This window comes from Halomonas sp. LMYGS-3, from assembly GCF_059509875.1.
On record NZ_JCAKFQ010000008.1, the window covers coordinates 56,762 to 166,436 of the forward strand.

General features: G+C 67.2%; 113 protein-coding genes, 4 tRNA genes and 1 pseudogene (2 of these 118 cut by a window edge). 59 read left to right on the forward strand and 59 right to left on the reverse strand.

Features of this window, described 5'->3' with window-relative positions; all coding sequences use genetic code 11:
- The 4 genes from AC5W54_RS09615 to AC5W54_RS09630 all read left to right on the forward strand — a co-directional run.
- On the forward strand, positions 1-299 hold the 3' portion of the coding sequence (locus AC5W54_RS09615) for an AAC(3)-I family aminoglycoside N-acetyltransferase (protein WP_495961860.1). 175 nt of this gene lie to the left of the window's left edge; only the last 299 of its 474 coding nucleotides appear in the window; its start codon lies off the left edge, out of view; its stop codon occupies positions 297-299.
- A 98-nt stretch (positions 300-397) separates the two neighbouring features.
- Positions 398-1,960 (forward strand): glutamate synthase-related protein, encoded by a 1,563-nt coding sequence (locus tag AC5W54_RS09620; RefSeq protein WP_495961861.1) that lies wholly within the window; start codon positions 398-400, stop codon positions 1,958-1,960.
- Positions 1,961-2,131: 171 nt separating this feature from the next.
- Positions 2,132-3,319 carry an ATP-binding protein gene (locus AC5W54_RS09625; protein WP_495961862.1) on the forward strand — a complete coding sequence of 396 codons (1,188 nt, stop codon included), beginning with the start codon at positions 2,132-2,134 and terminating at the stop codon, positions 3,317-3,319.
- A 37-nt stretch (positions 3,320-3,356) separates the two neighbouring features.
- Positions 3,357-3,890, forward strand: coding sequence for a GNAT family N-acetyltransferase (locus tag AC5W54_RS09630; protein WP_495961863.1), 534 nt, complete (start codon positions 3,357-3,359; stop codon positions 3,888-3,890).
- An 88-nt stretch (positions 3,891-3,978) separates the two neighbouring features.
- Here AC5W54_RS09630 and AC5W54_RS09635 read toward each other — a convergent pair whose 3' ends face one another.
- Both AC5W54_RS09635 and AC5W54_RS09640 read right to left on the reverse strand, forming a co-directional pair.
- Complete coding sequence (locus AC5W54_RS09635; RefSeq protein ID WP_495961864.1) at positions 3,979-5,508, reverse strand: sensor domain-containing diguanylate cyclase; 1,530 nt, start codon at positions 5,506-5,508, stop codon at positions 3,979-3,981.
- A gap of 253 nt (positions 5,509-5,761) precedes the next feature.
- Positions 5,762-6,163, reverse strand: a complete 402-nt coding sequence (locus AC5W54_RS09640) for a GFA family protein (protein WP_495961865.1) — start codon at positions 6,161-6,163, stop codon at positions 5,762-5,764.
- Between the two features lie 274 nt (positions 6,164-6,437).
- On the opposite strand from AC5W54_RS09640, the gene AC5W54_RS09645 reads away from it, so the two are divergent.
- The 7 genes from AC5W54_RS09645 to AC5W54_RS09675 all read left to right on the forward strand — a co-directional run bounded on the left by AC5W54_RS09645 (position 6,438) and on the right by AC5W54_RS09675 (position 12,306).
- Entirely contained in the window at positions 6,438-6,689 is a 252-nt protein-coding gene (locus tag AC5W54_RS09645) for a GFA family protein (protein ID WP_495961866.1), read from the forward strand.
- An 84-nt stretch (positions 6,690-6,773) separates the two neighbouring features.
- The gene (locus tag AC5W54_RS09650; RefSeq protein ID WP_495961867.1) at positions 6,774-7,448 is read left to right on the forward strand and encodes a DUF899 domain-containing protein; all 675 of its coding nucleotides are present in this window, start codon (positions 6,774-6,776) and stop codon (positions 7,446-7,448) included.
- A gap of 39 nt (positions 7,449-7,487) precedes the next feature.
- The gene (locus tag AC5W54_RS09655) at positions 7,488-7,880 is read left to right on the forward strand and encodes a DUF1801 domain-containing protein (RefSeq protein ID WP_495961868.1); all 393 of its coding nucleotides are present in this window, start codon (positions 7,488-7,490) and stop codon (positions 7,878-7,880) included.
- 235 nt (positions 7,881-8,115) lie between these two features.
- Positions 8,116-8,358, forward strand: a complete 243-nt coding sequence (locus tag AC5W54_RS09660; protein ID WP_495961869.1) for a type II toxin-antitoxin system Phd/YefM family antitoxin — start codon at positions 8,116-8,118, stop codon at positions 8,356-8,358.
- Positions 8,355-8,618, forward strand: a complete 264-nt coding sequence (locus tag AC5W54_RS09665; RefSeq protein ID WP_495961870.1) for a Txe/YoeB family addiction module toxin — start codon at positions 8,355-8,357, stop codon at positions 8,616-8,618. The genes AC5W54_RS09660 and AC5W54_RS09665 overlap by 4 nt, the downstream gene beginning before the upstream one ends.
- 519 nt (positions 8,619-9,137) lie before the next feature.
- Complete coding sequence (locus AC5W54_RS09670; protein WP_495961871.1) at positions 9,138-11,342, forward strand: OsmC domain/YcaO domain-containing protein; 2,205 nt, start codon at positions 9,138-9,140, stop codon at positions 11,340-11,342.
- A gap of 325 nt (positions 11,343-11,667) precedes the next feature.
- Entirely contained in the window at positions 11,668-12,306 is a 639-nt protein-coding gene (locus tag AC5W54_RS09675) for a glutathione S-transferase family protein (RefSeq protein WP_495961872.1), read from the forward strand.
- A gap of 107 nt (positions 12,307-12,413) precedes the next feature.
- On the opposite strand, the gene fabF is transcribed toward AC5W54_RS09675, so the two are convergent.
- Positions 12,414-13,679, reverse strand: coding sequence for a beta-ketoacyl-ACP synthase II (gene fabF / locus AC5W54_RS09680; RefSeq protein WP_495961873.1), 1,266 nt, complete (start codon positions 13,677-13,679; stop codon positions 12,414-12,416).
- Between the two features lie 91 nt (positions 13,680-13,770).
- On the opposite strand from fabF, the gene AC5W54_RS09685 reads away from it, so the two are divergent.
- On the forward strand, positions 13,771-14,412 hold the full coding sequence (locus tag AC5W54_RS09685) for a TetR/AcrR family transcriptional regulator (RefSeq protein ID WP_495961874.1): 642 nt from the start codon (positions 13,771-13,773) through the stop codon (positions 14,410-14,412).
- A 157-nt stretch (positions 14,413-14,569) separates the two neighbouring features.
- On the opposite strand, the gene AC5W54_RS09690 is transcribed toward AC5W54_RS09685, so the two are convergent.
- The 16 genes from AC5W54_RS09690 to AC5W54_RS09765 all read right to left on the reverse strand — a co-directional run bounded on the left by AC5W54_RS09690 (position 14,570) and on the right by AC5W54_RS09765 (position 32,466).
- Positions 14,570-15,271, reverse strand: a complete 702-nt coding sequence (locus AC5W54_RS09690; RefSeq protein ID WP_495961875.1) for an aspartate/glutamate racemase family protein — start codon at positions 15,269-15,271, stop codon at positions 14,570-14,572.
- Between the two features lie 3 nt (positions 15,272-15,274).
- Positions 15,275-16,579 carry a TRAP transporter large permease gene (locus tag AC5W54_RS09695; protein WP_495961876.1) on the reverse strand — a complete coding sequence of 435 codons (1,305 nt, stop codon included), beginning with the start codon at positions 16,577-16,579 and terminating at the stop codon, positions 15,275-15,277.
- Complete coding sequence (locus tag AC5W54_RS09700) at positions 16,576-17,172, reverse strand: TRAP transporter small permease subunit (protein ID WP_495961877.1); 597 nt, start codon at positions 17,170-17,172, stop codon at positions 16,576-16,578. The genes AC5W54_RS09695 and AC5W54_RS09700 overlap by 4 nt, the downstream gene beginning before the upstream one ends.
- A gap of 15 nt (positions 17,173-17,187) precedes the next feature.
- On the reverse strand, positions 17,188-18,225 hold the full coding sequence (locus tag AC5W54_RS09705; RefSeq protein ID WP_495961878.1) for a TRAP transporter substrate-binding protein: 1,038 nt from the start codon (positions 18,223-18,225) through the stop codon (positions 17,188-17,190).
- Between the two features lie 270 nt (positions 18,226-18,495).
- On the reverse strand, positions 18,496-19,344 hold the full coding sequence (locus tag AC5W54_RS09710; protein WP_495961879.1) for a MurR/RpiR family transcriptional regulator: 849 nt from the start codon (positions 19,342-19,344) through the stop codon (positions 18,496-18,498).
- A 196-nt stretch (positions 19,345-19,540) separates the two neighbouring features.
- Positions 19,541-20,320, reverse strand: a complete 780-nt coding sequence (locus tag AC5W54_RS09715) for an alpha/beta fold hydrolase (RefSeq protein ID WP_495961880.1) — start codon at positions 20,318-20,320, stop codon at positions 19,541-19,543.
- A gap of 57 nt (positions 20,321-20,377) precedes the next feature.
- Complete coding sequence (locus AC5W54_RS09720; RefSeq protein WP_495961881.1) at positions 20,378-21,454, reverse strand: class I SAM-dependent methyltransferase; 1,077 nt, start codon at positions 21,452-21,454, stop codon at positions 20,378-20,380.
- Between the two features lie 99 nt (positions 21,455-21,553).
- Positions 21,554-23,572 (reverse strand): winged helix-turn-helix domain-containing protein, encoded by a 2,019-nt coding sequence (locus AC5W54_RS09725; protein WP_495961882.1) that lies wholly within the window; start codon positions 23,570-23,572, stop codon positions 21,554-21,556.
- A 121-nt stretch (positions 23,573-23,693) separates the two neighbouring features.
- Complete coding sequence (locus tag AC5W54_RS09730; protein ID WP_495961883.1) at positions 23,694-23,966, reverse strand: antitoxin; 273 nt, start codon at positions 23,964-23,966, stop codon at positions 23,694-23,696.
- Positions 23,963-24,241 (reverse strand): BrnT family toxin, encoded by a 279-nt coding sequence (locus tag AC5W54_RS09735; protein ID WP_495961884.1) that lies wholly within the window; start codon positions 24,239-24,241, stop codon positions 23,963-23,965. Before AC5W54_RS09735 ends, AC5W54_RS09730 begins: the two co-directional genes overlap by 4 nt.
- 54 nt (positions 24,242-24,295) lie before the next feature.
- Complete coding sequence (locus tag AC5W54_RS09740; RefSeq protein ID WP_495961885.1) at positions 24,296-25,195, reverse strand: hydroxymethylglutaryl-CoA lyase; 900 nt, start codon at positions 25,193-25,195, stop codon at positions 24,296-24,298.
- A gap of 144 nt (positions 25,196-25,339) precedes the next feature.
- A complete protein-coding gene (locus AC5W54_RS09745; RefSeq protein WP_495961886.1) occupies positions 25,340-27,391 on the reverse strand; it encodes an acetyl/propionyl/methylcrotonyl-CoA carboxylase subunit alpha in 2,052 nt (683 codons plus the stop codon).
- Positions 27,388-28,239, reverse strand: coding sequence for an enoyl-CoA hydratase-related protein (locus tag AC5W54_RS09750; protein ID WP_495961887.1), 852 nt, complete (start codon positions 28,237-28,239; stop codon positions 27,388-27,390). Before AC5W54_RS09750 ends, AC5W54_RS09745 begins: the two co-directional genes overlap by 4 nt.
- Positions 28,240-28,362: 123 nt before the next feature.
- The gene (locus AC5W54_RS09755) at positions 28,363-29,970 is read right to left on the reverse strand and encodes a carboxyl transferase domain-containing protein (protein WP_495961888.1); all 1,608 of its coding nucleotides are present in this window, start codon (positions 29,968-29,970) and stop codon (positions 28,363-28,365) included.
- A 148-nt stretch (positions 29,971-30,118) separates the two neighbouring features.
- A complete protein-coding gene (locus tag AC5W54_RS09760) occupies positions 30,119-31,288 on the reverse strand; it encodes an isovaleryl-CoA dehydrogenase (RefSeq protein WP_495961889.1) in 1,170 nt (389 codons plus the stop codon).
- Between the two features lie 236 nt (positions 31,289-31,524).
- Positions 31,525-32,466 carry a sodium-dependent bicarbonate transport family permease gene (locus tag AC5W54_RS09765; RefSeq protein WP_495961890.1) on the reverse strand — a complete coding sequence of 314 codons (942 nt, stop codon included), beginning with the start codon at positions 32,464-32,466 and terminating at the stop codon, positions 31,525-31,527.
- 114 nt (positions 32,467-32,580) lie between these two features.
- Between AC5W54_RS09765 and AC5W54_RS09770 the strand changes: the two genes are divergently transcribed.
- A complete protein-coding gene (locus AC5W54_RS09770; RefSeq protein ID WP_495961891.1) occupies positions 32,581-33,540 on the forward strand; it encodes a LysR family transcriptional regulator in 960 nt (319 codons plus the stop codon).
- Between the two features lie 146 nt (positions 33,541-33,686).
- On the opposite strand, the gene AC5W54_RS09775 is transcribed toward AC5W54_RS09770, so the two are convergent.
- The 4 genes from AC5W54_RS09775 to AC5W54_RS09790 all read right to left on the reverse strand — a co-directional run bounded on the left by AC5W54_RS09775 (position 33,687) and on the right by AC5W54_RS09790 (position 37,692).
- Positions 33,687-35,309, reverse strand: coding sequence for an alpha/beta hydrolase (locus tag AC5W54_RS09775; RefSeq protein WP_495961892.1), 1,623 nt, complete (start codon positions 35,307-35,309; stop codon positions 33,687-33,689).
- 82 nt (positions 35,310-35,391) lie between these two features.
- Positions 35,392-36,219, reverse strand: a complete 828-nt coding sequence (locus tag AC5W54_RS09780; RefSeq protein ID WP_495961893.1) for an ABC transporter substrate-binding protein — start codon at positions 36,217-36,219, stop codon at positions 35,392-35,394.
- A 43-nt stretch (positions 36,220-36,262) separates the two neighbouring features.
- Positions 36,263-36,991 carry an ATP-binding cassette domain-containing protein gene (locus AC5W54_RS09785; protein ID WP_495961894.1) on the reverse strand — a complete coding sequence of 243 codons (729 nt, stop codon included), beginning with the start codon at positions 36,989-36,991 and terminating at the stop codon, positions 36,263-36,265.
- Positions 36,988-37,692 carry an ABC transporter permease gene (locus AC5W54_RS09790; protein WP_495961895.1) on the reverse strand — a complete coding sequence of 235 codons (705 nt, stop codon included), beginning with the start codon at positions 37,690-37,692 and terminating at the stop codon, positions 36,988-36,990. The genes AC5W54_RS09785 and AC5W54_RS09790 overlap by 4 nt, the downstream gene beginning before the upstream one ends.
- Positions 37,693-37,797: 105 nt before the next feature.
- Between AC5W54_RS09790 and AC5W54_RS09795 the strand changes: the two genes are divergently transcribed.
- The 3 genes from AC5W54_RS09795 to AC5W54_RS09805 all read left to right on the forward strand — a co-directional run bounded on the left by AC5W54_RS09795 (position 37,798) and on the right by AC5W54_RS09805 (position 39,837).
- Complete coding sequence (locus AC5W54_RS09795) at positions 37,798-38,685, forward strand: substrate-binding domain-containing protein (RefSeq protein WP_495961896.1); 888 nt, start codon at positions 37,798-37,800, stop codon at positions 38,683-38,685.
- A gap of 70 nt (positions 38,686-38,755) precedes the next feature.
- Entirely contained in the window at positions 38,756-39,331 is a 576-nt protein-coding gene (locus tag AC5W54_RS09800) for a TetR/AcrR family transcriptional regulator (RefSeq protein ID WP_495961897.1), read from the forward strand.
- A gap of 128 nt (positions 39,332-39,459) precedes the next feature.
- On the forward strand, positions 39,460-39,837 hold the full coding sequence (locus AC5W54_RS09805) for a group I truncated hemoglobin (protein ID WP_495961898.1): 378 nt from the start codon (positions 39,460-39,462) through the stop codon (positions 39,835-39,837).
- 63 nt (positions 39,838-39,900) lie between these two features.
- Here the strand turns inward: AC5W54_RS09805 and AC5W54_RS09810 are convergent, their stop codons facing one another.
- The gene (locus AC5W54_RS09810) at positions 39,901-41,898 is read right to left on the reverse strand and encodes a sigma-54-dependent Fis family transcriptional regulator (protein WP_495961899.1); all 1,998 of its coding nucleotides are present in this window, start codon (positions 41,896-41,898) and stop codon (positions 39,901-39,903) included.
- Positions 41,899-42,212: 314 nt separating this feature from the next.
- On the opposite strand from AC5W54_RS09810, the gene AC5W54_RS09815 reads away from it, so the two are divergent.
- The 8 genes from AC5W54_RS09815 (at position 42,213) to AC5W54_RS09850 (ending at position 48,983) form a co-directional block, all read left to right on the forward strand.
- The gene (locus AC5W54_RS09815; RefSeq protein ID WP_495961900.1) at positions 42,213-42,716 is read left to right on the forward strand and encodes a twin-arginine translocation signal domain-containing protein; all 504 of its coding nucleotides are present in this window, start codon (positions 42,213-42,215) and stop codon (positions 42,714-42,716) included.
- Between the two features lie 127 nt (positions 42,717-42,843).
- Positions 42,844-44,391 (forward strand): GMC family oxidoreductase, encoded by a 1,548-nt coding sequence (locus AC5W54_RS09820; protein WP_495961901.1) that lies wholly within the window; start codon positions 42,844-42,846, stop codon positions 44,389-44,391.
- A 14-nt stretch (positions 44,392-44,405) separates the two neighbouring features.
- On the forward strand, positions 44,406-45,386 hold the full coding sequence (locus AC5W54_RS09825) for a thiamine pyrophosphate-dependent dehydrogenase E1 component subunit alpha (RefSeq protein ID WP_495961902.1): 981 nt from the start codon (positions 44,406-44,408) through the stop codon (positions 45,384-45,386).
- A gap of 15 nt (positions 45,387-45,401) precedes the next feature.
- Positions 45,402-46,439 (forward strand): alpha-ketoacid dehydrogenase subunit beta, encoded by a 1,038-nt coding sequence (locus AC5W54_RS09830; protein WP_495961903.1) that lies wholly within the window; start codon positions 45,402-45,404, stop codon positions 46,437-46,439.
- A 12-nt stretch (positions 46,440-46,451) separates the two neighbouring features.
- The gene (locus AC5W54_RS09835; protein ID WP_495961904.1) at positions 46,452-46,688 is read left to right on the forward strand and encodes a biotin/lipoyl-containing protein; all 237 of its coding nucleotides are present in this window, start codon (positions 46,452-46,454) and stop codon (positions 46,686-46,688) included.
- 1 nt (position 46,689) lies between these two features.
- Complete coding sequence (locus AC5W54_RS09840; protein WP_495961905.1) at positions 46,690-47,466, forward strand: 2-oxo acid dehydrogenase subunit E2; 777 nt, start codon at positions 46,690-46,692, stop codon at positions 47,464-47,466.
- Between the two features lie 4 nt (positions 47,467-47,470).
- Positions 47,471-48,196: a lipoyl protein ligase domain-containing protein gene (locus tag AC5W54_RS09845; protein WP_495961906.1), complete on the forward strand. Its 726-nt coding sequence runs from the start codon at positions 47,471-47,473 to the stop codon at positions 48,194-48,196.
- Between the two features lie 25 nt (positions 48,197-48,221).
- On the forward strand, positions 48,222-48,983 hold the full coding sequence (locus AC5W54_RS09850) for an intradiol ring-cleavage dioxygenase (protein ID WP_495961907.1): 762 nt from the start codon (positions 48,222-48,224) through the stop codon (positions 48,981-48,983).
- Positions 48,984-49,201: 218 nt separating this feature from the next.
- On the opposite strand, the gene AC5W54_RS09855 is transcribed toward AC5W54_RS09850, so the two are convergent.
- The 4 genes from AC5W54_RS09855 to AC5W54_RS09870 form a co-directional block, all read right to left on the reverse strand.
- Entirely contained in the window at positions 49,202-49,489 is a 288-nt protein-coding gene (locus AC5W54_RS09855) for a VOC family protein (protein WP_495961908.1), read from the reverse strand.
- Positions 49,490-49,622: 133 nt separating this feature from the next.
- Positions 49,623-50,222, reverse strand: coding sequence for a VOC family protein (locus AC5W54_RS09860; RefSeq protein ID WP_495961909.1), 600 nt, complete (start codon positions 50,220-50,222; stop codon positions 49,623-49,625).
- Positions 50,223-50,453: 231 nt separating this feature from the next.
- The gene (locus AC5W54_RS09865) at positions 50,454-51,077 is read right to left on the reverse strand and encodes a class I SAM-dependent methyltransferase (RefSeq protein ID WP_495961910.1); all 624 of its coding nucleotides are present in this window, start codon (positions 51,075-51,077) and stop codon (positions 50,454-50,456) included.
- Between the two features lie 285 nt (positions 51,078-51,362).
- Positions 51,363-52,169, reverse strand: coding sequence for an oxygen-binding di-iron domain-containing protein (locus AC5W54_RS09870; RefSeq protein WP_495961911.1), 807 nt, complete (start codon positions 52,167-52,169; stop codon positions 51,363-51,365).
- Positions 52,170-52,291: 122 nt separating this feature from the next.
- Here AC5W54_RS09870 and AC5W54_RS09875 point away from each other — a divergent pair, with 122 nt between their 5' ends.
- Complete coding sequence (locus AC5W54_RS09875; RefSeq protein WP_495961912.1) at positions 52,292-52,879, forward strand: TetR/AcrR family transcriptional regulator; 588 nt, start codon at positions 52,292-52,294, stop codon at positions 52,877-52,879.
- 400 nt (positions 52,880-53,279) lie between these two features.
- Positions 53,280-54,149: a class I SAM-dependent methyltransferase gene (locus tag AC5W54_RS09880; protein WP_495961913.1), complete on the forward strand. Its 870-nt coding sequence runs from the start codon at positions 53,280-53,282 to the stop codon at positions 54,147-54,149.
- Between the two features lie 36 nt (positions 54,150-54,185).
- Here AC5W54_RS09880 and AC5W54_RS09885 read toward each other — a convergent pair whose 3' ends face one another.
- Positions 54,186-55,289 carry a class I SAM-dependent methyltransferase gene (locus AC5W54_RS09885; RefSeq protein ID WP_495961914.1) on the reverse strand — a complete coding sequence of 368 codons (1,104 nt, stop codon included), beginning with the start codon at positions 55,287-55,289 and terminating at the stop codon, positions 54,186-54,188.
- Between the two features lie 223 nt (positions 55,290-55,512).
- Here AC5W54_RS09885 and AC5W54_RS09890 point away from each other — a divergent pair, with 223 nt between their 5' ends.
- Entirely contained in the window at positions 55,513-56,133 is a 621-nt protein-coding gene (locus tag AC5W54_RS09890) for a TetR/AcrR family transcriptional regulator (protein ID WP_495961915.1), read from the forward strand.
- A 177-nt stretch (positions 56,134-56,310) separates the two neighbouring features.
- Here AC5W54_RS09890 and AC5W54_RS09895 read toward each other — a convergent pair whose 3' ends face one another.
- The 6 genes from AC5W54_RS09895 to AC5W54_RS09920 all read right to left on the reverse strand — a co-directional run bounded on the left by AC5W54_RS09895 (position 56,311) and on the right by AC5W54_RS09920 (position 63,727).
- The gene (locus AC5W54_RS09895; protein WP_495961916.1) at positions 56,311-57,759 is read right to left on the reverse strand and encodes a GntP family permease; all 1,449 of its coding nucleotides are present in this window, start codon (positions 57,757-57,759) and stop codon (positions 56,311-56,313) included.
- Positions 57,756-58,847, reverse strand: a complete 1,092-nt coding sequence (locus tag AC5W54_RS09900; protein WP_495961917.1) for a patatin-like phospholipase family protein — start codon at positions 58,845-58,847, stop codon at positions 57,756-57,758. The genes AC5W54_RS09895 and AC5W54_RS09900 overlap by 4 nt, the downstream gene beginning before the upstream one ends.
- A gap of 129 nt (positions 58,848-58,976) precedes the next feature.
- A complete protein-coding gene (locus AC5W54_RS09905) occupies positions 58,977-60,296 on the reverse strand; it encodes an NAD(P)-binding domain-containing protein (protein ID WP_495961918.1) in 1,320 nt (439 codons plus the stop codon).
- Positions 60,293-60,853, reverse strand: coding sequence for an OsmC family protein (locus AC5W54_RS09910; RefSeq protein WP_495961919.1), 561 nt, complete (start codon positions 60,851-60,853; stop codon positions 60,293-60,295). The genes AC5W54_RS09905 and AC5W54_RS09910 overlap by 4 nt, the downstream gene beginning before the upstream one ends.
- A gap of 100 nt (positions 60,854-60,953) precedes the next feature.
- Entirely contained in the window at positions 60,954-61,502 is a 549-nt protein-coding gene (locus AC5W54_RS09915; RefSeq protein WP_495961920.1) for a nickel-binding protein, read from the reverse strand.
- A complete protein-coding gene (locus tag AC5W54_RS09920) occupies positions 61,499-63,727 on the reverse strand; it encodes an ATP-binding protein (RefSeq protein WP_495961921.1) in 2,229 nt (742 codons plus the stop codon). Before AC5W54_RS09920 ends, AC5W54_RS09915 begins: the two co-directional genes overlap by 4 nt.
- Before the next feature lie 241 nt (positions 63,728-63,968).
- Between AC5W54_RS09920 and AC5W54_RS09925 the strand changes: the two genes are divergently transcribed.
- Positions 63,969-65,450 (forward strand): pyridoxal-phosphate dependent enzyme, encoded by a 1,482-nt coding sequence (locus tag AC5W54_RS09925; protein WP_495961922.1) that lies wholly within the window; start codon positions 63,969-63,971, stop codon positions 65,448-65,450.
- A 36-nt stretch (positions 65,451-65,486) separates the two neighbouring features.
- Positions 65,487-66,122 (forward strand): peroxidase-related enzyme, encoded by a 636-nt coding sequence (locus tag AC5W54_RS09930; protein ID WP_495961923.1) that lies wholly within the window; start codon positions 65,487-65,489, stop codon positions 66,120-66,122.
- Here AC5W54_RS09930 and AC5W54_RS09935 read toward each other — a convergent pair.
- Positions 66,112-66,711: a TetR/AcrR family transcriptional regulator gene (locus AC5W54_RS09935; protein WP_495961924.1), complete on the reverse strand. Its 600-nt coding sequence runs from the start codon at positions 66,709-66,711 to the stop codon at positions 66,112-66,114. The two genes, AC5W54_RS09930 and AC5W54_RS09935, sit on opposite strands and share 11 nt — an antisense overlap.
- Before the next feature lie 387 nt (positions 66,712-67,098).
- Between AC5W54_RS09935 and AC5W54_RS09940 the strand changes: the two genes are divergently transcribed.
- From AC5W54_RS09940 to AC5W54_RS09980, 9 genes are all read left to right on the forward strand, one after another.
- Complete coding sequence (locus AC5W54_RS09940; protein ID WP_495961925.1) at positions 67,099-67,950, forward strand: fumarylacetoacetate hydrolase family protein; 852 nt, start codon at positions 67,099-67,101, stop codon at positions 67,948-67,950.
- 47 nt (positions 67,951-67,997) lie between these two features.
- On the forward strand, positions 67,998-68,942 hold the full coding sequence (locus AC5W54_RS09945) for a VOC family protein (protein ID WP_495961926.1): 945 nt from the start codon (positions 67,998-68,000) through the stop codon (positions 68,940-68,942).
- A 100-nt stretch (positions 68,943-69,042) separates the two neighbouring features.
- Positions 69,043-70,140: a C4-dicarboxylate TRAP transporter substrate-binding protein gene (locus AC5W54_RS09950; protein ID WP_495961927.1), complete on the forward strand. Its 1,098-nt coding sequence runs from the start codon at positions 69,043-69,045 to the stop codon at positions 70,138-70,140.
- Between the two features lie 193 nt (positions 70,141-70,333).
- A complete protein-coding gene (locus tag AC5W54_RS09955) occupies positions 70,334-70,735 on the forward strand; it encodes a TRAP transporter small permease subunit (RefSeq protein ID WP_495961928.1) in 402 nt (133 codons plus the stop codon).
- Between the two features lie 165 nt (positions 70,736-70,900).
- Complete coding sequence (locus tag AC5W54_RS09960) at positions 70,901-72,223, forward strand: TRAP transporter large permease (RefSeq protein WP_495961929.1); 1,323 nt, start codon at positions 70,901-70,903, stop codon at positions 72,221-72,223.
- A gap of 48 nt (positions 72,224-72,271) precedes the next feature.
- Positions 72,272-72,670 carry a YciI family protein gene (locus AC5W54_RS09965; protein ID WP_495961930.1) on the forward strand — a complete coding sequence of 133 codons (399 nt, stop codon included), beginning with the start codon at positions 72,272-72,274 and terminating at the stop codon, positions 72,668-72,670.
- 73 nt (positions 72,671-72,743) lie between these two features.
- A complete protein-coding gene (locus tag AC5W54_RS09970; protein ID WP_495961931.1) occupies positions 72,744-73,604 on the forward strand; it encodes a hypothetical protein in 861 nt (286 codons plus the stop codon).
- 20 nt (positions 73,605-73,624) lie between these two features.
- Positions 73,625-75,130 (forward strand): CoA-acylating methylmalonate-semialdehyde dehydrogenase, encoded by a 1,506-nt coding sequence (locus AC5W54_RS09975; RefSeq protein WP_495961932.1) that lies wholly within the window; start codon positions 73,625-73,627, stop codon positions 75,128-75,130.
- A gap of 78 nt (positions 75,131-75,208) precedes the next feature.
- Positions 75,209-75,799 carry a malonic semialdehyde reductase gene (locus AC5W54_RS09980; RefSeq protein WP_495961933.1) on the forward strand — a complete coding sequence of 197 codons (591 nt, stop codon included), beginning with the start codon at positions 75,209-75,211 and terminating at the stop codon, positions 75,797-75,799.
- 70 nt (positions 75,800-75,869) lie between these two features.
- Here AC5W54_RS09980 and AC5W54_RS09985 read toward each other — a convergent pair whose 3' ends face one another.
- The 3 genes from AC5W54_RS09985 to AC5W54_RS09995 form a co-directional block, all read right to left on the reverse strand.
- The gene (locus tag AC5W54_RS09985; RefSeq protein WP_495961934.1) at positions 75,870-76,445 is read right to left on the reverse strand and encodes an antibiotic biosynthesis monooxygenase; all 576 of its coding nucleotides are present in this window, start codon (positions 76,443-76,445) and stop codon (positions 75,870-75,872) included.
- Between the two features lie 71 nt (positions 76,446-76,516).
- On the reverse strand, positions 76,517-77,137 hold the full coding sequence (ycaC, locus tag AC5W54_RS09990; protein WP_495961935.1) for an isochorismate family cysteine hydrolase YcaC: 621 nt from the start codon (positions 77,135-77,137) through the stop codon (positions 76,517-76,519).
- Positions 77,138-77,207: 70 nt separating this feature from the next.
- Complete coding sequence (locus AC5W54_RS09995) at positions 77,208-78,077, reverse strand: pirin family protein (RefSeq protein WP_495961936.1); 870 nt, start codon at positions 78,075-78,077, stop codon at positions 77,208-77,210.
- 120 nt (positions 78,078-78,197) lie between these two features.
- Between AC5W54_RS09995 and AC5W54_RS10000 the strand changes: the two genes are divergently transcribed.
- The 3 genes and pseudogenes from AC5W54_RS10000 (at position 78,198) to AC5W54_RS10010 (ending at position 80,518) form a co-directional block, all read left to right on the forward strand.
- Complete coding sequence (locus AC5W54_RS10000; RefSeq protein WP_495961937.1) at positions 78,198-79,133, forward strand: LysR substrate-binding domain-containing protein; 936 nt, start codon at positions 78,198-78,200, stop codon at positions 79,131-79,133.
- Between the two features lie 23 nt (positions 79,134-79,156).
- Positions 79,157-79,435 (forward strand): annotated as a pseudogene (locus AC5W54_RS10005) (GNAT family N-acetyltransferase); the annotation flags it as partial.
- 168 nt (positions 79,436-79,603) lie between these two features.
- Entirely contained in the window at positions 79,604-80,518 is a 915-nt protein-coding gene (locus AC5W54_RS10010; protein ID WP_495962002.1) for a pirin family protein, read from the forward strand.
- A 75-nt stretch (positions 80,519-80,593) separates the two neighbouring features.
- Here the strand turns inward: AC5W54_RS10010 and AC5W54_RS10015 are convergent, their stop codons facing one another.
- Entirely contained in the window at positions 80,594-80,722 is a 129-nt protein-coding gene (locus tag AC5W54_RS10015) for a hypothetical protein (RefSeq protein WP_495961938.1), read from the reverse strand.
- Positions 80,719-81,000, reverse strand: coding sequence for a hypothetical protein (locus tag AC5W54_RS10020; protein ID WP_495961939.1), 282 nt, complete (start codon positions 80,998-81,000; stop codon positions 80,719-80,721). Before AC5W54_RS10020 ends, AC5W54_RS10015 begins: the two co-directional genes overlap by 4 nt.
- A 429-nt stretch (positions 81,001-81,429) precedes the next feature.
- Between AC5W54_RS10020 and AC5W54_RS10025 the strand changes: the two genes are divergently transcribed.
- From AC5W54_RS10025 to AC5W54_RS10080, 12 genes are all read left to right on the forward strand, one after another.
- Positions 81,430-81,609 carry a hypothetical protein gene (locus AC5W54_RS10025; protein ID WP_495961940.1) on the forward strand — a complete coding sequence of 60 codons (180 nt, stop codon included), beginning with the start codon at positions 81,430-81,432 and terminating at the stop codon, positions 81,607-81,609.
- A gap of 200 nt (positions 81,610-81,809) precedes the next feature.
- Positions 81,810-82,079 (forward strand): hypothetical protein, encoded by a 270-nt coding sequence (locus AC5W54_RS10030; protein WP_495961941.1) that lies wholly within the window; start codon positions 81,810-81,812, stop codon positions 82,077-82,079.
- Positions 82,080-82,161: 82 nt separating this feature from the next.
- Positions 82,162-82,941, forward strand: a complete 780-nt coding sequence (locus tag AC5W54_RS10035) for a helix-turn-helix domain-containing protein (RefSeq protein WP_495961942.1) — start codon at positions 82,162-82,164, stop codon at positions 82,939-82,941.
- Between the two features lie 161 nt (positions 82,942-83,102).
- Positions 83,103-84,176, forward strand: a complete 1,074-nt coding sequence (gene dctP, locus AC5W54_RS10040; protein ID WP_495961943.1) for a TRAP transporter substrate-binding protein DctP — start codon at positions 83,103-83,105, stop codon at positions 84,174-84,176.
- Between the two features lie 90 nt (positions 84,177-84,266).
- The gene (locus AC5W54_RS10045; RefSeq protein ID WP_495961944.1) at positions 84,267-84,812 is read left to right on the forward strand and encodes a TRAP transporter small permease; all 546 of its coding nucleotides are present in this window, start codon (positions 84,267-84,269) and stop codon (positions 84,810-84,812) included.
- A complete protein-coding gene (locus AC5W54_RS10050) occupies positions 84,809-86,086 on the forward strand; it encodes a TRAP transporter large permease (protein ID WP_495961945.1) in 1,278 nt (425 codons plus the stop codon). Before AC5W54_RS10045 ends, AC5W54_RS10050 begins: the two co-directional genes overlap by 4 nt.
- Before the next feature lie 27 nt (positions 86,087-86,113).
- Positions 86,114-87,148, forward strand: coding sequence for a histone deacetylase family protein (locus AC5W54_RS10055; RefSeq protein ID WP_495961946.1), 1,035 nt, complete (start codon positions 86,114-86,116; stop codon positions 87,146-87,148).
- Positions 87,149-87,220: 72 nt separating this feature from the next.
- The gene (locus tag AC5W54_RS10060) at positions 87,221-87,577 is read left to right on the forward strand and encodes a RidA family protein (RefSeq protein WP_495961947.1); all 357 of its coding nucleotides are present in this window, start codon (positions 87,221-87,223) and stop codon (positions 87,575-87,577) included.
- A gap of 1 nt (position 87,578) precedes the next feature.
- Positions 87,579-88,520 carry a bifunctional Delta(1)-pyrroline-2-carboxylate/Delta(1)-piperideine-2-carboxylate reductase gene (lhpI, locus tag AC5W54_RS10065; protein WP_495961948.1) on the forward strand — a complete coding sequence of 314 codons (942 nt, stop codon included), beginning with the start codon at positions 87,579-87,581 and terminating at the stop codon, positions 88,518-88,520.
- Complete coding sequence (locus tag AC5W54_RS10070) at positions 88,517-89,644, forward strand: class II histone deacetylase (RefSeq protein WP_495961949.1); 1,128 nt, start codon at positions 88,517-88,519, stop codon at positions 89,642-89,644. Before lhpI ends, AC5W54_RS10070 begins: the two co-directional genes overlap by 4 nt.
- Positions 89,641-90,609 (forward strand): branched-chain amino acid transaminase, encoded by a 969-nt coding sequence (locus AC5W54_RS10075; protein WP_495961950.1) that lies wholly within the window; start codon positions 89,641-89,643, stop codon positions 90,607-90,609. The genes AC5W54_RS10070 and AC5W54_RS10075 overlap by 4 nt, the downstream gene beginning before the upstream one ends.
- 77 nt (positions 90,610-90,686) lie before the next feature.
- On the forward strand, positions 90,687-91,712 hold the full coding sequence (locus AC5W54_RS10080; RefSeq protein WP_495961951.1) for an Lnb N-terminal periplasmic domain-containing protein: 1,026 nt from the start codon (positions 90,687-90,689) through the stop codon (positions 91,710-91,712).
- A gap of 314 nt (positions 91,713-92,026) precedes the next feature.
- Here the strand turns inward: AC5W54_RS10080 and AC5W54_RS10085 are convergent, their stop codons facing one another.
- Entirely contained in the window at positions 92,027-92,767 is a 741-nt protein-coding gene (locus AC5W54_RS10085; RefSeq protein WP_495961952.1) for an RNA methyltransferase, read from the reverse strand.
- 161 nt (positions 92,768-92,928) lie between these two features.
- On the opposite strand from AC5W54_RS10085, the gene AC5W54_RS10090 reads away from it, so the two are divergent.
- Complete coding sequence (locus tag AC5W54_RS10090; RefSeq protein ID WP_495961953.1) at positions 92,929-95,124, forward strand: NAD(P)-binding domain-containing protein; 2,196 nt, start codon at positions 92,929-92,931, stop codon at positions 95,122-95,124.
- Positions 95,125-95,205: 81 nt separating this feature from the next.
- On the opposite strand, the gene groL is transcribed toward AC5W54_RS10090, so the two are convergent.
- The 4 genes from groL to AC5W54_RS10110 form a co-directional block, all read right to left on the reverse strand.
- Positions 95,206-96,849, reverse strand: a complete 1,644-nt coding sequence (groL, locus tag AC5W54_RS10095; protein ID WP_495961954.1) for a chaperonin GroEL — start codon at positions 96,847-96,849, stop codon at positions 95,206-95,208.
- A 61-nt stretch (positions 96,850-96,910) separates the two neighbouring features.
- Positions 96,911-97,204 carry a co-chaperone GroES gene (locus AC5W54_RS10100; RefSeq protein ID WP_040187202.1) on the reverse strand — a complete coding sequence of 98 codons (294 nt, stop codon included), beginning with the start codon at positions 97,202-97,204 and terminating at the stop codon, positions 96,911-96,913.
- 219 nt (positions 97,205-97,423) lie between these two features.
- Positions 97,424-97,966, reverse strand: a complete 543-nt coding sequence (locus AC5W54_RS10105; RefSeq protein WP_495961955.1) for an FxsA family protein — start codon at positions 97,964-97,966, stop codon at positions 97,424-97,426.
- Positions 97,967-98,178: 212 nt separating this feature from the next.
- Complete coding sequence (locus AC5W54_RS10110) at positions 98,179-98,460, reverse strand: ComEA family DNA-binding protein (protein WP_495961956.1); 282 nt, start codon at positions 98,458-98,460, stop codon at positions 98,179-98,181.
- Between the two features lie 226 nt (positions 98,461-98,686).
- Here AC5W54_RS10110 and pyrF point away from each other — a divergent pair, with 226 nt between their 5' ends.
- The gene (gene pyrF / locus AC5W54_RS10115; protein WP_495961957.1) at positions 98,687-99,388 is read left to right on the forward strand and encodes an orotidine-5'-phosphate decarboxylase; all 702 of its coding nucleotides are present in this window, start codon (positions 98,687-98,689) and stop codon (positions 99,386-99,388) included.
- Positions 99,389-99,394: 6 nt separating this feature from the next.
- Here the strand turns inward: pyrF and lapB are convergent, their stop codons facing one another.
- The 3 genes from lapB to AC5W54_RS10130 all read right to left on the reverse strand — a co-directional run bounded on the left by lapB (position 99,395) and on the right by AC5W54_RS10130 (position 101,330).
- The gene (gene lapB / locus AC5W54_RS10120) at positions 99,395-100,576 is read right to left on the reverse strand and encodes a lipopolysaccharide assembly protein LapB (RefSeq protein ID WP_495961958.1); all 1,182 of its coding nucleotides are present in this window, start codon (positions 100,574-100,576) and stop codon (positions 99,395-99,397) included.
- Complete coding sequence (locus AC5W54_RS10125; RefSeq protein ID WP_495961959.1) at positions 100,577-100,882, reverse strand: lipopolysaccharide assembly protein LapA domain-containing protein; 306 nt, start codon at positions 100,880-100,882, stop codon at positions 100,577-100,579. It abuts the gene before it with no gap.
- A gap of 88 nt (positions 100,883-100,970) precedes the next feature.
- Positions 100,971-101,330, reverse strand: a complete 360-nt coding sequence (locus AC5W54_RS10130) for an integration host factor subunit beta (RefSeq protein WP_495961960.1) — start codon at positions 101,328-101,330, stop codon at positions 100,971-100,973.
- A 142-nt stretch (positions 101,331-101,472) separates the two neighbouring features.
- Here AC5W54_RS10130 and AC5W54_RS10135 point away from each other — a divergent pair, with 142 nt between their 5' ends.
- Together AC5W54_RS10135 and AC5W54_RS10140 are read left to right on the forward strand one after the other, a co-directional pair.
- On the forward strand, positions 101,473-101,766 hold the full coding sequence (locus AC5W54_RS10135; protein ID WP_495961961.1) for an FAD assembly factor SdhE: 294 nt from the start codon (positions 101,473-101,475) through the stop codon (positions 101,764-101,766).
- On the forward strand, positions 101,726-102,124 hold the full coding sequence (locus AC5W54_RS10140) for a hypothetical protein (protein WP_495961962.1): 399 nt from the start codon (positions 101,726-101,728) through the stop codon (positions 102,122-102,124). Before AC5W54_RS10135 ends, AC5W54_RS10140 begins: the two co-directional genes overlap by 41 nt.
- A gap of 51 nt (positions 102,125-102,175) precedes the next feature.
- On the opposite strand, the gene nadB is transcribed toward AC5W54_RS10140, so the two are convergent.
- The 8 genes from nadB to uvrY all read right to left on the reverse strand — a co-directional run bounded on the left by nadB (position 102,176) and on the right by uvrY (position 107,672).
- Entirely contained in the window at positions 102,176-103,756 is a 1,581-nt protein-coding gene (nadB, locus tag AC5W54_RS10145) for an L-aspartate oxidase (RefSeq protein ID WP_495961963.1), read from the reverse strand.
- Positions 103,737-104,075 carry a hypothetical protein gene (locus AC5W54_RS10150; RefSeq protein ID WP_495961964.1) on the reverse strand — a complete coding sequence of 113 codons (339 nt, stop codon included), beginning with the start codon at positions 104,073-104,075 and terminating at the stop codon, positions 103,737-103,739. Before AC5W54_RS10150 ends, nadB begins: the two co-directional genes overlap by 20 nt.
- 64 nt (positions 104,076-104,139) lie before the next feature.
- Positions 104,140-104,226 (reverse strand) — tRNA-Leu (locus AC5W54_RS10155).
- A gap of 33 nt (positions 104,227-104,259) precedes the next feature.
- Positions 104,260-104,333: transfer RNA gene (locus AC5W54_RS10160), tRNA-Cys, on the reverse strand.
- 41 nt (positions 104,334-104,374) lie between these two features.
- A tRNA-Gly gene (locus tag AC5W54_RS10165) sits at positions 104,375-104,449 on the reverse strand.
- Between the two features lie 63 nt (positions 104,450-104,512).
- Positions 104,513-105,061, reverse strand: coding sequence for a CDP-diacylglycerol--glycerol-3-phosphate 3-phosphatidyltransferase (gene pgsA, locus AC5W54_RS10170; protein ID WP_495961965.1), 549 nt, complete (start codon positions 105,059-105,061; stop codon positions 104,513-104,515).
- 71 nt (positions 105,062-105,132) lie between these two features.
- Positions 105,133-106,947, reverse strand: coding sequence for an excinuclease ABC subunit UvrC (gene uvrC, locus AC5W54_RS10175; RefSeq protein WP_495961966.1), 1,815 nt, complete (start codon positions 106,945-106,947; stop codon positions 105,133-105,135).
- A gap of 77 nt (positions 106,948-107,024) precedes the next feature.
- Complete coding sequence (uvrY, locus tag AC5W54_RS10180) at positions 107,025-107,672, reverse strand: UvrY/SirA/GacA family response regulator transcription factor (RefSeq protein ID WP_495961967.1); 648 nt, start codon at positions 107,670-107,672, stop codon at positions 107,025-107,027.
- Between the two features lie 207 nt (positions 107,673-107,879).
- Here uvrY and AC5W54_RS10185 point away from each other — a divergent pair.
- Positions 107,880-107,955, forward strand: a tRNA-Ala gene (locus tag AC5W54_RS10185).
- A gap of 175 nt (positions 107,956-108,130) precedes the next feature.
- Here the strand turns inward: AC5W54_RS10185 and AC5W54_RS10190 are convergent.
- Both AC5W54_RS10190 and argF read right to left on the reverse strand, forming a co-directional pair.
- On the reverse strand, positions 108,131-108,436 hold the full coding sequence (locus AC5W54_RS10190; RefSeq protein WP_495961968.1) for a hypothetical protein: 306 nt from the start codon (positions 108,434-108,436) through the stop codon (positions 108,131-108,133).
- A 114-nt stretch (positions 108,437-108,550) separates the two neighbouring features.
- On the reverse strand, positions 108,551-109,471 hold the full coding sequence (argF, locus tag AC5W54_RS10195) for an ornithine carbamoyltransferase (RefSeq protein ID WP_495961969.1): 921 nt from the start codon (positions 109,469-109,471) through the stop codon (positions 108,551-108,553).
- Between the two features lie 203 nt (positions 109,472-109,674).
- Between argF and AC5W54_RS10200 the strand changes: the two genes are divergently transcribed.
- Position 109,675, forward strand: a 1-nt sliver of a protein-coding gene (locus tag AC5W54_RS10200; RefSeq protein ID WP_495961970.1) for a Grx4 family monothiol glutaredoxin. 350 nt of this gene lie beyond the right edge of the window; only 1 of the gene's 351 nt is visible here; only part of the start codon is in view: it crosses the right edge, with 1 base visible at position 109,675; its stop codon lies beyond the right edge, outside the window.

Consider the following 109,675-nt stretch of genomic DNA (forward strand, 5'->3'; position numbering starts at 1 on the left):
TGGCGGCGCTGAAGGGCGAGGAGGTGGTGGGCGGGCTCGCCGCGTACGAGCTGCCCAAGTTCGAGCAGGCGCGCAGCGAGCTCTATATCTACGACCTGGCGGTGGCCGAGGCCCACCGCCGTCAGGGGATCGCCACCGCCCTGATCCTGGCGCTCAGGGAGCTCGCCGCCGAGCGCGGCGCCTATGTGGTCTTCGTCCAGGCCGATCATGGTGACGACCCCGCCATCGCCCTCTATTCGAGGCTCGGTATCCGCGAGGAGGTGTTGCACTTCGATATCCCGGTGGCCGCCGAGCGTTGAACGAAGAGACGCCCGGGCCTGGCGGCGACTGGCCAGGTCGCGGGCCCTCTTCCAGACTAACGAGGATGACGTCATTCCCCCCGACTCAGGAGCCAGCCATGAGCCAGCCGGTCATTGCCGACAACAAGCCCAGGAAGGTGGAACTGAAGCAGGGCGAGGAGTACTTCTGGTGCGTCTGCGGTCGCTCCCAGGACCAGCCCTTCTGCGACGGCTCCCACAAGGGCACCGGCTTCACGCCGAAGCGCTTCGTGGCGGAACAGAGCGGCGAGGCCTTCCTCTGCCGGTGCAAGCAGACCGGCGATGCCCCCTTCTGCGATGGCACCCATAAGCGGTTTGGCAAGGCGCTGGTGGGCAAGGAGGCGCCGGAGCCCCAGAGCGACGAAGGCGGGGAGGGGCCGGAGAAGGCCCCCAAGGCGAAGAACACCGAGGAAGAGCCCAGGGTGGAGTTCATCCACCAGCTGGCTCGGGAAGGCCTGGAGGGCGTCGGCCACCACGGGCCCATCGCCGCCATGGGCGTGCCGCGCCACACCCTGCCCGAGTGGGACGACCTGCAACTGATGGTGGCGCAGCTCGCCACCCAGCCGTTGCTGGATGACGCCGAGGTGGCCACCCGCCTGGTGGTCGGCCCCGAGGCCAGGAAGCCCTTGACCCTGGAGATGCCGCTGCTGGTCTCCGACATGAGCTTCGGCGCGCTCTCCGAGGAGGCCAAGATAGCGCTGGCCCGCGGCGCCGAGCGAGCCGGCACCGGCATCTGCTCGGGCGAGGGCGGCATGCTGCCCGAGGAGCAGCAGGCGAACTCCCGCTACTTCCTTGAACTGGCCAGCGCCAAGTTCGGCTTCGAGGAGCAGTTGCTCGAGAAGGTGCAGGCCTTCCACTTCAAGGGTGGCCAGGGCACCAAGACCGGCACCGGCGGTTACCTGCCGGGCAACAAGGTCGTGGGCAAGATCGCCCAGGTGCGCGGGCTGCCCGAGGGCGAGCCCGCCGAATCGCCGGCCACCTTCACCGACCTGCACTCCGTCGACGACTTCCGGCGCTTCGCCGACCGGGTCCGCGAGATCAGCGGCGGCATTCCGGTCGGCTTCAAGCTCAGCGCCAACCATATCGAGCGCGACATCCAGTTCGCCCTGGATGCCGGCGCCGACTACCTGATCCTCGACGGTCGCGGCGGCGGCACCGGCGCGGCACCGTTGATGTTCCGCGACCACATCAGCGTGCCGACCATCCCGGCGCTGGCCCGCGCCCGGCGCTACCTGGACAAGCAGGGGGCGAGCGGGCGCGTCACCCTGATCGTCACCGGCGGCCTGCGCGTGCCCATCGACTTCGTCAAGGCGCTGGCGCTGGGCGCCGACGGCATCGCGTTGGCCAACAGCGCCATGCAGTCCATCGGCTGTGTGGCCGCGCGCATCTGTAACACCAACAACTGCCCGGCGGGGATCGCCACCCAGCGCGCGGACCTGCGCCAGCGGCTGGACATCGACAAGTCGGCCCGGCAGCTGGACACCTTCCTGCGCGCCTCGGTGGCGCTGATGCAGATGATGGCGCGGGCCTGCGGCCACGACAGCCTGGCCAGGTTCAACCGCGACGACCTGGCCACCTGGCACCGCGAGATGGCCCTGCTGAGCGGCGTGCACTATGTCGGGGTGATGGATCCGGCGCCTTGAGCCCTGATCGCTGGTGCCGCCGCGCTCGTCGGCTGGATACTGGGGGGCGTGGCAATGAGAGTTCCATCGAGGCGGTGTGGACCCAAGAGGAGGGAGTCGCGCGATAATGGAGTTTATGCTCCTTTATGACTAAAATCATAAAATATGGCTGATGGCATAACGGATCCTAGAATGAATCTTCGCTACTACCCGCGCCCTGAGCTGGCGGAACAGATGATCCAAGCGCTGCGGGGCCAGACTCTGTTCGGTGATGACCATAATGGTATGTTCCTGGCCGCCCCGCGACGCACGGGCAAGACCACTTTTCTGAAGAGCGACTTGAAGCCTGCCCTGGAAGCCCAGGGGGTTGTGGTCGTGTACGTGGATCTGTGGGCCGACCAGAGACGGGATCCGGCCGACCTGATCGGCATGGCCGTCAGTGAAGTCATGCAGGCTTATCGCCCCCAACTGCAGCAACTGGCTGGTAGGCTGGGCAATGTATCCATCGGTGTCGGAGGCCTTTTTTCCATCAGCGTGGGGAAGGCCCAGGGCACGGGGCAGGGGAGTCTGTCCCATCCGGATGCCTTGAGACTGCTCAACGAGGCCGCCGAAGCCCCCCTGGCGTTGATCATCGATGAGGCTCAGCAGGCGCTGACCAGTCAGGAGGGCGAGGCCTTGATGATCTCGCTCAAGTCGGCGCGGGATCAGCTCAATACACCGGATGACATCCGGCTGATGCTCATCATGTCAGGCTCAGACCGCGACAAGCTGCTCCGCCTGGTCAATTCGCATTCTGCACCCTTCTTTGGCTCCCAGATCACCTCGATGCCGCTGCTCGACAGAGGATTCGTCGAGCACCTGGTGACCTTGATCGAGGCCCAACTGCCGCAACACAAGCCAGTGGACGTGCAGACCCTGGTCGAAGCCTTTGAGGCGTTCGGTCATCGACCGCAGTATTTCATGGCAGCGCTCGGCACGGCACTGAGCCCCCTGGCAGACCTGCAGGGGCGTTTCGAACAGGCGGTACTGGATGAGGCGCTCGCGCAGCAAGCCGCCGATCGTGCAGATATGGAAAGCCTGTTTCTGGGGTTGCCTCCGCTACAGCAAGCGGTGTTGTGGCGGCTACTGGAGCGCCAGAGTCGCTTTCGCCCCTATGATAGCGAGGCCCTGACATTCTACCGGCGTGTGCTCGCTGACATGGGAGTCGATGAAAATGTCACGGCACAGAAGGTGCAGACTGCCTTGGATGGCATGCGAAATCGCCAGCCATCGCTGGTCTGGAAGTCAGCACGTGGAGAGTACGCCGTTGAGGATGCCGGCATGCATCGCTGGTACCAGGATCGGATCGCCGAAGGAACTTGGCCACCCCAGGTCGAGTAAGCGTCCTGAGACGCGGATAAAGGTGAGGATGTCAAGAATGCGCTTCGGCAAGACGACACCGAGACTGCGCATCCGCGATGAAGCCGCCGACGATATCGAGGCGATACACGACGTGACCGTCGCGGCCTTCGCGGCAATGGCGATCAGTCAGCACACCGAGCAGTTCATCGTCGCCGAACTGCGCGCCGCCGGCGCCTTGGCGGTGTCGCTGGTGGCAGAGCGTGATGGCCGCTTGGTGGGGCATATCGCCTTGTCTCCGGTCACCGTCTCGGACGGCAGCCCGGATTGGTATGGCCTGGGACCCGTTTCCGTACTACCCGAATGCCAGCGGCAGGGCATCGGCAAGGCGCTGATCGAAGCGGGGTTGGCCAGGCTGCGGGCCAGGGGCGCCCAGGGTTGCTGCCTCGTCGGCCACCCGGAGTACTACGTGAAGTTCGGCTTTCGCAATGTCCCGGAGCTCGTCTACGAGGGCGTGCCGCCGGAGTACTTCTTCGCGTTGCCCTTCGGCGATCGTGTCCCGCAGGGCTCCGTACGCTTCCACGAGGCCTTCCTCGCGGATAATCCGTCATGAAGACGCAGGGTAGTGCACCGCCTCCAGTCTGGATGGCGTCCTGCGATGACGACTGGGCACGGTATTGAACGAAATGGCGCTGTCCCGCTCAGCCGAGGGCCCAATTCTTGCGGCGCCGGATCTTGTCGTCATACATGCGGTGGTCCGCGAGGGAAAGGGCCTCCCGAGCGGACGTTTCGGTGGAACTGGCGCTTCCCATGCTCAGGCGGAGCTCAACCACCACATTCTCTCCGTGGGCGGAGGCGATGACGCAGCGCTGGCCGGCCAGTCGTGTCCGGATCAAGTCGGCGATGCGGTTCGGCGCCGACAGGTCCCCGGAAGGAAACAGGATGACGAATTCATCGCCACCGTAGCGGGCGAGAATGTCCTCTTCCCGACACTGCATGCTCAACCGCTCGGCGACCGTGGTGATCAACTGGTCGCCCGCGAGGTGCCCATAGCGATCGTTCACTTCCTTGAGCCCGTCGACATCCATCATCAGCACGGCGAAATCCAGCCCCGGCGGTAGGATCTTGCCGTGGATGCTCGACTGCAGCGCCGCTTCGAAGAATCCGCGGTTGTAGAGCCCGGTCAGCCCGTCGCGCTCGGCCGTCTTCTTCAGTTCCAGTTGCAGTAGCTTGTTTTCGGTGGTCGCCGCCAACTGGTCGACGAACAGGGTCAGCATCCCTTCCAGGTTGGCGTCCAGTTTGGGGGCCCGCACGATCAGCCAGCCTTCGTAGCGGCTCAAGCGCCCCGCCATGGAGGTCGCATACAGCCGCTCACCCCCGGTCCGCTCACTGAGCTTGATGGTGCTGGCATAGGGTTCATGGAGCCCGGCCAGCAGGCTGCCCAGGCGGCGCTCCTCCTCGGGACCAAGACGCAGACCGGCGACGGCCGCGTAGCGCGTTACCTCGGGGCGCTGGCGCTCCTGGAGGAACAGGGCGAACCCGTACTCGGGAAAGTCGGCATGCAGGTGCTTCAGGGAGTCATCGAGCAGGGTGTTGATATTCGCGGCGCGATTGGCAACGGCGCCGAGGTCGAGCAGGGCGTGAATGACCCGGTTCTTGTACTTGGTTTCGGCAATGGTGCGTCCGATCTTGCGGTTCTGACCGTACATCACGTAGGCCAGCGCCAGGAAGTAGGCCACTGCGCCAACGCCCTGATAGATATCCAGCCCGGTGCTGACGTAGGGACGAAACTCGAACCCGGTCAAGGCTCCCCAACCCAGGGTGCCGCCGATGAACAGCGCGGCCGAGACCACCATTCGGCGCGGGCCGCCGACGACCATGTTGTTCATCAAGCAGGCCAGGGCGATGGTCAGGGTGGCCCAGACGTAGTAGTCCAGCACGCCGCACCAGACCCCGTACAGCAGGCTGTCGAAACAGAGGTTCCGGAACTCGGCGCGCTTCGAGTCATGCGCCAGGGCGGCGTGGGCATAGGCCACCCCCGGCCACAGCAGCAGGAGCAGGCCAGGCAGAATCAGCGCCCAGCCACTGCCCTCCACCAGGGCGATCCAGACCGTGAGCCCGAAGGTGTGGACAAAGGCGAAGGCGCGAGGAGGGAATGTCGCCAGGGCGAGGCGGTGGGGGCGTTTGAGGAACTGCACTGCCCGGGGATGACGTGACTGGATGTTCCGCATGCGGGTTCGTGGTTGCTTGGCCTGCCGGTCGCAGGCTTGCGCGACACGGACGGGGAGTGGCTATGACACCGTTCTATTCGGACTTGCTAACCAGCCTAGCATCCTCAGGGGCGAGTGGGAGGCTCTGGACCTGCGGCCGACAGGCGGCGAGGGCAGAGGCCGATATCGGCAGCCGCATCGAAAGGCGCATCCTCATCCCCCGGTCGAGACGCTGGCCGAAATCGGTGATACCGGCCAGGGGCTCTCCCGGGCGCTACAGGTGGGCGACGAACTCGGGCGCCTGCTCCCAGCGGTCGTGCAGGCCGTCGACGTAGGTGATGGGGATCCTCGACAGCTCCTCCTCCGTCACGCCCTCCAGGCAGCCGAGGTTCACGCCGTACATCTTGCCCATGGGCGTCTCGTTGCCGACCCCGAAGGGCCGCACGCCGCACACCTTGCAGAAGAAGTGCTGGTTCTTGCCCGTATTGAAGCGGTACTCCGTCAGCAGCTCGGCGCCCGACAGCAGCCGGAACTGCCCCTCCCGGGCCACGGCCGGCCAGAAGCGATTCCGGCGACAGATGGAGCAGTTGCAGCGGTAGGAGCTCTGCGCGAGATCGAGCTCCGCCTCGAAGCGGACCGCCCCGCAGTGACAGCTTCCCCGATAGGTCTTCAACATCCCGTCTCTCCTGTTTCGCGGTGTCAGCTGGGCAGATGGGCAGATGGGCTCCTGAAGAGCCAAGGCCTTGTCCGAAAAGTCGGCGAGCGATGGCCAGACAAGGCAAAAATCGGCGAAAAGACGGACCGGGCTCGCGTGCGAGTTTACGGGGTGTAAATGAGTACTTTGATCGGACTCGCGCACGAGCCGATTTTTAACGCCCTATGGGCGAACGTAGTCAGTTTACGGACATAGCCTAGACTGGAAGCAGTCACCTTGCCCGGGAGGGGAGGCCATGCTGCTCGAAGGTTCCTGCCACTGCGGCGCGGTGCGCTTTCGCGTCGAGTCGCCGCATCCCTATCCCTACCAGCGCTGCTACTGCTCGATCTGCCGCAAGACCGCCGGGGGTGGCGGCTACGCCATTAACCAGGCCAACTGGGTGGAGGCCCGCGACAACGACAAGTGCTTCGCCGGCTACCCCGAGGAGAGCATCGCCGAGTGGCACCAACGGCTGGGGCTGGAGGAGGACGACGAACGCCGCGATTAGGATCACCAGCGCCAGGCGACGCCGTCGAAATCGCCCCCGCCCGTTCGACCATGGAGTGGACACCGAACAAGAGGAGGATGGCTCATGACAGCGACCAAGCTGGCACTGCCGAACGTCGTATCGCCCGCAGAGTGGCAGGAGGCCCGCCAGGCACTCCTCGCCAAGGAGAAGCAACTGACCCGGGCGCTGGACGCCCTGGCCGCCGAGCGGCGCCGACTGCCGATGGTGCCCGTGGCGGAGGCGTTCCGCTTCACCGGGCCCGAGGGCGAGGTGTCGCTGCTCGGCCTCTTCCAGGGTCGCCGGCAGCTGATCGTCTACTGCGCGATGCTCGAGCCCGGCGCGAGGCCCTGCCAGGGCTGCTCGATGGTCATGGACAATATCGGCCACAACCTCGCGCACCTGAATGCCAGGGATGTCACCTTCGTGTTCACCTCACCGGCACCCCAGCACGAGATTCAGGCCCTGCAGGCGCGGATGGGCTGGCGCGCGCCCTGGTACACCGATCACGGCCGCCGCTTCGCCGACGCCTTCGGGGCGGGGAAGGGCTTCGCCGTCAATGTGCTCATCCGTGACGACGAGGACCGCGTCTACCGCACCTACTTCACCACCGCCCGCGGCGGCGAGCTGTTCGATACTCATTTCCGGCTGCTCGATATCACCCCCTACGGCCGCCAGGAGAGCTGGGAAGACTCCCCCGCCGGATGGCCGCAGACGCCGCCCTACGAGTGGTGGCGCATGCACGATGAGTACGAGACCTAGCCGAGCTCGAGGATGATGCCGGACGAGCCGCCTGACCGCATGGTACCCACGACCCCTCCCGCGAACCCCGACGCCTATGTGGCGGCCCTCACCGGCTGGCAGCGCGACCGGGTCGAGGCGCTACGCACCCTGGTGCGCGAGGCCGCCGAGCTGGAGGAGGGGATCAAGTGGCGCCACCTGGTCTATTTCGGCGAGGGCCCGGTGCTGCTGATCCGCGCCGAGGCGCACCGCGTGCTGTTCGGCTTCTGGCGCGGCCAGCGCCTGCGCGAGATCGAGCCGCGCCTCAAGCCCGGCGGCAAGTACGAGATGGCCACCCTGGAACTCCGCGAGGAGACCACCATCGCGCCGGACACCGTGCGCCGCCTCGTCAGGGAGGGTGTGGCGCTCAACGAAACGCTCGGCGACCCCACCCAGGCCGTCAAGGCCTGGTAATCCCGTCATCGCCGCTCTGCTGACATTGTTCGGCTACGACCAAGAGCGGCTTTGCAGCCGCATTAACACTTGCTTCCCTTGGTGATTAAGGCCGCTGAAGACGGTCAGCGAGGTAGACGCACGGAACCAGCCTGATGGCGGCTTAGTCCAACAGGCAGTTATGAAAGCGTACTGATTGACGTACGTGCCAAAAGGCGTACAATTGGTGGGAAGTTGAACACGCAAGAGGTGCGTCATGGCCGGAATCACAGCAACTGAGGCGCGTAGCAACCTTTATCGGTTGATTGATGAAACTGCTGAGTCCCACCAACCAATTGTTATTATGGGTAAGCGGAACAAAGCGGTCTTGGTATCCGAAGAAGACTGGTCGGCAATTCAGGAAACACTTTATCTGCTCTCCGTACCAGGTATGAGGGAGTCTATTCGCGAGGGGATGGATACCCCCATGGATGAATGCGATGAGGAGCTGGACTGGTGACATGGAAGTTGGTTTACACCAAGCAAGCCCAGAAAGATGCAAATAAGTTGGCCTCCAGCGGCCTCAAACCAAAAGCCCAGGAACTGTTAGCGCTGATTGCGGAAGACCCATACCGCAAGCCGCCTCCGTTTGAGAAGCTCATTGGTGATCTTGCGGGGGCCTATTCACGCCGCATCAATATTCAGCATCGTCTGGTCTACCAAGTGCTCGACGACGAGCGAGTGGTGAAAGTTCTCAGGCTCTGGAGCCACTACGAATAGTGCATGACCAGCCGCTGTTGCCGGACAATTCTTCCGCCGCTTCGCGACTCCAAAATTGCCGCAAAGCTCCGCGTTATCCGACGACGAAATGCCGCGCGGAAGGCAACGCTATTTTGAGGATGGCAGGCTGAAGGGCGCAGGGTAGGCTCCCAAAGCGGCGCTGGCGGTTATAACGTTTGGTGCCAGAGGGATCGGTCCAGCCAGTCAGGCCTTTGAGCGGGGGGACGACGAGCAGGGTTTACAGATTTTCGCCACGGCGGCCCTGGGTACCGCCGGGCACCGTGCAACTGGGTAGCCCAGGATCAGCGCCCGGCGAGCCCGCAGCTTGCCGGCACAGGCTGGGCGAGGGCAGGGTGGGGCTCATCTCCGGCATCGCCAGGCTGGGGGAGCCGGCACGGCGGTACCTGGGGCCGTCGTTCGGTAGATTTTTGTCAAGCGCCCGAGACGGGCGGCGCCAAAACCGGGATAATGGCGGGTTTTCCGCCCTCGTGCTGCCCACGCCAACTCGTCCGGTGCCCCATGGAAATCAAGGTCAACTATCTCGACAACCTCCGTCTGGAGGCCAAGTTCGACGACTTCACTGTCATCTCCGACCAGCCGATCCGCTACAAGGGCGACGGCTCGGCCCCCGGCCCCTTCGACTACTTCCTGGCCTCCTCGGCGATGTGCGCGGCCTATTTCGTCAAGGTCTACTGCAACGCGCGCGATATCCCCACCGAGAATATCCGCCTGGCGCAGAACAACATCGTCGACCCGGAGAACCGCTACAAGCAGATCTTCAAGATCCAGGTCGAGTTGCCGGAGGACATCTCCGCCAAGGACCGCGAGGGCATCCTGCGCTCCATCGACCGCTGCACGGTCAAGAAGGTGGTGCAGACCGGCCCCGAGTTCCAGATCGAGGTGGTGGAGAACATCGACGAGGACGCCCAGGCGCTGCTGATGGGCAAACCGGATGGCGAGGGCGCCACCTGGATCGAGGGCAAGGACCTGCCGCTGGAGCAGACCATCGCCAACATGTCGGGCATCCTGGCGGAGCTCGGCATGAAGATCGAGATCGCCTCCTGGCGCAACATCGTGCCGCACGTGTGGTCGCTGCACATTCGCGATGCCGCCTCACCCATGTGCTTCACCAACGGCAAGGGCGCCACCAAGGAGAGCGCGCTGTGCTCCGCGCTGGGCGAGTTCATCGAGCGCCTGAGCTGTAACTTCTTCTACAACGACCAGTTCTTCGGCGAGGAGATCGCGGCGAGCGCCTTCGTTCACTACCCGAACGAGGAGTGGTTCAAGCCGGGGCCGAATGACGCGCTGCCGGCGGGCATCCTCGACGCGTACTGCCGCGAGATCTATGACCCGGAAGGCGAGCTGCGCGGCTCGCACCTGATCGATACCAACTCCGGCAAGGCCGAACGCGGCATCGTCGCCTTGCCCTTCGTGCGCCGGTCCGACGGCGAGACGGTCTACTTCCCCTCGAACCTGATCGAGAACCTCTACCTCAGCAACGGCATGAGTGCCGGCAACACGCTGCAGGAAGCCCAGGTGCAGTGCCTCTCGGAGATCTTCGAGCGGGCGGTGAAGCGGGAGATTCTCGAGCAGGAGATCGCGCTGCCGGATGTGCCCATGGAAGTACTGGAGCGCTATCCCGATATTCTCGAGGGCATTCAGGCGCTGGAAGCGCAGGGCTTCCCGCTGCTGGTGAAGGATGCCTCCCTGGGCGGCCGGTTCCCGGTGATGTGTGTGACCCTGATGAACCCGCGCACCGGCGGCGTGTTCGCCTCCTTCGGCGCGCACCCGAGCTTCCACGTGGCACTGGAGCGCAGCCTCACCGAGCTGCTGCAGGGGCGCAGCTTCGAGGGCCTGAACGACTTCCCGCCACCGACCTTCAACTCCCAGGCCGTCGCCGAGCCCAACAACTTCGTCGAGCACTTCATCGACTCCTCGGGTCTGGTCTCGTGGCGCTTCTTCAGCGCCAGGAGCGACGTCGAGTTCAGCGACTGGGACTTCTCCGGCAGCGGTTCCAGCAGTACGGAAGAGGAAGCGGCGACCCTGTTCGGCATCCTCGAGGAGCTGGGCCTGGAGGCTTACGTGGCCGTCCATGAGGACCTGGGCGCGCCGGTTTGCCGGATCCTGGTGCCGGGCTACTCCGAGGTCTACCCGGTGGAGGACCTGATCTGGGACAACACCAACATGGCGCTGGACTACCGGGAGGACATCCTGGGCCTCCACCGCCTGAGCGACGATCAACTGGCCGACCTGCTCGAGCGGCTGGAGGAGAGCCAGCTCGACGAGCACATGGACATCATCACCCTGATCGGCATCGAGTTCGACGAGAACACGGTGTGGGGGCAGCTGACCATCCTCGAGCTGAAGCTCTTGATCCACCTGGCGCTGGGCCAGCACGAGGAGGCGCTGGAGCGGGTCGAGATGTTCCTGCAGTACAACGACAACACCGTCGAGCGCGGGCTCTTCTACCAGGCGCTGAAGGCGGTGCTGGAGATCGCGCTGGATGACGAGCTGGCGCTTTCCGACTACCGCTACAACCTCGGGCGCATGTTCGGCGAGGCGACCCTGGCGGCGGTGGTGGGCTCGGTGGAGGGCACGGTGCGCTTCCACGGCCTGACCCCCACCAGCCTGGCGCTGGAAGGCCTGGAGAAGCACCAGCGCCTGGTCGAAAGTTACAAGAAGCTGCACGCCCACCGTGCCAAGCGGGCCGGGATGGCGGTGTAAACCTGGACGCTTGGGCGGTCTCGAATGCGCCCCGGGCCAGTCACTGGCTCGGGGCGCTTCGTTCTGGGGCTCGCATGCGTTTTTCCACGACTTCAGCCAGGCTTCAATGAGTACGGCATGTCGAGACCTTCCAACGCCGTTCGACGACTGACCATGTATCGCACTCACAGGAGGCCACGATGAGTCAGCCATGCGTACCAGGTTTCCGCCTGGTGTTGGAGGGAGTCACCGCCCGCCCGGGGCAGAGCCGAGAGCCCGCGACCGGCACCGGTGGTCTCGAGAGCCGTGACGGGCTCTCTATTGCATTCCCTGGAGGAGGTCTCGGATGACCGACCTGATCCTCACCACCTTCGATTGGGTGCCCGAGACACCGCGGGGCTATGTGTGTGACCTGCGGGTGCGCTGGGCACTGGAGGAGGCCGGGTTGTCCTATCGCGTCGAGAGCGTGCCGTTTCGCTCCCGGGATGCCGGGCATTTCCTGCATCAACCCTTCGGACAGGTGCCCTGGCTGACCGATGGCGACCTCTCGATCTTCGAGAGCGGTGCGATCCTCCTGCATCTGGGCGAGCGCAGTACGGCCCTGTTGCCTGCCGACCCGCGACGCCGCACCGAGGTCATCGAGTGGTTGTTCGCGGCGCTCAATTCCGTCGAGATGGCGAGCCTGCCCTGGTCGCTGTTCCAGTTCACCGGCGATACCGAGGACACGCCGGGCCGGCAGGCGCTGGAGAAGTTCCTGGCGTCCCGGCTCCAGCGCCTGGAGTCGGTCCTGATCGAACGCGAATGGCTGGCCGGGACCTTCTCCATCGCCGACATCGCCATGGCGGATGTGCTGCGCCTCGTCGACCGGTTCGCCGGGCTGGCCGACTACCCGGCCTGTCGAGGCTATGTCGCGCGGGCCACGGCCCGCCCATCCTTCGTGAAGGCGCACGCCGACCAGATGGCGCATTTCGCCGCGGAGGACTGAGCAACATCTCCAGCGAAGACAACAGAGTGGACAATACATAGCCCGAGCCAGCCCACTGGCCCGGGGTGTTGTCGTTCATGGCGTCAATTGATAGCTGAGCCCTCTTTCTACACCTTGCTCACGATCAGCGCTGCATTTACCCCACCGAAGCCGAAGCCGTTGCACAGCACGTGCCGGGTGGGCTGCTGGCGTGCCGTTCCCGCCACGAAGTCCAGATCCAGCATGTCCTCGTCGGCCTGTTCCAGGTTCAGGGTCGGGGGCAGGCGGTCGTGCATTGCCGAAAGGGTGGAGAAGATGCTCTCCACCCCGCCGGCGGCACCGAGCAGATGGCCGGTGGCCGACTTGGTGGCGGAGATCGGGATACCGGCGAGGGCGTTGCCGAAGGCGTTGCGCAGGGCCGCGATCTCGGCACGGTCGCCGACCGGCGTCGAGGTGGCGTGGGCATTGATGTGGTCGATCGCCTCGGGAGACAGCCCCGCCATCTTGAGCGCCGCGCGGATGGCCGCCGCGGCACCCGCCCCGTCTTCCGGTCCGGCGGTGATGTGGTGGGCGTCGGCGCTGGTGCCATAGCCGCCGAGGATGGCCAGGGGCGTGGCCCCGCGGGCCTCGGCGTGGGCCAGGCTTTCGATCACCAATAGCCCCGCGCCTTCCCCCATGACGAAGCCGTTGCGTGCCTGGTCGAAGGGGCGCGACGCCTTGGCGGGGTCGTCCTGCTCGGTGGAGAGCGCCTTCATGGCATGAAAGCTGGCCAGCGACAGCGGGTCGATACAGGCTTCGGCGCCGCCCACCAGGGCCACGTTCGCCTCGCCGCTGCGGATCAGGCGCATGCCATCGCCGATGGCCTGGAGGCCGGCCGCGCAGGCGGTCACCGGGCACCCCAGTGGCCCCTGGAAGCCATGGCGAATCGACACATTGCCCGCCGCCAGGTTGGCCAGGAAGGCCGGTACGGTGAAGGGGGAGAGCCGGCGGTGGCCGCGCGTCGTCAAGGTGTTCTGGGCCTGGGTGATGGTGGGGAAGCCGCCGATGCCCGAGCCCACGATGGTGGCGGTAGCCAGGCGGTCCGCATCGCTTTCGGGGAACCAGTTGGCCTGGGTCAGTGCCTCTTCGGCGGCGGCCATGGCGTAGAGGCTGAACAGCTCCAGCTTGCGGCGCTCCTTGGTATCAAGCACCCGGTCCGGGTCGAGGCCGGCCTCGGGGTCGTCGGCCATGTCCGGCACCGAGCCCGCGACCTTGATCGGCAGGTCGCCGGTATCAAAGCGGGTAATCGGGGTGATGCCGGAGCGGCCGGCAAGCAGGCGCTCCCAGCCAGCCTTGACGCCGCAACCAAGGGGGCTGATCATGCCCATGCCGGTGATGACGAGCGGTGATTGCATGGTAATGTCCTGAACAGCTTGGGGTTATGCCACGCTAGCACCGAGCTTGATATGATCAAGGTAATATTCAGCGTGAGAGTGTGAGGTCGTCATGCCCTACTCGGCAAACCACAAGGCGAGATCCCGGGAGCGCATCCTCAAGTCGGCGATCGAGCTGTTCAGCCGCCAAGGCTTCGAGAAGGTCTCCATCGGGCAGATCATGAAGCTGGCCAAGCTGACCCACGGGGCCTTCTACGCACACTTTGCCTCGAAGGAAGCGCTCTATCACGCCTCGGTGCGAGAAACCCTGGAGAGCAGCCGCGCGGCCAGGCTGGTCAAGGGGCCCCTCTCGGTGCAACACCTGACGGAGCTGGTCGCCAACTGCTGGAACCTTCAGGAGCTGGAGCGCAAGCACAAGCCGGGACCGGAGACGGTGCTGTTCAACGAGATCGGCAACGAGAATGCCGAGGTCCGCACGCTGTTCGAAGCCTCGTACCTGCGCATGAAGAAGATGCTGGAGAACCGCCTCATCGCGCTGGGCCGCTTGAAGAAACTGCCCTTCGAGCCCGACCGCGAGGTCATCGCCGAGAAGTCTCGCGCCATTCTCGCCTCCCTGGTGGGCGCCGTGGCCATCGCCAAGAGCCTGCCCGGCGAGCAGGAGCGTCAGCACATCCTGAACGCCGCGCAGCGCAACATCCTGCAGATGCTCGGCGTCAACGACAGCGAGCTGGACGGCATGCTGGGTGGCGTGTAGCAAGTCTTCCTGCCTGTCGCTGAGTCCCCCAACGAAGGAGCCCCCGAGCCAGACGACTGGCAAACAGCGTAGATCAACTCGCCTCTTCGTGGCGGGGGCGCTGTGTGCGTGCCCCGCCACCTGCCGATGGGGGACTGGGGCCCGCCAGGTGACCGGGCTAGTGACCCTGCGCCCTCGGGGACTCGGCAGGTTGCAGCACGAAGGCCAGCGCCTCGGCGAAGCCGTCCATCACCGCCAGGCCGTGGCGCGCGGCCAGCTCCGCGCCGCGCCCGGCGAAGGCGCCGGAGCCCAGCACGATGGCGCGCGCGCCCTGCGCCCGAGCCTGCTCGCAGAGCCTTGCCAGCTGGTCCTCGGCCCAGGGTGCGCGCGCGGCCGTGTCGGTGACGCCGATGCCGGTGGCCACCACCCGACAGCGCTCCTTGACGCCGTAGCGCTCGCAGAGCGACTCGATGGTGGCCACGGCCCCGTCGAAGGTGGTGATCACCGTGAAGGGGCCGCCGGTGGCATCCGCGCGGCGAATGCCGGCCTCCGCCAGGCTGACCACCGGGGCACCGGTCCGGGCGCGGGCCTCGGCGACGGCGATATCATCGAAGCAGGCGAGGATGTAGCCGGCGTAGCCTTCTGCCATGTGGCTTTCGATCAGCTCCAGCACGTGGCGCGTGGCGCAGGCCTTGTCCTGCCCGCTCTCCACCGCGTGGGGGCCATGGGGCGGGCTCACCGCCTCGATGAGCACCCCGGGCGGGGCCTGAGCCTGCAGCACCTCCCGGACGCGCTGGGTGACGGTTGGATTGGTGTTGGGGTTGATGGCCAGCACGCGACACGGGGCTGGGCGAGCGGCGTCTCCAGGGTAATGGGTCATGGATCAGCGCCCCGCCAGCAGGTCGGGGAGCCACATCACGATCTGCGGCCAGACCATGATGGCCAGCGTGAACAGCGCCATGATCGCCACGAAGGGCAGCGAGCCCCAGATGACGTCGTTGAAGCTGCCGCCATCCTTGCGCACGCCCTGCACCACGAAGAGGTTCATGCCCACCGGCGGGGTGATCAGGGCGATCTCGCACATCAGCACGATGAAGATGCCGAACCAGATCGGGTCCACGCCCACGGCCATCACCATCGGCACCGTGATCGGTACCGTCAGCACCAGCATCGACATGGCATCCATGAAGGTACCGAGCACCACGTAGAAGAGCAGCAGCACCAGCAGCAGGCCCACCTGGGTCAGGCCGAAGCTGGCCACCCACTGGGTCAGCGCCTGGGTCACGCCCAGCATGGAGAGGGTCACGTTGAGCAGCAGGGCGCACATCAGCACGATGATCACCATGCCGGTGGTCTTGGCGGCGTGCAGCGAGCAGTGGATCAGCAGGTCGAGGCTCAGCTTGCCGCCGCTCACGATGAAGGCCAGGGCGATCATCACCCCGATGGCCGCGGACTCGGTGGGTGTGGCGATTCCGCCGTAGATGCTGCCCATCACCACCCCGAAGATGACGAAGGGCGGCACCAGGTGGCGCGACATGGCCAGCTTCTCGCGCAGGGGCAGATTGACCTCCACCATGGCCGCGCTGCCCGCCTTGCCGTGGGCGAAGAACAGGTAGACGGAGAAGAGCAGAGCCAGGGTGAGGCCCGGTATCAGCCCGGCGGCGAAGAGCTGGCTGACCGAGGTGTTGGCCAGCTGGCCGTAGACCAGCAGGTTGATGCTGGGGGGAATCAGGATGCCCAGGGTGCCGCCGGCGGCCAGCGAGCCGAGGGCGGGGCGCACCGGGTAGCGGTACTTCTGCAGCGCCGGCAGCGAGATGGTGCCCACGGTGGCGGCGGTGGCCACCGAGGAGCCCGAGGTGGCCGAGAAGAGCGTGCAGGTGGCGATGTTGGTGTGGAGCAGCCCGCCCGGCAGGCGGTTGAACCACACCGAAAGCGCGGCGTACATGCGGTCGGCGATACCGCCGCGCAGCAGCAGCTCGCCGAGCAGCATGAACAGCGGGATCGCCAGCATGGAGGGGCTGTTGAGGCTGCTCCAGACCACGCCGCCCATCATGTCCACCAGGGGGAAGCCGTGCATCAGGTAGCCGCCGATCACGCCGACGAAGAGGATGGCCACGGCCACCGGGATGCTCAGCAGCATCAGGCCGAGCATGATGAAGAACGCCGAGGCGATCAGGGGAATGCTCATGACTGGCCTCCTTCGCGATGCGGTTCGCCAAGCTGCTGTTCGCGCTGCTTCAGGTCCTCGAGCTCCGCGTCCAGCTCGTCCTGGGCCGAGCTGGGGCCGAAGCGGCGGTTGAGCGCCTTCCAGTCGCCCCGCAGCAGCAGCCCCATGGCCTGCACGGTCAGCACCGCGGCGGCCAGGGTGAAGGCGCTTATGGCCACCAGCCACACGGTCTGGGGGTAGATCAGCGGCGTGGCCCGGGGCGTCTGGGCAATGGAGCCGTAGAGCTGGGTGTCCTGGACGGTCTGGATGGTGAAGTAGAGCAGGAAGGCCGCCAGCAGCCCCAGGGTGAGGGTGGCCAGGGCGTTGAGCACCGCCTGCACCCTGAGGGGCAGGCGCATGTGCACCAGGTTGATACGGATATGGGACTGCTCGAACATGGCCACGCAGAAGGCCAGCGGGGCGGCGATGGCGATGGCGTAGCCACCCAGCTCATCGACCCCGCCGAGCGACATCGAGAACACCTTGCGGATCACGGTCTCCACCGTGATCAGCAGGGCCAGCAGCAGCATCATGGCGCCGAACAGCATGCCGAGAATGCGAGCGTAGATCGTCATCGTCGCCTCCCGGCCTTAGAGGCCCAGTTTCTGGCCGACGGTATCGCGCCACACGGCTTCGCAGTCCGCGGCGGCGGCGTTGCACTGGCGCGCCCAGATCGGCAGGGAAACCTCTTCCACCGCGGCGGCCACCTTGGCCAGGTCCTCATCGGTCACCGGCACTTCGGTCAGTGAGTAGGCGTTGCCGTACTCGCAAGGCGTCTCGCCCGCGTTGCAGCGCATGGCGTCTTCGTAGAGCTCCTCGGAGTACGCCCAGATCTCGTCGCTCAGCTCGGCGATGGCCGCTTCCAGCTGACTCTGCTGCGCTTCGGTCAGGCGGTTCCAGGTATCCAGGTTGATCGCGTAGCCGTTGATGGCCAGCTGCAGGGCGATGGGCAGCACCGTGGTGGTGGCCTCCGGCCAGCCGCCGGAGTTGGCCGAGGCGGGTCCGGTGATGGCGCAGTCGATCACGCCGCGGGAGAGTGCCTGCTGGACGTCGCCGAAGGGCATCGAGATGCCGGTAGCGCCCAGCTGGCCGACGAAGTTGGCGGCGCTCTGGTCGCCCACGCGCACGCGCTTGCCGCGCAGGTCATCCAGGCCGTCGATATCGCCGCGGCAGAAGATCACCTGGGGGCCGGCGGGCCAGGTGCCCAGCAGCTTGGCGTTGAAGCGCTCCTGCAGGCGGTTGTCCACGTAGTCGTAGAAGGCGGCGACGTGCTCGCGCCCGGCCTCGAAGCTGGTGTTGAGCCCGATCAGGTCCAGCCCGAGGATCGAGGGCTCGTCGCGGCTCACCTGGGGGCCGCGCAGCGAGACGATGTCGAAGAGCCCGGAGCGCAGCACGCGCAGGCCGTCGGTATCGGGCACGCCTGCCACGTCCACCGGCAGATACTGCACGTTAATGTCCAGGCCGGTGTGCTCGGCCAGGTTGTTGAAGAAGGGTTGCTCCTTCTGCTGGGCGATCAGCCCCGAGCCGGCGGGCTGGCCCAGCACCTGGATCGACAGCGAGCTGGCGTGAGCGGCGGAGGCCATCAGGGCGGCGGAGACGGCGGTTACCAGAGCGGTACGTTTCAGCATGATCGTGATCCTGTCTTTGGCGGCACCTCGGGCGGTCGTGCGGCCCCGCTAGGCACCAGGTGGCGGTATCAGCCCACCGCTTTCGTGTTCGGCGGCAGTCACCTTGAGGTGATCCAAGTTTCATGCCATCTGCTTCATGAAATCTCAGTTTCACATAGAAAACAGAGAATTACTCCCGTGGCGAGCTCCAGTCGGGCGTGCGACTGTTCCGTTTAGTGCCTTGAAAGTGTGCAGATTGGTAGCGCCGTGCGCCAGGATGGTGCCGTCTTTCTACAGCTCTTCGAACTTATCGTTCAGCGTCTCGATGCGGCGCAGGCGGCGGCGAGAGGCGTCGCCCGCCAGCTCGATGGTACGCATGGTCAGCAGGTGGCAGAGCGCCATGACGGCGGTGTGGTTGAAGAGGGGACCCGCCGCCAGGGTGCAGCAGCGAAAGTGCCAGGTGACGCTGGGATCAAGGGCGAGCCCCTCATCGGTGATGTAGAGCACCCGGGCGCCGCTCTCGCGGGCCTCGGCGAGCACCTGCTCGGTGATCGCCACCCGGCGACGCAGGCCGACCACGATCACGCAGTCCTCCTGGCACAGGCTGACCAGATGCTCGCCCAGGGTTTCGCCGCCGCCGGGCAGGCTGACCACCTGCTCCACCACCTGGGTGAGCTGCCAACGCAGGTAGTCGGCGAAGGGGTGGCTGGCGCGAAAACCGATGACCCAGGTCTTGCGCGCCTCGAGAATGGCCTGGGCGACCTCGTCCACCTGCGCCTGGGTGATCGCCGAGAAGGTGCGCTCCAGGTTGTCCTTGCCCTGATCGAGGTTGAGCGCCAGGGAGCGCTCGCTCGGTTCGAGGGCGGCGCTCTGCAGGAAGAGTCGCGAGCCGGTGGCCTGCTCCTCTCGGGCATGCTTGCGCGCCGCCTCGTAGCTCACGTAGCCGAGCCGGCGCACGAAGCGCGATACCGTCGCCTTGGAGACGCCGGCAAACTTCGCCAGCTCCTGGGCATCGTAGCTGGCGATTTCACCGGGGAAATCACATACGAACTCGCCCAGCCGGCGCTCGGCCGGGTGAAGCGCGGGCAGCGCGCTGCGCACCCGGGTGAGAAAAGAGCCTGACTGCGAGGATCTGGCCATGCCGGCTCCTGAAACTGTAGTTTCAGACATCATGTCGGCTCCGGGACGATGCCGCAACCACCGGGGGACAACCGACTGCCGATCCTCAGGGGGCCGAAGCACAGCGGCTGTTGCGCGTGCCAGATGGTGTCGGGTACGAGTGGGTGGCGCACGGCCGCCTCACTCTGCTGGGGAGCACGGGTGGCTGTCTTCCTCGTCATCGCTGCCATATCGGGGGGGCGTCCGTGTCTTGCACGGCGGTCAGAAACTGGATTAGCCGTAGTGCCAGTGCGTCGGGTGACAGGATCGCTTGCACGTGGTTCGCGCCGTGAATCGGCACGAACTCCCGCGCCGGCAGCTCGGTAGCCAGGCGAGCGACCTGGGCGAAGAGCGGATCGGCGGTGCCGGCGAACAGCAGGCTCGGTACGCGTTGCCCCCAGCTCAGATCCGGAAGCGGCAGGCGGTCATCCGCCACCGACGCAGCGAGCGCGGCCACATCGTTGGCAAGGAAGCGAGGGCGGGCATGCTCCGGCAGCAGAGGCCCAGCGGCGGAGTAGAGGAAGTCGACCCAGCCGTCGAGGCCAGCCGCGATGCCTCGGCGATAAGGCTCCATGTCTTGTCCGTAAGGGTGGATCCCGCCGAGCGAGACCGATAACAGGCGCTCGGTAGCCTGCGTCGCGAGCCCCAATCCGACCCATCCGCCCAGCGAATAACCGAGGTAATGGAATCGGGGAGCGCCGGCGGCATCCGCGACGGCAAGCACGTCCGCCACCCGCTGCTCGAGGAGGTAATGGCGCGGGTCGTTCGGCTTGCCGCTCTGTCCGTGGCCGCGCGCGTCGAGCATGATCAACCGGAATCGTGACTTCAGCCGGGCCACCCAGCCGCTGGCGAACCAGCCGACGAGGCTGTCGCTGAAGCCGTGATGCAACACCAGCGGCGGCCCGTCGCCGATGACCCGATAGTGAATGCGAAGATCCTGATTGGCTGCGTAGGGCATATTGCAGTTCCTGTCGCGTGAGCCCTCCCCGACGCGTGTCGGGGAGAGGAGAGGTCGTCATGGCCGCGCTTCGAGCAGCATGTTGAAGGGACTGTCGGCGGCGCGGCGGATGCGCGTGAAGCCGGCCTGGGTCAACACTTCACGCAGCCGCGCTTCGCCGGCCTGGGCGCCCAGGCACAGACCGACCTCCTGGCTGCGGGAAAGCGGTGTGCAGAGCATCGTCGAGGCCGCGTACATCATCCGTCCGACCGGGTTGAAGTTGTCCTGGCGACGGTCATGGGCGAACGGCTCGACGATCATCCAGGTGCCGACGGGCGCGAGTGCCTCCCGGATATGACGGGCTGCACCGACCGGATCGCCGAAGTCGTGCAGGGCATCGAACACCGCCACGAGGTCGTAGTCCTTGCCCGGGAAGCTCTTCGCCGTGGCGACCTCGAAGCGCACGCGCTCCGAGAGCCCGGCCGCCGCGGCTTCCTCGCGTGCGGCCGCGATCGATTCCTGATGGTAGTCGTAGCCGACGAAGTGCGCGTTCGGAAAGGCCTTGGCCATGATCAGCGTCGAATGGCCGTGGCCGCAGCCGATGTCCGCGACCCGGCCACCGGTCTGCAGCTTGGCGACGACGCCGTCGAGGGCGGGAAGCCAGAAGTCGACGAGCTGGGCCAGGTAGGCGGCCCGGAAGAAGCGCCCCGTCCCGCTGAACAGGCAGGCGTCATGCTCGTGCCAGCTCACGCCGGTGCCGCTGCGAAACGCCTCGGCGACTCTGGGCTCGTCGCGAAAGAGCGATGCCACGATCTCGAAGGCGCCGGCCATGAACGCCGGGCTGCGTTCGTCGGCGAACACCTGGGCCTGTTCGTGGGTCATCGAGAAGGTCTCGTCGTCGGGCGCGTAGCTGACGTAGCCCGCCGCCGCCTGTGCCGACAGCCATTCGAGCACATAGCGGGGGTCGGTACCGGTCAGCCGGGCGAGCGACGCCGCGCTGGTTGGACCCTGCGTGGCGAGCGCCTTGTAAAGCCCAAGCCGGTCGCCCAGCACCACCAGCGGGGCGGTAAAGGCCGCGCCGAGCTCGTTGAGCATTCTGGCCATCATGGCGTCGAGGGCGGACGAATCGAGGTGCTGCGAGGTGGCGGTTGTCATCATTGTGTCTCCTCGGGTGATCGGGGTGATTCGATCCTACGGAGACGGCCGTCGCCTTGCCTGAAAGAAAGATGAAAGCCGGATGAACGGTATCGCGCGTCATTCGCGGTACAGGTAGCCGATACCCCGGATCGTGCGGATTCGGTCGGCCGCGGGGCCGAGCTTGCGGCGCAGGCTCTTGATGACGGCCTCGACGACGTTGCTGTAGCCGTCCCAGTGTTCGCCCCACACCGCGTCGAGGAGGTCATCGCGCGAGACGGCCCGGCCCTCGTTGGCGACGAGCAGGCCGAGCACGCCGAACTCCATTGGCGTGAGCGGGATGTGTCGACCCTCGAGTCGCATCTCGCGGGTGGCGGGGTCGAGCAGACCCTCGATGCCGCCGCCGAGCTCCCGGGCGACGACGCCCGCGATCCAGGCGTCGAAGGAACCGCTGCCCATGTCCAGGCACTGGGTCTGGAAGATCAGGTCGGCGATCTCGACGCTGAGTGCGTCGACGCGACGAAAGCCGAGCGGTTGCATGGCGGGCAGGTGCGGTTCGGGCTCCCGCATCAGCGTATAGACCCAGCGCAGCGTCGGTCGCATCTCCATGTAGAAGCGCTTGATATCCAGCCAGCATGCCGCCTGGGCCGGGCTCGCGCCTTCGCCGTGCTCGCGAGCGAGCTGGCGGCGCACGAACAGGGCGCTCCCGGGGCCGTTGACGCCGAGGCCGCGCAGATGCTGCCACCAGGTCGCCGCCACCGGATCGCGTTGCAGCAATCGGCGGTCGACACGGAACGGATCGAAGGCCCAGTAGAAGGCCTCGACCGAACCGCCCCCGCCGCGCACCACCCGGAAGGACGCGATGTCCCGCTTTAACCAGGCGGTCGCCGCCGCGACCGTGTCGCCGGCATCGAAGCGCTCGACGATCGCCAGGATCTCTGCCGTGTCGTCGCTGCGTGCCGGCTGTGCGCTGGCGGGCTGGGCCTCGGCCGGGAAGAAGGCGCTGCGCACGGCTGGATTGCGCAGCAGGAAGATCATGTCGGCGCAGCATTGCCAGCGTGCGGATGGCTCGACGCTCGCCCCGATGGCCCGCACGAAGCGCCAGGCGGTGCGTTGATAGGCGGTCGCACGCTCGGGGTCGATCGCCCGCAAGGCGGCGGCGACGGGGCCACGCACCGCGTCGTGCAGCGACAGGCCCTCTCGACCGCTCTCGAACAGCGGAAGCTCGCGCAGGCGCGCCATGAGCTCGGCCGCGGCGGCATCGGGCAGCATCGCCTGGAGCAGCCCGGTCGAGAGCCGGCGTACGCAGGCGGCGGCCTCGACGGCGTGTCGCAGGCCGGGGTCGTCGACCGAGTCGAGAAACCGCTCGGCGAGTTCATGGAGGATATCGGCCGCCACACCGATCCGGCTCCGGCCCAAGGGGGCCACCGCGCCGATCAACTGGAGGGCGAGCGGGTGGCCGCCGGCCATTGGTGCCAGGGTTCCGGCGTCCTCCGGGGCGACACCGCGACGGACGAGCAGGGTGGCCGCCTCCTGTGCCGTCAAGGGGCCGAGCGGCAGCAGGCGTACCCGTTTCGCCAGCCTCGCATCGAAACACCACTCGCGTCCGAGCCGCGCCTGGCCGGCGACCACCAGGGCGACCCCGGGCGGCAGCAGGGCCATGAATTCCGTTGATAACCAGTGGTCGAGCAGCCACAGCCGCTCGTGGCTGTCGATGACCAGGACGAAGCCCGGCGGCAGGGCTCCGACGGCGACACGCACCGTCTCCGCATCGCGCTGGGGGAGACCGAGCGCCTGCCCGAGCGCGGCAAGAAAGCCGGCCGCGCTCGGCTCGAGCGTGCGGCCGTCGAGGAGCAGGCTTGGTCGCGACAGGTCCGACAGGGTCGCGATCAGGGCCTCCAGCAGTGTCGTCTTGCCGATGCCGGCCGGGCCGTAGACCGAGATCACGGCGTCCCGGTCGGCGGACAGCGCCTCGGCCAGGAAGGCGAGTTCGTGCTGGCGCCCGACGAGGGGAGTAGGGGGTACCGCGGCTTCGACGTGGGAAGCATCCCGAGACGGTTGCAGCCGGCTTCCCTGGTCGTCGACCGGGGCGGCCTTCACGATGGAACGCGGACGTCCGGGAACGTCGGATCGAGCCATGGCGCCTTCCTTCCAAGTCACCCTCTTCGCATTACAGCGTGATTGACTGGCGGCGTCACCCTGGCATCAACAAGGCCCCCGAGCCAGGCGACTGGCTCGGGGGGCTTGCGTTCTGGATTCGCTACCGGTCCTCGTGCAAGCGTCCTTCCACATACTTGTGGATGATGCTGGCAACCAGGGTTTGGTAGGGAATCCCTTCCGCTAGTGCTTTCTTCTGGAGGCTCCGTAGATCCTTGGAGGAGAGGCGGATATTGATGCGCGCATCCTTCTTGAACATGGCTTGCGCATATTCCTGATGCCGCTGCTGGGTAGTTTCGGCATCCGGTGTCCGCTTGAGCTTTCCGGTCTCAAATGCTTCCAGAAGATCACGTTCTTCTTGGTCCAGACGGCTCATTCTGCACCTCCCAGATAGGCTTTTGTCGCCTTTCGGCTCGGAATGATCGTTTTCAGAAAAACTTCATCCTCCGACTCAATGAAAGGCACGAGATAGGCGTACCCCTCGATATCGATCACATGGATTTGCTGGCCTGGGTAACGCTCCTGATTCGGGTGTTCGAACGTGTCCAGGATATCTCCCGCCGAGATGTGGTAAACCACATCCTCGAAGGAGACATTCCTCTCCTTCTGGAGATGCTGGTTCTTCTCCGAGTTCCATGTGATCGGCTTCATGGTGCCAGTGTAGCACAACGTGTGCCTTTTGTGCTCCTGGCTTGGAGGGCAGGCTTACCTGGCGGCCAGCGCCACGCCCACCTTGGAGCGGTTGGGCCGCCCGATGGTCCGGGTGATCCAGGTGCCGGTGGCGGCCAGCGCCTCCAGGTCGACGCCGCTCTCGATGCCCAGGCCGTCGAGCAGGTAGACCACGTCTTCGCTGGCCACGTTGCCCGACGCCCCCTTGGCATAGGGGCAGCCGCCGAGGCCGGCGACGGAGCTGTCGACCACCGCGATGCCTTCTTCGAGCACGGCGTAGAGGTTGGCCAGCGCCTGGCCGTAGGTGTCGTGGAAGTGGGCGGCGAGCTGGGCCATGGGGATGTCACGGCTCACGGCCTCGAGCATGCGCTTGGCCTTGAGCGGGGTGCCGGTGCCGATGGTGTCGCCCAGCGACACCTCGTAGCAGCCCATCTCGTACAGCGCCTTGGCCACTTCGGCGACCTTGGCGGGGGCGATCTCGCCCTCGTAGGGGCAGCCGAGCACGCAGGAGACGTAACCGCGTACCCGCACGCCGGCGGCTTGGGCGCGCTCCAGCACCGGTTCGAAGCGGGCCAGGGACTCGGCCACCGAGCAGTTGATGTTCTTCTGCGAGAAGGCCTCGCTGGCGGCGCCGAACACCGCCACTTCCTCGACGCCGCACTCGAGCGCGGCCTCCAGCCCCTTGAGGTTGGGGGTCAGCGCCGCGTAGGTGACGCCCTCCCGGCGGGCGAGGTTCAGCATCACCTCGCGGTGATCGGCCATCTGCGGTACCCACTTGGGCGAGACGAAGCTGGCCGCCTCGATATAGCCGAGGCCGGCGGCGCCCAGGCGGTCGATCAGCTCGAGCTTGGTGCTGGTGGCGATGGGGTCGGGTTCGTTCTGCAGCCCGTCGCGGGGGCCGACCTCGACCAGGCGCACGTGTGTCGGGAATGCCATCGGTTGTGTCTCCAATCCTCTGTCGGCCTGGCCGGGGGCGTTCGCCTTTGGGTCAGACCCCAGCCGAGAAGCCGGCCTGTCGTTGTGTCGTGTCCCGGCGGTGATGCCGCCGCCGGGGTCTGACCCGCAGGCGACGACTGCGCGTCACTCCTCGGCGGCGAATTCGAGCAGCACGTCGCCCTGGCCCACGGTGTCGCCGGCGGCGAAGTGGAAGCTCTCCACGTGGCCGTCGGCGGGGGCGGTCATGGTGTGCTCCATCTTCATGGCTTCCATGACCATCAGTGGCATGCCTTTCTCCACCGCCTGGCCGGGCTCCACCAGCAGCGCCACCACGGTGCCGTGCATGGGCGCGGTGAGGGTCGATTCGGCCTCGCGGTGGCCATGGTCGATGGCGTCGATGCGCCGCCAGAACAGCCGGGTCTCGCCGCGCGGGTCGACCAGGATCACCACATGGCCGTCGCGGCGCGCCTGCAGGCGGCGGCGGTGGCCGTTCAGCGTCACCGCCACGGCGTCGCCTTCCAGGTGCTGGATGCGCGCGGTGAGGGTTTCGCCGCCGATGGTCAGGTGCCAGGGATCGGCGTCACTCTCGCGGGTGCCTTCCACGATCACCACGTGTTCCGAACTCTCGTCGTCCTGCACATGGGCGGGATCGCACAGCGAGATGCGGATGGTGTGGGGGGCGTTGAGGCGGAAGCCGTCGTGGCGGTCCCAGGGGGAGTCGCTCTCGCACTCCCGGGCCAGTTGGCTGAGGCCGATCAGGGCGGCGCCGGCGTACTCTTCGGTGGTGTACTGCTTGGGCGCGAAGAGGGTCGCCTCGTTCTTCTCGATGAAGCGCGTGTCCAGCTCCACCGCCTTGAAGGCCGGATGCGTCGCCAGACGCTGCAGGAAGGCGCGGTTGGTGATCACGCCCTGCACGTCGAGGGCGGCCAGCGCCCGGTTGAGGGTGGCCAGCGCCTGGTCGCGGTCGTCGCCGTGGACGATCAGCTTGGCGAGCATGGGATCGTAGTGCATCGACACCACGTCACCGCTCGCCACGCCGCTATCCAGGCGCACGCGCCGGGGATCGAGGCCGGCGCCGGCCAGGTCGAGGGCGAAGCGCTCGAGTCGCCCGGTGGCGGGCAGGAAGTCCTGCTCCGGGTCCTCGGCGTAGAGGCGTGCCTCGAAGCTGTGGCCGGTGATGGTCAGCTCGTCCTGCTGGAGCGGCAGGCGCTCGCCCATGGCCACGCGCAGCTGCCACTCGACCAGGTCCTGGCCGGTGATCATCTCGGTGACCGGGTGCTCCACCTGCAGGCGGGTGTTCATCTCCATGAAGTAGAACGAGCCATCCTGACCTTGTGAAAAGTCCAGCAGGAATTCGACCGTCCCCGCGCCCACGTAGCCGATCTCGCGGGCGGCGCGCACCGCGGCCTCGCCCATCTCGCGGCGCAGGGGCGCGGTCATGCCCGGCGCCGGGGCCTCCTCCAGCACCTTCTGGTGGCGGCGTTGCACCGAGCAGTCGCGCTCGAAGAGGTAGACGCCGTTGCCGTGGGCATCGCAGAACACCTGGACCTCGACGTGGCGCGGCTGGGTCAGGTACTTCTCGATCAGCATGCGGTCATCATTGAAGGCGGCCCGCGACTCGCGGCGGCAGCCATCGAGGGCGGCCTGGAAGCCCGCCGCGGACTCCACCACGCGCATGCCCTTGCCGCCGCCGCCGGCGCTGGCCTTGAGCAGCACCGGGTAGCCGATCTTGTCGGCTTCGCGACGGAGCAGGGCGTCGTCCTGGTCGGCGCCGTGGTAACCGGGCACCAGGGGCACGCCGGCATGCGCCATGCGCGCCTTGGCGGCGGACTTGTCGCCCATGGCGGCGATGGCCGAGGCGGGCGGGCCGACGAAGACGAGGCCGGCCTGGTCCAGGGCCTCGACGAAGGCACCGTTCTCGGAGAGGAAGCCGTAGCCGGGGTGGATGGCGCCGGCGCCGGTGCGTCGCGCGGCCTCGATCACCGCCGCGATGTTGAGGTAGCTCTCGCGGGCGGCGGCCGGGCCCAGGCGCACGGCCTCGTCGGCCTCGCGCACATGGCGGGCAGTGGCGTCGGCGTCGGAGTAGACGGCCACGGTGCGCAGGCCCATGGCGCGCGCGGTGCGCATCACCCGGCAGGCGATCTCGCCGCGGTTGGCGACCAGCAGGGTATCGAACTTGTTCACTTCAGGGTTCATGAACGGGGCTCCGTGGCGTTCTTGTCGCTGTCGTTCCTGTCAGGGCTGTCTGCAACCCAAGCGGGGCGGCGCTTCTCGAAGAAGCTGGCCAGGCCCTCCTGGCCTTCGGCGCTGACGCGCAGCTCAGCGATCACCCGGCAGGTCTGCTCGCGGCTGGCGTCACTATCGGGTTCCCGGGCCACCGCGCCGAGCAGCGCCTTGGTGGCGCGCTGGGCCTGGGGCGAGCCGGCCAGCAGCGTCTCGATCATGGTCTCGACTTCGTCGTCCAGGTCGTCGTGGGCCACCACCTGGTGGACCAGGCCCAGCGCCTGGGCGGTAGGGGCGTCGATCACCTCGGCGGTCAGCGCGTAGCGGCGCATCTGCCGGACGCCCAGGGCGCGCTGCACATAGGGGCTGATCACCGCCGGGGAGAGGCCGATCTTCACCTCGGAGAGGCAGAACCTGGCTTTCTCGGAGGCGATCACGAGGTCACAGCAGGCAGCCAGGCCCACGGCGCCGCCGAAGGCGGCGCCCTGCACGCGACACAGGGTGGGGCAGGGCAGGGTGTCGAGGCCGTGCATCAGCGCCGAGAGCTTGCGCGAGTCGGCCAGGTTGCCCTCGACATCGTACTCCACCATGCGCTTCATCCAGTTCAGGTCGGCGCCGGCGGAGAAGCTCTTGCCCTCCGAGCCCAGCACCACCACGCGCACCTCGCCGCGGGTGGCGGCCACGTGGAGGCGTTCCAGGTGGGTGTTGAGCTCGGCAATCAGGTGGTCGTCGAAGGCGTTGTGTACCGCGGGCCGCTCCAGCGTCAGCCGGGCCACGCCGCGGGCATCGATGGTCAGGCTTGAGTAAGTCTCTGTCATCATATCGGTATCCTGCTGGCTTCGAGCTTCGAGCTTCGAGCTTCGAGCTTCGAGCTTCGAGCTTCGAGGTTCGAGCTTCGAGGTTCGAGCACTCGTGGCCCGGTGCTCGTGGCTGGTGCGAAGTGCCTACATCCGGAAGACGCCGAACTTGGTGTCCTCGATCTCGGCATTCATGGCGGCGGCCAGCGACAGCCCCAGCACGTCGCGGGTCTGGGCCGGGTCGATGACGCCGTCGTCCCACAGCCGCGCGCTGGCGTAGGTGGGATGGCCCTGGTGCTCGTACTGCTCGCGGGTGGGCTGCTTGAAGGCCTCTTCCTCTTCCTTCGTCCACTCGCGGCCCTCGCGCTCGATCTGCTCGCGCTTGACCTGGGCCAAGACGCCCGCGGCCTGCTCGCCGCCCATCACCGAGATGCGCGCGTTGGGCCACATGAAGAGCAGGTTGGGGTCATAGGCGCGGCCGCACATGCCGTAGTTGCCGGCGCCGAAGCTGCCGCCGATCAGCACGGTGAACTTGGGCACCCGGGCGCAGGCCACCGCGGTGACCAGCTTGGCGCCGTGCTTGGCGATGCCCTCGTGCTCGTACTTGGAGCCGACCATAAAGCCGGTGATGTTCTGCAGGAAGATCAGCGGTATTTTCCGCTGCGCGCACAGCTCGATGAAATGCGCACCTTTCATGGCACTCTCCGAGAACAGCACCCCGTTGTTGGCGACGATGCCCACCGGGTAGCCGTGGAGATGCGCGAAGCCGGTGACCAGGGTGTCGCCGTAGTAGCGCTTGAACTCGTCGAAGTCGGAGTCGTCGACGATGCGTCCGATCACCTCGCGCACGTCATAGGGCTTCTTGAGGTCGGTGCCGACGATACCGTAGAGCTCGGCCGGGTCCAGGCGCGGGGCCTTGGGTTCCTGCATCTTCAGCTGGCCGCGCTTCTGCCAGTTGAGGCGTGACACGCTGGCCCGCGCCAGCTGCAGGGCGTGGGCGTCGTTCTCGGCGTAGTGGTCGGCCACGCCGCTCACGCGGGTGTGGACGTCGGCGCCGCCGAGATCCTCGGCGCTGATGGTCTCGCCGGTGGCGGCCTTCACCAGGGGCGGGCCGCCCAGGAAGATGGTGCCCTGCTGCTTGACGATGATCGACTCGTCGGCCATGGCCGGCACGTAGGCGCCGCCGGCGGTGCACGAGCCCATCACCACAGCGATCTGCGGGATGCCCTCGGCGGAGAGTGTGGCCTGGTTGTAGAAGATGCGCCCGAAGTGGTCGCGATCGGGGAAGACCTCGTCCTGGCGGGGCAGGAAGGCGCCGCCGGAGTCGACCAGGTAGATACACGGCAGGCGGTGCTTGCGGGCGATCTCCTGGGCGCGCAGGTGCTTCTTGACGGTGAGCGGGTAGTAGGTGCCGCCCTTGACGGTGGCGTCGTTGGCGACGATCACGCACTCCACGCCCGAGACGCGGCCGATGCCGGTGACGAGGCTGGCGGCGGGCACCGCGTCGTCGTAGACCTCATGGGCGGCCAGCGCCGAGAACTCGAGGAAGGGCGAGCCCTCGTCGATCAGGTGGTCGATGCGGTCGCGCACGAACAACTTGCCGCGGGCCTCGTGGCGGGCGCGGGCCTTGTCGCCGCCGCCCTGGGCGATGGCGGCGGTCAGCTCGCGCAGCGTCATGACCTCGTGGCGCATCGCCGTTTCGTTGGCCTGGAAGGCCTCGCTGCGTGGATTGATCTGGGTCTGCAGGATGCTCATGGCGAATCCTTGAATTCCTTTATCAACGCTGGGATGTCCGCCGTAGGAGCCCGGGTTCCCCGGGCGATCCGCCGCGAAGCGGCGGCTGATCGGCAGGGCGCCTGGCGGCGCCAATCGCCCGGCAGAGCCAGGCTCCTACAGGGAGCTGTCAGGCGGACTCAGTGAAGAGTTCGCGGCCAATCAACATACGGCGGATCTCGCTGGTGCCGGCGCCGATCTCGTAGAGCTTGGCGTCGCGCAGCAGCCGCCCGGTGGGGTACTCGTTGATGTAACCGTTGCCGCCGAGCAGCTGGATGGCGTCCAGCGCCACCTGGGTCGCCTTCTCGGAGCAGAAGAGGATCACCCCGGCGGCGTCCTTGCGCGACGTCTGGCCGCGGTCGCAGGCCGCCGCCACGGCATAGAGGTAGGCGCGGCAGGCGTTCAGGGTGGTGTACATGTCGGCGATCTTGCCCTGCACCAGCTGGAACTCGCCGATGGGGGTGTCGAACTGCTTGCGCTCGTGGACGTAGGGCACCACCACGTCCAGCGCGGCCTGCATGATGCCGATGGGGCCGGCGGCGAGCACGGTGCGCTCGAAGTCGAGGCCGCTCATCAGCACGCGGACGCCCTTGTTCACCTCGCCGAGCACGTTCTCGGCCGGCACCTCGCAGTCCTGGAACACCAGCTCGCAGGTGTTGGAGCCGCGCATGCCGAGCTTGTCGAGCTTCTGGGCGGTGGAGAAGCCGGGCATGCCCTTCTCGATGATGAAGGCGGTGATGCCCTTGGAGCCGGCCTGCGGGTCGGTCTTGGCGTAGACCACCAGGACGTCGGCGTCGGGGCCGTTGGTGATCCACATCTTGTTGCCGTTGAGCACGTAGCCCTCACCGCGCTGCTCGGCCTTGAGCTTCATGGAGACCACATCGGAACCGGCACCCGGTTCGGACATGGCCAAGGCGCCGACGTGCTCGCCGCTGATCAGCCTGGGCAGGTACCTGGCCTTCTGGGAGGCCGAGGCGTTGATCTTGAGCTGGTTGACGCAGAGGTTGGAGTGCGCGCCGTAGGAGAGGCCCACCGAGGCGCTGGCCCGGGAGATCTCCTCCATGGCGATGCAGTGCGCCAGGTAGCCCATGCCGCTGCCGCCGTCCTCGTCCGGCACGGTGATGCCGAGCAGGCCCATGTCGCCGAACTTGCGCCACAGATCGTTGGGGAATTCATTCTTCTCGTCGATCTCGGCGGCGCGCGGGGCGATCTCGTCGCGGGCGAAGGCATTGACCTGGTCGCGCAGCATGTTGAGTTCGTCATCGAGGCCGAAATCGAGGGGCTTGTAGGGGGTGTGCATGGTGGGCTCCCGTTCTTGTCTGGGGATGCGTCCGGCCACAGGGCGCGACGCAACCGGCGATCTCATGTCATGAAGATGGCAGATGTGCCAAGACTAGGCGAGGTTTACGTTAACGTAAAGTGCGGATTTTAACGACCAAGACGAATGTCGATGAGCGTGAGGGGCGAGGGGGTGAGGAGGGAAGAGGGCGCAGCCGAGGCCATCGGCGGGCGGCTTGGGGCCGCCCGCCGCCTCGCTCAGCCGGCCAGCCACTGGGCCAGCTGGTGGTAGAGGGGGATGCCGACGATCACGTTGAGCGGGAAGGTGAAGCCGAGTGCGGCGAGCATCGCCAGGCCGATATTGGCCTCGGGGATGGCGGTGCGCATGGCGGCCGGGGCGGCGATATAGGAGGCACTGGCCGCCAGTGCCGTGAGGATCAACAGCGACCCCGCGGGCAGTCCCAGCATGAGGCCCACGGCGAAACCGCAGAGGGCCAGCAGCGGTGGGGCGACCAGGGCGAAGGTGAGCAGCCGCCAGTGGAACCAGGGGATGGGGCGCAGGGTTTCCGCGGCGGTCAGGCCCATCTGCAGCAGGAAGAGGGCGAGCACGGCGTGGAAGGCGCCGGTGAAGAGCTCGGTGACGTTGGCGCCCTGCATGGGGCCGTACATGGCGCCGATCACCGCGCCGCCGGCCAGCAGGATCACCCCGCGGTTGGTCAGCGTCTCGTGCCAGATGCCCTGCAGCGCCTCGCCGGAGTCGCTGCCCTTGTAGCGGCGATAGAGGGCGATGGCCACCATGATCGCCGGCAGCTCCATCATCACCAGATAGAGGGTGACCTCGGCCCCGATGGGCAGGCCGCGCCCCTCGGCGAAGGCCAGCGCCACGGCGAAGGTGCCGGCGCTCACCGAGCCGTAGTGGGCGGCGATGCTGGCGCTGTCGGCGGGGGAAAGGCGCACCAGGCGGCGCAGCACCGGCATCAGCGCCAGCGGGATCAGCGCTCCCAGCGCTGCCACGGCCAGCAGCTCGGGCAGCAGCGACCAGCCCAGGTTGCCATAGAGGGCCATGCCGCCCTTGAGGCCGATGGTCAGCATCAGCAGCAGGCTCAGGGTGTCGTAGGCGGCCTTGGGGATGGTCAGGTCGGACTTCACCACGCCGGCCAGCAGGCCGAGCAGGAAGAACATCACCACGATATCGGGCATATCGGGACTCGTGTGGTCAGGGTCGGGGGAGTATCAGGAAACGCTGCGGATTGTGCGGATAATGGAATATTGATACCAATAACTCTTTGCATTGCTATGGATAGATGATCATCAATGAATATCCGGCATCTGACCTTTCGACTACTGCAGGTCTATGTGGCGGTAGTACGCTGCGGCTCGGTCAGCGAGGCGGCCCGGCAGCTCCACCTGACCCAGCCGACGGTTTCCCAGCAGCTCAAGCGGCTCGGTGAGGCGGTGGGTGAGCCGCTGCTGACGAACCGTCAGGGGCGCCTGGTGCCCACCGAGGCGGGCCAGGAGCTCTATCGGGCCAGCCGCGAGGTGCTGGGGCGCTTCGACGACTTCGGCGGCTATCTTGCGGCGCTGCGCGGCGGCGAGCGGGGGCGTTTCAGCATCGCCCTGGTCAACACCGCCCAGTACGTCTTGCCGCGGCTGCTTGGGCCCTACAGCCGCGCCTTCCCCGAGGTCGACGTCACCCTGCATATCGGCAACCGGCGTCAGATGCTGACCCGCTTCGAGCGCCAGGACGACGACCTCTACGTGTTCAGCCATCCGCCGTCGCTGGCCCATGCCCGGGCCGGGCGCTTCCTGCGCAACCCCCTGGTGGTGGTGGCCGCCCACGACCATCGCCTCGCCGGGCGCGAACGGGTGGCCATGGAGGAGTTGCTCGACGAGCGTTTCCTGCTGCGCGAGCCCGGCTCCGCCACCCGCATGCTGTTCGAGAGCTGGCTGCAGGAGCAGGGGCTGTCGCTCGGGCCGACCCTGCAGATGGCCAGCAACGAGGCGATCCGCGTCGGCGTGGCCTCCCACATGGGCCTCGCCGTGCTCTCCGAGCATGTGCTGCCGCCCGAGCACCCGGACCTGGTAATCCTGCCGGTGGCGGGCCTGCCCATCGAGAGTCACTGGCAGTTCATCGTGCGCCGTGACCGCCGCCTGGCCCACGCCGCCCTCGGCTTCCTGCGCTTCGCCGCCGGCCACCTGGACGAGTGCGTCGAGCCACGCTTCCTCTGCAACGAGCTCGAGGGGCTGTTGGCAGCGATGGGGTCAGACCCTTAAGTCCGCTTAGGGGTCTGACCCCAAAGTTTGCTTAGGCTCTGGCCGCAACATTTCTGATCTCTGGCTATTCGATCCGATCGCAGCCCGGCCTCGTGCCGGGCTGCGACGTTTGTGGGGTAGCGTGTGACACACGGCGATGTCCAGCCCTATTGTCGAAAATGCACCTTGAGCCGCTCGAGGTCTTCCTCCGACCAGCCGTCGGGCTCGGTGAGGGCGACCCAGGCGTCGAGGTAGTGCTCGGCGGCGATCTCGTGGCCGAAGCCCGGCGGGGCGCTGCCGGTGGCCAGGTCGGCGAGCAGCTGCAGCATGGTGACGATGGGGTACCAGCGCAGGTCGGGGGAGACGTCCGGGCCACGCGGCTCGCGCATCCAGTCGGGCTCGCGGTAGAGCGAGCGGGGCTCGAAGAAGGTCACCGGGTCGCTGGCGTACTGCAGGTAGGCGATGCGGAAGTCGCCCCAGTCGCCGCCCTGGTCCAGGAGGCCGGTGTCCTGGTTCATGAAGCGCACCACCCGGCCGTCGCGGAAGCGGGGCAACCAGGCCGGCGAGTCCGGGTCGCGGTCGGCGGTGACGCTGCGCCAGGTGTCGCTGCGGAAGGGGGGGCCGCTCCACAGGGCGCCCTGGAAGGGGACGTCGATGATGTCGTAGAGGTCGAAGGCGCTGTCCGAGTTGAGCGCACCGAGGCTCAGGCCGTGCAGGTAGAGGGCCGGGCGTTCGGTTTCCGGCAACGACGACCAGTGGCCATAGACCGCCTGGAAGAGTGCGCGGGCCATCTCGACGCCGTACTCGCCCTCGGTGAGCAGGGCCAGCGGGCTCGGCAGGTAGGAGTACTGGGCGGTGACGGTGGCGATATCGCCGCGCTGCAGGTATTCGATGGTGTTCTGGGCGCCGGGGTCCAGCCAGCCGCGCCCGGTGGGGGTGGCCAGCAGCAGCATCGAGCGCTCGAAGCCGCCGACCCGGATCAGCTCGGCCAGGGCCAGCGCGGCGCGTTCCTCGGCTGTCTCGGCGGCGTTGAGGCCCACGTAGACGCGGATCGGGCGCTCGGCGGGCGTGCCCAGGAAGTCGCCGAGTGTCTCGGCGCTGGGCGTGGCGGTGACGAAGCGGCGCCCACGCAGGCCGAGGCCCTCCCAGCTGATCAGCGAGGCGTCGCTGCCGGTCATCTGCGGGTCCGCCGGCGGGGCGAGGTCGTCGGGCATCAGCCGGTCGACCTGCTGGTAGGAGTTGTCCAGGGCGCGCAGGGTCAGGGCGAAGATCACCCCGTCGATGACCGCCCAGAACAGCGCGATAGCGGCCACTAGCCCCACCAGGTGGGAGACCCGCCGGGGCACGTAGCGGCGCAGCCTCCGCGAGAGCCAGCGGAAGGTGCGGCGGAACAGCCGGCCCAGCAGCAGCACCAGGAGGAAAACCAGCAGGGCAACCAGGGCCACGCTGACGGGGCGCACGCCGTCCACCGGCACCATGCCCATCAGGGTGCGGACGCTGTCCTGCCAGCCAGTTGCCCGCCACAGGAAGACGCCGGCCGCCAGCAGGCAGAAGACGCCGGCTACCAGCTTGATGCGCTGGAGGAGCCGCGGGCCGGGTTCGGGCAGCTCCAGGTAGTGCCACAGCCAGTGGCCGGCCACCCCCAGCCCGTAGCCGGCGGCGAAGGAGAGACCGCTGATCACCCCCTGCACCAGCCAGGGGCGTGGCAGCAGGCTGGGGGTGAGGGAGAAGGCGAAGAACAGGGTTCCGACCAGCAGGCCGGTCACCGAGAAGTGCCTGAGCAGCGGCATGGACGGCTCCTTGCGTCCGTGAGCGGGGAGGGCCGCCGGCAGAAGGCCAGGCCCGGGCGACGCCGGAATCACCTTATCAAATTCAGTGCGTGCCCGGGACTCGGTCGGCGTTGGGGAAGAACAGCTGCTCACCCTCGATCGTGAAGTCGGCGATCGCCTGTTGGCCGGCCTCGGAGAGCAGCCATTCGTGCCATTGCCGTGCCAGCTCGTGCTTGAGGTGGGGGTGACGCTCGGGAGATATCACGACGCTGCCGTACTGGTTGAAGAGCGCCTCGTCGCCCTCGAACAGCAGCGCAAGCGCCTGGCGGTTGTCGAAGGCGACCCAGCTGGCGCGATCGGCCATGGCGTAGGCGTCCATGGCGGCGGCGGTGTTGAGGGTGGCGCCCATGCCGCTGCCCAGCTCGCGGTACCAGGGAGCGGTGGGGGCGATCCCGGCGGCTTCCCACAGTCGCTGTTCGGCACGGTGGGTGCCGCTGTCGTCGCCGCGGGAGGCGAAGGGCGCCTCGGCGGCGGCGATCAGGGCGAAGGCCTCGGCCGCCGTCTCGGCATCGGCGATGGCGGCCGGATCGCCGGCCGGGCCGACGAGCACGAAGTCGTTATACATGACGTCGGCGCGTTCGCTGCCATGGCCCTCGGCGACGAACCGCTCCTCGCCCGCCGTGTCGTGCACCAGCAGGCTGTCGGCATCGCCGCGGCGGGCGATCTCGAAGGCCTGGCCGGTGCCCACGGCCACCACCCGCACCGCGATGCCGGTGGCCTCGGTGAACGCAGGGATGATGGCATCGAAGAGCCCCGAGTTCTCGGTGGAGGTGGTGGAGGCCAGGGTGATATGGCCAGCGTCCTGGGCGGTGGCGTTAAGCGATGGCCCCATCAGAGCGAGTGCGGCGAGGATGAGCCCGGCTCTCGGCATCGTGTCTTCCTTCTGTGGTTGTCGTCCGAGGTTGTCGTCCGAGCTACCAGACCAGGTCGCCGTCGATGAAGGCGCGGGTGGTCGGGGAGGCCGGGGTGGTGAAGAAGCGCTCGGCGTCGCTGTGTTCGATCAGGCGCCCCTCGTGGAGCAGCACGACGTCGTCCGCCAGCCGCTTCGCCTGGTTGAGGTCGTGGGTGGTCATCAGGATGCGCGTGCCCCGGGCATGGAAGTCGAGGACCGCCGTTTCCACGGCACGCATCGAGGCCGGGTCCAGGGCGGCGGTGGGTTCGTCGAGGAACAGCACCTCCGGGGCGAGCAGCCAGGCGCGGGCCAGGGCCAGGCGTTGCTGCTCGCCGCCGGAGAGGACCCGCGCCGGGCGCCTTTCCACGGGCCCCAGGCCGAAGCGCGCCAGGGCCTCGCGGGCCAGTGGCCGGCGTGCCCGGCAAGGCGTGCCGACGACGGCCAGGGCGTAGGTGAGGTTGTCGAGGGCGGAACGCTTGAGCAGCACCGGGCGCTGGAAGACCATCGCCTGGCGCGGTGGCTTGCCGCCCCAGTACACCCGCCCGGTGCTGGGGAGCAGCAGGCCGTGGGCGAGGCGCATCAGCAGGCTCTTGCCGGCCCCGTTGGGCCCCATCACCAGGGTGCGCCGGCAGCCATCGAGGGTGAGGGTCAGCGGCTGGAGCAACGTCTGGCCGCGGTGGACCACGTTCGCGCCCTCGAAGCGGAGGGTCGGAATCGCCACCTCGGGCAGCTGGTGGGCCATGTCGGTCATCCCAATCGCCTCCTGGCCGTCTCGCCCACCACATGGGCGACGCCGTTGATCAGCGTGACCAGGGCGAGCAGCACCAGGCCGAGCCCCAGGGCGAGCGGCAGGTTGCCCTTGCTGGTCTCCAGCACGATCGCCGTGGTCATCACCCGGGTGACGCCGTCGATGTTGCCGCCCACGATCATCACCGCGCCGACTTCGGCGCTGGCGCGACCGAAGCCGGCCAGTATCACCGTCATCAGGCCGAAGCGGGCGTCCCACAGCAGGGTGGGGATCCGGCGCAGCCGTGACAGGCCCAGCGACTGCAACTGTTCGCGGTACTCGGCGTGCAGCTCTTCGACCTGCTGGCGGGTCAGGGCGGCGATGATCGGCAGGATCAGCAGCACCTGGGCGACCACCATGGCGCCGGGCGTGAAGAGCAGGCCGAACTGCCCCAGCGGGCCGGCGCGGGAGAGCAGCAGGTAGACCGCCAGCCCGGCCACCACCGGCGGCAGCCCCATCAGGGCATTGAGCACCACCACGACCGCGCCGCGCCCCGGGAAGCGCCACAGGGCCAGGGCGGCGCCCAGTGGCAGGGCGGCCAGCGCGGCGATCAGCACCGCGGCCAGCGAGACCTGCAGCGACAGGGCGACGATCTCCAGCAGGGCCGGGTCGAGACTCAGCACCAGGCGCAGGGCGGTGGCGAAGGCGTTGTCGGTAGTCGGCATGGCACTCCCCGTGACTTCCTTGCATGATCTGCATTACAAGACGCCGATGCATCCTATGCTGAAATTCATGCAGGATCATGCAGTGAAACGACGAGAGGCGACTCGATGGCGACGCCCTACACCTACCTCACGACAGCCGAGGCGGCCGACTACCTCCGGCTCAAGGAGCGCAAGGTCTACGACCTGGTCGCCCAGGGGGTGATCCCCTGCACCCGGGTCACCGGCAAGCTGCTCTTCCCGCGCCACAGCCTCGACCTCTGGCTGATGAACCACCTGGAGGGCGACCGAGCCAGCCGCCGGCCAGCACCTCGGGTGCTGGCCGGTAGCCAGGATCCCCTGCTGGAGTGGGCGGTGCGCGAGAGTGGATGCGACCTGGCACTGCTCTGCCACGGCAGCGGCGACGGGGTGAGGCGGCTGGCCGAAGGGGAGGCGATGCTCGCCGGGGTGCACCTGATCGACCTCGAGAGCGGCACCTACAACGACCCGGCCGTGCTGGGCCTGGGGGGCATGGCTGACCTGGTGGGGCTGCGCTGGGCACGGCGCTGCCAGGGACTGATGGTCGCTCCGGGCAACCCGCTGGGTTTCTCCGCTCTGGCCGATCTGGCCCGCCCGGGCGTGATGGTGGCACGTCGCCAGCCCGATGCCGGGGCGGAGCGGCTGCTGCGCCATTTGCTGGCTCGGGAGCGCCTCGACCCGCAGGCACTGGGCTTCGCCCCCCATCCGGCGCTGAGCGAGGACGACCTGGCGTTGGCGATTCGACAGGGGGAGGCCGCCGTGGGGCTAGGGGTGGAGGCGGCGGCGCGTCGTCAGGGCCTGGATTTCGTGGCGCTGCACTGGGAGCCCTTCGACCTGCTGCTGAGGCGGCGCGACTATTTCGAGCCGCCGCTGCAGCGCCTGCTGGCGTTCACCCGGGAGCCTCGCTTCGTGGGACGAGCGGCGGCGCTCGGCGGCTACGAACTCGGCGAGCTGGGGAAGGTGGTCTATAACGCCTGAGGTGGATACTTGACGCCTGGCGTCTGTGGTCGATACTACTGATTAGACCAGTCGGTCTGGAAGGATGGCAATGACACATGTGACGAAGGAGCGCTTGCTCGAGGCGGGACTCGCCATGTTGCTGGAGCACGGTTACAACGACCTGGGGATCCAGGCGCTGCTGGAGGCGACGGGGACGCCGAAGGGGTCCTTCTATCATCACTTCCGCAGCAAGGAGGACTTCGCCCTGCAGGTCATCGACCGCTACATGGAGGATGTCCATCGCGGGCTGGACCTGAGCCTGGGTAACGCCAGCCTGCCGCCCCTGGAGCGGGTGCGGCGGTTCTTCGAGCTGTCCCAGGAGAAGTACCGCCAGGAAGGCTACCTGGGCTGCCTGCTCGGCGGGGTTGGCCAGGAGCTGTCGGGGATCAGCGAGACGTTCCGGCGCAAGATCGAGACCTGCTTCGCCGGTATCGCCGAGCGGGTTGCCGACTGCCTGGAGGAGGCACGGCGGCAGGGTGACCTGCCGCCGGACAGCGATCCTCGCCAGATGGCGGACCTGCTGGTGGACTGCTGGGAAGGCGCCGCCCTGCGTAGCCGGTTGCGCCGCGACCCCGGCCCGCTCGGCGCCATGCTCGACTTCTACTTCTCGGCCGCCATGAAGTGAGCCTCGCGGGTGGCCGCGAGCGGTAGTCGTCGGGCAATACCTGAACCGACTGGTCTGTTCCGGACGACTTGACGTCGTCCACCACCAGTGGTGAGGGTCGGCTATCCGGCCGACCCGGGAGGTGTCAAATGACAAGTTCCAACCTCTACGAACGCCTGGGCGGCGAGCGGGGCATCGCCTCGCTGGTCGACGACATCGTCGAGTCCCATATGCAGAACCCGCGCATCCAGGCGCGCTTCCTGCCCTATCGCGAGGACCCCGAGCACCTCGAGGTGGTCAAGGGGCACCTGCGAGACTTCCTCGCCGCCGGGAGCGGCGGTCCCGTGGAGTATCGGGGACGCAGCATGCCGGAGGCGCATCGCGGCATGAATATCAACGAGGCGGAATACATGGCCGCCGTCGACGATATCCTTGACGTCCTCGATCGCCATGGCATCGACCCCCAGACGCGTCAGGAGGTGCTCGGCATCGCCTACTCGCTGAAGGGGGAGATCATGCACGTCTGAGGCGTCCCGGCCGGCCTGGCCGGCCCAGCCTCTCGACCGCCCGGGGCAGTGCCCCGGGCGGTCTCAGTTCGGCGCCTGCTGATTGGGCGGCACGATGCCCAGCCGCTTCATGCGTCGGTAGATGGTGGGGCGCGACAGCCCCAGCTCCCGGGCCACGGCGCTGACGTTCCACTGGTGGCGGCACAGCGCCCGGTAGAGCAGGTCCTGCTCCAGGGGGCGTGGGGTGGCCGGTGCCTGGCCGGCCGATGCCGACTCGATGCCGGTGGCGGTGGGGCGCCCGGCCGCCGGGTGGGCGAACTGGCCGTGCAGGCACTCCTCGGGCAGGTCGCTCACCACCACCTCGTCGCCATCGCAGGTGGCGAGCGCATAGCGCAGGGCGTTGTGCAGCTCGCGGATGTTGCCCGGCCAGGGGTAGGCGAGCAGGGCGCTCATGGCGTCGCCGCGCAGCCGCGCCCGGCCACCGCGCTCCTGGTTCAGTTCAGCGAAGAGTCGCCGGATCAGGTAGCCCTTGTCGGCGCGCTCGCGCAGGGGCGGCAGGCGCAGGCTGGCGCCGTTCAAGCGGTAGAAGAGGTCCTCGCGGAAGCGCCCGGCCACGATCCGCTCGCGCAGGTCGCGGTGGGTGGCCGCCACCACCCGCAGGTCCACCTTGACGGGACGGCTGGCGCCGATGGGCAGCACCTCCTGCTCGGCCAGCACCCGCAGCAGGCGGGTCTGTAGCTGCAGCGGCATGTCGCCGATCTCGTCGAGGAAGAGGGTGCCGCCGTCGGCCTGGGCGATCAGCCCCTTCATGCCCTTGCTGCGGGCGCCGGTGAAGCTGCCGGGCTCGTAGCCGAACAGCTCGCTCTCGATCAGCGATTCCGGCATGGCGGCGCAGTTGATGGCCACGAAGGGCTGGTCGCGGCGCCGGCTCGACTCGTGCAGGGCACGGGCCATGCGCTCCTTGCCGGTGCCGGTCTCGCCGATCACCAGGATGTTGATCGGCTCGTTGCGCAGCCGGGCGGCGCGGGTCAGGGTGTCGCGCATGCTCGGGTCGTCGTCGGCCAGGGCCTCCAGGGGCGCCAGGCTGGAATCGCGGCGCGACACCGGGCAGCTCGGGGGGCGGCGCGGCGGCTCGATCAGGGTGGCGAAGTGGATCTCCCGGTGGCGCCGGGTGTGGAAGGCCTGCACTCGGTCGTCGCTGTGCTGGGGGATCGCCAGCACCTCATCGACCTCGGCGTCGAGCAGGTCCTGGATGTTCCAGGCGCGGAAGGGACGGGCCTCGCCGGCTTCGGGCAGCGGCAGCTCGTGGTGGCGCAGTAGCTTGCGCCCGGCGGTGTTGGCCGCCACCAGGTTGCCGTCCGCCTCGATGGCCAGCAGGTAGCGGCGGTTGATCTGCACGAACTCGCGGGAGCGGTCCAGGCAGACGATGGGGTGGTCGCCGTAGCGCTGCAGGAAGTAGGCGTCCTCGATCATCTTGGCGGTGTGCTTGACCAGTTGCAGGGCGAAGGTCTGGGACTCGCGGGCGACGGGCGAGCGATAGGCGGAGATGTCGAGCACCGCCAGCAGCTGGCCGTGGGGGTCGAAGACCGGCGCCGCGGTGCAGGTCAGCTGGATATGATGGGCGCTGAAGTGGTCGCTGTGGTGGCAGGTCAGGGCGCTGCGCTCGTGGATGCAGGTGCCCACCGCGCAGGTGCCGGCGTGGGATTCGCTCCAGTCGGCGCCCAGGTAGAGGCCGGTGCGCTGGTGCTCGCGCTGGTCGGCCTTGGCACCGAGGAACTGCACGGCGATGCCGCGGGCGTCGGTGAGCAGCACCACATAGCCCAGCGGCGCCACCTGGCGATAGAGCTGCTCGACCCCGGCCCGGGCCACCTGGAGCAGGGCGTCGGCCTGGTCCTGGTGCTCGCGCAGGGTGGGGCCGGGCACGTAGCGGGCCGGGGTGGGGCGGGCCGGGTCCAGGCCGTAGCGGTCGATGCAGCGCCGCCAGGAGCGCTCGATGATGGCGGCCTCGCCGGCCGATGCCGGGTTGGCCAGGGAGTGGAGAATCGTCTCCACATGTTCGCGCTGACTCGAGGTGGGGGTCATGGCATGCCTCTGCCGGTCGCGGTCGTTGTGGTTGTCATGTGTTCAAGGTAAGGGGCGGGCGCCTTCCCCGAGATACGACCTTGGTCGCCTGCGTTACAGGTGTAACGGAGGTGTCACGTGGTGTTCACCCCTGGCTGTCACATCGCTGTCACTCCCTGGCCTGCAATGGGTCCGTGTTGTCCGTATTTTCTCTCTTAAATTCAAAAGTTTAGATGGTTTCTCGGCATGGCTGGCACGAAAGCTGCCCGGTAGGGGCGTGGCCGCCGTGCTCGCATCGGTGGCCCTCGAACAAGAAGACATCGAGGAGTCACGCCATGACCGACGCTTCCCGGGCGACGCTGAGCCGTCGCCGCTTCCTCACCCTTACCGGTGCCCTGACCGCCGGCGGCCTGGCGCTGGGCGCCACCGGTCTGTGGCCGCGCTGGGCCCGGGCCGAACCCGACCTGGCCCAACGCCTGCTGCGCGTGGGCCGCGACATCTACCCCCACGCGGCGATCGAGGATCGCTACTACCTGGAGCCGCTCACGCCGTTGCTGGAGAAGCACCGCGATGAGATCGCCGCCGGCCTCGACGACCTGGATCGCAGCGCCCGGGGCGCCCTGGGCCGCGACTATGCCGGGATCGAGAATGACGCCGAGCGTGAGGCGCTGCTGCGGGAGATTCAGCACACGCCGTTCTTCGCGACGGTCAAGGGCAGCCTGTTGATGGGGATCTACAACAACCCGGCCTTGTGGCCCGAGTTCGGTTACGGAGGTTCCTCCTGGGAACAGGGGGGCTACCGCCACCGCGGCTTCGATGCAACGCCGGACTGGCTTTGAGGGGGACGTGGGTAACGATGGATCGCCGTCCATGACTCGATAACAACGCCACGATAACAACGCCGCGATAACAACAGAGGGGCACAAGCGTATGAGTAGGCAATTCGATCTGAATGACGACAGCCTCGTGGTGATCATCGGATCCGGTGCCGGGGGGGGAACCCTCGCCAATGAACTGGCGCAAAAGGGCATTCGCTCGGTGGTGCTCGAAGCCGGTAAGCGCTTCACCATGGAGGATATCGAAAACGACGAATGGGGGATGTTCAACAAGATCAGCTGGCTCGACCAGCGCAATCTGGTGGGGCCATCCCGTCTGGCCGAGGACTTTCCCAACTTGCCCGCCTGGATCGTCAAGGGAGTCGGTGGTTCCACCATTCACTGGGCCGGAGTCGCCATGCGTTTTCAGGAACACGAGTTCAAGATGAAAACGCTCAACGGCGCCATTGTCGGTGCCAATGTGGAGGACTGGCCGCTGTCGCTGCAGGACCTGGCGCCCTATTACACCCTGGCGGAAAAGAAAATGGGCGTGTGCGGTACCGAGGCGACCGGTATGCCCTTTCATGGCAAGAGCACCCACTATCAGGTCATCGAAGCCGGTGCCAATCGCATCGGTGCCCGCTGCGAGCAGGCGCACCTGGCGATCAATACGGTGCCCTTCGATGGTCGGGCGCCCTGTCAGGTCACCGGCTTCTGTATGCAGGGCTGCCGCTTCGGCGCCAAGTGGTCGACCATGTATGCGGAGATTCCCAAAGCCGAAGCCACCGGCAATGTGGAGGTCAGGCCCAACTGCATGGCCCTCAAGATCGAGCATGACCGGGACGGCAAGGCGATCGGTGTGCTCTATGCCAATGCCGATGGGGTGGAGCGCTTCCAGAAGGCACGCATCGTCGCCGTGGCGGCCAACTCCATCGAGTCGCCGCGTCTGCTGCTCAATTCCGCCTCCAATCTGTTTCCCGATGGACTGGCCAACTCATCGGGCCAGGTGGGCAAGAACTATATGACCCATGTCACCGGAGGCTCCTATGCGGAGTTCGATCATCCGGTGCATATGGAGCGCAGCACCGTGGTGCCTGGCATCGTCAAGGAGTGGGAGGATAACGACCCTTCTCGCGGCCATGTCGGTGGCTACGAGCTGGAGGCATTGCATCTGGGGCTGCCGTTCATGGCGGCGTTCCTGGATCCGGGCGCCGCCAATGGCTGGGGGCGGCAGTTTGCCCAGTCCATGGAGAATTACAGCAGGATGGCGGGTTTCTGGATCTGTGGGGAAGACCTCGCCCTGGAGACCAACCGTATCACCTTGCATCCCACGGAGAGGGACCAGTACGGCTTGCCGGTGCCGGTGGTTCATAAAGCGGATCACGACAACGATACGCGCATGCGCAACCACGCTTACCGGAAGTCCCGGGAGCTGTTCGAGGCGATCGGTGCGCACCATGTCAATGATCTGCCGCCCTATCCGGCCAGTCACAACATGGGCACCAATCGCATGCATGCCAATGCCCGCGATGGCGTCGTCAACCAGTGGGGACAGTCCCACGACATCGAGAATCTGTTCATCTCCGACGGCAGCCAATTTACCAGCAGCGGGACGGAAAACCCCACCCTGACCATCGTTGCCCTGACGATTCGTCAAGCCGATTACATTGCCGAGCGCATGTCGCGCGGCGAGCTTTAAGAGGAGGAACACCCATGCAACCGACAGCCGACCAGCGGCGCTGGATGTACCGCCACATGGTACTGAGCCGCTACCTGGAGGAGCGCATCGAGGCGCTCTACATGGAGGGCAAGACCCCGGTGTTCAACATGGCCAAGGGGCCGATCCCCGGCGAGATGCACCTCTCCCACGGCCAGGAGCCCTGTGCCGTGGGCGTCTGCGCCCACCTCGAGGCCGGCGACATCGTCACCGCCACCCATCGGCCCCACCACATCGCCATCGCCAAGGGGGTCGACCTGGACGCCATGGTGGCCGAGATCTTCGGCAAGGGCACCGGCCTCTCCGGGGGCCGCGGCGGCCATATGCACCTCTTCGATGCGGCCGTGAACTTCTCCTGCTCGGGGATCATCGGCGAGGGCCTGGGCCCGGCGGTGGGCGCGGCGCTCTCCCGCCAGATGCAGGGCAGGCCCGGGGTGGCGGTGGCCTTCATGGGCGAGGGCGCGGCCAACCAGGGGGCCTTCCACGAGGCGCTCAACCTGGCGGCCGTGTGGAAGTTGCCGGTGGTCTTCGTGATCGAGGACAACGCTTGGGGCATCTCGGTGGCCAAGCAGGCCTCCACCGCCGTGCCGCGCAACGACCAGCGCGCCATCGCCTACGGCATGCCCGGCCACCACGTGGCCGACAACGACGTGGAGGAGGTGTTCGCCGCCGCCGGTCAGGCCATCGCCCGGGCCCGGGAGGGGCTGGGGCCGAGCCTGATCGAGATCGAGACCGTGCGGCTCGCCGGCCACTTCATGGGCGACGGCGAGGACTACCGGCCCGAGGGCGAGAAGGCGGGGCTCACCGATCCCATTCCCCGCTACCGCCGGGCGCTGCTCGAGGCGGGGGTGTTCGACGAGGACGGCGACGCCGAGTTGGTCGCCGAGGCCCACGAGCGGGTCGAGGCGGCCATCCGCTTCGCCCAGCAGAGCGACTTCCTGCCGCCCGAGCAGGCCCTCGAGAACGTCTTTGCCTAACCGGGAGAAACGATCATGACGACTGCGACTACTACCAAGAGCGCCAGCCGCAAGCTGACCATCGCCCGGGCCATGGCCGAGGCCACCGCCCAGGCGATGCGCGAGGACCCCCGGGTCTTCGTGATGGGCGAGGACGTCGGCCCGCTGGGCGGGGTCTTCGGCAACACCCGCGGCCTGTATGACGAGTTTGGCGCCGAGCGCGTGCGCGACACGCCGATTTCCGAGACGGCCTTTATCGGCGCGGCCGTGGGGGCCGCCTCCGACGGCATGCGGCCCATCGTCGAGCTGATGTTCGTCGACTTCTTCGGCGTCTGCATGGACGCCATCTACAACCTGATGGCCAAGAACACCTACTTCTCCGGTGGCCGGGTCAAGGTGCCCATGGTGCTGATGACCTCCACCGGCGGCGGCTACTCCGATGCCGGCCAACACTCCCAGTGCCTCTACGCCACCTTCGCCCACCTGCCGGGCATGAAGGTGGTGGTGCCGAGCAACGCCCATGACGCCAAGGGGCTGATGACCGCGGCGATCCGCGACGACAACCCGGTGGTCTTCATGTACCACAAGGCGCTGCAGGGCATGGGCTGGCTGGGCACCGAGAAGGGCGCCACCGTGGCGGTGCCCGAGGAAGCCTACACGGTGGAGATCGGCAAGGCCGCCGTGACCCGCGAGGGACGCGACCTGACCCTGGTCAGTCTGGGCGCCGGGGTGCACCACTGCCTGCGCGCCGCCCAGGCCCTGGAGGCCGAGGGCGTCTCCGCCGAGGTAGTCGACCTGCGCAGCCTGGTGCCGCTGGACCGCGACACCGTGCGCGCCTCGGTGGCCAGGACCGGCCGGCTGATCGTGGTCGACGAGGACTACCACAGCTACGGGGTCAGCGGCGAGATCATCGCCAGCGTGGCCGAGCACCCGGGCTGCCGTCTCAAGGCCGCCCCCAAGCGGGTGGCCTATCCGGACATCCCGATTCCCTTCGCGCCGACCATGGAGCAGTGGGCCCTGCCCAGTGCCGACAAGATCGTCGCCGCCTTTCACCAGATGCTGAACGAGAGTTGAGGAGAGACCCCTATGACGACCGAGATCACCGTACCCGAGGACCTCTGGGAGGGCGACACCGAAGGCGTGATCACCGCCTGGCTGGTGGACGATGGCGCCGAGGTCGCCCAGGGCGACCTGGTCGCCGAGGTAATGGTGGAGAAGGCCCAGTACGAGATCGAGGCACCGGTCTCGGGGCGGCTCAACATCACCCGGGGCGAGGACGAGGTGGTGGCCAAGGGCGCCGCCATCGCCACGCTGGAGGCCTGAGATGCGACTGGACAGCCACGATACCCACCTGCCCGCCCCCGCGGGGGCGGGCCCCGAAAGCTCCGGGGTCGCGCCTTTGAGAACGGTACCGCTGCGGGGGATGCGGGGCATGATCGCCTCGAAGATGCTGCAGAGCCTGCAGTCCTCGGCGCAGCTGACCCATCACGCCAGCGCCCGCCTCGACGCCGCTCAGGCGCTGCGCGACCAGTGCCGGCAGCGGGGGCTCGCCGCGCCCTCGCTGCAGGACCTGGTGCTGCGCCTGGTGGTGCAGACCCTGGCCGATTTCCCGGTGCTCAATGCCACCCTGGAGGAGAACCGCATCACCGAGCATGCCGCGGTGCACCTGGGGCTGGCGATTCCGCTGCCCGATGACCTGCTGGTGGCGCCGGCGCTCTTCGAGGCCCAGGCCCTGACCCTGGGCGCGCTGCCCGAGGCGCGCCGGGCGCTCACCGAGCAGGCCCGGGCCGGCAGGCTCGGGGTACGCGAACTGACCGGGGCCACCTTCACCGTCTCGAACCTGGGGCGTTCGCGAGTGCACCACTTCACGCCGGTGCTCAACCTGCCCCAGGTGGCGATCCTCGGCATCGGTGGTATCGAGCCCCGGGCCGTGCCAGACTCGAACGGCTGGCAGGCGGTGGAGGTGATCGGCCTGTCGCTGACCTTCGACCACCGTGCCGTCAATGGCGCCCCGGCGGCGGCCTTCCTCGACGCCCTTTGTGAACGTCTCGAGGAGTTGCCCTCCGATGCCTTCGACCACGAACTGAGTCCCCAGGAGTGAGGCCATGCCGGCAGCCCCGCCCATCGACGACATCCAGACCCGTCTGCAGCGACCCAGCGTGGCCGAGGGGCTGATCCTGGAGGAGGCGCTGCTGGACGCGATCTGCCAGGGCGAGAGCGAGTTCGACCTGCTGGCCTGGTCGCCCCGCGACCGCGCGCTGGTGATGCCGCGTCGCCACGAGCGCCTCCAGGGGTTTCCCGAGGCTCGCCGGGTGCTGCGCGAGCGGGACTGGCCGATCCAGTTCCGCTCCACCGGCGGCACTCCGGTGCCCCAGTCGCCAGCGGTGGTCAATGTGGCCCTGGCGCTGCGTTGCCGGGTGGGCAGTTCCGCCGCCGACCTGGAGTGGGGCTATCGTCGGCTCGGCGACCCCTGGTGTGCCTGGCTCGAGGGCCTAGGCGTCAAGGAGGCCGACCTGGGCTCGGCGCCGGGGGCCTACTGTGACGGCCGCTTCAATGTGCGGATCGGTGGGCGCAAGCTGGTGGGTACTGCTCAGCGCTGGCGCCGGGTGCGCGGCTGTCGTGACATGGCGATGCTGGCCCACGGTGCGATGCAGGTGGGGGAGACCCCCGAGGCGCTGGTCGAGGTGGTCAACGCCTTCCAGGCCGCCATCGACGACCCGCAACGCTTCCGGCCCGAGAGCCATGTGGCCCTGGGCGAGGTGCTACCTGGCTTCGACCTCGAGGCGGTGCTGCCGAGGTTGCTGGAGCGCCTGGCGGACTACGCTATATAGGAAGCATTCTACGAGGGGCCACGAGATGGCCAAACGGGGCACCATGCCGAGCCGTCAGGGGCTGAGTCGCCGCCAGATACTGCATTGCGCTGGGGTGGCCGCCGTCGCCTCGCTCTGCGGCCGGGCGGGCGGCGTCACGGCGTCAGTCAGCGATACCGGTGGGGCGCAGGCTAGCGCGTCCTTCTGCGTAGCCAGGCCGCGCCAAACGGAAGGCCCCTACTTCGTGGATGCCCGGCTCGAGCGCAGCGACCTTCGTTCGGACCCCACCGATGGGACTCGCAAGCCCGGCGTGCCGGTGGCGCTGGCGTTTCACGTTTCCCGGTTCGATGATGATGCCTGCACACCGCTGGTCGGCGCCGTGGTCGATCTCTGGCAGTGCGATGCCCTGGGCGTCTATTCGGGAGTGCAGGACTTCGCGGGACGTTTCGATACTCGCGAACAGCGCTTCCTGCGCGGCTATCAGGTGACGGATAGCCGTGGCATGGCCCGGTTCACCACTCTCTACCCCGGCTGGTATTCGGGGCGGGCCGTGCATATCCACTTCAAGATTCGCACCGACCCCGAGGCCGGCCGTGGGCTGGAATTCACCTCGCAGCTGTACTTCGACGACGCTCTGACCGATCGGGTGCACCAACAGGCCCCTTATGCCGAAAGGGGGCCACGCAATGTACGCAATGACAGAGACGGCATCTACCGGCGCAGTGGCGGAGACGAGCTGGTGCTGGATTTGACCGAAAGCGGGGAGGGCTACACGGGGGACTTCCATCTAGCCCTGGAGATGAATTGAGAGCAGCCCTGGAGATGCGACCACGATCTCCGAGTGGGCCAGCACCTAGCTCTTGCCGGTTGGAGTGGGGCTATCACCGCCTCGGCGACCCGCAGCGCTTCGCCGCGGGCAGCCACGTCGAGGCCTTGCCCGGGTTGGATCTGGAGGCGGCGTTGCCCGGGCTGCTGGAGCGTTTGGCGGTCATGCCCTGAGAGAAGTGCCATGAGTGAGTACACCGATTACCTGTGCGATGTCTTCGCACTATTGGCTGTGGCGATGCGCTGTGCCGCGTCGTCGAAGTCGTCCACCTCGAACGAACAGACGAAGGCGTTCGTGCCGCATTCGGCCGGTGGCGTTTGCGCCGGACGCTGGAGCAGGCCGCCTCCCATCCCTCCGGTATCGATACGCCAATACTCGACGGGAAGACCCTCAACCTTGTCGAATTGCCAACCAAGGAGTGTGCGATAGAAGGTGAGGGCACGCTGGGGATCATCGGCCTGAATCTCGAAATAGCACTGTCCGCTCATGTATCCCTCCTGGATGATCGCGAGACCGGGGCGAGCCGGCCGCTCATGCAAACGATAGACGATACCCACTGACTGATCGATTGCAGGAGGGGAAAATCGACAGCGGCGCCACTAGGCGCCGCTGTCATGCGCGTCAGTGGCGCGGGTCCCAGAGCCGACTGCCGGTGTCGGCCTCGTAGCCCATGCCGTGGGGTGAGGTAACCATCTCCAGTTGCATGCCCCAGGGCGCCATGAAATAGATCCAGCTCAAGCCTTCCATGGGCCCCTCGGTGAATGTCTTGGGTTCGCCCAGTACTTCCACATCGTGCTCTTCCAGGTACGCGACAGCGCTGTCCATGTCGTCCACGTAGAAGGCGATATGGTGGCCGCCGATGTCGCTGTTGCGTGGCTGCTCGGTGCGCTGATCGGGGGCGGTGTACTCGAAGATTTCCAGGTTGGTGCCGTTGCCGCAGCGAACCAGGTGGGCGGCGGGGATGGTGGCCTCGGGATGCACGTCGAGGTTCTCGCTCATCCAGTCATCCTCGAAGGGCCCGAAGGGACCGATGGTGAAGAAGGCCTCGCAGCCGATCACGTCGACGAAGAAGTCCACCGCCGCCTGGCGATCGGGCACGGTGAAACCGAAGTGCTGAGTGCCGCGCATGCCGGGCAGCTCGGCCTGGACGGCCTGGTTGGCCAGCAGCAGCGTCAGGGAGAGGGGAGCTGAAAGGGAAGCGCGTTTGAAGGAATCGAACATGGCAGGTCTCCATTGCTTTGCATTGTTATTGGTGACGTTTGTCGGTGGCGGATGCCACCGGAACGAACCAGCAATGACCATGCCAATCCATGGCGTCGAGTGACGCCATGGAATGCTTGTGTTTATCAGGAATGACGGGACGATAATGCGCATGACAGTTGTCAATGGCGATACATCGGTGTGACAGGTGTCACGTTACAGGAGAGCACTGCACTGCTCGGAAGGAATCCGTCAGGAACATGGCGGCTTCTGGAAGCGGCAATAGAGATACCTCTGCTCCACGCCACCCGGCGTGACATGCAGTGCCTGGTGGTGCTCGTGAAGGATGAGGGAGGCGCCGAGTTCCCGGTGAAGCGCTTCCGGGGTGTAGCGGACCACCTCGAGGCCGCTGCAGGTCGGCGGCGCCTCGGGGGCGAAGGTGCCGATCACGATATGCCCCTGCGCGGCCAGCGCTCGCCACAGCTGGTCGACGTAGCGGGCCCGGTCCTCGCCATCGGTCAGAAAATGAAAGACCGCCCGGTCGTGCCAGATCGCGTAATGGTCGTCGGGGAGTACCACGTCGGTGATGTCCCCCTCGAGCCACTGCACCCGATCGGCACACTCGCCGAGCCTCGCCCGCGCCTGTGCCAGGGCGGCGGTGGCGATATCGAGGACGGTCAGATCCTCGAAGCCGGCCTCCAGGAGGTCGTCCACCAGGGTGGACGCGCCGCCGCCCACGTCGATGATCGGGGCAGAGCGGGCGACCCCGGTGCGATGAATCAGCGCCAGGGAGCTCTGCAGGCTGGGCGCGTACCAACCGAGCCGATGCGACGGCTTGGTCGCATAGAGGCGTTCCCAATGCGGTTTGATGGTCATCGTACGCTCCCTGCCTCGGCGGCTTCTTCTCGATGGGGTCGAGACAGAAGCCGCTGGAGCGCCCGTAGCTGGTCAGCACCACCCGGTCGCCCTGGCGGGCCCTCACGCAGCTTGCAGGCCCGTGGGCAGACGTCGCACTGCAGGCGGCCGTCGTCCAGTCGATGCCAGTGGTGGGTCGGGTGAGCGGTGGTGTCAAGGGGCATGGTCGTGGGGGCTGGGTCGCTCGGCACCTTCATGTATGGTTGAGACTCGCCCGCGCCCGTGATGTTCGGTCACCCCTTCGCCTCAGCTCAGCGCCGCCGCCACGGCCTCGATGGCCTGCGGGTCGGCGCCGGCACTCGGCCCCAGACACCAGGCATCGTGGACCAGGGCGGTGAGCGTCGCGATGCCGCCCTCGGCGACCGGCAGGTGCCCCGAGAGCAGCGTCGCCGGTGCCAGGCGCTCGAGCGCGCTGAGGGAACGGCCCAGGGCGATGCGATCGGTGGTGGCCAGCCAGGGGGCGTCGATCGCCGACCAGGTCACCAGGCCGTCGCGCAGGGTGCTCGCCTCGATGGCCGCCACGCTCTCGGCCGGCTCGGGGAGCAGGGCACCGAAGCTGTCGGCGGCGAACAGGGCGCGCGAGCGGGTGTCGAGGAAGCCGAGCGTCTCCGGTGCGTCGTAGTAGGGCGGGCGCAGCGGCACCAGCTGGCGGTCGCCGAGCGCCAGGCGGGCGCCGGGCTCGAGCAACTGGACACGTCCGGTGTCGAGGCCGAGCAGGCCCATCTTGCCCATGCCTAGAAAACTCGTGACCACCTGGGCCTCTGGAGCGCGGTCGAGCAGGCGCGAGAGGTTGCCGATATGGTCGGCATCGGTGTGGCTCAGCCAGATCCAGCGCAGGTCGACGAGGTCGATCTCGGCTTCCAGGGCCGCGATGAAGGCGTCGCCGAGGGCGGCCAGGCCGGTATCCACCAGCACGGGTTCGGCGCCCTTGTGGAGGAAGGCGTTCACCGCCAGGCCACCCATGCCCGGCAGGGGCAGGAAGGCGGGCAGCACGCGCCAGTCGCGTCCGGCATCCCGGGTCGGCAGCATCACGGGGTAGTGGTTGATGGTCATCGGGGTCTCCACTCTCGGTCATGGGACGGTCTTGTTTTGGGTGAACACTGGTGTTCACAAGTTGAGTGATAGGCCCGCCACCGCCCCTTGTCAAGTATTGAGTGAACAGTTATGTTTATCCAATGACCAGGACACGCCGTTACACCCAGCGCAAGCGCGCCGCCGCCCGGGAGGAGACCCACGAACGCATCGTCGAGGCGACGATGCAGCTCCACGAGGAGGTCGGCCCCCGCGCCACCACCATCAGCGCCATCGCCCAGCGGGCCGGCGTGCAGCGCCTGACCGTCTACCGTCACTTCCCCGACGAGACGGCAGTCTTCCAGGCCTGTACCGCCCACTGGTTCGCACTGAACCCGCCGCCGGAGCCCGCCGGCTGGGCTTCCTGCGAGGCGGGCGAAGCGCGCGCCCGTGCCGCCTTGCTGGCCTTCTACCGCTACTACCGCGGCACCCAGCGCATGTGGCGCGCCGCCCACCGCGACGAGCCCGAGGTCCCGGCGCTGCAGGGGCCCATGGCGGCGTTCCGCGACTACCTGCGCGAGGTGGCCGAGCAGCTGCGCGAGGGTTTCGAGGCGCGGGAGGATCCGCGACTGGCGGCCACGCTCCACCACGCCCTGGCGTTTGAAACCTGGGCGTCGCTCGACAGCCAGGGGCTCGACGACGCGGCCATGGCCGAGCTGGTCGTGGGGTGGTTGGGGGCGCTTCGGCCATGACGGAGGGCGTCATCGCGTGAACCCCGCATGGAACGGTGACCGTGGCGTTGCCCAGTGGGCGCGCCTTCTCGTGCAGGCGCTCGAGCATGGCCTCGCCCACCTGTCAGTAGACCTCGATCTTCAAGAGCTCGATGCGCTCGGCGAACTTGCCACAACCAGAGCCGGTTTGGGCCGTCAACAGGCAGGCTGGCGCTGGTCAGCCGCTGCGCGCTCGCGATGTGCCTGTGCTGCCAGTCGGCGGCGGGGCATGTCTCGATCGCATCTCGCCCACATGAGCGAGCAGGAACTGCTAGAACTGGTAGTGACATCGTCACGTCGGCGGCTCCCCCCCGGAGCCGCCGGCAGGCGTTGCGACCTGATGTCCGCAACGCGCCATGACACCGTATGCGGAGACAGCGCCATGAACCAGACCACGCAACAAGTCAGTGAATACGTCGAGTTCTGGAACGATACCCTGGCCGAGAAGTTCGATCGGTATCAGGAGATCCTGATGAACGGCCTGAGCTACCATAGTCGCGTGCCCCTCGAACGGCTCGCGGTGGCGCCGGGCAGCCGGATCCTCGATGTGGGCTGCGGCTGGGGCGATACCGCCATCGAGCTGGCGCGCCGGACCGGGCCCCAGGGCGAGGTCCTGGGCCTGGACTGCGTCGAGCAGTTCCTGGAGGACGCCCGCCGACGCGCCGACGAGGCCGGCCTGACCAACGTTCGCTTCGTGGCCGCCGACGTGGAGCGCTACCCCTTCGAACCCGAGTACGACCTGTGCTTCTCGCGCTTCGGCATGATGTTCTTCGAGCATCCGGTGGTGGCCATGCGCAACGTCCACAAGGCCTTGAAGCCGGGTGGCGAGCTGATGTTCATCGTCTGGCGCGACATCGAGGACAACCCCTGGCTGGGCCTGCCCAAGCAGGTGGTGCTGGACTTCCTGCCGCCCCCCGGCGAGGACGCCCGCACCTGCGGCCCGGGGCCCTTCTCCATGGCCAACCCCGAGGTGGTCACCCAGCAACTGGAGATCGCCGGCTTCGAGGACATCGCCTTCGAGCGCAACGACGGCCCGGTGGAGGTGGGCGACTCGGTGGAGAACGCCATGCGCTTCCAGCTCGCCCTGGGGCCGGCCGGGGAGGTGTTCCGCGAGGCCGGCGAGGAGGCCGAGCGGCAGCGCCCCCAGATCGAGGAGGCGCTGCGTCAGGCCCTGGCCCCCTATGAGCAGGACGGCAAGATCGTCATGGGCTCCAGCTCCTGGACCATCACCGCCCGCAAGCCCGCGACCTGAGCCAGGCGGGGCCCGATCCGGGCCCCGCCAGACGCCTCAGGGCCGGCAGACGTACCAGTAGTTCTGGAAGTCGTGGTCGAGCTCGTGGACCTCGATGTCGTTGAAGCCAGCCGTGTGGAAGTACTCCTCGGCCCTCTCCCGGCCCCACATCGCCCCGAGCCCTTCGCCGCCGCGGGCCAGCGACACCGTCATGCAGTGCATGCAGGAGAGGGTGTAGAGCAGCGGTCCGATGGGGTGGTCGCGGTCGTGGTGGTGGTGGCTCGAGCCCTTGATGTCCTGGGCCAGGTAGACGCCGTCGTCGGCCAGGGCGCGGCGGATGCCACGCAGTACCGCTGGCGGGTCGGCCTGGTCGTGCACGGCGTCGAAGGTGGTGATGAGGTCGAAGGCGGCCGGTTCGGCGGTGCGGTCGAAGTCGGTCAGGTCGCGCACTTCGAAGACCACGTTGGTGTTGCCGAGCTCGTGCGCCTCCTGGCGGGCCTTGGCGATGGCCTCCTCGGAGAGGTCATAACCGGTGAAGCGGCTTTGCGGGAAGCGACGAGCCAGGGTATTGAGGGCCCGGCCGCGGCCGCAGCCGGCGTCGAGCACGCGGATGCCGGCCTCGAGGCGGTCGACCAGCCCCGGCACCAGCGGCAGGATGTGCGACTCCAGCGCCGGTACCACCGACTGGCCGCTGTCCTCGGCCATGATCTCGTGGAAGCGGCCGAAACGCTCGTAGGGCACGCCGCCGCCGTCATGGAAGCAGCGCACGATGTCGTCTTCCACGGTGCCGAGCAGTGGAATGTACTGGGCGAACACCGCGATGTTGTCCGTCGGCGAGCGTCGGCTGAGGCAGGCGGCGTGTTCCGCCGGCAGGTGGTAGGTACCGGTGGCCGGGTCGTGCTCGACGATGTTGCCCACCGTCATCGCGCCCAGCCATTCGCGCACGTAGCGCTCGGCGAGGCCGGCGCGGTCGGCAATCTCGCGGCTGGTGGCCGGGGGCATCTCGGCCAGGGTGTCGAAGAGGCCGGTGCGATGACCGAGCGAGGTCATCAGGCTCAAGGCGCCTCCATTGAGAATCTCCACGAGGCGGTCGGCGAAGGCCTCGGCGTGTCGTTCATCGAAGGCGGTAACGGCCGGGGCTGCGTCATTGGATGCCGTCATGATGTTTCCCCTGTCGGTGGATGGGGGCCGGGCTGTCCGGCTTCCCTACTAGCGTGGGCGTGACCCGGAATTGCGGCTAGTGAACCCGTGGTCGGGTTCTCGCGGGGCGGCGCGTCTCGACTACAATCAGCCATATACGCCAGGCGTAGGCGGCAACGGCGCGGCCCTGACCGGCTGTGGGGCCGACGAACTGGACTTCCGGTACGGTGAACCGGGGGTGGCCATGAAGATGGGCAGGGGCGAGGCGACCCGCGAGCGCATCCTGGCGATCGCGGAGTCGGCGGTGCTGGCGAAGGGCTTCGGTGCCACTTCCATCGAGGAGCTGATCGCCGAGGCCGGGCTCACCAAGAGCGGGTTCTTCTACCATTTCCGCGACAAGAACGAGCTGGCGCGGGCACTGCTGCTGCGCTACATGGAGCGCGAGGATGTCCTGCTCGACGACGTCTTCGCCCGCGGCCGCGAACTGGCCGGCGACCCCCTCCATGGCTTCCTGGCCGGCCTGAAGTTGCTGGCAGAGACCATGAGCAACCTGCCGGGCGACTATCCCGGCTGCCTCGTCGCCACCTACTGCTACCAGGAGCGCCTCTTCGATCGCGGCGTGCGCGAGCTCAACCGGCGCATCGTGCTGCACTGGCGGGCGCGCTTCAGTGCCATCCTGGCCGAGATCGTCGAGCAGCATCCGCCGCGGGAACCGGTGGACGCCGAGGCCCTGGCCGACATGGTGTCGACGGTCATCGAGGGCGGCCTGGTGCTGGGCCGCGCCACCGGTGATCCACAGATCCTGCCCACCCAACTGATGCTGCTGCGTCGCTATGTCCAGCTGCTGTTCGAGCCGCTGCACTGAGCCTGCACCTGGCCGCGAACACCTCGACGCTCCTGGTCGGCTGGTGGAGCGGGTCATCCACCACTCACCGGGGGCGTCCCTGATCGAGGAAAATATTGCCAGATTTGCCGCCAGGAGACGGCCCCTTGTCCTTCGGCAAACTCGCTGCTCCACCTGAGGGAAGGGGGGACGCGCTGCTCAGAACGAACCCACCAGGGTGCCGACGGCAATCAGCATCACCAGCGCGACAAGGGGTGCCACGACGGCGACCATCGCGATATCGAGGTAGGCCTGGCGGTGCGTCAGGCCGCAGATGGAGAGCAGCGTGATCACCGCACCGTTATGCGGTAGCGCATCCAGTCCCCCGGTGGCCACCGCCGTGACCCGGTGCATCAACTCGGGCGCGATGCCGGCGGCCTGGCCCATGGCCAGGTAGGTGTCACCCAGTGTGGCCAGGGCGATGCTCATGCCGCCCGAGGCCGACCCTGTCATCCCCGCCAGCAGGTTGACCGCGATGGCAAGCGAGATCAGCGGGTTGTCTCCCCCCACCGAGGTGACCCAGGCGCTGATCGTGTCGAAGGCCGCGAGGGACGCGATCACCGAACCGAAGCCGACCAGGCTGGCGGTGTTGAAGATCGGCAAAAGCGAGGCATTGGCGCCGCTGTCGAGGGTGGTGGTGAGGGTCTTCAGGCGTTGCCGGTTGGTGAGGATGATGACCCCGATGGCGATCACCAGGGCGGCGATCACCGACCAGAGCCCGCGCACCGCCTCGATGCCGGTCGCGCCATACAGCGGCTCGGCCAGGTACCCCGTCTCCATGGCCGGGATCACTGTCGTGGTGAACAGCAGGTTCAGCGCGATCACCAGCACGATCGGCAGCAGCGCCAGTGGCAGGGAGGGCAGCGAACCGAGGGGCTGCCGAGGGGCGACCTCGGCCAGGTCGAATCCTTCGCCCGCCGCGTGTTCGCGCAGGTTGCCGACCACCCGCGGATCGTCGCGGTGGTCGCCGTAGCCTTCTCCAGCCCGTCGGGCCTGACGGGCCCGGTAGTTCAGCCAGGCCTGTCCCGACACCAGCATGACGAGCCCGGTGAGGATGCCGAGCCCCGGCGCGGCAAAGGGGGAGGTGCCGAAATAGGGCATGGGAATGGCGTTCTGGATGGCCGGCGTGCCCGGTAGCGCCGTCATGGTGAAGGTGAAGGCGCCCAGGGCGATGGTGCCGGGGATCAGCCGCTTGGGCAGCCGGGCCTGGCGAAACAGGGCCGCCGCGATCGGGTAGACCGCAAAGGCCACGACGAACAGCGAGACACCGCCATAGGTCATCACCGCACAGGAGAGCACCACCGCCAGGATGGCACGCGTGTCGCCCAGGCGCTCGACGATCGCGCTCGCCAGTACCTCGGCGCTGCCCGAATCTTCCATCAGCTTGCCGAACACCGCCCCCAGCAGGAACAGCGGAAAGTAACGGACGATGAAATCCCCCGCGGCCCCCATGAAGACCTGGGTATAGCTGGCCAGCAGCGGGGTGTCGACCGAGACCAGTGCCACCAGCGCGGCCAGTGCCGGCGCCAGGATCAACAGGCTGAGGCCGCGATAGGCGAGATACATCAACAGCAGCAAGGCACCGGCAATCGCCAGGATACCGCTCATTCCTGATCCTCTTCGCCTTGCCTGGCGGGGGGGGCGTCGTCGGCCGTCGTGAGCGGGCGGAAGGTGTCGGCGAAGACCGTATTCAGGTCGAAGGTCGAGCGCTCGCCGAGGGCGTCGAAGTGCGCATCCAGCCAGCGGCTGGCCCAGGCACGGCCCTGGGCATGCAAGCGGGAGAGGAACCCCCATTCGGCATTCATCTTGCTGGAGGCGCTCAGTGCTTCGGCGTCGTGCTCTGCATGGATCAGGTGCAGGCGCATCGCGCGGTAACTCTCGAGTTCCAGCCCTTCCGCCTCGATCAACTGGTGCAACAGCTGAATACTGCGCAGCTCCTTGATCAGACTCGAGTTGAAGGTGATCTCATTGATCCGGTTGATGATCTCTCGGGACGTGTCGGGCAGCTTGCGGCGCACGAGGGGATTGACCTGGACCACCACCAGGTCACGGCAACCCTGATCGTCGACCAGCGGATAGAGCGCCGGGTTGCCGCTGTAGCCGCCGTCCCAGTAGGCCTCGCCATCGATCTCCACCGACGGGAACATGAAGGGCAGGCAGGCCGATGCCATCACGGTATCGACCGTCAGCGCCGGTTGGCGAAATATCGTCGCCCGCCCGGTGCGCACATTGGTGGCGGTGATGAACAGCTTGACCTGGCGGCAGGCGTTGACCCGTTCGAAATCGACCAGCCTGATCACCAGGTCGCGCAATGGATTGACGCCGAGGGGGTTGAGCTTGGCCGGGGCGATCAGCTGGGTGAGGCTCTCGAAGAGCAGGTAGCTCGGCGAATGATCGAGGCTGTCGTTACCCATCAGCCGGTCCCAGGGGCTGCGCTGAATGGGGGAAAAGCGGGCCGCATCGCTGACCGCCTTCCAGAAGGCATGCAGTGCCGCACGGGCGCCATCGCGGCCGTTTCTGTGCAGCCCATCGGCCAGCACCACGGCATTCATGGCGCCCGCGCTGGTGCCGCTGATCCCGTCGATTTCCAGCCGCTCGTCTTCCAGCAGGCGATCCAGAACGCCCCAGGTCAAGGCCCCGTGTGAGCCTCCGCCCTGCAACGCCAGGTCGATGCGCTTCCTTTCGCCCCTCGCCATGCCTTCCCCCGCTCACACATGGATGCTGCAACGCAGTGTAAACCTCCTGCCGGTACCTGTCTGCACCCTGTCGCCTCCCTGGGAGCATTGGACGACAACGGTCGTCCTTGGGCGCAGGCAGTACCTCGGTCACATGATCGCCGCTGAACGCAGCCCTGCGACTGCCGGGGGCATGCCTCCTCGGTCGTCCAGCCAGGCGGCCAGGTGGCCGCTCAGTTCGCGGGCGTCGTCGTCGGCGCCGTAGAGGCTGGCCGACTTGCGTCGGCGCAGGAAGGGCAGGCCCAGGACGTAGAGCCCCGGGGCCGCGACGACCCCGCCGTGGTGCTTGAGGCGTCCCTTGGCATCGAACACCGGGACCCGCAACCAGGAGAAGTCGGGCCGGAAGCCGGTGGTCCAGAGCACCGTCTTGATCTCGCCGGCGGCCAGGTCGAGGCCCAGGCAGGGCCGCGCCGGCACCCGGGTAGGCGCCGGGCGCTCGGGGGCCGGCAGGGTGTCGTGCCAGCCGTGGGCCAGCGCCCAGGCGTCCAGGTTGTCGAGCAGCCGACCCAGCTTGAGGTCAGCCGAGGCACAGTGCATGGCCAGGGAGCCGGCGAACTGCAGACGGTTGCCGGCAATCCCCGCCAGACGCCCGACCAGGCGCACGCCGTGCTCGCCCAGGGCGTTGAGATCCAGGTCGCGCGGGTCGGGGCCGCCCACCAGCTGGGGCGAGGGGGTACGCCGCGCCCGATTGATGTCCTCCACCTCGTCGAAACGCTGGTCGAGCAGGCCGGCGGCATCCAGCCACCACTCGATGTCGCGACCGCGGTAGCGCCGCGGCAGGCGCAGGTGCGCGCCCACCGCCAGGGTCACCGGCCGGCCGCTGCGCTGGAGCTCGTCGGCCAGCTGCACGCCGCTGGCCGAGGCGCCCACCACCAGCACCCCGCCCGGCGGGAGCTGGTCCGGGCGACGATACTCCCGCGGAGTCAGGCTGGTGATCCAGGGGGGCAGGGCCTCGGCCAGGGTGGGCACCACCGGCACCTGGCAGGCGCCGGTGGCCATCACCACCGACCGGCAGCGCCAGATGTCGCGGTTGGTGATGACCTGGTAGCCGTCGTGGGTGGCCTCCACCCACTGCACCCGGGTGCCGGTGTGGATCGGTGAGGCGAGCCGCCGGGCGTAGTCGTCGAGGAAGGCGATCAGCTCCGGCATGCTCATGTAGCCGTCGGGATCGGGGCCCGCGTAGGCCTGCCCGGGTAGCCGGCACTCCCAGTTGGGGGTGAGCAGGTGCAGCGAGTCCCAGCGCTCCCGACGCCAGGCGTTGGCCACCTCGCCGCGCTCCAGGATCACATGGTCGATACCGCGCCGCGCCAGGTGGTGGCCCATGGCGAGCCCGGCGTGTCCCGCGCCGATGACCACGACGGTCACGGCGCGGGCCGGGCGGTGTCGCGGCGGGTGAAGGCCGTCGCTCATTTCACCCTCACCGAGACATTGGTCGGGTTGGTGAGGGCGTCGTAGACCGCCGAGCGCTTCTGCGACTGGGCCACCAGCGCCTCGATCTCCTCCCGGGTGGCGTCGGCGTCGATCTCGAAGGTGACCCTCACGTCGTCGAAGCCGTTGCGCACGTCGCCATCCATGCCGAGGATGCCCTGGATATCCATGCTGCCCTCCAGGGTGGCCTTGATCGAACGTAGCTGGATCTCGCGGTTCTGGGCGACGGCGGCGATGCCGGCGGTCAGGCAGCCGGCGAGGCCGACCAGGACGTACTCCACCGGGGTGGGGCCGTGGTCCTCGGAGGCGAAGACCTCGGGGTGGTCCGCATCGAAGGTGAAGCGGCGCTTGTGACGCTGTTCTTCACAGAGGCCGTGGTAGCTTTCCACCGTGGCCCGGCTGTGGGTGCCGTTGACCCAGTCGCAACTGGTGCGCCAGGTGAAGCGGGCCGCCTCGGGGGCCTGGGCCAGCGCCTCGCGGGCGCCCAGCAGGGCGGCGACATTGACGCCGTTGTCGACACGGATGGTGGCGGTTTGCATGCTCGTCTCTCCTCAAGGGATAGTTGTTGTCTGACCGGACTGGTCAGGCACAAGCTTGGGCCGGGCACGTGGGACCCAGCGTGGGAGAGGGCGTGGTATTTCAGGTGCCCGGCGTGGAAGTTTCCCGGACGTGAGGCGAGACGAGCCGGAACGCCCATACCCGCTCGAGCGGCATGCCGGCCTGGTGCTGGGCCAGGCGCACCGACTCGGCGTCGGGGGCGCGGTAGAGGCAGATCATGCGCTTGCCGTCTCGCGAGTGGAAGGTACGCACGAAGCGTACCCGGTGATTCTGCAGGCAGGCCGAGCCGGCATCCTCCAGGGCCTGGATGTGCTCGACGGTGGCCGGTTCGCGAAAACGGCGCTCCACCAGCACGTTGGCGCCGGCGGGGTCCTCGCCCGGGGCGTCGTGCACGCTGCCGGGCCACAGGGAGGTGACGTCGGCGCCAGCCTGGCGAAGCCCGACCCGCGCCGACTCTGTATCCGGGGCCCGAAAATGGCACAGCAACCGGCGGCCGTCCTTCGCCAGCAGGCTGCCCTGCCAGGTGACCCGGTGCACGTCGAAACAGTCCTGGGCGGCCAGCGTCACCGCCAACACGAATTCCGTCTCGAGCGGTCTTTCGAAGCACCGCTCGAGAAAGACGTCGATCATGGTTTCTCCTCTGGCTCGGGATCGGCGATGAGCCCGGCGACACGATTCCGTGCCCATCGGGCGACCGGCCCCCGCGCGAGGGCGGCCACCGCATCGGCATGCTGACGTTGGCTCGTCGTGTCGCCGGCGGCACCATGGGCTTCACACAGCACATGGTGGGCCAGCATCTGCTCGGTGGCTCGTTCGAGCACCCGTGCGTATTCGAGCGCTTCCTCGGCGCGGCGCATGGCATCGTCGTGACGGCCGCGCGCCAGGTCCAGCAGCGCCGCATGGGTCAGCAGGTAGGCGAGCCGGTGCTTGGCGTCGGCGTTGCGCAACGCCTCCAGAGCGGCCGCCAGTGGCGCCGCGTCGTCTTCCTGGGCATAGCGGCAGAGCGCTTCCGCGGCGTGTGCGAACGGGGCTTCGCTGCCGTCGCGAAGCCGTTCTCCCAGTTCCAGCAGCATGGCGCAACGCAGGCGCGCCGAGGCGTAACGGGAGCGCTCGATATCGAGCATCAGCAGGTATTCGTTGGCCTGGAACTCGCCGAGGCGATCCCCGGTCGCCTTGCACAGGGTGCGCGCGTCCTTGAAATGTCCCTCGGCGTCGTCCAGGCGGTTGCCGTGCAGGCCCAGCAGGCCGAGTGCCATGGGGATGGCGGGGTGACGGATCCGTTGCTGCGCGGCGAGTACCTGTGCCTCCGCGAGCATCGCGGCGGCCTGTTCCAGGTCGCGCTCGAGCATGGCCAGGCATCGGGCGGTTTCCGCCATGGCGATGACCTGTTCGCGATCGCTGGCGCTGCGGGTGACCCGCTCGGCCTGCAGCGACTCTTCATGAGCCACCGACCACTGGCCGTGGGCCCAACGAATGTGGCTGGCCAGCTGGTAGCCGAGCCGGGCATGGGCCAGAGCGCCATGCTCCAGCGCCTGCTCGGCCAGGGCGACCAGTTCGCGCGCGCCGGCCTCCCAATCCTCCAGCGGGGCGGCGCAGAGCATGATGTCGTGCAGCTCGAGCGTCAGGCAGACGCGCCGGGTGTCGGAGAGTTCTTCGGCCAGGGCCACGCCCTTGTGCGCGAACCGCAGCGCCTCCTCGTTGGCGAAGAAACGCAGGCAGAGACGACCGGCGGTGATCATGGCCTGGGCCGCCAGCCCCGGGTCGCCGCTCAGTTGGGCGTGATGGGCGAGCACAGCGGCATGATCGAGGTCGCAAGCCGGCTCCTCGTTCAGCCATTCGGCGATGCGCCGATGCATCACCTGGCGCCGCGCCGGGGATATGCCCGCGTAGAGGCGGTGCGCCACCCGGGCGTGGGAAAAGCACAGACCGTGCTCGGTGGCTGCGAGGAACTCCAGGCGTTCGGCTACCTCGAGGGATTCGCCGATGCGGTTGGCGTCCAACCCGGTGAACCGGCTCAGCGAGGCCGCATCGATGCAGGGCGACAGCACCGCCGCCCAGCGCAGCACTTCCTGAGCGTCGGCGTCGAGCCTCTCCAGTGCCTGGTGCATGCGCGCGTCGAGCGCTGCCTCGTCGGTGCCGGCCGGCGGGACGTCGGTGGATCGGGCCGGGGGAGGCGCCTCGGCTGCCGGAGGAGGGCCGAGCGGCTCCCGCCTGGCCCGCACCAGCGCGCCCGAGGGGGGGATGCCCGCCTCCTTGATCAACCGCATCCCCAGCTGGAAGTGCTGCTCGGCCTCGCGGGGGCGGCGAAGGGTCAGCAGCAGGCGGATCAGGCGGGCGCGTGCCGTCTCGTCGAAGGGCGACAGCCGGACCAGGGCGTGGGCGTGGGGCAGCGCCCGCTCGGGAGCCTCCGCCAGGCGCTCGACCAGCGCCGACAGCAGCGCAGTCTGGGCGCGCATGGCACGTTCACGTTCGGCCAGACACCAGCTGTGGAAGTCGTGGAAGTTCGCCAGGTCCAGGCCTTCCAGGAAGGGGCCGCGATACCGCACGGCGGCCGCTTCGAGGGCCTCGGTATCGGCGTCTGCCACCCCCCGATCGGTCAACCGGTACAGCAGGGCGACATCGATATCGATGTCCGAGGTGTCGAGGCCGACCATCAGCCGATCGGCGACGAGGCGCGTGCGGCCAGGGGTATCCACCAGTCGGCGCAGCTTCGACAGGCTCCAGCGCAGCGAGCCGCGGGGGTCGTCCGGCAGTTCCCACAGCAGATCGCAGAGGTGCTCGCGACTGAAGGAGCGGGCATGCAGGGCGAGGTAGGCGAGCAGGGCACGGGTCTTCTTCGAGGGCGGCAGAGCCAATGGCTGCCCCTCTCGAATTACTTCGAGATCGCCGAGCAAGTTGAGGGTCAGCGTATTCATCACCCAGGCCGCGTAAGGGGACTCACACAGTATAGCGCCGTTCGCCGCGCTTCCCCGGCGGCGGCGCTCGGCCGCCCTGATCGGTGAAGCGAAAAAACCACGCTGGCTTCCACGGCCGCTTCCTCGGCGTCGGCGGATGCTTGACGGGCAAGGAGACATCGGCATTCCGAGGAGACCCGACATGGCCCGTTACGACAGCATCCTGGACACCATCGGCCGCACCCCGCTGGTGCGCCTCGCCCGGCTCGCGCCGCCGGACGTCAACCTGCACGTGAAGGTGGAGGCCTTCAATCCCATGGGCTCGGTGAAGGACCGCATGGCGCTGGCGGTGATCGAGGCCGCCGAACGCAGCGGCGCGCTGCGTCCCGGCCAGACGGTGATCGAGGCCACCAGCGGCAATACCGGCATCGGCCTGGCCATGGTGTGCGCCCGCAAGGGCTATCCGCTGGTGGTGACCATGGCCGAGAGCTTCAGCCTGGAGCGGCGCCGGCTGCTGCGCTTCCTGGGCGCCCGGGTGGTGCTGACCCCGGCCGCCGAGAAGGGCAGCGGCATGCTGGCCAAGGCGATCGAGCTGGCCGAGACTCACGGCTACTTCCTGTGTCGCCAGTTCGAGAACGAGGCCAACGCCGAGGTACACAGCCGCACCACGGCCCGGGAGATCCTCGACGACTTCGGCGACGAGCCGCTCTATGCCTGGGTGACCGGCTTCGGCACCGGCGGCACCCTCAAGGGCGTGTCGCGTGTACTGAAGCAGGCGGACCCGGCGACCCGCATCGTCGTCGCCGAGCCCGACAACGCTCCGCTGCTGGGCAGCGGCCAGGCCCAGCCGCCAGGGGCGAGCCACCCCTGCTTCCGGCCCCACCTGATGCAGGGCTGGAGCCCCGACTTCATCTCGCCGCTCACCCAGCAGGCGCTGGCCGAGGGGCTGGTGGACGAGGTGGTGCCGGTGGCCGGCGAGGCGGCGCTGCGCCTGGCCCGCGACCTGGCCCGCAAGGAGGGGATCTTCGCCGGCATCTCCGGCGGCGCCACCCTGGCCGCCGCGCTGACGGTGGCCCGGCGCTCGCCCCCCGGCAGCAACATCGTCTGCATGCTGCCCGACACCGGCGAGCGCTATCAGTCCACCCCGCTCTTCGCGGGCGTCGAGGACGAGATGAACAAGGAGGAGCTGGCCCTGTCGCGCTCCACCCCGGGCTATCGCTTCGATCGCCCCGCGGCCGTGCCGGTGCCTGCCTCCACGACGGCCGAGCCAGTGGCGACCCTGGATGCCGAGGCCGAGCGCTTCGTCGACGACTCCCTGGCTCGGGCCCGGGTGGTGATGTTCGCCCTGGCCTGGTGCGAGTTCTGCTGGGCGGCACGCAAGCTCTTCGACCGGCTCGGCATCCCCTACCTGAGCATCGAGCTGGATGGACCGGCCTGTCAGGGCGACGACCTGGGGGGGCGGCTGCGCCCGGTACTGGCCCGACGCACCGGGGCCCCCACCATCCCGCAGATCGCCATCGACGGGGTGTGGCTCGGCGGCTGTGGGGAACTGTTCGCGGCCTGGCGCGACGGCAGCCTGGGCGAGCGGCTGGCCGCCTGTGGCATCGCTTATGATGCCGAAGCGGAGATCGACCCCGAGCGCCTGCTGCCGGCCTGGCTGCATCCCCGCCACGCCACGGCTTGACCGTCCCTCACCTTCGCCACCTCAGGAGAAGCGGCCATGAGCTATATCGAGACGATTGCCCCCGACCAAGCCTCGGACGAGGTACGCGAGATGTACCGACGCCAGCAGGCCCACTTCGGGTTCCTGCCCAACTACGCCCGGGTGTTCTGTCATCGCCCCGAGGTGATGGCGAGCTGGGCGGCCCTGCTGGCGAGCATCCGTCGCCATGTCGAGCCGCGCCGCTTCGAACTGGCGACCCTGGCCGCCGCCCAGGCGCTGGGCAACGCCTACTGCTCGCTGGCCCATGGCAGGGCGCTGGTGGAGCTGCTCGGCGAGGCCGAGGCACGGGCGATTGTGGCGGGCGGTGAGGGTGGCCCGCTGACCGCGGCGGAGCGGGCGATGATGGCCTTCGCCGGGCAGGTGGCCCGGGACGCCGGGAGCGTCACCGCCGGCGACGTCGCGCACCTGCGGGCGCAGGGTTTCGCCGACGACGAGATCTTCGACATCGTCGCCGTGGCCGCCGCGCGAGCCTTCTTCACCAAGGTGCTTGACGGCCTCGGTGCCGAACCCGACGCCCTCTTCCGGGAGATGGACGCCGGCCTGCGCGAGGCGCTCACCGTGGAGCGGCCGATGCCAACTGGACCCGAGGGGAGTGACGGCGGGCGGATGGTGCACAAATCTGTCAATCAGTGACCAGGAGCCCATGCAGGAAGATGTCGATGGCCTCATCGGCAGCGTCGGCGAGCTGGTGACGGTCCGGTGTGTCGACGAGACCCAACAGGCAGCGCAACTGGATGTCGCCGGTCAGGGCATCCAGGAAGAGTGCCGCCCGCCGATGGCAGTCGCCGGGCTTGATGAGCCCTTCCGCCTGGGCCCAGGCGAAGTAGTCGGCCAGGCAGCGATACGAGACGGAGGGGGCCGAGGCGAAGAAGGCCTGGGCAGCGTCGGGAAAGCGCGGTGCCTCGGCAACCACCAGGCGATGCAGCTCCAGGGTGTCGGGCGCCAGCAGCACATCGAAGAAGGTTTCCGACAGCTGCTTGAGCGCCTCGCTGGGGGGCAGGCCCCTCAGGTCCAGGTCGGTGAGCGGGCTCACGATCTTGTGGCAGAGATTGTGCACGATGGCCGAGAACAACCCGTTCTTGTCGCCGAAGTAGGCGTAGATGGTGCGTTTCGATCCGCCGACCTTGGCGATGATCGCATCGACGCTGACCCGTGAATAGCCACTCTCCAGGAAGAGTTCGGTGGCGGCGTTGAGTATGACGTCTCGCTTCTTGATGTTCATCGTGGTGGCCGCATCGAGATAATAAGGGTACTAACCATTACCTGACCATACCATGTGGCCCGAAGGAAAGGTAGCCAAGCCGGGTCCATGCCCTTGCCTAGCCATTCCGTGAACGGATCGTTGCATAGCGAGAACAATCGCTATCCGGCCCCATGGCGGTTTGCACAGACTCGGCGAGTTCTTTCGGATTTTCAAATAGTTGAAATCCATGTCCCGGCACCAACGGGACATCTTCGATGGTCCCTCCTTCGCCAGACCAACGTCATCTGTCGGGAAAAGGCTTGACAGTCATCAAGCGGAGAGCTAATCATTTATCTAACGGTACTGTACGGTACCGTACCAGTCATAAGCACAACGTCATAGAGAACGTCATAGAGAGAGAACGGCATGCGATTCGTGACCTTCGAACAGAACCAGCGCAAGGGCTTGGCCATCGAGACGGATGGGGAGCTGAGAGGGCTGATGGAGAATGCCGAGGGTTATCCCGGCGATCTTCTTGGTCTCGTGCGGCAGGGGCCGGCGGCACTGCAGGCGGCGTACCGGGTACTGGCCGCGGGGCCGGTGATCGAGGTGGGCGCGATCCGTTATCTGCCGCCCATCGAGCGCCCCGGCAAGATCATCTGCGTGGGCTTGAACTATGCCGACCACACCAAGGAGAGCCCCTATGAGCAGCCCGACTATCCGACGGTCTTCCCACGCTTCGCCTCGAGCCTGATCGGACACCAGGCAGCCATCATCCGTCCTGCGGTTTCCGAGCAGCTGGATTACGAAGGCGAGATGGTGGCCGTCGTCGGGAAGGGGGGGCGCAACATTTCCCTCGAGCGTGCCCTGGAGCATATCGCCGGCTACTCCATCTTCAACGATGCCTCGGTGCGCGACTACCAGTTCAAGTCGCCCCAGTGGACCATGGGCAAGAACTTCGATGCCACCGGTGCCTTCGGTCCCAGCTTCGTCACGGCGGATGAACTGCCACCGGGGGGCAAGGGGCTACACATCAAGACCACGCTGAATGGCGAGGTCGTCCAGCAGGCCTCCACCGAGGATCTGATCTTCAGTGTCGCCGAACTGGTCGCCATCATCAGTGAAGTCCTCACCCTGGAAGCCGGCGATATCATCGTCACCGGTACGCCGTCCGGCGTGGGCTTTGCCAAGCAGCCTCCCCTCTACATGAAGGCGGGTGATATCTGCAAGGTCGAGATCGAAGGCTTGGGAACCTTGGTGAACCCAATCGCCTCCTGAAGCCGATCCCAACTCTTTCATCCCTATCAGACAACAGGTGGAAGACCATGATTAAAATAAAAGATATCCATCATGTGGTGTATCGGCACGCCGATCTGGATGCGGCGGAAGCCTTCCTGTGTGATTTCGGCATGAGCGTGCAGTGTCGCGACGACAGTCATGTTTACTTCCGGGGCGCTGGGCAGAATTACTATATCTACATTGCCGAGAAGGCCGACCATTCGGCGTTCGTCAGCATGGCGTTCGAAGTGGAGGATCGGCAGGACCTGGAGCGTGCTGCCGAACTCGATGGTGCATCAAGTATTCAGAGCCTCGAGCGATCGGGAGGCGGCGAGCGTGTCTCGCTATGGGATCCCGCCGGGCGCCAGATCGATCTGGTATATGGCATCGCGCTGGCCGACAAGCGACCGATGCGGGCGGCGCTCGTTCACAATACCGCCGATGCCAAGCAACGCTTCGGGGATCTGCAGCGCCCCGAGAAAGGGCCCGCCGAAATCCTCCGGCTTGGGCATATTGCGCTGGGTGTGGAGAACCTGGAAGCCAACCTGGCCTGGTACAAGGAGACGCTTGGTCTGCTGCCTTCGGACCTGGTCGTCGACGAGGCGGGCAACGATGCCCATGCCGTCTTCCTTCGGCTGAATCGTGGGCCATCATGGACGGACCATCATACGGTCGCGCTGTTCACTGCGCCGGAGAATCACGTGCACCACGCCTCCTTCGAAGTGCAGGATGTCGATGCGCAGGTTCTGGGGAATGCCTGGTTGAAGGAGCGAGGCTGGAAACCCTTCTGGGGGGTGGGGCGACATCTCCTGGGCAGCCAGATATTCGACTACTGGTTTGACCCGTCTGGAAACATCATCGAGCACTTCACGGATGGTGACCTCTATAACAGCGAGTCTCCCACGGGGCGTGTGGAGGGAGGCGGTGACAGTCTTTACCAGTGGGGTCCCGAGATGTCGATCGAGAAGTTTCTGGGAATACCCGATCAGTAGCGACTATCTCTCCCTGGCGAACGGCCGAGGCGGGATGAGTCTTCTCCCGTTGCGCTTCGGTCGATGATGACAACAACTAGATATCCATAAGGTGAACAAGATGCTTACCGCAAAGGCGTCAGGAGCCATCGCGCTCGCACTGGTCATGCCCATGCTGGTTTCCGGGTGTGGCGAAAGCTCCGCTCAGGATGTTCAAACGATCAATCTCAGGGTCGGTGCCAGTCACCCCACGACCCTGCCCTGGGTGGGTTCCATCCCCGAAAGCTTCATTCCCGAAGTGAATCGGCGCATCGCCGAACTGGAGACCCCCTATCAGATCAACTGGCAGGAGGCCTACGGTGGCCAACTCTACCGGGCGAATGCCTCCCTGACCTCGGTCTCGCAGGGCATCGTCGATCTGGGGTGGGTATTCAGTACCATGGAGTCTTCTCGACAGCCTCTGGCCCAGGTATCCGTCTATGCGCCGGCCGTGACCGATGATCCTGCGATCATGATGGATGTGTTCAATGAACTGAACCGAACGGTTCCGGCACTCCAGGCGGAGTGGGAAAACAATGATCTCGTCTTCCTCGGTGCCAGTGCCAGCGATCCCTTCCAGCTCTTCACTTCCGTTCCCGTAGCCGAGTTGAGCGATCTCAACGGCAAGCGTATCTCGGCCGCTGGCGTGCTCTCCTCCTGGCTGCGCGGGACCGGGGCCGTTGGCGTTCAGGGTGCCCTGCCCGACTTCTACACCCAGGTGCAGACCGGCATCACCAATGGTGCCCTGGTGCTCCCCTCCGGGGGCTTCAGCATCAAGATCCACGAAGTGGCACCTCATCTGACCAAGGTCAACCTTGGCTCCATCTACTTCGGTGGACTGGCCGCCAACAAGGCTAGCTTCGACAGGCTTCCCGAAGAGATCCAGGGGATTCTGCTCGACGTGGGCGCCCTCTACTCCGAGAGCATCGCCGAAGGCGTCATGACGATATACGACCGAGGCATGGAGCAGATGGAGCGCGATCCGGAGGTCACCGTCAGCACCTGGTCCGACAAGCAGCGACGCGCCTGGGTCCATAACATGCCGAATCTCGCCAAGGAGTGGGTGGAGGATAACGAAGCCAGGGGCCTCCCGGCAGGCGAGGTGCTTCGGGCCTACATGAATGCCATGCGCGAGCGTGGCATCGAGCCCCTGCGCGACTGGGACAAGGAAGTCAACTGATTCTCCTATATCACTCTGCCACCTGGCCTCCGGGGATGAAAACCAGGCCGTAGTGTTTCGGCTGGCATCTTGTGATGCCTACCCGGCCGAAGGTGTGAAAGTCGTGAATCTTTTCTCGACACAGGGACGTGTCGTATCAACACCGTCAACTTCAAAATTGATCGTTGAATGTTGCCGGTCTTGGGAGGTTGGTATGAACAATAACAACCAGGCATTGAAGAAGAGTGGTGCGGGCCTTTCCCCAAAAGCCATGTTCGGCCACCTGGCGGATGGAATGAGCGCCGTCGGCTCACTGGTCATCTTCGGCATGATGCTACTGGTTTGCAGCGACGTGGTGCTGCGGACACTGGTGGATAGGCCAATCTATGGCGTAAACGAGATCATGTCGCTTTCGATCGTCGCCATCGTGTTTCTGCAGCTGGCGAGCACTCTTCGCAACAATCGGATGGCCAGGGCCGATATCTACATCGACAAGCTGATCAGGACCTCTCCGGGTGTTGGGCATGCATTGCACGCCCTGTACGGTGTGGCCGGGCTGATCGCCTTCGGCATCATCGTCTATGGCACCTACCCCCTTTGGGAAAGGGCATGGTAGGGCGGTGAGTACATCGGCGTTCCTGGACTTTTGACGGTACCGACCTGGCCGGTGAGAACGATCGTGATAGTGGGAGGCGTACTGACGGCCATTCAGTATGCAATCAATATCAGCGAGGACATTTCACTCGCCACCCAACGCTACAAAGACAAGAGGGGATAAGCCATGTCCGGTGACGTCGTAGGCCTTATCGCCATTGGCTTGATGTTGTTCACCATCTATATGGGGATGCACATTGCCGTGGCTCTGATTCTCATCTCCTTTGCCAGCATCTGGTTGATGCTGGACCCTACGCTGGCGGTGCGCATGGTGGCATCCGCCGCGAATGACTCGATCCAGGACAGCCTCTATGGCGTAGTGCCGCTCTTCGTGCTGATGGGCTTGCTGGTCTCGGTCTGCGGTGTGGGGAAGGACACCTTCGATGTGGCGGGCTGGCTGCTGCGCAAGATAAAAGGCGGCCTGGGCATGGCGACGGTCGGCTCGAATGCGGCATTTGCGGCCATTACCGGTGTCAGCATCGCCTCGGCCGCGGTATTCAGCAAGATCGCCGTGCCGGAAATGATTCGCCATGGGCATACCAGCCGCTTCTCGGTGGGCGTGGTGGCGGCGAGCTCGGTGCTGGGCATGCTGATTCCGCCGAGCCTCTTGCTGATCATCTATGGCGTGCTCTCCGAGCAGTCCATTGGCAGGCTCTTCATCGCCGGCATCGTACCGGGACTGCTGCTGGCCGGCTTCTTCTGTCTGTTGATCGTGGTCCTGGCGAAGCACTTTCCGGGCTTCGTGGGGGATGCCGGACAGACGGGACGGGGAGAACAGCGCCAGGTGGAGGATGAGACCTTCGGCTCTCTCATGAGAAAGGGCTTGCCGATCGTGGCGCTGATCCTGCTCGTGCTGGGGGGAATCTACACCGGAATCTTCACGCCCATGGAGGCCGGTGCGGTAGGAGCATTCGGCGCTTTCGTGATGACCTTCCTGAGACGACAGCTGACCGCCAGGAAGCTCTGGCGGGTACTGGTGGAAACGGGCCACGTCTCCGTCTCGGTGCTCTTCCTGATCGTGGCCGCGAGCCTCTACAGTCGCATGCTGGCGATGACCGGCCTGCCGGCATCGCTCACCGGGTTCATGATGGGGTATGGCTTCGGGCCGCTCGAATTCATTTTGATCTATATCGCCATCATTCTGGTGCTGGGGTGCGTGCTCGATTCGGTCTCCATCCTGCTGATCATGGTGCCCATCGCGCTGCCCATCGCCTACAGCTTCGGCATGGATCCCATCTGGTTCGGCATCATCACCGTCGTGGCGGTGGAGATTGGCCTGATTACCCCACCCTTTGGCTTGTCGGTCTACACGGTAAAAGCCTCTCTCGATGATCAAAGCATCTCGATCAAGGAAGTCTTCCTTGGTGTCATCCCCTTCGTGATCTGCATGTTCGTGGTGCTGATGGTGCTGGTGGCGTTCCCCTGGTTCAGCCTGGTGCTGATCCGCTAATGTTCGGGCCGTCTTGAGGGGCCTGGTGAACAATCAATGAGGTGATTCATGAGCAACGAAGTCATTACCCAAGAGTTTCTATACGGCATCTGCAAGGAAAAGGGATTTCTGGCCAAGAGCCTCTATGTCGTCACAACCTGGCCCGTCGATAGCATGGCGCCGGTCATGGAGAATATCGAAGAACACCTGAAGTATCAGGTCGCCCTGGAGAAGCGCGGCATCCTCTTCGCCGCGGGACCGACCTTCTCGCGAGATGGCGCTCACTGGGAGGGCGAGGGGATGGTCGTGATTCGTGCCGACTCCCTGGCGGAAGCCCATGAAATCGCAGAGCAGGATCCCATGCACAAGAGTGGCGCCAGAGAGTTCGACATCCATCCGTGGCTGCTGAACGAAGGCTCCGTAACGCTGAAAGTCAGTTATTCGGACGGCAATGTCGAAGTCCTGTGATTGATCCACTCAACATTACATCGTGAAGATTTATCTATTCAATAGAACAACGATAAACCCTGGAGTTTCGGGAATGAAGATTGCTGCAATTCGTAACCTCGCATCGGTATCCCTGGCGAGCTGTTTGATGGTTTCCGGCGCCCATGCCGCCACCTGGAGCGATACCTTCATCGGCTATCGCTATGGCACTCAGTTTCAGGAACCGGGGAACGAGGAGAAGATCGATAACCATATCCTGCAGCTCTCGCATGTCAGTGCTTATGCGTATGGGAGTAACTTCTTCAATCTGGATTATCGGCAGTCGAATCGCAGTGATCCGATTCAGGGAAGCGATGCCGGAGCCGCCAACATGTATCTGGCGTATCGCCACCAGTTGCACTACGGCAAGCTGTTCGATGAACCCTTGAGCTTTGGTCCCGTCCGGGACCTGGCCCTGACGGCCGGCTTCGATCTGAGCCACAAGAACAACGCCTTTGCGTCCCGGAAACGCCAGCTGCTGCTGGGGCCGACGTTCAAGTTCGATGTGCCTCGCGGTTTTGTCGATCTGAGCCTGCTGTTGAGCCGTGAGTGGAATCACTGTGGGTTGCCGGCATGCGGTTTCGAAGGCAATCGCAACAAGATTACCTTCGACAACTACTATCAGATCAGCCTGGCATGGGGGCTTCCCTTCCAGGCGGGAAGCCTGCCCATGAAGTTTCAAGGATTCTTCAACTACAACGGAGAGAAGGGCAAGGACTACTTTGGCGTAGAAACCAAGCCGGAGAGACTGTCTCGTACTTCACTCATGCTGGATGTGGGTGAGCTTGCCTGGGGAGGTTCCAACAACCTCTGGGCCGGCGTCGGGTATGAGTATTGGAGGAACAAGTACGGTAATCATGACAAGCCTGGCGTCGATGTGGATGCATTGACGTTCAATCTGGAATGGCATTTCTAACATTATATAGGTGAATGACGATGACAGACTCTCTGTATCACTACATCGGTGGCAAGAAGGTCTTCGGCAGTGGCAACCGCTATCAGGATGTCTATGACCCGGCCACGGGGCGAGTGTCGACTCAACTGCCGCTGGCCGATGGCGACGAGCTGAACCAGGCCGTGGCGGCGGCCAAGCGCGCCCTGCCGGGCTGGGCGGCGGTCACCCCGCTGCGCCGTGCGCGTATCATGAACCGCTTCAAGGGGTTGCTCGAGGAGAACGCCGAGCAGCTGGCGGAACTGATCACGCTGGAGCATGGCAAGGTGCACAGCGATGCCATGGGAGAGGTCACGCGGGGGATCGAGGTGGTCGAATTCGCCTGCGGTGGCCCGCATCTGCTCAAGGGGGAGGTGACGGAGAACATCGGCACCGATATCGACTCCTTGTCGCTGCGTCAGCCCCTCGGCGTCGTCGCGGGCATCACGCCCTTCAACTTCCCCGCCATGGTGCCGCTGTGGATGTTCCCCGTGGCCCTGGTGTGCGGCAACTGCTTCATTCTCAAGCCCTCCGAGCGTGACCCTTCCGCGGCGCTCTTCCTGGCTCAGCTGCTGAGCGAGGCGGGGCTGCCCGATGGCGTCTTCAACGTCGTCAATGGCGACAAGGCCGTCGTGGATGCCATTCTCGCCCATCCCGATATCCAGGCGGTGAGTTTCGTCGGCTCGACGCCCATCGCCCGCTATATCTATGGCACGGGCTGCACGAACGGCAAGCGGGTCCAGGCCCTGGGCGGAGCGAAGAACCACATGGTGGTGATGCCCGATGCCGATCTCGACAAGGCTACGGATGCCCTCATGGGCGCGGCCTATGGGGCGGCGGGGGAGCGCTGCATGGCGATCTCCATCGCGGTGGCGGTGGGCGACGCCGTCGCCGATGCGCTGGTTGAGCGCCTGGCCCCGCGGGTGCGTGCCCTGAAGATCGGGCCGGGCAGCGACAGAAGCGCGGAGATGGGGCCCTTGATCACGGCCGAGCATCGGGACAAGGTCAGCGCCTACATCGATCTCGGGGTCGAGGAGGGCGCGACCCCAGTGGTGGATGGCCGAACCTTCGAGATGAGCGAGCTCGGCCACGAAGGTGGATTCTTTCTGGGCGGCAGCCTCTTCGATCATGTCACTCCCGAGATGCGCATCTATCGGGAAGAGATCTTCGGTCCCGTGCTGGGGATCGTGAGGGTGGACAGCTATGAAGCGGCCGTGTCGCTGATCAACTCCCACGAGTATGCCAACGGCACGGCGATCTTCACACAGGACGGTGATGCCGCCAGGAAGTTCTCCCACGAGATTCAGGTGGGCATGGTGGGGGTGAATGTGCCGATTCCCGTTCCCATGGCCTTCCACAGCTTCGGTGGCTGGCGCAACTCGCTGTTCGGTGATCACCACATGCACGGTCCCGAGGGGGTCAGGTTCTATACGCGCCTCAAGACCATCACCTCCCGGTGGCCGACGGGTATCCGCGCCGGCGCCGATTTCGTCATGCCGACCATGGAGTAGGGCCGACGGCCCTCCCGGCCTCGCCCGACAGGGTGGGCCGGGAGGGCGATCCCGCAAGCCATTCAGGAGGAAACGATCATGAGTGCGATTGGTCAGGCCGCCCAGGCCACGCTGTTTACCGAGGCACGTACCCACAACGTCTGGCAGGACCGTGAGGTCGGCGAGGAGACGCTGCGCGAGCTCTATCGGCTGATGAGCTACTCCCCGACCTCCATGAACTGCCAGCCGCTGCGTCTGCAGTTCCTCAAGAGTCCGGCGGCCAAGGAGCGGCTGCTTCCGGCCCTGCTGCCGGGCAATCGGCAGAAGGCCGTGCAGGCGCCCGTGGTGGTGATGCTGGGGTATGACCTGGAGTTCTACCGGCACCTGCCGCGCCTGTTCGCCCACAATCAGGAGGCCCAGTCGAACTTCGTCGACAAGCCACAGCTGATTCACGACACGGCCTTCCGCAACAGCGCCATCCAGGGTGGGTTCCTCATCCTGGCGGCCCGTGCCCTGGGGCTGGATGTGGGGCCGATGTCGGGCTTCGATCATGCGGCCGTGGACGCCGAGTTCTGGCCCGATGGCCGGGTGAAGACGAACTTCCTGTGCAACCTGGGCTATGGCGATCCCGACGCGCTCTTCCCCCGCGGCGAGCGCTTCGCCTTCGATGAGATCTGCCGGGTACTGTGAACCTCCCGCCGGGTGCGTCCGGAGGGCGGTGATGATGGCACAGCGGAAAGGCGCCGCCCCCTGGCCATGGCTAACGGAACAGCCAGGGCGCCACCAGTTTCACCACCCGTGGCATGATGGCGTAGACCACCAGGGCCACGATGGTGGCGGCCACCAGGCCGTGGCGGATGCCCCAGGTGTCGAGGACCGGCAGCAGGCCGAAGAGCGGCAGCCACAGCAGCGGGACGATCACGGTCAGGGGCCAGATCACTGCGGTGGTCACCAGCCACTGCTTCCAGCGGGTCGGCTGCTTGCCGGCGGGGGTGGGCGGGGTGAACCAGTAGTCGATGCCGCTGACGATCTCCACCCGCTCGGCCTGCTGCAGGTCGCCCTGGATGGACGCCATGAGCTCGCGGCGCTCGGGGGACTCCCGCCAGCGCCGGGCGTCGTCGTCGCTGGCGAAGCGCACGGCGATCTCGTAGTCGTGATGGCCCTCGGGCGGGCGCAGGATATGCACCCCCTGGTGGCCGGGGAAGCGCCCGGCGACGCTGATGATCTGGCGCAGCCAGGTCTCGTAGCGCTCCACGGCCTCGGGGCGGACCCGATGCTGGATCTGGATGGTGGCCCCCTCGCAGTGGTCGGGGTGACGAGACTCGGACGTGGACATGGGGGCTCCATGGCAGTCAAGTGGGTAGACGACAAGGGCCCGGCTGGTGGCCGGGCCCCTTGCTGACTTGCTTAGCCCTTCTGGGCGGTGTAGCTCTGGATCAGGTTGGCATAGGCCGGGAGATGGCCGGCCAGCAGGCCGCCGAAACCTTCGATGTCGTTGCGCCAGTCGCGGTGCAGCTCGCAACCGACCCCGAACCAGGTCATCAGTTGTGCCCCGGCCTGGGACATGCGATCCCAGGCGGCGTCGCGGGTGGTCGGGTTGAAGGTCCCGGAGGCGTCGGTGACCACGAACACCTCATAGCCCTCCTCCAGGGCCGAGAGGGCGGGGAAGGCCACGCACACTTCGGTGACCACGCCGGCGATCAGCAGCTGCTTCTTGCCGGTGGCCTTGACCGCCGCCACGAACTCCTCGTTGTCCCAGGCGTTGATCTGCCCGGGGCGGGCGAAGTAGGGGGCATCGGGGAAGGCTTCCTTGAGTTCCGGCACCATGGGCCCGTTGGGGCCATCCTCGAAGCTGGTGGTGAGGATGGTGGGGATCTCGAAGAACCTGGCGATGTCGGCCAGGGCCAGCACATTGTTCTTGAAGTCGTCGGGGCTGAAGTCGCGCACCAGCGAGAGCAGGCCGGCCTGATGGTCGACCAGCAGCAGGGCGACATCGTCCTTGTTGAGGCGGTTGTAGGTATAGGACATGGGATCTTTCCTCCTTGGTTGAGAAAGCGCCCGGTCAGGGGGCCGGGCGCGGTCGGCTGCGGCAAGGCCGCTAGCCCTCCAGGCGGCCGAACTTGCCGGCCTGGAAATCGGCAAAGGCCTGGTGGATCTCCACTTCGCTGTTCATGACGAAGGGGCCATGGCCCACCACCGGCTCGTCGATGGGCTCGCCGCCGAGCAGCAGCAGCCGGGCGTCGTTGTTGGCCTCCAGGCGCAGCTCGTCGCCCTGGCGCTCGAAGGCCACCACGGACTCGTCACGGACGACGGCGTCGCCGTTGACCTGTACCGTGCCCTCGAGCACCACCAGCAGGGTGGTGTGGCCCTCGGGCACCCGCAGGCTCGTCTCGCCGCCCGGCTTGAGCCGCAGGTCCCAGACGTTGATCGGCGTGAAGGTGTGGGCCGGCCCCTCATGGCCTCGGTACTCGCCGGCGATCACGCGTAGCTCGCCGGCCCGACCCGGCAGCGCCACCCGGGGGATCTCGGTGTCGAGCAGGGTCTGGTAGGCCGCGGGGACCGACTTGTGCGCGGCCGGCAGGTTGACCCACAGCTGCACCATCTCCAGGCTGCCGCCGCGCTCGGTGAAGGCGGGGGAGTGGAACTCCTCGTGGACGATGCCCGCGCCGGCGGTCATCCACTGGACGTCGCCCTCGCCGATGCGCCCGCCACTGCCGGTGGAGTCGCGATGCTCGAGCTCGCCCCGGTAGACCAGGGTCACGGTCTCGAAGCCGCGATGGGGATGGGCACCCACGCCGCGGGGCCGGCGTGCCGGCGCGAAGTCATGGGGGCCGGCATGGTCGAGCAGCAGGAAGGGGCTCAGGTGGTCGGCGCCGAGGCGGTCGTAGGCGAACAGCGAGCGGACGGGGAAACCGTCGCCGACCCAGTGGCCGCGAGGGGCGCCATAGATGCCGAGAATCTTCTTCATGGTGTGGCTCCTGCTTGGAATGGCCATTTGGCCAATACAGAGAGCCTAGTGCTGCAACGCTCTTGCCGGTAGAGGCTATAATTTGCACTCTGCGTTCCAACAATAGAACGATAAGGTGGCATGGCCATGCAGGATCTCAACGACCTCTACTATTTCGTGCAGGTGGTGGACCACGGCGGTTTCGCCCCGGCCGGCCGGGCCCTGGGCATCCCCAAGTCGAAGCTGAGCCGGCGCATCGCCCAACTGGAGGCACGCCTGGGTACGCGGCTGATCCATCGCTCGACGCGTCACCTGTCGGTCACCGAGCTGGGCCAGGCCTACTACCGCCACTGCGTGGCGATGCTGGTGGAGGCGCAGGCGGCCGAGGAGCTGATCGCGCGCAACCTCGCCCAGCCGCGGGGCACGGTGCGCCTGAGCTGCCCGCCGAGCCTGCTCCACTACCTGTTCACGCCGCTGCTGGTGCGCTTCATGGCCCAGTGCCCCGACGTCGAGGTGCAGGTGGAGGCCACCAGCCGGCGAGTGGACGTGGTCAGGGAGGGGTTCGACATGGCCATCCGGGTGCGCTTCCCGCCCCTGGAGGACAGCGACCTGGCCATGAAGGTGTTGTCGCGGAGCCCCCAGCGGCTGCTGGCGGCCCCCGGCCTGTTCGCGGAGCGCCCATGGCCGCGGGTGCCGGGGGACCTGGCGACACTGCCGAGCCTGGACTTCGAGCAGGTCCACCGCCAGCACCACTGGGAGCTGGACGGGCCGGAGGGGGAGAGCGCCCAGATCCGCCATCAGCCGCGGCTGGTCACCGACAACGCCGAGACCCTGCACCGGGCGGCCCTGGGCGGCCTCGGGGTGGTCAAGCTGGCCCTGCTGGTGGCCGGCCGCGACCTGCAGGCGGGGAGGCTGATCGACGTGCTGCCCGGTTGGGAGCCGCGGGGCGGCATCCTGCATGCCGTTTTCCCGTCGCGGCGCGGCCTGTTGCCGGCGGTACGGGCACTGCTCGACTTCCTGGCCGAGAATATCAACGAGATCGACTTCACCAGTCATACCGCCCAGACCCAGGCGTGACTGACTGGATGGGGAGGGCAAGCATGCGGATACGGGCGGCCAGGTCCGAGGATGTCGAGACGCTCTTCGCGATCCGCGGCTCGGTGGAGCAGAACCACCAGTCGCGGGAGGAGCTGCCGGAGCTCGGGGTCACGCCGGACGCGGTGCGAGCGATGCTCGAGAGCGGCAACTACCTGAGTCTGCTGGCCGAGGTGGAGGGGCGACCGGTGGGCTTCTGCATGGTGCAGCTCTCGGAGGGCTATGTGTTCGCGCTCTTCGTGCGCCCCGGGGTCGAGGGGCGCGGCATCGGCTGGGCGCTGACGGCCAGGTGCTGTTGCGCAAGTCGCTCCTGTGACGCAACGGGCGGCGTCATCCCACCTGCGCCCAGGTGCGCACCCCGGGGGATCCCCTCTGGGGGCCCTTCGGCCGCTTCGCCTTCCGAGACGAGGCAACGTGTATCTCTATGGCAATCCATCGGAGGAGAACGATCCATGAGTAACCAGACCAAGCAGGCCGAGCAGATCTGTGACTTCGAGCATCACTATGGCGCGATCGACCTGTTGATCGAGACGCGGGAGAAGGACCTCGGGGATTTCTCGGTACGCCGCTCGCTCCCCTCGTCGGAGCGCAGAATGGTGGGGCCCTGGATCTTCTTCGACCACATGGGGCCGGCGGACTTTCCGCCCGGCAAGGGCATCGACGTGCGGCCGCATCCCCACGTCAACCTGGCCACGGTGACTTACCTGTTCGAGGGCGAGATCCTGCATCGCGACTCCCTGGGCAGCTATCAGTGCATCCGCCCCGGGGACATCAACCTGATGGTGGCCGGCCGCGGCATCGTCCACTCGGAGCGGGAGCGGCCGGAGGTGAAGAAGGTGGCGCACCGTCTGCATGGGCTGCAGCTGTGGCTGGCCCTGCCCGAGGAGGACGAGGAGATAGAACCTGCCTTCCACCACTATCCCGGCAAGGACATTCCCGCGGCAGTGGTCGACGACGTGCCGGTGCGGGTGATGATGGGCACGGCCTATGGCGTCACCTCGCCGGTCAAGACCTTCGCCGAGACGCTCTATGTGGAGGCTCATCTGCAGCCGGGGCAGAGCCTCACCCTGCCGGATGCCGAGGAGCGGGCGGTCTATGTGGCCAAGGGCGAGATGACAGCGCGGGATGCCGGGATTCCCGAATACTCCCTGGCCGTGTTCGATGGCACCGCCGGCGTCACCCTGACCGCCGTTCACGAGTCGCGTATCGCCATCATCGGCGGCGAGCATATGGACGATCGCTTCGTCGAGTGGAACTTCGTGTCGAGTCGCCGGGAGCGGATCGAGCAGGCCAAGCAGGACTGGAAGTCCGGCGCCTTTCCCAAGGTGCCCGGGGATGAAGAGGAATTCATTCCCCTGCCGGAGTAGGTCTCCTCTTGGGAAGCAAGAACCGACAAGGGCGCCCCAGTGGCGCCCTTGGTGCTTCTCGGCGATCTCAGGATCTCAACACAGCCGGCTGCCGAGCAGCAGCAGGCCGGCATCGCCGGCCTGCCAGCCCCACCAGGCCAGGGCCAGCAGGCCGGTACCGGCGAGCGCGGTGGAGAGGATCAGCAGGCGTCGGGGGCGGGTCATGCCTGGGCCTCGCTGGGCGTGGGGCGCTCGACGGGGCGCTCGCTGATGAACCAGTGCAGGGCGGCGGCCATGACCGAGAGCAGGATGGCGATTTTCCAGACCACGGCATAGTCGCCGTTGAGGTCGTAGAGGTAGCCGCCGAGCCAGACGCCCATGAAGGCGCCGAGCTGGTGGAAGAGGAAGACGATGCCGCCCAGCATGGAGAGGTGGCGCACGCCGAACACCGTGGCGACGATGCCGTTGGTGAGTGGTACCGTGGAGAGCCACAACAGGCCCATGCATATAGCAGCCCGCCGATCGCCACCACCCGGGCAGCACCGAAGCGGTCGGCCAGGGCGCCGCTGAAGGGCTGGGCGAGCCCCCAGATCAGGTTCTGCACGGCCAGGGCGAAGGCGAAGATCCCGCGGCCCCAGCCGAGCTCGCTGCTCATCGGCTCCAGGAAGAGGCCGAAGCCGTGGCGCAGTCCCATGGCGAGCGTCACGACCAGGCTACCGAGGACGATGATCAGGAGCGAGTGGCGGCGCAGCTGGTCCATGGGCGTTCCTGTTTGCAGACTAACGGTTTGTCACTATCGCGTGTCTGCCCCTGATTGACCACTGTCTCCTTGTGGAGACGCCGGCGTCGCTGCTGTGCCACATGGGAGACGGGGGCGCCATTGGCTAGAATGGCGCCAGTCATCTCATCCTGATGTTGCGATGGAGGAATTCATGTCACGACGCCTGCTGATGCCCTGTCTGCTGCTGCTCTCCGCCCTGTTGGTGGCCGGTTGCAGCTACCAGCCTGCGCGCATCAAGTCCGAACCGCTGATCGTCATCGATGACGGCCACGGCCACGGCCACGGTGGTAGCTTCTGTCCACCGGGGCAGGCCAAGAAGGGGCGCTGCTGAGATTGCATGATCTTTCCTTGCTCCGGGCTTGGCGAGGCCCGGGGAGGGGATATACAGTTTGAAAACGGTGTTTGTTAAGTGGGGCTCGCGTCGCCATCGCCCGCAGAGGCAGTCACGGTTCGATGCCGTGTCGAGAGGCGTACCGGGCCGGGAACGAAGGGAGCCCATCACCCGTTCATTGCCTTGCGAGGTATTTCGCCATGATGACTCCCATGCGCCTGCTGATGCTCGCCGTGGTGGCCGGCACCCTGACCCTGGCCGGTTGCAGCTATACTCCCGCGCGCGTGCAGACCCAGCCGCTGCTCGAGATCGATGGCTACAGTGGGCATCGTCACTACCGTGGTGACGACCGCCACTATCGTGATCGCTATCGCCGTCATCACCGGGTCGAGCGGCACTACTACTACGACGACGATCATCGTCGCGGCAGCTTCTGCCCGCCGGGACTGAGGATGCAGGGCCGCTGCTGATACAGGACGGGACGGTTGCATTTCGCACCGCCGGGGCTATGGTGAAAGTTTGCCCCGGCGGCGCTGACGGCCCGAGTTCCCGATGTCGTTTCTCGACCTGCGTACCTGCACCCTGAGTCGTGAGCACGTGGCCCATGCCCACGACCACCATCAGCTCATCCTGGCCACCTGTGGCGTCACCGAGCTCGCCATCGAGGGGCAGGGCGAGCGTATCACCGCCAGCCGCGGTTGCCTGATCCCCTGTACCAGTCGTCATGAGTACCAGGGTGACGGTCGCAACCGCACCCTGGTGCTCGATATCCCCCTGTCCAGTCTGCCTGCCTTGCGCGACGGCGATGCCATCGAATGGCTGTTCGACAAGCCGTGCTTCTTCAGCGTGCCGGCCCGGCTCAACCAGCTCGCCGGCACCCTGATGCAGCAGCTCGAGCAGTGCCCGGCCCTGCACAGCGAGATCGCGGCCCTGCTGCTGCGTGCCCTCTACCTGCACCTGCGCGACGAGCCGGTGGCCGAGCCGTGCGGCCCCTTGCTGGCCCGGCGGGCCAGCGAGCGTCTCGACCTGGCCAGGCTGGACGCCTGGATCGACCGCCATCTCGCCGACGAGATCCGGGTCGAGCAGCTCGCCTCGCTCTGCGCCCTGAGCCCCGGCCACTTCCATGCCTGCTTCCGTGAACTGACCGGCGCCACGCCCCTGGTCCATGTGCAGGCCCGCCGACTCGAGCATGCCCGGACCCTGGTTCGGCACAGCGGCCTGAGTCTGGGCCATGTTGCCGCCCTGGTGGGCTTCCGCGACCAGGGCAGCTTCTCCCGCGCCTATCGTCGCCGGTTCCAGGTGGCGCCCTCCCTCGATCGTCGTTCCCACTGAGCCTCATCCGGCGAGCTCCGGGCAAATCTCCCGCAGTCGTGGGCAAGCAGGCTCGTCGGCGTCGTTCTAGGCTCAAGGTGAGTAGTCGTCGTCAACCGACCGGTCAGCTCCGGCCTTGGCGATGCCCCGCAAGCCACAAGAACGACAAGAGGTGAGGGATGATGAACAAGACGATGCTACCCCGCATGATGGCCCTGGCGGCGCTGCCGCTGGCCATGGCCAGTACCCAGGCGCAGGCGCAGTCCTACGAGATGGTGATCGCCACGCTGCTCCCCGAGAACATGACCAATAACGAGATCTACCCGGCGCTGGTGCATTTCAAGAACCTCGTCGAGGGGCGTACCGGCGGTGATCTCGAAGTATCCATCTTCGGCGGGGGGCAACTCGGCTCCGAGGTCGAGACCGGCTCGGAGGTGCAGGCCGGGCGCACGCTGCAGTCCACCATCATGTCGACCGGCGCCATGTCCTCCTTCTACCGTGACTACCAGATGGTCACCGCGCCCTTCCTGTTCACCAACTGGCGCCAGGCCTGGGCCTTCTACGACAGCGAATGGTTCGCCGACTTCATGTCCGGCACCATCGAGGCGGCCAACATGCGCTACCTGGGTACCTTCGATGACGGCGGCGGCTTCGTGGCCTTCACCAACAACGTGCGGCCGATCGAGACCATCGAGGACCTCGAGGGGCTCAACATCCGCACCGAGGAGAATCCCGCGCATGTGGCGGTCATGCGGGCGCTGGGCGCCTCCGCCACGCCGCTGCCCTGGGGGGAGCTGATCACCGCGCTCGAGACCGGGCTGGCCGATGGCCAGTTCAATGCGCCCGTCATCAACACCGCTTTCAACCTGGATGCGGTCACCGACCACACCACCCTGACCGGCCATGTCTACAACAGCGCTCCCTGGATGATCAGCGAGGCCTGGTACCAGGAACTGCCCGAGGAGTACCAGCAGGTCGTCATCACCTCGGCGCGGGAGGCCATCGAGGTGAGCCACGGCATGTCCGGTGCCCTGGCGACCGCCAGTTGGGTGGAGTCCTGCGAACGCTTCGAGACCTGCTACCTGATGCCCGAAGAGGAGCGTCAGCGCATGGCCGAGATCGCCCGTCCGGCCTGGCAGGAGTGGATCGTCGAAGACTTCGGCATGGATGCCGAGCGGGTCGAGGCGCTGCTCGCCGAGGTCGAGCGCGTCGGCAACGAAGTGGCCGACGAGGACTTCCGCATCTACGGTCAGTAGGCGAAGGGGGCAGGGGATGAGCCTCTCCTGCCGCTTTCAGGGCGGCCGGGCAACTGCCCGGCCGGGAACCAGTCGTCACGGGTGCCCTCCATGAGTCTGCTTGCTCCCCTGCGTCGCTTCAGCGATGGCGTCAATCAGGTCGCCATCGTGCTCTGTGTGGCCTGCATCCTGGCCATGCTGGGCATTTCGTTCACCGCCTTCGTCTACAAGCTGTTCACCGGCAGCACCCTGGCCTGGACCTATTCCCTGGCCCGGCTCTTCCTGCCCTGGATCGGCTTTCTCTCCATGACCATCTCGCTGCGCTATGGCGAGCATGTGGCCATGACCCTGCTGGTGCGCAGCCTGCCGCGGGTGCTGCTCAAGGTGGCGGCTGGACTCTGCCTGGCGGTGATCGCGCTCTTCGCGGCCCTGCTGGTGTGGTACGGCTGGGGCTACTTCCTCAATGCCACCCAGGTCTACATGGTCTCCGACCAGATCCAGATTCACAGCAAGTTCACGGCCATCGTGGTGCCGATTTCCGGCGTGATCATCCTGCTGCACCTGGTGCAGGGCTTCGCGCTGCTCGAGCACTTCATCGATGACGAGACGATGATCGACGAACTCATCGAGACCACCGACCTGGAGGAACGCCCATGACGCCCGCGATCGTCGCCTTCGTCGTCCTGCTGCTGATCGGTGCCCCGGTCGCCGTGGTGATGGCCATGTCCGGCCTGGTGGGGGGCTACACCCTGGGGGGCGAGCGCATGCTCGGCATCATCGCCGATCGCATGTTCTCGGGGGTATCGGGCTTCTTGCTGATCGCCGTGCCCTATTTCATCTTCACCGCGGAACTGATGAACCAGGGCGGTCTGACCCAGAAGCTGATCGCCTTCAACAATGCCCTGTTCGGCCGGGTACGCGGTGCCCTGTCCCACGTCAATGTCTCGGTATCGGTGTTCTTCGCCGGCCTCACCGGGGCCGCCATCACCGATACCGTGGCCATCGGCAAGATCATGATCCCGGAGATGAAGAAGCAGGGCTATGATGCCGAGTACGCGGCGGCCATCACCGCCTGCTCGTCGATCATCGGCCCGATCATCCCGCCCAGCGTGGTGATGGTGGTCTATGCGACCCTGTTGCGGGACATCTCGGTGATCGATCTCTTCGCCGGCGGCATCATCCCCGGGCTGCTGATGGCCGGCGCCCTGCTGGCGGTGAGCTTCTTCCTGGCCTGGCGGCGCGGTTATCCCAAGCAGGCGCCGATCCCGTTCAAGATGGCGATCTTCTCCTTCCTGGCGGCCCTGCCGGCGATGCTGGTGCCGCTGATCATCCTCGGCGGGATCCTCTCGGGGCTCACCACCATCACCGAGGCGTCCGGGTTCGCCGCCGTCTACGCCCTGGCCATCGGCGCGTTCTTCTACCGCAACCTGAGCTGGCACAGGGTCTGGCAGGCGCTGGTGGTGACCGTGCGCTTCTCCGGGGTGGTGTTCTTCCTGCTGGCGACCTCCGCGGTGCTCGGCTGGTTCGTCACCCGCTCCGGTATCGCCCGCGACGCCGCGGGGTTGATCACCACCTTCAGCGACTCCGCCTTCCTGCAACTGATGCTGGTCTGCGTGCTGCTGATCCTGATCGGCACGGTGATGGACGTGCTGCCGGCGCTGGTGGTGGTGGCGCCGGTGCTGGTGCCGGCCATGATCCAGCTGGGCTTCGACCCGTTGCACTTCGCTATCCTGATGATCGTGGTACTCAATATCTCCAACGTCACGCCACCGGTGGGGATGACGCTGATGACCGCGGCGCGCATCGCCGAGGTGCCCTACGAGCGGGCGATCCTCGCTTCGCTGCCGTTCTATTTCGCCTTTGTGGCGGTGATCGTGCTGCTGGCGCTGTTTCCGGTGCTCTCCACCTGGATACCCTCGCTGCTGCGCTGAGGCGGGGTCGAACAAGGACGCGATGCGATGAAGCTCTTCTATCACCCCGACCAGGAACGCCATGCACCGCCCACCTTCCTGCTGCGGGGCAGGGCGGTGGACTCCCCCGAGGGCCCCGTGCGCGCCGAATTGCTGGCCGACGGCCTCACCCGGGCGGGGCTGGCGCTGACCTCGCCGACCGATGCCGACAGCCCGACCCTGCGGGCCCGGCTGGCGCGGATCCACACGCCGCGCTATCTCGACTTCCTCGAGACCATCCACGCCCGCTGGCGCGCCCTGCCGGACGCCGCCGAGATCGTCGCGCCCAATGTCCACCCCTGCGGTGGCGGGCACCACTATCCCCGGCATCCCGTGGGCCTGGTCGGCTGGCACATGCACGACATGGCCTGTCCCATGACCGCCGACAGCTTCGCCGGCATCCTCGCCAGCGCCGCCTCGGCCGAGGCGGCCGCCGATACGGTGCTCGCCGGCGGCCGCACCGCCTATGCCCTGTGCCGGCCGCCGGGGCACCATGCCGGGCCGGAACGGGCGGGCGGCTTCTGCTTCCTCAACAACGCCGCCCTGGCCGCCATCGTGCTGCGCGAGCAGTTCTCGCGGGTGGCGATCCTCGACGTGGACCTGCATCACGGCAACGGTACCCAGGACATCTTCTACCATCGAGGTGACGTCTGGACCGGCTCGCTGCATGCCGATCCGGCCGACTTCTACCCCTTCTTCTGGGGCGGCGCCCACGAGGAGGGGCTGGGAGACGGGCTCGGGGCCAACGTCAACCTCCCGCTGCCGCTGGGCAGTGACGGCGAGGTCTTTCTCGAGCATCTCGACCGCCTGATCGTGCGCCTGGCCGATTTCCGCCCCGAGGCGGTGGTCGTGGCCCTCGGGCTGGACGCCCACAAGGACGACCCGCTGGCCGGCCTGGCGCTGGAAACCGACGACTTCGTCAAGGTTGGCCGTCGGCTCGCCGACATCGACCTGCCCACGGTGCTGGTGCAGGAGGGGGGCTACCCCACCGAGCACCTGAGCCACAACCTCGCTGCCTTCATGGGCGGCTTTCGCGGCGACTGAGCGTGCGCCGACATCGTGTCGCGCCTCGCCCGTTCTTCTCGACCCGTTTCTCTTGAAAGGAGATGAGACACCATGACCGTCAACTATCACGACAGCAACACCCGCATGAGCCAGGCCGCCGTCCACAACGGCACCGTCTACCTCTCCGGCCAGGTGCCGGACGACGCCTCGGCCGACATGCGCGGCCAGACCGAGCAGGTGCTGGCCAAGATCGACCGCCTGCTGGCGGCCGCCGGCAGTTCCAGGGAGCACCTGCTCTCGGCCCAGGTCTGGGTGACCAGCATGACCGAATTCGATCAGATGAACAGTGCCTGGGATGACTGGGTGGTGCCGGGGCGCCCACCGGTGCGGGCCGCCGTCGAAGCCAGGCTGGCCCGGCCCGAGTGGAAGGTCGAGATCATGGTGACGGCGGCGGTGCCGGAGGCCTGAGATGCATATCATCACGGCCGACCAGGTGGCCGCCTCGCTGCCCTGGGAGGCGCTGGTCGAGCGCCTGGCGACGACCTTCCGCGAGGGGGTGGAATCGCCGCCGCGCCATCATCATGCCATGCAGCGTCCCGATGGCGAGGCCACCATGCTGCTGATGCCGGCCTGGGAGCGGGCCGGCTATATCGGGGTGAAGATGGTCAACGTCTTTCCCCAGAACGCCGACCACGGCATCCCCGCCATCTCGGGCGTCTATCTGCTCAGCGAGGGCGCTCACGGGCGTCCCCTGGCCTGCCTCGACGGCAGTGAGCTGACCCGGCGGCGCACCGCGGCGGCCTCGGCGCTGGCCGCCCGCGAACTGGCCCGGGAGGATGCCGCGACCCTGCTGGTCGTCGGGACCGGCAAGCTGGCGCCCATGGTGATCGAGGCCCACGCCGCGGTGCGCCCGATCCGGCGCGTGCGCATCTGGGGGCGCCATGCCGAGAAGGCCGAGCGGCTGGCCGCCGACTACGCCGAGCGCTTCGACAGCGCGGCGGTGAGCGATCTCGGGGCCGCCGCCCGCGAGGCGGACCTGATCAGCTGCGTGACGCTCTCCAGCGAGCCGCTGATCCTCGGCGACTGGCTCGCCCCCGGCACGCACCTCGACCTGATCGGCGCCTTCCGGCCGACCATGCGCGAGACCGACGCCGAGTGCCTGCGCCGCGGCGAGGTGTTCGTCGACACCTACGCCGGAGCCAAGGGCGAGGCGGGCGATATCCTGCAGGCCATCGACGAGGGCGCCTTCGCCTTCGACGACATCCGCGCCGAGCTCGCCGAGCTGTTGCGGGGCGAGCGCCCGGGGCGCTCGTCGCCCGAGGCGATCACGCTGTTCAAGTCGGTGGGCGCCTCGCTCGAGGACCTGGCCGCCGCCATCGAGGTGTGGGAGCAGCAAGAGGCCCGCCCATGACGGCGGGCCGCACCGGAGCGCCGGCCGCCGGGTTCTTCTGGCACGAGCGCTGCTTCTGGCACGATCCGGGGGCCATCGGCGTCTTCTCGGCGCCGGGGGAGTTCCTCCAGCCCCAGTCGGCCTCGGAGAGCCCCGAGAGCAAGCGCCGCTTGAAGAACCTGCTCGAGGTCTCGGGGCTGATCGACGAGCTCGAGGTGTACAAACCGGCGCCCGCTTCGCGCCGGGATCTCGAGCGTTTCCACACGCCGCGCTATCTCGATGCCCTCGAGGCCGGCGATCGGGGGCGTGGTGGCGACGGGGGCGACGGCGCCCCCTATACGCCGGGCAGCCTGGCGGCGGCACGGCACTCGGCGGGGCTCGCCATCGCTGCGGTGGAGGCGGTGGCGACCGGCGAACTGACCAGCGCCTACGCGCTGTGTCGGCCGCCAGGGCACCACGCCGAGGCCGACCGCGGGCGCGGCTTCTGCCTGTTGGGCAACATCCCGGTGGCGGTGATGCGTGCCCGGGCGTTGAACCAGGTCGGGCGGGTGGCGATTTTCGACTGGGACGTGCATCACGGCAACGGCCAGCAAGCGGCCTTCTACGACGACCCCGAGGTGTTCACGGTGTCGATCCATCAGGCCGGCAATTACCCGCTGGAGACCGGCTTCTTCGACGAGCGGGGCGCGGGGGCGGGCGAGGGCGCCAACCTCAACCTGCCGCTGCCCCCCGGCTGCGGCATCGGCGCCTATGACTACGCCATGACCGAACTGGTGCTGCCGGCGATCGAGGCCTTCGCCCCGGAGCTGATCGTGGTCGCCTGCGGCTATGATGCCTGTGCCAAGGACCCCCTGGGCAAGATGCTCCTCAACAGCGGCGCCTTCGCCAGCATGACCCGGCAGGTCATGACGCTGGCCGATCGCCTCTGCCTGGGTCGGCTGGTGCTGGTCCACGAGGGCGGCTACTCGGAGGGCTATGTGCCGCTGTGCGGCCATGCGGTGATCCAGGCGCTGGCCGAAAGCCGGATCGAGGTGCCCGACCCACAGAACGACGAGATCGCCGCCTGGGCGTACCAGGCGCTGCAGCCCCACCAGCGCGAGCTGATCGATGGCTGGCGCGATGCCTTCATGAGGAGACGACCATGACGCCCCTCTACGACCGTGACGGCTGGTTGTGGCACGACGGCGAGTGGTTGCCGTGGCGCGATGCCCGCACCCACCTGCTGACCCATACCCTGCACTATGGCATGGGGTGCTTCGAGGGGGTGCGCGCCTATGGCGGTGAGCGGGGCACCCACCTGTTTCGGGTGGCCGAGCATACCCGGCGCCTGCTCGATAGCGCCCATGCCCTGGATATACCGTTATCTTTCAGTGCCGCCGAACTGATCGAGGCCCAGCGGCTGTGCCTGGAGAGGAATGACCTGCGCAATGCCTACCTCAAGCCGACGGTTTACCTCGGCGCCGAGGGCCTGGGGTTGCGGGCTCGGGGGCTGACCGTGCACGTGATGATCGCCGCCTGGGACCTGGGCGACTACATCTCGCCGCAGGCCGCCTCGATCGGCCTGCGGGCACTGACTTCGTCCTGGTCGCGACACCACGTCAATATCAGCCTGTGCCGGGCCAAGACCAATGGCCACTATGTCAACTCCATGCTGGCCCTGAACACGGCGGTGAAGGCGGGGTTCGACGAGGCGCTGATGCTCGACCCCGAGGGCTACGTGGCCGAGGCCTCGGCGGCCAATGTCTTCCTGCTGCGCGACGGCGTGCTGCATACGCCGGAAATCACCTCCTGCCTGCAGGGCATCACCCGCGACAGCGTGATCCGCCTGGCCCGGGAGGGGCTGGGACTCGAGGTGCGCGAGCGACGCATCACCCGCGACGAGCTCTACACCGCCGACGAGGCCTTCGTCACCGGCACCGCGGCGGAGATCCTGCCGCTGCGCGAGCTGGATGGGCGTCACGTCGGGGCCCGGGCCGGGGCGCCGACGCCGGACCGCCCCATCGACGAGGACTCGGTGACGGCACGGCTCCAGCACCTCTACCGGCGGGTGACCCGCGCCGACCTGGGCGACGACCTCCAGCCCTTCGCCGCCTGGCTGACGCCCGCCTGATGGGGAGCGGTCCTGCATTGATCGAGCCGCCACCCGCGGCGTGGTAGCCTCACGCTATCCGGGGCGGAAGGACGACGATGATCATTGCATTCATGGATGGCGTGCTGCGCCTGGCGTTGCTGCTCTGTACCGCCTGGGGAGCGCTGGCACTGGGCCATCGGCTGCCGCTGCCGGCGGCCGGCCGGAGGCTGGCGGTCGTGGGCTGGGTGGTCGCGGGCGGAATCTGGCTGGTGTTGGCCTGGCAGGGGGCGAGGATGGCTCCGCTGGCCGGGATGTTCGTGCAGATGGCCGCGCTGCTCGCCTGGTGGCGTAGCCTGCGCCCGGCGAAGGACCTCGACTGGGCCGAGGACGTGGCCCACCTGGCCACCGGGGAGGTCGACGGCAACCGGCTGACGCTGCACCATGTCCGCCATTTTGCCTGGCAGACCCGCGACGAGGCGGTGACCGTCTGGGAGGCCCAGCATTATGACCTGGACCGGCTGGCGTCGGTGGATCTCTTCGTCTCGAGCTGGGGCCGCCCGGGTATCGCCCATGTGCTGATCAGTTTCGGCTTCCGTGGCGCGGACGATGCGATCGACGACTTCGTGGCCTTCTCGGTGGAGGTGCGTCGCGAGCGGCACGAGCGCTTCTCGGAGATCGGCGGCTTCTTCAAGCAGTACGAGCTGGCCATCATCGCCGCCGACGAGCGCGATGCGGTGCGCCTGCGCAGCAACGTGCGCAACGAGCGGGTCACCCTCTACCATGTCACGCTCTCGCCCGAGGACCGTCGCGAGCTGTTGCTGGCCTTCGTCAAGGTCGCCAACCGGCTGGAGCATGAGCCGCGCTACTATCACACCATCACCGCCAACTGCACCACCCTGGTGTTCGCCATGATGCGGCGCATCATCGAGGGGTTGCCCATGGACCACCGCCTGCTGCTGACCGGGCTGCTCCCCGGCTATGTCTTCGACCATGGCGGGTTCGTCGAGGGCTACACCCTGGCCGAACTCGGCCGGCTCGGAGACATCACCGAGCGGGCCCGCCAAGCGCATGCCGACGAGGCGTTCTCGTACCGCATCCGCCAGGGTGTGCCGGGCTGGGAGTCGTTCGGTCCTCCTGAATGAAAACGCCACGACGGTGAGCGTCGTGGCGGCAGGCGTCTCCTCCCTGGGCATCGTCCCGATGCCTCGTTCCCCGGCCTCCAGCCCGGGGCCTCCCTCGGGGGCTTCCTGCCCCGTCGCATCCCTGGCGTGCAGTCGGCAGTGTCCCTTGCCTCTCCCGTCCGCGGGCAGCTCCTTTATCGCCCGAAAAGGTGACAGAACGGTCACCGGCGCATGACATCCTGATGACACGCCGCATCCATCAGGTGGCTCCCGATGTCGGCCTCGCCCTGCCGACGCGGCGGCATGGCGTCTGGGGACACCGCGGGGGTGACCCCTCAGGACTCATCTTCCGGCAGGTGGCGCTCCAGCGAGCCGAGCAGGCCGCGCAGCAGCGACAGTTCGCGGCGCGAGGGCTGGGCGCGGGCGAACAGCGCCTGCAAGTGGGCCTCGGTGCGGGCATGGGGCTGGGTGAGAAAGCCGCTCGCCTGCATCACGCGGCTCAGGTGGTCGTGGAAGTGGCCGAGCTGTTCCCGGGACGGCTGTCGCTCCCCGCTCGGGCGGGCCGTCCGGAAATCGCTGTCGGGGCGACGACGCCAGGCCTTGAACACTTCGTAGGCGAGGACCTGCACCGCCTGGGAGAGGTTGAGGATGCCGTAATCGGGGTTGGCGGGAATGCTCACCTGATGGCTGCAGCAGCGGATCTCGTCGTTGGTCAGGCCGAAGCGCTCGCGCCCGAACACCAGCGCCACCGGGTCGTCCCCGGCATGGGCCACCAGCTCAGCGGCCATCGCATCGGGTTCGTCGTAGTGGGGCAGCGGCAGGCTGCGCAGCCGCGCGCTGGCGCCCACCACCTGGACGCAGTCGGCCACGGCCTCGGCGAGCGAGGCCACCACCCGGGCGCCGTCGACCAGGTCCTCGGCGCCGGCGGCCAGGCGCGAGGCCTCGGGATCGGGGAACCGGCGCGGGTTGACCAGCACCAGGTCGGTCAGGCCCATGGTCTTCATGGCCCGCGCCGAGGCGCCGATATTGCCGGGGTGGAAGGTCTGGACGAGGACGATGCGGATCTTCAATAGCATGGGGTCAAGACGGAAGAGAGAAGAGTGAAGGGCGGCGCTTGGCGCCTGGCAATGGATAGTCTACCCGCAAACCCGATCGGGCACTCCGAATCATTGTACTTGCCGCCTGGGGGGTGGCGACCAACAATGGTAATGACTCCCCGACTTGTGTCTACAAGTGGATGAACGACTTCATCTCGATCCTTCCCCTGGCGGCGCCACTCGATCGCGATGGTCTGCGGCGCTTGGCGATCCATGCCTGCCTGGCGCTCCACCGCGTGCGCTGGCGGCGCTGTTACCTGGCGGCCGACGGGCAGCGCATGCTGTGCTGGTACCAGGCCCGGGACGCCGAGTCCGTACGCCTGGTGCTGCGCCAGCAGGGGGCAGTTGGCACCCCGGTCTGGCCGGCGGAGGTGATGGGCGAGCTGGCAGCAGCGGCGCCCAGCGGCACCAACGATCGCGTCCTGGTGGAGCTCGCTCTCGAAAGACTCGCCCCGAACGACATCGCGTCGACGACGGGCCGGCTCCTCGACGCCCTGGAAAAGGCCGGGGCAGAAGTCACCCGCACCTTCCTGTCCCGACAGTCCGGCCGGCTGATCGGCCTGGTGGCGGGGCTGAGCGCCCATGCCGTGGCCGATTCCCTGGACGCCGCGGGCCTCGTGCCGACCCGCCTCTGGGCATGCACCGAGCATGATCCGGAACCGCCCAGGCTCTTTGCCTCACAGTTCGCCTCCGAGGAGTCCCATCGCGGCACGGTGGCGCAGGACGGCCACCGGCCCGGGTCTCGCCCGGAGCTCCTCGACCTGGATGCGGTTATCATCGGTGCCGGCCTCGGGGGCATCTGTGCGTTGGAGCGACTCAGCCGGATGGGGCTGCGGGCACGGGTCTATGAGAGCGGCAGCGAGGTGGGCGGCGTCTGGCATTGGAACCGCTATCCGGGGGCGCGGGTCGATTCGGAGATCCATACCTACGGTTTCTCGTTCTCCGATGCCCTGGTGCGGGACTGGGATTGGCAGGAGTTCTTCCCGGCCCAACCGGAGATTTCCCGTTATTTTCGCCACGTGGTCGACCGCTTCGGTCTGCGCCGGCACATCCGGCTCGGCACGCCCGTGCTCGCCGCAACGTTTGACGAGGGTGAGGCGCTCTGGCGGGTCGAGACCGGCACCGGGGAGCGCGTGGCCGCGCGCTACCTGATCGCGGCAACGGGGAACTTGTCGATACCACAACTCCCCGACTATCCGGGAATGGATGAGTTTCAAGGGCAGAGCTTTCATACCGCGAGATGGCCGGATGGCGTCGAATTGCGCGGCAAACGCGTCGGGGTCATCGGCACCGGGGCCTCGGGGGTGCAGGTGATCCAGACCATCGCCCCCGAGGTGGCCCAGCTCAGCGTGTTCCAGCGCACTCCCACCTACTGTATCCCCCAGCGCAATCGGCCGATGACGGAGGCCGACCGCGCGACGATCCGCCGTGACTGGGCGCAGATCCTGGCGACCTGCCGCGAGTCTTACAGCGGGTTCATTCACACCTTCGATCCCCGCTCCGGGCTGGCGGTCTCCGAGGCCGAGCGGGAGGCCAAGTTCGAGGCGCTCTGGCAGCAGGCGGGCTTCGCCTTCTGGTTCGGCAACTTTGCCGACCTGATGATGAACTTCGAAGTCAATGAACATGCCTGCGACTTTTTGCGCCGCAAGATCCGCGAGCGCGTCCGCGATCCCGAGACGGCGCGGCGGCTGCTGCCCGATCATCCCTTCGGTACCAAGCGCGTGCCCCTGGAAAGCGGCTATTACGAAACCTACAACCGCGGCAACGTCGCGCTGGTGGACCTGCGAGAGACGCCGATCGAGCGGATCACGCCGGCCGGCATCCGCACCTCACGGGGAGAGCACCCGCTCGATGTCATCGTCTACGCCACCGGCTTCGACGCCGGTACCGGCCCGTTGAGCCGGATCCTTATCCGCGGTACCCGCAGCCTGTCGCTGGCCGAGAAGTGGCGGGAGGGGCCGAAGACCTTCCTCGGCCTGCTCGTCAGTGGCTTCCCCAACCTGTTCATCGTCAACGGCCCGCACAATGCCGCGTCACTCTGCAATGCGGGGCGCTGCATCGAGCAGAACGTCGACTGGATCGCGCGCTGCATCGAGCGGATGCGGAGCCAGGGGGCGACGTGCGTCGTGCCGAACCCGGCCGCCGAGGAGGAGTGGACCCGGCATGTCCTCGACGTGGCCGAGGCGTCCGTGCTGGCGGCGATGAAGGATTCCTGGTTCTTCGGCGCGCCGGGCAAGCCGCGCGTTGTCACCATCTACGCCGCCGGGCCAGGCAAGTACCGAATGCACTGCGAGGCGGTGGCCAGTGCCGGCTTCGCGGGGCTGGAGCTGTCTTGATCGCCGATCGAACTGCACAAAAAAACCCCGCCGGTCTCCCGGCGGGGTCTGTCTCAGGCGAGGCCTGGGGCAGGGGCTGGCTTACATCATGCCGCCCATGCCGCCCATGCCACCCATGCCGCCCATGTCCGGCGCGGAGTCCTTCTCGTCCGGGTCCTCGGCGATCATGGCTTCGGTGGTGATCATCAGGCCAGCCACGGAACCGGCGGACTGCAGGGCAGTACGGGTCACCTTGGCCGGGTCCAGCACACCCATCTCGAACAGGTCGCCGAACTCGCCGGTCTGGGCGTTGTAGCCGTAGTTGCCTTCGCCGTCCTTGACCTTGTTGAGGATCACGGAGGCTTCCTCACCGGCGTTGGTCACGATCTGGCGCAGCGGAGCCTCCAGGGCACGCACGGCGATGACGATACCGTGGTTCTGGTCCTCGTTGTCGCCCTTGGTTTCGGCCACCTTGCCCAGGATGCGCACCAGGGCGGTACCACCACCGGGCACCACGCCTTCCTCGACGGCGGCGCGGGTGGAGTGCAGGGCGTCCTCGACGCGCGCCTTCTTCTCCTTCATCTCCACTTCGGTGGCGGCACCGACGCGGATCACGGCCACACCGCCGGCCAGCTTGGCGACGCGCTCCTGGAGCTTCTCGCGATCGTAGTCGGAGGAGGTCTCCTCGATCTGGGCGCGGATCTGGTTGACGCGGGCCTCGATGTCGCCCTCGTCACCGGCACCGTCGATGATGGTGGTGTTCTCCTTGGACATGGTCACGCGCTTGGCGGTGCCCAGGTGGTCCAGGGTAGCCTGCTCGAGGGTCAGGCCGACCTCTTCGGAGATCACGGTGCCGCTGGTCAGGATGGCGATATCCTGGAGCATGGCCTTGCGACGGTCACCGAAGCCGGGCGCCTTGGCGGCGGCGACCTTGACGATGCCGCGCATGGTGTTGACCACCAGGGTGGCCAGGGCCTCGCCCTCGATGTCCTCGGCGATGATCGCCAGCGGCTTGCCCGCCTTGGCGACGGCTTCCAGCACCGGCAGCAGCTCGCGGATGTTGGAGATCTTCTTGTCGACCAGCAGGAGGTAGGGGTCTTCCAGCTCGACCTGCATGGTGTCCTGGTTGGTCACGAAGTAGGGTGACAGGTAGCCACGGTCGAACTGCATGCCTTCCACGACTTCCAGCTCGTCTTCCAGGCCGCGGCCTTCGTCGACGGTGATCACGCCTTCCTTGCCGACCTTCTCCATGGCATCGGCGATGATCTCGCCGATGCGGGCGTCGCCGTTGGCGGAGATGGTGCCGACCTGGGCGATGGCCTTGGAGTCGGTGCAGGGCACGGAGAGGTCACGGATCGCCTGGACGGCGGTGGTCACGGCCTTGTCGATGCCGCGCTTGAGGTCCATCGGGTTCATGCCCGCGGTCACGCCCTTCATGCCCTCGGTGATGATGGCCTGGGCCAGCACGGTGGCGGTGGTGGTGCCGTCGCCGGCGTCATCGGAGGTCTTGGAGGCGACTTCCTTGACCATCTGGGCGCCCATGTTCTCGAACCTGTCCTTCAGTTCGATCTCCTTGGCGACGGAGACGCCATCCTTGGTGACAGTCGGGGCACCGAAGGACTTCTCGAGGACCACGTTGCGACCCTTCGGGCCCAGGGTGGCCTTGACGGCGTTGGCCAGCAAGTCGACCCCACGGGCCATGCGCTTGCGGGCATCATCGGAGAACTTGACTTGTTTCGCTGCCATTTTTCGTGTCTTCCTGTGAGTTCGTGAACGTCTTGGGATTCGAAATGAGTGCGGTGGCGGCTTAGCCTTCGACGACGGCGAGGATGTCGGACTCGCTCATGATCAGGACTTCTTCGCCATCGATCTTCTGCTTCTCGACGCCGAAGCCTTCCTTGAAGATCACGGTGTCACCGACCTTGACGTCCAGGGGACGCACATCGCCGCTGTCGAGAATCCGGCCATTACCGACGGCGAGGACTTCGCCACGTGTCGGTTTTTCCTGGGCGTTGCCCGGAAGCACGATGCCGCCAGCGGTTTTCTGTTCTTCTTCCACGCGACGGATGACGACGCGATCGTGCAAGGGACGGATGTTCATTGCTCACGTTCTCCTGAGGTTTGCTGTGCCATGACGTCACTGCCATGGCGGTTCATCATCACCCTCGTGGACGGGCCGCGAGGGGGAGGCGATGGATCGCCTTCCTTGTCGATGGCGCGGGGCTGACCCTACGCCGAAGCCTGTTGCTGTGCGAGAAGTGGGGGCTGGGGAGGGGCTTTCAAGGGCGCCGAAGAAAAAAAATTCACGCCCGGCTCCTGCTCAGCGGCGCCGCTCGTCACGGCTGATGAAGTCACCCTCCAGCGGCGCCTCGTGGGAGCCGCGACGAGAAGATTCCTGCTCTTGCCGGGAGGCGTCCCCACCGCGCCCGGCCCGCTGCCAGTCGGTATCGGCACCCTGGCCCGGGGAGTGCCCGGCGGCATTGACGTGCACGCCTTCGGTCTTCAAGACCCCGACGCGCAGGCCGAGCCCGGCCAACGCCTTGCCTAGCAGGCGGCGGGCATCCGGCACCAGGCAGATGAAGCCCAGGGTGTCGGAGAGGAAGCCCGGTGCCATCAGCAGGGCACCACCGAAGATCAACGCGGCACCGGTGAGCAGTTCGCCGGAGGGCACCTCGCCACGGGCCAGGCGCTCCTGGGCGCGGGCGAAGGTCGCGACACCCTCGCGACGTATCAGGTGCAGGCCGATGAAACCGGTGGCCAGCACCAGGGCCAGGGTCGTCAGCAGGCCGATCTGGCTGCCGACGGAGAACAGGATGACGAAATCGAGCAGGGCGAAGAGAGTGAAGGCGAGCAGAAAAGGCATGACGGCTCCGCGGATGACAGTTGCGAAGAGGATGGGGGCGGTGGGGGAAAAATCAAGCGGCGGAGGGGCGAGCGGCAGACACTTCATCGAAAGAGGGATGTCCAGCCTTCACGGGGTCGGCGTCGAGTCGCGCGGTTTCGTGGTCAACGTGGCCGATGAGGCGTTGTCGGTGAGGGCGGGCCATCGGTGACCCGCCCGGCGTTCCGGCAGGGTCAGAACTCCACCTGATCCCGCAGCCCCTCGACGGTGTTCTCGCCGATGCCGGCGACGTTCACCAGGTCGTCGGCGCTCTCGAAGGCGCCGTTCGCCTCGCGGTACTCGATGATGGCTTCCGCCCGGCTGGGGCCGACCCCCGGGAGCTCGGTGAGCAGCTCGACGTCGGCGGTGTTGACGTTGATGGGGGCCACCTCCTGGGCCAGTACCGCCATGGGGGGCAGGCCCAGCAGCAGCCCCAGCAGCATCGCGGCGACAATCCCTCTGGTCCATTGCGTCATGTTGATTCTCCCTTCGGTTCCTTGGTTTGGTCGACACCCCGCGGGTGCCTCTTCAAGCTAGTGCGCGCTGCCCGTCGGCGGGGTCGGCCATCGTCGCCAATCGTTGTCGGAAAGTTGCCACGGTACTTGCAGGCGATCGCCGACATCGTCTGTCGGCCAGGGCTGATATACTGGGCGGCACCTCTTGCTTCCCTTAACCTCTTCCACCAGCCCTGGAGACCGGCCCGTGTCCACCGATTCGCCGCTGATCATCGCCCTCGACTATGCCTCCCTCGATGCCGCCCTGTGCATGGCAGATCGCCTGGACCCCGCGCGTTGTCGGGTCAAGGTGGGCAAGGAGTTGTTCACCCGCAGCGGCCCCGATGTTGTGGAAGCGCTGCACGGGCGCGGATTCGAGGTGTTCCTGGACCTCAAGTTTCATGACATCCCCAATACCGTGGCCGGTGCCGTGCAGGCCGCCGCCGAGCAGGGGGCCTGGATGGTCAATGTCCATGCCGGCGGCGGGCGGCGCATGATGGAGGCCGCCCGGGAGCGGCTCGACCGGCATGGCCTGGCGACCCACCTGATCGCGGTAACGGTGCTGACCAGCATGGAGGCCGGGGACCTGGCCGAGGTGGGGGTCGCGGCGAGTCCCGCCGAGCAGGTCGAGCGCCTGGCGGTGCTGGCCCGCGACAGCGGCATGGCCGGCGTGGTCTGCTCGGCCCGGGAGTCGGCGCGGCTGCGTACGCTGTGCGGCGACGACTTCCTCAAGGTGACGCCGGGCATCCGCCCGAGCTTCGCGGCCGCCGGCGATCAGCGGCGCATCATGTCCCCGAGCGCGGCCATGGCGGCCGGCAGCACCCATCTGGTGGTGGGACGGCCGGTGACCCAGGCGGACGATCCCATGGCGGCGCTGGCCGCCATCGAGGCGGAGCTGGCCGGGGAGTGAGCGCTGCTACTCGCCCTCGATGCCGGTGATCGGCTTGGTGGTGCCCCAGCTGCGACAGCTGGGGCACTGCCAGTGCAACTGCTCGCCGGCGAAGCCGCAGCGTCGGCAGCGGTGCCGGGGGAGGGCCTTGAGCAGGGTATGCGTATGGCGCTTGAGCAGCAGGATGCGCTCGGCGGGTTCGCCCTGGCCGTCATGCCGGTAGAGGTCCATCAGGTAGTCCACCGCCCCCAGGCTCGGCTCCCGGTTGAGTTGCTCGCCGACCAGGTCGATGGCGGCCTGCAGGCCCTCGCGCTGGCGAAGCGTCTCGGCGAGCAGGATGATCACGCTGGTGTAGGGGGCGCGTTCGAGCAGGCCTTCGAGGCATTGGATCAGGCCCGCTTCGTCGTCGAGCAGGCGATAGGCCCGACTCACGGGCTCGAGGATGGTGGGGGCGAAGGCCGGATCCTGGTCGGGGATACGCCTCAGGATACGGATCTCCTGCTTGTAGTGGCCGGTATCGTGCTCCATTCCGGCCAGCAGCAGGTTGGCACGCACGCAGCGCTCGTCGATCGCCAGCGCCTGGCGCAGGTGGCGCCGGGCCAGCGCCGGGCTGGAGGAGTGCCGCTCCTGCTCGGCCAGCTCGCAGAGCCAGTGGGCGGCGGCCCGGCGGATGTCGTCGTGCTGGCGCACCAGCTGGGGCAGGGCCACGTCCAGCGCCGCCTTCCATTCTCCCTCACGCTCCAGCAGGTCGACCAGCAGCCGCTTGGCCGACTGGCGGATCTCCTCGTCCTGGGTGTCGCGCACCAGGCCGTGAAGCAACCGCTCGGCGCGGTCGAGCAGGCCCAGCTTGAGGAAGTCGCGTGACAGCTCGAGCTGCACCCGGTCGCCCTGGACGGCGGTGAGGGTCGGGCGGGCGAGCAGGTTCTGGTGGATCTTCACCGCGCGGTCGGCTTCGCCACGGCTGCGGAACAGGTTGCCGAGGGTGATGTGGGTCTCGATGGTTTCGCTGTTGACCTCCAGGGCAGCCACGAAGGTCTCGATGGCCCGGTCCTGCTGGTCATTGAGCAGATAGTTGAGGCCCACGAAATAATCCCGCGCGAGGGACGTCGACGGCGCGGGATCGTGGGAGTTTCTGCGTTCGCGGCGGCCTAGCCACCAACCGATGGCCACCGCTGCCAACAACAGGGCCAGCAGCAGAACATCGGGCATTTAGGGGAGTTCCTTCATCTCCTGGATGCGCAGGCGGTCGAGCTCCTTGCGCTGCTGCTGGTTGTGGCGCTGGGCGCGGGTCAGCAGGGTGCGCAGGCGCAGGTAGACGCCACTCATGGCCAGCATGCCCAGCAGCACGCCGCAGGCCAGGGCGGCCAGCAACCATACCGACAGCGAGGCGGCGGGAAGCTCGATCCAGATCAGGTTGAGCGGGAGCGCCTGCTGGTTGTTGACGGCGAACAGGATGCCGACCAGCAGCACCGCCAGCAGGATGATGGCCAGGATCAGGCCTTTGAGCCAACGCATGGGTTCGTCCCCTGTGATGTATGTCGGTATGGCATCGTATGTCGGTATGGTATGGAAAGTCGAAGCGTGGAATCCGGTGGGGAGGCGCTCAGTAGCCGAGGGCGCGGCTGGCGTCGACCTGCTCGCGCAGCTCCTTGCCGGGCTTGAAGTGTGGCACGAACTTGCCGCTCAATGCGACCGGTTCGCCGGTCTTGGGATTGCGGCCGACGCGGGGCTCGCGGTAGTGCAGCGAGAAGCTGCCGAAGCCCCGGATCTCCACGCGCCCCCCCTCGGCCAGGGTGTCGGTGATATCGTCGAGGATCAGCCGCACCGCCGCTTCGACTTCCTTGATCGACAGCTCGGGCTGCCGCATCGCAATCTGCTCGATCAACTCTGACTTGGTCATCGGCTCTACTCCATGCGTTCGTGCCTGGGGGCCTTTCTGTTCCCGGCGTCGTTGTTTTTTCAAAGCATACTGTGCAAGTCGTGAAAAAACAACGAACTACGACTATAGAGGGCTGGAGGGGCCTGGCGCGGGGCGGTGCATGCTGCCGTGCCGAGGGGCCTCGGGTATACTGGCGCCACATTCATCCGCACTGTCGAGGTCGACGTTGAGCGAACAATCGTCCACGGACGCAGCCCTGCGCAAGCGACTCTACTGGCATTCCCGCCGTGGCATGTGGGAGCTGGACCTGCTGTTGATTCCCTTCCTCGAGCAGCGCTATGACGCCCTCGATGAGGCGGATCAGGCCGCCTACCGGTCGCTGATCGACGAGGAGGACCAGGATCTCTTCGCCTGGTTGATGCGCCGCGAGTGGCCGGAGGAGCCGGTGCGCCGGCGTATCGTGCAGATGATCGTCGAGCATGCCGAACACCCCGATAGTGCTGCGCATCGTCCCGTCTAGGCTGGGCCTGGTCGCCCAACTGCTGCCGGCCCTGGCTGCGATGGGGCTGGTGGTGGGGTACTCGCCGGCCTGGGTCGCCTCGCTCGCCATCGTGTCCCTGACCGGTGTGCTGGTCCTGGCGGCGCGCCGCCGGGCGAGGGGGGAGCTTCGCGGGTCGCCGCGGGACGGCGGGGAGGCGAGCTGGTGCTGGCGAGAGCGCGCCACGGCGGCCTGGCGGCCGGTCGCCCTGCGGTGCGACTACCTGGGGCCCTGGTTGATCGGCCTGCGGCTCGACGGTCGTCGGTTCTGGCTCTGGCCCGACAGCAGCGATCCCGCCTCGCTGCGCGCACTCCGGCGCGAACTGGTCGCCCTGCCCTGACGCCCCGTCTCGAGTGCCGGATGGGGCGCGCCTTGCCCCTCGGTTGCGCCATCACGCCCCGTCGAGATCGCTCCAGCGGATTCTCGAGGGCTGCGGCGCGGGGTCGGCATGGAGCGGGCAATCGGGGTTGTAGTGCAGGCCGCGGGACTCACGGCGCGCCCGGGCACAGGTCACGGTGAGTCGTGCCAGGCGCAGCGCATGCCACAGGCTCGCCAGCTCGGTGTCCGCCGCCGCTCGGCGTACTCGCGGCGCCAAGTCGGCGTGGAGGCGAGCCAGCTCGTCGGCGACCTCGGCGAGGCCGGCATCGTGGCGCACGATCGCAACCCTGGCGCTCATCGCGCCACGCATCCGCTCGAACGCCTCGGCGATCGTCTCGGCGTCCAGCCGTTCGCTGCCCTGGGGCCCGGGCCGCAGGGGGGCCGTCGAGATCGGGGCGGCCCGTTGCAGCCGTCGGGCGCAGCCGCGGGCGAATACCAGGCACTCCAGCAACGAGTTGCTGGCCATGCGGTTGGCCCCGTGCAGGCCGGTGCAGGCGACCTCGCCGATGGCGTACAGGCGCGGCACCGTGGTGGCGCCGTTGAGGTCGGTGGCGACCCCGCCGCAGCTGTAGTGGGCGGCCGGTACCACCGGGATCGGCGCGCGGGCGATATCGAGCCCGCGGTTCGCGCAATGGGCATGGATGGTGGGGAAGTGGTGGCGGATCGCGGCCTCGCCCAGGTGGCGGATATCGAGGAGGACGTGGTCGCTGCCGGTGTGCTGCATCTCGGCGTCGATGGCCCGGGCGACGATGTCGCGTGGCGCCAGTTCGGCGCGCGGATCGAGCGCCGGCATGAAGCGCTCGCCCGCGACGTTGAGCAACAGGCCGCCTTCGCCGCGTACCGCCTCGCTGATCAGGAAGGGCGGGCCGTCCGGGTCGTAGAGGCAGGTCGGGTGAAACTGCTGGAACTCCAGGTTCATCAGCTCGGCGCCGAGCTCGGCGGCCATCATCATGCCCTCGCCGCTGGCGGGGCGGGGGCTGGTGGTGTGGCGGTAGAGCCCGCTGGCGCCGCCGGTGGCGAGCACGGTGTCCTCGGCCAGCAGGTCGTGCCGCTGCCCCCGGGCGTCGAGGCAGCGGACTCCCCGGCAGTGGCCGGCGGTGTCGCCGATCAGCTCGAGGGCGGTGAGGTCGTCGCGCAGGGTGATGGCCGGGTGTGACAGGGCGTGGCCCATCAGGGTGTCGACCACGGCGCGGCCGGTGGCGTCGTCGGCGTGGATGATGCGCCGGGCCCCGTGCCCGCCTTCGCGAGTCAGGTGGTAGGGGTAGGTCGCCTCGGGGCTGGGGTCGGGGGTGAAGGGCACGCCCAGCGACAGCAGCCACTCGATGGCCGCCGGGCCCTGTTCCACGGTGAAGCGCACGGCGCGCTCGTCGCACAGGCCGTCGCCGGCCACCAGGGTGTCGGCGACGTGGGCGTCGAAATCGTCCAGCGGCGAGAGCACGGCGGCGATGCCGCCCTGGGCCCAGCGACTGGCGCCCTGGTCGTCGCTGGCCGGGCGCAGCAGGGTAACCCGGCGCCGGTCGGCGATCTCCAGGGCCAGGACCAGGCCGGCGACGCCACCGCCGATGATCAGTACGTCATGCTTGCCGTCGGTCATCTCGCTTTCCTTTGTCGAGCAGGGCGGGTCCCTTGGCGCTGCCGACGCGGTGCGAGGCACCGCGCCGCCGCTTGCTGGGTAGCCGGTCCAGGCTGCCCAGCTCCCGGGCCAGCTGATGCTGCTCATCGCGCAGCCCGGTCATGGCATCGATACGATCATGTCCGGCGCGGGTCGTCCAGTGGGTCTCGAGCAGCAGCGCGATGGTCGAGCGCATGCGGCGCTGCGGGGAGATGATGTTGGCGCCGATCACCGGCGGCACGTGCGGCTTTCGCCGGTGCCGAGAGTTGACATGGGGGTCGCGCAAACGCGGCAGGCTCATGGGGCGATGTCCCGTCCGTAGGCTGGAAGCGGAAGGATCCAGATTCAAGGTCAGGTCAGTAGGCTGGTGCCCGGAGCCGGGCTCGAACCGGCACGGTGTTGCCACCGAGGGATTTTAAATCCCTTGCGTCTACCAATTTCGCCATCCGGGCGGCACGGTGTCGAGCGAGAAGATCGGGGGAAAGTGGAGGCTGGAGTCGGAATCGAACCGGCGTACACGGAGTTGCAGTCCGCTGCATAACCACTCTGCCATCCAGCCTCATCGAGCCGTTCCCTGTCGAGAAGCTTCGACGGAGAGAATGGAGCGGGAAACGAGATTCGAACTCGCGACCCTCGCCTTGGCAAGGCGATGCTCTACCACTGAGCTATTCCCGCTCGACTCGAGAGCGAATTATACGGATAAGTCGGTGACTGTCAAACGCTTTTCGCGGTCGCCGACTACATCGACCGGCTCAGGTGAGGCCAGGCGGCGCGCAGGTAGAGGGCCATCGACCAGAAGGTCAGGATGGCGGCCACGTAGAGGGTGGCGACGCCGAGATCGGCCAGCAGCGAGCCGGGAGGAAAGGCCAGCAGCATCAGCAGGGAGGTCATCTGCAGGCCGGTCTTGACCTTGCCGATCCACGACACGGCGACCTGGCCGCGTTTGCCCATCTCGGCCATCCACTCGCGCAGTGCGGAGATGACGATCTCGCGGCCGATGATCACCAGCGCCGGCAGGGTCAGCCAGATCGCCTCGTAGCGCTCGATCAGCAGGGCCAGGGCCACCGCCACCATCAGCTTGTCGGCCACCGGATCGAGAAAGGCACCGAAGGGGGTCGACTGGTCCCAGCGGCGGGCGAGGTAACCATCGAGCCAGTCGGTGACCGAGGCCAGGGCGAAGAGGGCCGCCGCCAGCGGCATGCTCCAGGCGAAGGGCAGGTAGAACAGCAGCACCAGCAGCGGGATGAAGAGAATACGAGCCAGGGTCAGAAGGTTGGGTATGTTCATCGCGTGATGCAGTCCTTGCCGGGGAGGGGGAGGGGCCAAGAGGCTCCTCATTCTATCCAGCTTGGGCGCCGTCATCCATGCAGGGCACGATGAATCGCCTCGGCGAGGGTGGCGCTGATGCCCGGGACCCGGGCCAGCTCCTCGCGGCTCGCCTGCTTCACGCCCTGCAGGCCGCCGAAGAAGCGCAGCAGTTCGCGCCGGCGGCGTGGCCCCACCCCGGGAATCTCCTGCAGGGTCGAGGTGCGACGGGCCTTGTCGCGCCGCGCTCGATGACCGGCGATGGCGAAGCGGTGCGACTCGTCGCGGATGTGCTGGATCAGGTGCAGGGCGGGGGAGGCGCCGTCGAGGTCGAGGGTGCGGTCGACGGTCTCGATGAACAGCGTCTCGAGGCCCGCCTTGCGGGTGGTGCCCTTGGCCACCCCGAGCAGCATCACGCCCTCCACGCCGAGCTCGGCGAATACCTCGCGCGCCATGTTGAGCTGGCCCTTGCCGCCGTCGACGATCAGCACGTCCGGGCGTGCGCCCTCGCCCTCCTTGAGCCGCCGGAAGCGACGAGTCAGGGCCTGGCGCATGGCGGCGTAGTCGTCGCCGGCGGCCACGCCCTCGATGTTGAAACGGCGGTAGTCGGACTTGCGCGGCCCATTCTCGTCGAACACCACGCAGGAGGCCACCGTCGCCTCGCCGTGGCTGTGGCTGATGTCATAGCACTCCAGGCGGCGCGGCGCCGTCTCGAGACGCAGGGCCGCGCGCAGTGCCTCGAAGCGATGCGACAGCTGGGCCTGGCCGGCGAGCTGGCTGGCCAGCTGCTGCTCGGCATTGGTCCTGGCGAGTTCCCGCCACTGGGCGCGATGGCCGCGTACCTGATCGGTAAGGCGGATGCGGCGACCGGCGCGTTCGCTCAGCGCCCGGGCGATCAGGTCGGCATCCGGCACCCGGTGGCTGGTGATCACCTCCTGGGGGATCTCGCGAGCCTGGCCGAGGTAGAACTGGCTGACGAAATCGCCGAGCAGGGCCTCGGGGCCCAGGTCGAGCCCATTGGCCGGCGCGTGGTGGCGGGCGCCGAGCAGCCGCCCCTGGCGGACCGTCAACACCGAGATGCACAGCGCCCCGGGGCGGCTCGCCAGGGCGAACACATCGGCGTCGCCACCGCCGGTGTCGACGAACTGGCGCTGCTGGAGTTGGCGCAGGTGCTGGATCTGGTCGCGCAGCCGGGCCGCCTCCTCGAAGTCCAGGTCGCGGCTGGCGGCCTCCATGTCGCGGGTCAGTTCCCGGGTGACCTGCTCGCTCTTGCCCTCGAGGCACTGCACCGCATGCTCGAGATCGCGCCGATAGTCGGCTTCGCTGATGTAGCCCACGCAGGGCGCACTGCAGCGCTGGATCTGGTACTGCAGGCAGGGGCGGGTGCGGTGGGCGAAGACGCTGTCCTCGCAGTTGCGGATGCGGAAGATCTTCTGCATCAGCGACAGGCTCTCGCGCACGGCACCACTGCTGGGGTAGGGCCCCAGGTAGCGGCCATCGTCACGCCGGGTGCGGGCGCGCTTGTACTCCAGTGCCGGGAAGGGGTGGCGGTCGGTGACGAAGACGAAGGGGTAGGACTTGTCGTCGCGCAGCAGGATATTGTAGGGCGGGCGCAGCTCCTTGATCAGGGTCTGCTCGAGCAGCAGCGCTTCGGTCTCGCTGTTGGTCACCGTGACCTGGATGTCGGCGATGCGGCCGACCAGTGCCTGGGTCTTGGTGTTCAGCGCGCCGCGGAAGTAACTCGCCAGCCTCGCCTTGAGCCGCCGGGCCTTGCCCACGTAGAGGGTCTCGCCCTGGTCGTCGAGCATGCGGTAGACGCCGGGAGACTCGCTGACGGTATCGAGGAAGTGTCGGTGGTCGAAGCTCATGGACGAATGACAGGCCGGGACGACGGGACTGCCATCCTAGCAGATTGCGCGGGTTCCGGGCGCACTGCGTGGACGGGTCAATCGATGCTGGCGTAACCGTCCACCAGGCCGTGACGCAGTCCCAGGTGGGTCAGCTCCACGTCGGAGTGGACGCCGAGCTTCTCGAAGATCCGGTAGCGGTAGGTATTGACCGTCTTGGGGCTGAGGAAGAGCCGGTCGGAGATGTCGGCCACCTTCTGGCAGTTGACGATCATCATCGCCACCTGCAGCTCCCGCTGCGAGAGCTGGTCGAAGGGGTTCTCCTGGGCATCGATCCGCGACAGCACCAGGCGCTGTGCGATCTCGGGGCTGACGTAGCGCTGCCCGGCGAAGACGCTGCGGATGGCACCGACCATCTCGTCGTGCTGCGAGCCCTTGCTGATGAAGCCGTGGGCGCCGGCCTCCAGCAGTCGCTGGGCGAAGGTTTCCTCGAGGAAGGCGGTGAGTACCAGCACCCGGATGTCGTCCAGGCCGCGGGTGATCTTCCGAGTGGCCTCGAGGCCGCCGATACCGGGCATGCGGATGTCCATCAGCACGACGTCCGGGCGCAGGCTGCGTGCCTGGGCGATGGCATCCTCCCCGTCGACGGCTTCGCCGACCACGCTGATGTCCTCCTCGGCATTCAGCAGGTGGGCAATGCTGGTCCTTACCAGGTGGTGATCATCAGCAACGAGAACCCGGATCAAGGCAGCGACTCCTGAGCAAAATGGCGGATCATCGGCTAGGACGACGGGGTGACGTCCGCGATGGAGGCTAGAGTGACACAACTCGATCCTAAGTGGAATTGGCTCATGCTGGGAAGTATTCTCGTTTCTTGTTTCTTCCGGCCGGGGCTTGACCCGGCCTTCGGCCATGCGTAAGCTATGCCTCGTTCTCGCACGGCGAGACAGCGTGGGGCCTTAGCTCAGCTGGGAGAGCGCAACACTGGCAGTGTTGAGGTCAGCGGTTCGATCCCGCTAGGCTCCACCAACAAGTTTAGAAGAATCAGCCGCTTGAAGCATCGCTTCAGGCGGCTTTTTCGTATGCGGGTGCCGCACGGCCGAAGTCTCCGCGGGCTTCGGGGAGAGCGGGGTGCGAGAGAGATGGCGTGGCCCAGGTTGAAGAGCGGCGCCGTCGAGGGGATGACACGGAGGGCCGAAGCGGGTCAGGCGCAGTCGGCGGCGCCTTCGCCGAACATGTCGAACAGCAGCTCGCGGCCCAGGGCGGTGAGCACGAAGCGGTCGTGCTCGTTGTAGGCGGCGGCCTCGCTGCGCTCGAGGACGCGCTGGCAGGTGGTCCAGTCGCCGGAGGCGGCATGCAGTTCCCGCATCGCGTGGCGGTCGAGGCCGCGATGGGGAATCGTGACCGCTTCGAGGACGTGGCCGTGGTGGTAGAGCAGGGCGGCCATGTTCGACAGGCACTGGCGCAGGCTGCGCTGCATGCCGGCCGTGGCGAGGGTGTCGGGTGTCATGCGCTGCATCCCCTATCTATCTATGGCTAGCCATGGCTAGAGTGTGCTGCAGCGCACTATACCACGAAAGTCTAAGTGCGACCAAAGTCGCAGGCTATCCGGGCGGTGGGCCGTCTAGCCTTCCACGCGACCGAGCAGCAGGAACTCCAGCAGGGCCTTCTGGGCATGCAGTCGGTTGCCGGCCTCCTGCCAGACCACGGCACGGGGGTCGTCGAGCAGGGTCGCGCTGATCTCCTCGCCGCGGTGGGCCGGCAGGCAGTGCAGGAAGAGCACGTCGTGCCTGGCCAGGTCGAGCAGGGCCTCGGTGACCTGGAGGTCGGCGAAGGCCGCCTCGCGCTTGGCCTGCTCCTCTTCCTGCCCCATGGAGGCCCACACGTCGGTGGTCACCAGGTCGGCGCCGGCCACGGCCTCGCGCGGGTCGCGGAAGAGGGTGACGCGATCCCCGGCGGCCGCGAGAATGTCCTGGCGCGGTTCGTAGCCTTCCGGACAGCAGATGCGCAGCTGGAAGTCGAACTGGCGGGCGGCATTGATCCAGGAGTGACACATGTTGTTGCCGTCGCCGATCCACACCGCGGTGCGCCCCTTCACCCCGCCCCGCAGCTCGGTCCAGGTCGTGATGTCGGCGAGCAGCTGGCAGGGGTGGTAGTCGTCGGTCAGGGCATTGATCACCGGCACGCTGCTGGCGGCGGCGTACTCCTCGAGGCCGGTGTGGGAGAAGGTGCGGATCATCACCGCATCGACCATCTCCGACAGCACCCGGGCGGTATCGGCGATGGGCTCGCCGCGGCCGAGCTGGGTATCACGGGGCGACAGGAACAGCGCATGGCCGCCGAATTGCGCCATGGCGGTCTCGAAGGAGACCCGGGTGCGCGTCGACGACTTCTCGAAGATCATCGCCAGGGTGCGGTTGGCGAAGGGGGTGTAGGTCGGGCCGTGGGTCTTCAGGCCGTTCTTGATCGAGATGGCGCGTTGGATCAGGTAGCGCAGCTCTTCCGGGCTGAGGTCCAGCAGGGTCAGGAAGTGGCGGGTGGCCATGGGGTCGCTCCACGGGAAAAAACGACCATCCTAGCCAGCGCCGGGGGGATGCGCAATGCGCCCGGCATCAGTAGAATGGGGTCACCCTCAATGCCGACGACCGCACTCGGGTATTCCGGTGCGACGGTTCACCCTCCACTTCCAGACACCCACGTTTCAGATACCCAGGTTTTAGAAACTCAAGCTTCAGAAAGGACAGGCCCA

Coding starts and splice junctions, on each gene's coding strand:
- AC5W54_RS09740 (WP_495961885.1), bottom strand. CDS start 25,195: ATGGCATTCCCGACACACGTGCGCCTGGTCGAGGTCGGCCCCCGCGAC.
- AC5W54_RS09980 (WP_495961933.1), top strand. CDS start 75,209: ATGAGTGCGATTGGTCAGGCCGCCCAGGCCACGCTGTTTACCGAGGCA.
- AC5W54_RS09725 (WP_495961882.1), bottom strand. CDS start 23,572: ATGGCTCGATCCGACGTTCCCGGACGTCCGCGTTCCATCGTGAAGGCC.
- AC5W54_RS09790 (WP_495961895.1), bottom strand. CDS start 37,692: ATGCCGACTACCGACAACGCCTTCGCCACCGCCCTGCGCCTGGTGCTG.
- AC5W54_RS10015 (WP_495961938.1), bottom strand. CDS start 80,722: ATGACCCGCCCCCGACGCCTGCTGATCCTCTCCACCGCGCTCGCCGGT.
- fabF (WP_495961873.1), bottom strand. CDS start 13,679: ATGCAATCACCGCTCGTCATCACCGGCATGGGCATGATCAGCCCCCTT.
- AC5W54_RS09805 (WP_495961898.1), top strand. CDS start 39,460: ATGACAAGTTCCAACCTCTACGAACGCCTGGGCGGCGAGCGGGGCATC.
- AC5W54_RS10050 (WP_495961945.1), top strand. CDS start 84,809: ATGACGCCCGCGATCGTCGCCTTCGTCGTCCTGCTGCTGATCGGTGCC.
- AC5W54_RS09795 (WP_495961896.1), top strand. CDS start 37,798: ATGGCGACGCCCTACACCTACCTCACGACAGCCGAGGCGGCCGACTAC.
- AC5W54_RS09995 (WP_495961936.1), bottom strand. CDS start 78,077: ATGAAGAAGATTCTCGGCATCTATGGCGCCCCTCGCGGCCACTGGGTC.
- AC5W54_RS09815 (WP_495961900.1), top strand. CDS start 42,213: ATGACCGACGCTTCCCGGGCGACGCTGAGCCGTCGCCGCTTCCTCACC.
- AC5W54_RS10100 (WP_040187202.1), bottom strand. CDS start 97,204: ATGAACATCCGTCCCTTGCACGATCGCGTCGTCATCCGTCGCGTGGAA.
- AC5W54_RS09900 (WP_495961917.1), bottom strand. CDS start 58,847: ATGGCGAGGGGCGAAAGGAAGCGCATCGACCTGGCGTTGCAGGGCGGA.
- AC5W54_RS09915 (WP_495961920.1), bottom strand. CDS start 61,502: ATGATCGACGTCTTTCTCGAGCGGTGCTTCGAAAGACCGCTCGAGACG.
- AC5W54_RS09695 (WP_495961876.1), bottom strand. CDS start 16,579: ATGAGCATTCCCCTGATCGCCTCGGCGTTCTTCATCATGCTCGGCCTG.
- AC5W54_RS09925 (WP_495961922.1), top strand. CDS start 63,969: ATGGCCCGTTACGACAGCATCCTGGACACCATCGGCCGCACCCCGCTG.
- AC5W54_RS09840 (WP_495961905.1), top strand. CDS start 46,690: ATGCGACTGGACAGCCACGATACCCACCTGCCCGCCCCCGCGGGGGCG.
- AC5W54_RS09780 (WP_495961893.1), bottom strand. CDS start 36,219: ATGCCGAGAGCCGGGCTCATCCTCGCCGCACTCGCTCTGATGGGGCCA.
- AC5W54_RS09620 (WP_495961861.1), top strand. CDS start 398: ATGAGCCAGCCGGTCATTGCCGACAACAAGCCCAGGAAGGTGGAACTG.
- nadB (WP_495961963.1), bottom strand. CDS start 103,756: ATGACCGACGGCAAGCATGACGTACTGATCATCGGCGGTGGCGTCGCC.
- AC5W54_RS09685 (WP_495961874.1), top strand. CDS start 13,771: ATGCCCTACTCGGCAAACCACAAGGCGAGATCCCGGGAGCGCATCCTC.
- AC5W54_RS09975 (WP_495961932.1), top strand. CDS start 73,625: ATGACAGACTCTCTGTATCACTACATCGGTGGCAAGAAGGTCTTCGGC.
- AC5W54_RS09895 (WP_495961916.1), bottom strand. CDS start 57,759: ATGAGCGGTATCCTGGCGATTGCCGGTGCCTTGCTGCTGTTGATGTAT.
- AC5W54_RS09670 (WP_495961871.1), top strand. CDS start 9,138: ATGGAAATCAAGGTCAACTATCTCGACAACCTCCGTCTGGAGGCCAAG.
- AC5W54_RS09760 (WP_495961889.1), bottom strand. CDS start 31,288: ATGCACACCCCCTACAAGCCCCTCGATTTCGGCCTCGATGACGAACTC.
- AC5W54_RS09630 (WP_495961863.1), top strand. CDS start 3,357: ATGCGCTTCGGCAAGACGACACCGAGACTGCGCATCCGCGATGAAGCC.
- AC5W54_RS10140 (WP_495961962.1), top strand. CDS start 101,726: ATGCCGAACACCCCGATAGTGCTGCGCATCGTCCCGTCTAGGCTGGGC.
- AC5W54_RS09935 (WP_495961924.1), bottom strand. CDS start 66,711: ATGAACATCAAGAAGCGAGACGTCATACTCAACGCCGCCACCGAACTC.
- dctP (WP_495961943.1), top strand. CDS start 83,103: ATGAACAAGACGATGCTACCCCGCATGATGGCCCTGGCGGCGCTGCCG.
- AC5W54_RS09775 (WP_495961892.1), bottom strand. CDS start 35,309: ATGCCGCTGCTCAGGCACTTCTCGGTGACCGGCCTGCTGGTCGGAACC.
- lhpI (WP_495961948.1), top strand. CDS start 87,579: ATGCATATCATCACGGCCGACCAGGTGGCCGCCTCGCTGCCCTGGGAG.
- AC5W54_RS09955 (WP_495961928.1), top strand. CDS start 70,334: ATGAACAATAACAACCAGGCATTGAAGAAGAGTGGTGCGGGCCTTTCC.
- AC5W54_RS09845 (WP_495961906.1), top strand. CDS start 47,471: ATGCCGGCAGCCCCGCCCATCGACGACATCCAGACCCGTCTGCAGCGA.
- AC5W54_RS09720 (WP_495961881.1), bottom strand. CDS start 21,454: ATGACAACCGCCACCTCGCAGCACCTCGATTCGTCCGCCCTCGACGCC.
- AC5W54_RS10080 (WP_495961951.1), top strand. CDS start 90,687: ATGATCATTGCATTCATGGATGGCGTGCTGCGCCTGGCGTTGCTGCTC.
- AC5W54_RS09700 (WP_495961877.1), bottom strand. CDS start 17,172: ATGACGATCTACGCTCGCATTCTCGGCATGCTGTTCGGCGCCATGATG.
- AC5W54_RS09710 (WP_495961879.1), bottom strand. CDS start 19,344: ATGGCCAGATCCTCGCAGTCAGGCTCTTTTCTCACCCGGGTGCGCAGC.
- AC5W54_RS09800 (WP_495961897.1), top strand. CDS start 38,756: ATGACACATGTGACGAAGGAGCGCTTGCTCGAGGCGGGACTCGCCATG.
- AC5W54_RS09745 (WP_495961886.1), bottom strand. CDS start 27,391: ATGAACCCTGAAGTGAACAAGTTCGATACCCTGCTGGTCGCCAACCGC.
- AC5W54_RS09910 (WP_495961919.1), bottom strand. CDS start 60,853: ATGCAAACCGCCACCATCCGTGTCGACAACGGCGTCAATGTCGCCGCC.
- AC5W54_RS10070 (WP_495961949.1), top strand. CDS start 88,517: ATGACGGCGGGCCGCACCGGAGCGCCGGCCGCCGGGTTCTTCTGGCAC.
- AC5W54_RS09635 (WP_495961864.1), bottom strand. CDS start 5,508: ATGCGGAACATCCAGTCACGTCATCCCCGGGCAGTGCAGTTCCTCAAA.
- AC5W54_RS09825 (WP_495961902.1), top strand. CDS start 44,406: ATGCAACCGACAGCCGACCAGCGGCGCTGGATGTACCGCCACATGGTA.
- AC5W54_RS10125 (WP_495961959.1), bottom strand. CDS start 100,882: ATGCGTTGGCTCAAAGGCCTGATCCTGGCCATCATCCTGCTGGCGGTG.
- lapB (WP_495961958.1), bottom strand. CDS start 100,576: ATGCCCGATGTTCTGCTGCTGGCCCTGTTGTTGGCAGCGGTGGCCATC.
- AC5W54_RS09705 (WP_495961878.1), bottom strand. CDS start 18,225: ATGCTGAAACGTACCGCTCTGGTAACCGCCGTCTCCGCCGCCCTGATG.
- AC5W54_RS10035 (WP_495961942.1), top strand. CDS start 82,162: ATGTCGTTTCTCGACCTGCGTACCTGCACCCTGAGTCGTGAGCACGTG.
- AC5W54_RS10060 (WP_495961947.1), top strand. CDS start 87,221: ATGACCGTCAACTATCACGACAGCAACACCCGCATGAGCCAGGCCGCC.
- AC5W54_RS10045 (WP_495961944.1), top strand. CDS start 84,267: ATGAGTCTGCTTGCTCCCCTGCGTCGCTTCAGCGATGGCGTCAATCAG.
- AC5W54_RS09810 (WP_495961899.1), bottom strand. CDS start 41,898: ATGACCCCCACCTCGAGTCAGCGCGAACATGTGGAGACGATTCTCCAC.
- AC5W54_RS09770 (WP_495961891.1), top strand. CDS start 32,581: ATGAATATCCGGCATCTGACCTTTCGACTACTGCAGGTCTATGTGGCG.
- AC5W54_RS09860 (WP_495961909.1), bottom strand. CDS start 50,222: ATGTTCGATTCCTTCAAACGCGCTTCCCTTTCAGCTCCCCTCTCCCTG.
- AC5W54_RS10085 (WP_495961952.1), bottom strand. CDS start 92,767: ATGCTATTGAAGATCCGCATCGTCCTCGTCCAGACCTTCCACCCCGGC.
- argF (WP_495961969.1), bottom strand. CDS start 109,471: ATGGCCACCCGCCACTTCCTGACCCTGCTGGACCTCAGCCCGGAAGAG.
- AC5W54_RS09835 (WP_495961904.1), top strand. CDS start 46,452: ATGACGACCGAGATCACCGTACCCGAGGACCTCTGGGAGGGCGACACC.
- AC5W54_RS09950 (WP_495961927.1), top strand. CDS start 69,043: ATGCTTACCGCAAAGGCGTCAGGAGCCATCGCGCTCGCACTGGTCATG.
- groL (WP_495961954.1), bottom strand. CDS start 96,849: ATGGCAGCGAAACAAGTCAAGTTCTCCGATGATGCCCGCAAGCGCATG.
- AC5W54_RS09715 (WP_495961880.1), bottom strand. CDS start 20,320: ATGCCCTACGCAGCCAATCAGGATCTTCGCATTCACTATCGGGTCATC.
- AC5W54_RS10190 (WP_495961968.1), bottom strand. CDS start 108,436: ATGACACCCGACACCCTCGCCACGGCCGGCATGCAGCGCAGCCTGCGC.
- uvrC (WP_495961966.1), bottom strand. CDS start 106,947: ATGAGCTTCGACCACCGACACTTCCTCGATACCGTCAGCGAGTCTCCC.
- AC5W54_RS09785 (WP_495961894.1), bottom strand. CDS start 36,991: ATGACCGACATGGCCCACCAGCTGCCCGAGGTGGCGATTCCGACCCTC.
- AC5W54_RS09830 (WP_495961903.1), top strand. CDS start 45,402: ATGACGACTGCGACTACTACCAAGAGCGCCAGCCGCAAGCTGACCATC.
- AC5W54_RS09855 (WP_495961908.1), bottom strand. CDS start 49,489: ATGAGCGGACAGTGCTATTTCGAGATTCAGGCCGATGATCCCCAGCGT.
- AC5W54_RS10150 (WP_495961964.1), bottom strand. CDS start 104,075: ATGAGCCTGCCGCGTTTGCGCGACCCCCATGTCAACTCTCGGCACCGG.
- AC5W54_RS09930 (WP_495961923.1), top strand. CDS start 65,487: ATGAGCTATATCGAGACGATTGCCCCCGACCAAGCCTCGGACGAGGTA.
- AC5W54_RS09875 (WP_495961912.1), top strand. CDS start 52,292: ATGACCAGGACACGCCGTTACACCCAGCGCAAGCGCGCCGCCGCCCGG.
- AC5W54_RS09905 (WP_495961918.1), bottom strand. CDS start 60,296: ATGAGCGACGGCCTTCACCCGCCGCGACACCGCCCGGCCCGCGCCGTG.
- AC5W54_RS09675 (WP_495961872.1), top strand. CDS start 11,668: ATGACCGACCTGATCCTCACCACCTTCGATTGGGTGCCCGAGACACCG.
- AC5W54_RS09965 (WP_495961930.1), top strand. CDS start 72,272: ATGAGCAACGAAGTCATTACCCAAGAGTTTCTATACGGCATCTGCAAG.
- AC5W54_RS10030 (WP_495961941.1), top strand. CDS start 81,810: ATGATGACTCCCATGCGCCTGCTGATGCTCGCCGTGGTGGCCGGCACC.
- AC5W54_RS09885 (WP_495961914.1), bottom strand. CDS start 55,289: ATGACGGCATCCAATGACGCAGCCCCGGCCGTTACCGCCTTCGATGAA.
- AC5W54_RS10025 (WP_495961940.1), top strand. CDS start 81,430: ATGTCACGACGCCTGCTGATGCCCTGTCTGCTGCTGCTCTCCGCCCTG.
- AC5W54_RS09735 (WP_495961884.1), bottom strand. CDS start 24,241: ATGAAGCCGATCACATGGAACTCGGAGAAGAACCAGCATCTCCAGAAG.
- AC5W54_RS10000 (WP_495961937.1), top strand. CDS start 78,198: ATGGCCATGCAGGATCTCAACGACCTCTACTATTTCGTGCAGGTGGTG.
- AC5W54_RS09645 (WP_495961866.1), top strand. CDS start 6,438: ATGCTGCTCGAAGGTTCCTGCCACTGCGGCGCGGTGCGCTTTCGCGTC.
- AC5W54_RS09730 (WP_495961883.1), bottom strand. CDS start 23,966: ATGAGCCGTCTGGACCAAGAAGAACGTGATCTTCTGGAAGCATTTGAG.
- AC5W54_RS09960 (WP_495961929.1), top strand. CDS start 70,901: ATGTCCGGTGACGTCGTAGGCCTTATCGCCATTGGCTTGATGTTGTTC.
- AC5W54_RS09640 (WP_495961865.1), bottom strand. CDS start 6,163: ATGTTGAAGACCTATCGGGGAAGCTGTCACTGCGGGGCGGTCCGCTTC.
- AC5W54_RS09655 (WP_495961868.1), top strand. CDS start 7,488: ATGGTACCCACGACCCCTCCCGCGAACCCCGACGCCTATGTGGCGGCC.
- AC5W54_RS09870 (WP_495961911.1), bottom strand. CDS start 52,169: ATGACCATCAACCACTACCCCGTGATGCTGCCGACCCGGGATGCCGGA.
- AC5W54_RS09945 (WP_495961926.1), top strand. CDS start 67,998: ATGATTAAAATAAAAGATATCCATCATGTGGTGTATCGGCACGCCGAT.
- ycaC (WP_495961935.1), bottom strand. CDS start 77,137: ATGTCCTATACCTACAACCGCCTCAACAAGGACGATGTCGCCCTGCTG.
- AC5W54_RS09865 (WP_495961910.1), bottom strand. CDS start 51,077: ATGACCATCAAACCGCATTGGGAACGCCTCTATGCGACCAAGCCGTCG.
- AC5W54_RS09755 (WP_495961888.1), bottom strand. CDS start 29,970: ATGAGCATCCTGCAGACCCAGATCAATCCACGCAGCGAGGCCTTCCAG.
- AC5W54_RS10055 (WP_495961946.1), top strand. CDS start 86,114: ATGAAGCTCTTCTATCACCCCGACCAGGAACGCCATGCACCGCCCACC.
- AC5W54_RS09650 (WP_495961867.1), top strand. CDS start 6,774: ATGACAGCGACCAAGCTGGCACTGCCGAACGTCGTATCGCCCGCAGAG.
- AC5W54_RS09690 (WP_495961875.1), bottom strand. CDS start 15,271: ATGACCCATTACCCTGGAGACGCCGCTCGCCCAGCCCCGTGTCGCGTG.
- AC5W54_RS10075 (WP_495961950.1), top strand. CDS start 89,641: ATGACGCCCCTCTACGACCGTGACGGCTGGTTGTGGCACGACGGCGAG.
- AC5W54_RS10110 (WP_495961956.1), bottom strand. CDS start 98,460: ATGACGCAATGGACCAGAGGGATTGTCGCCGCGATGCTGCTGGGGCTG.
- AC5W54_RS09625 (WP_495961862.1), top strand. CDS start 2,132: ATGAATCTTCGCTACTACCCGCGCCCTGAGCTGGCGGAACAGATGATC.
- AC5W54_RS10020 (WP_495961939.1), bottom strand. CDS start 81,000: ATGGGCCTGTTGTGGCTCTCCACGGTACCACTCACCAACGGCATCGTC.
- AC5W54_RS09880 (WP_495961913.1), top strand. CDS start 53,280: ATGAACCAGACCACGCAACAAGTCAGTGAATACGTCGAGTTCTGGAAC.
- AC5W54_RS10105 (WP_495961955.1), bottom strand. CDS start 97,966: ATGCCTTTTCTGCTCGCCTTCACTCTCTTCGCCCTGCTCGATTTCGTC.
- AC5W54_RS09765 (WP_495961890.1), bottom strand. CDS start 32,466: ATGCCCGATATCGTGGTGATGTTCTTCCTGCTCGGCCTGCTGGCCGGC.
- AC5W54_RS10010 (WP_495962002.1), top strand. CDS start 79,604: ATGAGTAACCAGACCAAGCAGGCCGAGCAGATCTGTGACTTCGAGCAT.
- AC5W54_RS09940 (WP_495961925.1), top strand. CDS start 67,099: ATGCGATTCGTGACCTTCGAACAGAACCAGCGCAAGGGCTTGGCCATC.
- AC5W54_RS09850 (WP_495961907.1), top strand. CDS start 48,222: ATGGCCAAACGGGGCACCATGCCGAGCCGTCAGGGGCTGAGTCGCCGC.
- AC5W54_RS09970 (WP_495961931.1), top strand. CDS start 72,744: ATGAAGATTGCTGCAATTCGTAACCTCGCATCGGTATCCCTGGCGAGC.
- AC5W54_RS09890 (WP_495961915.1), top strand. CDS start 55,513: ATGAAGATGGGCAGGGGCGAGGCGACCCGCGAGCGCATCCTGGCGATC.
- pgsA (WP_495961965.1), bottom strand. CDS start 105,061: ATGAACATACCCAACCTTCTGACCCTGGCTCGTATTCTCTTCATCCCG.
- AC5W54_RS10090 (WP_495961953.1), top strand. CDS start 92,929: ATGAACGACTTCATCTCGATCCTTCCCCTGGCGGCGCCACTCGATCGC.
- AC5W54_RS09660 (WP_495961869.1), top strand. CDS start 8,116: ATGGCCGGAATCACAGCAACTGAGGCGCGTAGCAACCTTTATCGGTTG.
- AC5W54_RS09985 (WP_495961934.1), bottom strand. CDS start 76,445: ATGTCCACGTCCGAGTCTCGTCACCCCGACCACTGCGAGGGGGCCACC.
- AC5W54_RS09750 (WP_495961887.1), bottom strand. CDS start 28,239: ATGATGACAGAGACTTACTCAAGCCTGACCATCGATGCCCGCGGCGTG.